This window comes from Pseudomonas sp. YA1 (assembly GCF_058680555.1).
In genome coordinates this window covers 54,337-142,632 of sequence record NZ_JBZWBG010000018.1, presented here as the reverse complement: position 1 = coordinate 142,632, position 88,296 = coordinate 54,337, and the positions used below count along the sequence as shown (strand labels likewise).

Annotated in this window: 71 protein-coding genes, 1 tRNA gene, 1 pseudogene and 1 riboswitch; of the genes and pseudogenes, 44 read left to right on the top strand and 29 right to left on the bottom strand. The window is 66.3% G+C overall.

Annotation, left to right across the window (positions count from 1 at the left end; genetic code table 11):
• Window positions 1-168: 168 nt before the first annotated feature.
• Complete coding sequence (gene mqo, locus AC4OR5_RS24110; RefSeq protein ID WP_003141615.1) at window positions 169-1,692, bottom strand: malate dehydrogenase (quinone); 1,524 nt, start codon at window positions 1,690-1,692, stop codon at window positions 169-171.
• 841 nt (window positions 1,693-2,533) lie between these two features.
• Between mqo and AC4OR5_RS24105 the strand changes: the two genes are divergently transcribed.
• A complete protein-coding gene (locus AC4OR5_RS24105) occupies window positions 2,534-3,121 on the top strand; it encodes a YajG family lipoprotein (RefSeq protein ID WP_058160987.1) in 588 nt (195 codons plus the stop codon).
• Between the two features lie 57 nt (window positions 3,122-3,178).
• Here the strand turns inward: AC4OR5_RS24105 and AC4OR5_RS24100 are convergent, their stop codons facing one another.
• Window positions 3,179-3,385: a hypothetical protein gene (locus AC4OR5_RS24100; RefSeq protein WP_003094951.1), complete on the bottom strand. Its 207-nt coding sequence runs from the start codon at window positions 3,383-3,385 to the stop codon at window positions 3,179-3,181.
• Between the two features lie 283 nt (window positions 3,386-3,668).
• Here AC4OR5_RS24100 and AC4OR5_RS24095 point away from each other — a divergent pair, with 283 nt between their 5' ends.
• On the top strand, window positions 3,669-3,947 hold the full coding sequence (locus AC4OR5_RS24095; RefSeq protein ID WP_003094948.1) for a hypothetical protein: 279 nt from the start codon (window positions 3,669-3,671) through the stop codon (window positions 3,945-3,947).
• Window positions 3,948-4,046: 99 nt separating this feature from the next.
• On the opposite strand, the gene AC4OR5_RS24090 is transcribed toward AC4OR5_RS24095, so the two are convergent.
• Complete coding sequence (locus AC4OR5_RS24090) at window positions 4,047-5,207, bottom strand: 1-acyl-sn-glycerol-3-phosphate acyltransferase (RefSeq protein ID WP_003099351.1); 1,161 nt, start codon at window positions 5,205-5,207, stop codon at window positions 4,047-4,049.
• Window positions 5,208-5,303: 96 nt separating this feature from the next.
• Here AC4OR5_RS24090 and AC4OR5_RS24085 point away from each other — a divergent pair, with 96 nt between their 5' ends.
• A complete protein-coding gene (locus tag AC4OR5_RS24085) occupies window positions 5,304-5,486 on the top strand; it encodes a CPXCG motif-containing cysteine-rich protein (protein WP_003094945.1) in 183 nt (60 codons plus the stop codon).
• A complete protein-coding gene (locus AC4OR5_RS24080) occupies window positions 5,486-5,749 on the top strand; it encodes a putative signal transducing protein (RefSeq protein WP_003094943.1) in 264 nt (87 codons plus the stop codon). The genes AC4OR5_RS24085 and AC4OR5_RS24080 overlap by 1 nt, the downstream gene beginning before the upstream one ends.
• A gap of 12 nt (window positions 5,750-5,761) precedes the next feature.
• Here the strand turns inward: AC4OR5_RS24080 and AC4OR5_RS24075 are convergent, their stop codons facing one another.
• Window positions 5,762-6,466 (bottom strand): MgtC/SapB family protein, encoded by a 705-nt coding sequence (locus AC4OR5_RS24075; protein ID WP_003094941.1) that lies wholly within the window; start codon window positions 6,464-6,466, stop codon window positions 5,762-5,764.
• 425 nt (window positions 6,467-6,891) lie between these two features.
• Between AC4OR5_RS24075 and AC4OR5_RS24070 the strand changes: the two genes are divergently transcribed.
• Window positions 6,892-7,506 carry an SOS response-associated peptidase gene (locus AC4OR5_RS24070; RefSeq protein ID WP_058160984.1) on the top strand — a complete coding sequence of 205 codons (615 nt, stop codon included), beginning with the start codon at window positions 6,892-6,894 and terminating at the stop codon, window positions 7,504-7,506.
• A 2-nt stretch (window positions 7,507-7,508) separates the two neighbouring features.
• Here AC4OR5_RS24070 and AC4OR5_RS24065 read toward each other — a convergent pair whose 3' ends face one another.
• Window positions 7,509-9,647 carry a methyl-accepting chemotaxis protein gene (locus AC4OR5_RS24065; RefSeq protein WP_003135079.1) on the bottom strand — a complete coding sequence of 713 codons (2,139 nt, stop codon included), beginning with the start codon at window positions 9,645-9,647 and terminating at the stop codon, window positions 7,509-7,511.
• Window positions 9,648-9,809: 162 nt separating this feature from the next.
• On the opposite strand from AC4OR5_RS24065, the gene AC4OR5_RS24060 reads away from it, so the two are divergent.
• Window positions 9,810-10,631 (top strand): M48 family metallopeptidase, encoded by an 822-nt coding sequence (locus tag AC4OR5_RS24060; protein ID WP_003094932.1) that lies wholly within the window; start codon window positions 9,810-9,812, stop codon window positions 10,629-10,631.
• Window positions 10,632-10,774: 143 nt separating this feature from the next.
• Entirely contained in the window at window positions 10,775-11,800 is a 1,026-nt protein-coding gene (locus AC4OR5_RS24055; RefSeq protein ID WP_003121034.1) for an NAD-dependent epimerase/dehydratase family protein, read from the top strand.
• A gap of 9 nt (window positions 11,801-11,809) precedes the next feature.
• Here the strand turns inward: AC4OR5_RS24055 and AC4OR5_RS24050 are convergent, their stop codons facing one another.
• The 5 genes from AC4OR5_RS24050 to AC4OR5_RS24030 all read right to left on the bottom strand — a co-directional run bounded on the left by AC4OR5_RS24050 (window position 11,810) and on the right by AC4OR5_RS24030 (window position 16,938).
• On the bottom strand, window positions 11,810-12,253 hold the full coding sequence (locus tag AC4OR5_RS24050) for a nuclear transport factor 2 family protein (RefSeq protein WP_003135075.1): 444 nt from the start codon (window positions 12,251-12,253) through the stop codon (window positions 11,810-11,812).
• Between the two features lie 116 nt (window positions 12,254-12,369).
• Entirely contained in the window at window positions 12,370-12,948 is a 579-nt protein-coding gene (locus AC4OR5_RS24045) for a TMEM165/GDT1 family protein (protein WP_003094926.1), read from the bottom strand.
• A gap of 89 nt (window positions 12,949-13,037) precedes the next feature.
• Window positions 13,038-13,162, bottom strand: a riboswitch (yybP-ykoY riboswitch).
• Window positions 13,163-13,300: 138 nt separating this feature from the next.
• Window positions 13,301-14,764, bottom strand: a complete 1,464-nt coding sequence (locus tag AC4OR5_RS24040; RefSeq protein ID WP_003094922.1) for an amino acid permease — start codon at window positions 14,762-14,764, stop codon at window positions 13,301-13,303.
• A gap of 94 nt (window positions 14,765-14,858) precedes the next feature.
• A complete protein-coding gene (locus AC4OR5_RS24035; protein WP_058160983.1) occupies window positions 14,859-15,857 on the bottom strand; it encodes a methyltransferase in 999 nt (332 codons plus the stop codon).
• A gap of 109 nt (window positions 15,858-15,966) precedes the next feature.
• Window positions 15,967-16,938: a 2-hydroxyacid dehydrogenase gene (locus AC4OR5_RS24030; RefSeq protein WP_033984869.1), complete on the bottom strand. Its 972-nt coding sequence runs from the start codon at window positions 16,936-16,938 to the stop codon at window positions 15,967-15,969.
• A 320-nt stretch (window positions 16,939-17,258) separates the two neighbouring features.
• On the opposite strand from AC4OR5_RS24030, the gene cdrA reads away from it, so the two are divergent.
• The 3 genes from cdrA (at window position 17,259) to AC4OR5_RS24015 (ending at window position 26,190) form a co-directional block, all read left to right on the top strand.
• Window positions 17,259-23,729: a two-partner secretion system adhesin CdrA gene (gene cdrA / locus AC4OR5_RS24025; protein ID WP_491952849.1), complete on the top strand. Its 6,471-nt coding sequence runs from the start codon at window positions 17,259-17,261 to the stop codon at window positions 23,727-23,729.
• 62 nt (window positions 23,730-23,791) lie between these two features.
• A complete protein-coding gene (gene cdrB / locus AC4OR5_RS24020; RefSeq protein WP_003141590.1) occupies window positions 23,792-25,498 on the top strand; it encodes a two-partner secretion system transporter CdrB in 1,707 nt (568 codons plus the stop codon).
• 302 nt (window positions 25,499-25,800) lie between these two features.
• Window positions 25,801-26,190, top strand: coding sequence for a hypothetical protein (locus tag AC4OR5_RS24015; RefSeq protein ID WP_003106768.1), 390 nt, complete (start codon window positions 25,801-25,803; stop codon window positions 26,188-26,190).
• A 159-nt stretch (window positions 26,191-26,349) separates the two neighbouring features.
• Here AC4OR5_RS24015 and AC4OR5_RS24010 read toward each other — a convergent pair whose 3' ends face one another.
• A complete protein-coding gene (locus AC4OR5_RS24010) occupies window positions 26,350-27,561 on the bottom strand; it encodes an MFS transporter (RefSeq protein ID WP_058161006.1) in 1,212 nt (403 codons plus the stop codon).
• Between the two features lie 310 nt (window positions 27,562-27,871).
• On the opposite strand from AC4OR5_RS24010, the gene AC4OR5_RS24005 reads away from it, so the two are divergent.
• Genes AC4OR5_RS24005 through AC4OR5_RS23985 form a run of 5 tightly spaced genes read left to right on the top strand, consistent with a single transcriptional unit; the run spans window position 27,872 to window position 34,035 of the window.
• Complete coding sequence (locus AC4OR5_RS24005) at window positions 27,872-30,703, top strand: xanthine dehydrogenase family protein molybdopterin-binding subunit (protein WP_058161007.1); 2,832 nt, start codon at window positions 27,872-27,874, stop codon at window positions 30,701-30,703.
• A complete protein-coding gene (locus AC4OR5_RS24000; RefSeq protein WP_003110882.1) occupies window positions 30,696-31,235 on the top strand; it encodes a (2Fe-2S)-binding protein in 540 nt (179 codons plus the stop codon). The genes AC4OR5_RS24005 and AC4OR5_RS24000 overlap by 8 nt, the downstream gene beginning before the upstream one ends.
• Window positions 31,236-31,237: 2 nt before the next feature.
• Window positions 31,238-32,485 (top strand): cytochrome c, encoded by a 1,248-nt coding sequence (locus tag AC4OR5_RS23995; protein WP_058134724.1) that lies wholly within the window; start codon window positions 31,238-31,240, stop codon window positions 32,483-32,485.
• Between the two features lie 3 nt (window positions 32,486-32,488).
• Window positions 32,489-33,460: an XdhC family protein gene (locus AC4OR5_RS23990; RefSeq protein WP_023126599.1), complete on the top strand. Its 972-nt coding sequence runs from the start codon at window positions 32,489-32,491 to the stop codon at window positions 33,458-33,460.
• On the top strand, window positions 33,460-34,035 hold the full coding sequence (locus tag AC4OR5_RS23985; protein WP_009316244.1) for a nucleotidyltransferase family protein: 576 nt from the start codon (window positions 33,460-33,462) through the stop codon (window positions 34,033-34,035). The genes AC4OR5_RS23990 and AC4OR5_RS23985 overlap by 1 nt, the downstream gene beginning before the upstream one ends.
• Here AC4OR5_RS23985 and AC4OR5_RS23980 read toward each other — a convergent pair whose 3' ends face one another.
• Window positions 34,036-35,160: a methyltransferase gene (locus AC4OR5_RS23980; RefSeq protein ID WP_003110879.1), complete on the bottom strand. Its 1,125-nt coding sequence runs from the start codon at window positions 35,158-35,160 to the stop codon at window positions 34,036-34,038. It abuts the gene before it with no gap.
• Window positions 35,161-35,487: 327 nt separating this feature from the next.
• Here AC4OR5_RS23980 and AC4OR5_RS23975 point away from each other — a divergent pair, with 327 nt between their 5' ends.
• Both AC4OR5_RS23975 and AC4OR5_RS23970 read left to right on the top strand, forming a co-directional pair.
• Window positions 35,488-36,486 carry a DctP family TRAP transporter solute-binding subunit gene (locus AC4OR5_RS23975; RefSeq protein ID WP_058161008.1) on the top strand — a complete coding sequence of 333 codons (999 nt, stop codon included), beginning with the start codon at window positions 35,488-35,490 and terminating at the stop codon, window positions 36,484-36,486.
• A gap of 106 nt (window positions 36,487-36,592) precedes the next feature.
• On the top strand, window positions 36,593-37,369 hold the full coding sequence (locus AC4OR5_RS23970) for a ferredoxin--NADP reductase (RefSeq protein WP_003110878.1): 777 nt from the start codon (window positions 36,593-36,595) through the stop codon (window positions 37,367-37,369).
• A 104-nt stretch (window positions 37,370-37,473) separates the two neighbouring features.
• On the opposite strand, the gene mscL is transcribed toward AC4OR5_RS23970, so the two are convergent.
• Window positions 37,474-37,887 carry a large-conductance mechanosensitive channel protein MscL gene (gene mscL / locus AC4OR5_RS23965; RefSeq protein ID WP_003094890.1) on the bottom strand — a complete coding sequence of 138 codons (414 nt, stop codon included), beginning with the start codon at window positions 37,885-37,887 and terminating at the stop codon, window positions 37,474-37,476.
• Between the two features lie 125 nt (window positions 37,888-38,012).
• On the opposite strand from mscL, the gene AC4OR5_RS23960 reads away from it, so the two are divergent.
• From AC4OR5_RS23960 to AC4OR5_RS23945, 4 genes are all read left to right on the top strand, one after another.
• Window positions 38,013-38,417 (top strand): hypothetical protein, encoded by a 405-nt coding sequence (locus tag AC4OR5_RS23960; protein ID WP_191634666.1) that lies wholly within the window; start codon window positions 38,013-38,015, stop codon window positions 38,415-38,417.
• The gene (katB, locus tag AC4OR5_RS23955) at window positions 38,414-39,955 is read left to right on the top strand and encodes a catalase KatB (protein WP_058161009.1); all 1,542 of its coding nucleotides are present in this window, start codon (window positions 38,414-38,416) and stop codon (window positions 39,953-39,955) included. The genes AC4OR5_RS23960 and katB overlap by 4 nt, the downstream gene beginning before the upstream one ends.
• 53 nt (window positions 39,956-40,008) lie before the next feature.
• Window positions 40,009-40,560 (top strand): ankyrin repeat domain-containing protein, encoded by a 552-nt coding sequence (locus AC4OR5_RS23950; RefSeq protein WP_079391386.1) that lies wholly within the window; start codon window positions 40,009-40,011, stop codon window positions 40,558-40,560.
• A 74-nt stretch (window positions 40,561-40,634) separates the two neighbouring features.
• On the top strand, window positions 40,635-40,889 hold the full coding sequence (locus AC4OR5_RS23945) for an HP1242/YdcH family protein (protein ID WP_003094873.1): 255 nt from the start codon (window positions 40,635-40,637) through the stop codon (window positions 40,887-40,889).
• A gap of 61 nt (window positions 40,890-40,950) precedes the next feature.
• On the opposite strand, the gene AC4OR5_RS23940 is transcribed toward AC4OR5_RS23945, so the two are convergent.
• Entirely contained in the window at window positions 40,951-41,385 is a 435-nt protein-coding gene (locus tag AC4OR5_RS23940; RefSeq protein ID WP_003110876.1) for a CopD family protein, read from the bottom strand.
• Between the two features lie 109 nt (window positions 41,386-41,494).
• On the opposite strand from AC4OR5_RS23940, the gene radA reads away from it, so the two are divergent.
• Window positions 41,495-42,856, top strand: a complete 1,362-nt coding sequence (gene radA / locus AC4OR5_RS23935) for a DNA repair protein RadA (RefSeq protein ID WP_003094867.1) — start codon at window positions 41,495-41,497, stop codon at window positions 42,854-42,856.
• Between the two features lie 6 nt (window positions 42,857-42,862).
• Here radA and mapZ read toward each other — a convergent pair whose 3' ends face one another.
• Window positions 42,863-43,240: a cyclic di-GMP-binding protein MapZ gene (gene mapZ / locus AC4OR5_RS23930; RefSeq protein ID WP_003094864.1), complete on the bottom strand. Its 378-nt coding sequence runs from the start codon at window positions 43,238-43,240 to the stop codon at window positions 42,863-42,865.
• Between the two features lie 202 nt (window positions 43,241-43,442).
• Here mapZ and AC4OR5_RS23925 point away from each other — a divergent pair, with 202 nt between their 5' ends.
• The 5 genes and pseudogenes from AC4OR5_RS23925 (at window position 43,443) to AC4OR5_RS23905 (ending at window position 47,967) form a co-directional block, all read left to right on the top strand.
• Complete coding sequence (locus tag AC4OR5_RS23925) at window positions 43,443-43,949, top strand: DUF3015 domain-containing protein (RefSeq protein WP_003094862.1); 507 nt, start codon at window positions 43,443-43,445, stop codon at window positions 43,947-43,949.
• Window positions 43,950-44,287: 338 nt separating this feature from the next.
• Window positions 44,288-46,360, top strand: a complete 2,073-nt coding sequence (locus AC4OR5_RS23920) for a carbon starvation CstA family protein (RefSeq protein ID WP_491952848.1) — start codon at window positions 44,288-44,290, stop codon at window positions 46,358-46,360.
• 48 nt (window positions 46,361-46,408) lie between these two features.
• Window positions 46,409-46,612, top strand: coding sequence for a YbdD/YjiX family protein (locus AC4OR5_RS23915; RefSeq protein WP_003094856.1), 204 nt, complete (start codon window positions 46,409-46,411; stop codon window positions 46,610-46,612).
• 59 nt (window positions 46,613-46,671) lie between these two features.
• Window positions 46,672-47,676, top strand: a complete 1,005-nt coding sequence (yjiA, locus tag AC4OR5_RS23910; protein ID WP_003094852.1) for a GTPase — start codon at window positions 46,672-46,674, stop codon at window positions 47,674-47,676.
• Window positions 47,677-47,698: 22 nt separating this feature from the next.
• A pseudogene (locus tag AC4OR5_RS23905) lies at window positions 47,699-47,967 on the top strand (hypothetical protein).
• Between the two features lie 78 nt (window positions 47,968-48,045).
• On the opposite strand, the gene glyA reads toward AC4OR5_RS23905, so the two are convergent.
• From glyA to nfxB, 3 genes are all read right to left on the bottom strand, one after another.
• Window positions 48,046-49,299 carry a serine hydroxymethyltransferase gene (glyA, locus tag AC4OR5_RS23900; protein ID WP_003094846.1) on the bottom strand — a complete coding sequence of 418 codons (1,254 nt, stop codon included), beginning with the start codon at window positions 49,297-49,299 and terminating at the stop codon, window positions 48,046-48,048.
• A 122-nt stretch (window positions 49,300-49,421) separates the two neighbouring features.
• On the bottom strand, window positions 49,422-53,669 hold the full coding sequence (gene morA / locus AC4OR5_RS23895; RefSeq protein WP_003134992.1) for a cyclic di-GMP receptor MorA: 4,248 nt from the start codon (window positions 53,667-53,669) through the stop codon (window positions 49,422-49,424).
• Window positions 53,670-53,912: 243 nt separating this feature from the next.
• On the bottom strand, window positions 53,913-54,476 hold the full coding sequence (gene nfxB, locus AC4OR5_RS23890; protein WP_003094842.1) for an efflux pump transcriptional repressor NfxB: 564 nt from the start codon (window positions 54,474-54,476) through the stop codon (window positions 53,913-53,915).
• Between the two features lie 160 nt (window positions 54,477-54,636).
• On the opposite strand from nfxB, the gene mexC reads away from it, so the two are divergent.
• From mexC to oprJ, 3 genes are read left to right on the top strand one after another with little or no spacing between them, the layout of a single operon-like run.
• A complete protein-coding gene (mexC, locus tag AC4OR5_RS23885; protein ID WP_031636803.1) occupies window positions 54,637-55,800 on the top strand; it encodes a multidrug efflux RND transporter periplasmic adaptor subunit MexC in 1,164 nt (387 codons plus the stop codon).
• A gap of 27 nt (window positions 55,801-55,827) precedes the next feature.
• Complete coding sequence (gene mexD / locus AC4OR5_RS23880; RefSeq protein WP_116271220.1) at window positions 55,828-58,959, top strand: multidrug efflux RND transporter permease subunit MexD; 3,132 nt, start codon at window positions 55,828-55,830, stop codon at window positions 58,957-58,959.
• 5 nt (window positions 58,960-58,964) lie between these two features.
• Window positions 58,965-60,404: a multidrug efflux transporter outer membrane subunit OprJ gene (gene oprJ, locus AC4OR5_RS23875; protein WP_034036032.1), complete on the top strand. Its 1,440-nt coding sequence runs from the start codon at window positions 58,965-58,967 to the stop codon at window positions 60,402-60,404.
• Window positions 60,405-60,454: 50 nt separating this feature from the next.
• On the opposite strand, the gene escR is transcribed toward oprJ, so the two are convergent.
• Window positions 60,455-60,973, bottom strand: coding sequence for a TetR/AcrR family transcriptional regulator EscR (gene escR / locus AC4OR5_RS23870; RefSeq protein WP_019484450.1), 519 nt, complete (start codon window positions 60,971-60,973; stop codon window positions 60,455-60,457).
• Between the two features lie 196 nt (window positions 60,974-61,169).
• Complete coding sequence (locus AC4OR5_RS23865) at window positions 61,170-61,355, bottom strand: hypothetical protein (RefSeq protein ID WP_023980537.1); 186 nt, start codon at window positions 61,353-61,355, stop codon at window positions 61,170-61,172.
• Between the two features lie 110 nt (window positions 61,356-61,465).
• On the opposite strand from AC4OR5_RS23865, the gene ettA reads away from it, so the two are divergent.
• From ettA to gdhA, 8 genes are all read left to right on the top strand, one after another.
• Window positions 61,466-63,130 (top strand): energy-dependent translational throttle protein EttA, encoded by a 1,665-nt coding sequence (ettA, locus tag AC4OR5_RS23860; protein WP_003110721.1) that lies wholly within the window; start codon window positions 61,466-61,468, stop codon window positions 63,128-63,130.
• A gap of 505 nt (window positions 63,131-63,635) precedes the next feature.
• Entirely contained in the window at window positions 63,636-64,322 is a 687-nt protein-coding gene (locus AC4OR5_RS23855) for an ABC transporter ATP-binding protein (RefSeq protein WP_003112804.1), read from the top strand.
• Window positions 64,319-65,512 carry an ABC transporter permease gene (locus AC4OR5_RS23850; protein WP_058160263.1) on the top strand — a complete coding sequence of 398 codons (1,194 nt, stop codon included), beginning with the start codon at window positions 64,319-64,321 and terminating at the stop codon, window positions 65,510-65,512. Before AC4OR5_RS23855 ends, AC4OR5_RS23850 begins: the two co-directional genes overlap by 4 nt.
• Entirely contained in the window at window positions 65,505-66,986 is a 1,482-nt protein-coding gene (locus AC4OR5_RS23845) for a TolC family protein (protein ID WP_016562356.1), read from the top strand. The genes AC4OR5_RS23850 and AC4OR5_RS23845 overlap by 8 nt, the downstream gene beginning before the upstream one ends.
• Window positions 66,976-68,253, top strand: a complete 1,278-nt coding sequence (locus AC4OR5_RS23840) for an efflux RND transporter periplasmic adaptor subunit (RefSeq protein WP_015503662.1) — start codon at window positions 66,976-66,978, stop codon at window positions 68,251-68,253. The genes AC4OR5_RS23845 and AC4OR5_RS23840 overlap by 11 nt, the downstream gene beginning before the upstream one ends.
• A gap of 597 nt (window positions 68,254-68,850) precedes the next feature.
• Window positions 68,851-69,339, top strand: coding sequence for an alkane oxidation protein activator PraA (praA, locus tag AC4OR5_RS23835; protein WP_003119407.1), 489 nt, complete (start codon window positions 68,851-68,853; stop codon window positions 69,337-69,339).
• Between the two features lie 259 nt (window positions 69,340-69,598).
• Window positions 69,599-70,990, top strand: coding sequence for an outer membrane protein transport protein (locus tag AC4OR5_RS23830; protein WP_003141567.1), 1,392 nt, complete (start codon window positions 69,599-69,601; stop codon window positions 70,988-70,990).
• A 295-nt stretch (window positions 70,991-71,285) separates the two neighbouring features.
• A complete protein-coding gene (gene gdhA / locus AC4OR5_RS23825; RefSeq protein ID WP_003094817.1) occupies window positions 71,286-72,623 on the top strand; it encodes an NADP-specific glutamate dehydrogenase in 1,338 nt (445 codons plus the stop codon).
• A 60-nt stretch (window positions 72,624-72,683) separates the two neighbouring features.
• Here gdhA and ccpA read toward each other — a convergent pair whose 3' ends face one another.
• The 7 genes from ccpA to AC4OR5_RS23790 form a co-directional block, all read right to left on the bottom strand.
• A complete protein-coding gene (ccpA, locus tag AC4OR5_RS23820) occupies window positions 72,684-73,724 on the bottom strand; it encodes a cytochrome-c peroxidase CcpA (RefSeq protein ID WP_031756977.1) in 1,041 nt (346 codons plus the stop codon).
• A gap of 123 nt (window positions 73,725-73,847) precedes the next feature.
• On the bottom strand, window positions 73,848-74,225 hold the full coding sequence (locus AC4OR5_RS23815) for a hypothetical protein (RefSeq protein ID WP_003094811.1): 378 nt from the start codon (window positions 74,223-74,225) through the stop codon (window positions 73,848-73,850).
• A gap of 100 nt (window positions 74,226-74,325) precedes the next feature.
• A complete protein-coding gene (rtcA, locus tag AC4OR5_RS23810) occupies window positions 74,326-75,351 on the bottom strand; it encodes an RNA 3'-terminal phosphate cyclase (protein ID WP_010793781.1) in 1,026 nt (341 codons plus the stop codon).
• Complete coding sequence (locus tag AC4OR5_RS23805; protein WP_010793782.1) at window positions 75,348-76,160, bottom strand: nucleotidyltransferase domain-containing protein; 813 nt, start codon at window positions 76,158-76,160, stop codon at window positions 75,348-75,350. The genes rtcA and AC4OR5_RS23805 overlap by 4 nt, the downstream gene beginning before the upstream one ends.
• Before the next feature lie 36 nt (window positions 76,161-76,196).
• Window positions 76,197-77,411 (bottom strand): RtcB family protein, encoded by a 1,215-nt coding sequence (locus AC4OR5_RS23800; RefSeq protein WP_003111139.1) that lies wholly within the window; start codon window positions 77,409-77,411, stop codon window positions 76,197-76,199.
• A 55-nt stretch (window positions 77,412-77,466) separates the two neighbouring features.
• A complete protein-coding gene (locus AC4OR5_RS23795) occupies window positions 77,467-78,612 on the bottom strand; it encodes a slipin family protein (RefSeq protein WP_003116273.1) in 1,146 nt (381 codons plus the stop codon).
• Window positions 78,613-78,883: 271 nt separating this feature from the next.
• Window positions 78,884-78,957 (bottom strand) — tRNA-Arg (locus AC4OR5_RS23790).
• A 314-nt stretch (window positions 78,958-79,271) separates the two neighbouring features.
• Between AC4OR5_RS23790 and rtcR the strand changes: the two genes are divergently transcribed.
• Window positions 79,272-80,867 carry an RNA repair transcriptional activator RtcR gene (gene rtcR, locus AC4OR5_RS23785; RefSeq protein WP_003456765.1) on the top strand — a complete coding sequence of 532 codons (1,596 nt, stop codon included), beginning with the start codon at window positions 79,272-79,274 and terminating at the stop codon, window positions 80,865-80,867.
• Window positions 80,868-80,922: 55 nt separating this feature from the next.
• Entirely contained in the window at window positions 80,923-81,477 is a 555-nt protein-coding gene (gene ybiA, locus AC4OR5_RS23780) for a riboflavin biosynthesis intermediates N-glycosidase (protein WP_058160262.1), read from the top strand.
• Here ybiA and AC4OR5_RS23775 read toward each other — a convergent pair.
• Both AC4OR5_RS23775 and AC4OR5_RS23770 read right to left on the bottom strand, forming a co-directional pair.
• Entirely contained in the window at window positions 81,471-83,327 is a 1,857-nt protein-coding gene (locus AC4OR5_RS23775; protein WP_058154734.1) for an Lnb N-terminal periplasmic domain-containing protein, read from the bottom strand. The genes ybiA and AC4OR5_RS23775 overlap by 7 nt on opposite strands.
• Before the next feature lie 58 nt (window positions 83,328-83,385).
• Window positions 83,386-83,874, bottom strand: a complete 489-nt coding sequence (locus AC4OR5_RS23770) for a DUF3015 domain-containing protein (protein ID WP_003094783.1) — start codon at window positions 83,872-83,874, stop codon at window positions 83,386-83,388.
• Window positions 83,875-84,108: 234 nt separating this feature from the next.
• Between AC4OR5_RS23770 and AC4OR5_RS23765 the strand changes: the two genes are divergently transcribed.
• The 4 genes from AC4OR5_RS23765 to AC4OR5_RS23750 all read left to right on the top strand — a co-directional run bounded on the left by AC4OR5_RS23765 (window position 84,109) and on the right by AC4OR5_RS23750 (window position 88,141).
• Window positions 84,109-84,435 carry a TraR/DksA family transcriptional regulator gene (locus tag AC4OR5_RS23765; RefSeq protein ID WP_003112819.1) on the top strand — a complete coding sequence of 109 codons (327 nt, stop codon included), beginning with the start codon at window positions 84,109-84,111 and terminating at the stop codon, window positions 84,433-84,435.
• Window positions 84,436-84,533: 98 nt separating this feature from the next.
• On the top strand, window positions 84,534-86,987 hold the full coding sequence (locus AC4OR5_RS23760; RefSeq protein WP_116271219.1) for a Lon protease family protein: 2,454 nt from the start codon (window positions 84,534-84,536) through the stop codon (window positions 86,985-86,987).
• A gap of 150 nt (window positions 86,988-87,137) precedes the next feature.
• Window positions 87,138-87,479 carry a PA4575 family protein gene (locus tag AC4OR5_RS23755; RefSeq protein WP_003094775.1) on the top strand — a complete coding sequence of 114 codons (342 nt, stop codon included), beginning with the start codon at window positions 87,138-87,140 and terminating at the stop codon, window positions 87,477-87,479.
• Between the two features lie 173 nt (window positions 87,480-87,652).
• A complete protein-coding gene (locus AC4OR5_RS23750) occupies window positions 87,653-88,141 on the top strand; it encodes a TIGR00645 family protein (RefSeq protein WP_003111135.1) in 489 nt (162 codons plus the stop codon).
• The last annotated feature ends 155 nt before the right edge of the window (window positions 88,142-88,296 follow it).

Sequence of the window (88,296 nt, the reverse complement as noted above, 5' to 3'; positions counted from 1 at the left end):
TCAACGACGGCCAATTTAAAAGACAGTGAGTAATCTCGCTGTGTGCGCTTTACACCTTGCTCCATCTAGCTCTCCGGAAAATCGGCATGGGAGGTGTAAACCTTATTCAGGACGGGACACCGCAAATGAAAAAGCCGCCCGAAGGCGGCTTGTTCCGTAGCGCGCGGCTCACTCGGCGTTGACCGGGGCCTGTACGTCGTTCTTCGCGGTCAGTTCCAGCACCTCGCTGCAACGGCTGCTGACGCTGCGGTACAGCTCGGCGTCGCTTTCCAGCTCTTTCTCGCGAGCCGGGAAGATTTCCTTCAGCTTGGCGCTCCACTCCGGCGAGCGGGCCTGCTCCGGGAAGCAGCGCTCGATCAGGCCGAGCATGATCGAGACGGTCACCGAGGCGCCCGGCGAGGCGCCCAGTAGGGCGGCGATGGAGCCGTCGTGGGCGGCCACCAGCTCGGTGCCGAACTGCAGGATGCCGCCTTTCTTCGGATCTTTCTTGATGATCTGCACGCGCTGGCCGGCGACTTCCAGGCGCCAGTCCTCGGCCCTGGCTTCGGGGTAGAACTTGCGCAGGGCTTCCAGGCGCTGTTCCGGCGACTGCATGACCTGGCCGATCAGGTAGCGGGTCAGGTCCATGTTGTCGCGGGCCACCGAGAGCATCGGCAGGATGTTGCCCGGGCGTACCGACAGCGGCAGGTCGAGGAACGAGCCATGGCGCAGGAACTTGGTGGAGAAACCGGCATAGGGGCCGAACAGCAGGGATTTCTTGCCGTCCACCACGCGGGTGTCCAGGTGCGGCACGGACATCGGCGGCGAGCCGACCTCGGCCTGGCTGTAGACCTTGGCCTGGTGCTGCTTGACGATTTCCGGGTTGTCGCAGCGCAGCCACTGGCCGCTCACCGGGAAACCACCGAAGCCCTTGCCTTCCGGGATGCCGGAAAGTTGCAGGAGCGGCAGGGCGCCGCCGCCGGCGCCGAGGAAGACGAAGCGTGCCTGGATCTCGCGGTCGCCGCCGTTGCGGGTGTCCTTGACGGTGACCCGCCAGCCGTTATCGGCGCGGCGCAGGTGGGTGACCTTCTGGTTGTAGCGGATCTGCGCGCCCGGCTGTTGCGCCAGGTGTTGCAGGAGCTGGTTGGTCAGGGCGCCGAAGTTGACGTCGGTACCGCCCTCGACGCGGGTCGCGGCGATCGCTTCGTCGGCCGGACGACCCGGCATCATCAGCGGCATCCACTCGGCGAGGGTGGCCTTGTCCTCGGAGTAGACCATGGTCTCGAAAGCGTGGTGCCTGGTCAGCGATTCGAAGCGCTTCTTCAGGTAGGCGATGCCTTCACTACCGCGCACGAAGCTCAGGTGCGGTACCGGGTTGATGAAGGTCTTCGGCGAGCCGAAGGTGCCCTTGGCGACCAGGTGCGACCAGAACTGCTTCGACACCTCGAACATGGTGTTGATGCCCACGGCTTTCTTGATGTCGATGCTGCCGTCGGCCGACTGCGGGGTGTAGTTCAGCTCGCACAGGCCGGCGTGGCCGGTGCCCGCGTTGTTCCACGGGTTGGAGCTTTCGATCGCGCCGGACTCCTGGAGTTCGACGACTTCCATCTTCAGGTTGGGGTCGAGTTCCTTGAGCAGGACCGCCAGGGTCGCGCTCATGATGCCGGCGCCTACCAGCAGCATGTCGACTGTTTCGTGATCGTTTTGCGCCATTAACGCTTCTCCAAAATCTTCAGCACCAAATTGACGACAGACGGGGCAGGGCCGAGGCCGGTACGGGCCGGCAGGCAGCGGCGGAGGGAGCCGTCATGTCCGATTCTTCGCAACAACGGCGGGACGCCGGGCGTCATCGCCTATGGATGCCGGGCGCGGGGCTGGCGATCTGGCAGCCTGGCTGGCCCATGCGGGCATCCGGTCGTGCAAGCACATTCGCGACGGAACGGGCCGTCAGGCTCTGGTCATGAGGTATCCGCTGCGGTCGCGTCTGCGGGGGGCTGTTTCAAGCGCTAATGGCGCACTTACCGACGCAAAACTCTTCATTGCTCGCCACACTCTCGTGAAGTAGTGAAATACCTTCGATCCACGCTCTTTTGGAGACATGGGCCGGAAGGGCTCGTCTGTCGCGGGCATGCCTTCGCAGAATCGTGCGGGGTCATGCGGCATTCCTTGCCGAAAAACTCGCTACAGGCGTTTCAGGGCGTCTGCCTCATGGGGCAGCGCTCTACTGGCGGCTCTCTGTGGGGGGATGGCGCGGGGGCCGGAACCCGATCAGGAGGCGTCCTTATAATCGGGGGGCGATTATAACGGTGAAAATCAAAAAATACCCCGCTCCTTAGACTTTTTTCCCATTCCCGGTCACGAAGTGCCCGCCGGCGAAAGCCCCCTGGGACAATCCGCCGCGCCGTATCTGCCAAACGCCGGGCATGCGTGCCCTGCGCCACCTGCCACAGGCGAGGAACCGCGCCCCGTGGCGAACGTCCAAGGCAATGCTGCGGTGCCTTCGCGGCGCCGTTATACTGCCGGCCATTCGTGCCCAACCCATGGAGAGATGAGCATGCTGCATCGCCTGTTGCTCAGCCTGATGACCGCAAGCGCCCTGGTTCTCGGCGGCTGCGCCCTGAGCCCGCAACAACTGGACCCGCAACCGGTCCTGAAAGGACCGTTGACCGCCGTCGGCCATGGCCAGCCGGTGGTGGTCAAGGTGGTCGATGGCCGTCCCGGCCCGTCCCTGGGCACCCGCGGCGGCCTCTACGCCGATACCAGCACCCTGACCGTCCGTAGCGAGGACGTGGTGCCCAAGCTCCAGGCCCAGGCCGAGACCGCCGTGCGCCTGCTCGGCTACACGCCTTCGGCCAACGCCTATAACGCGCCGCAACTGACCCTGACCCTGGCCGAGCTGAAGTACCAGTCGCCGAAGGACGGCGTCTACGTCACCCAGGCCGACATCACCGCGACCTTCCGCGCCGACGTGCAGAACAGCGGCCGGCGCTACACCGGTCGCTACGGCGCCTCGCTGAACCAGCGCTTCGGCATGGCGCCGAACCAGGCGACCAACAGCAAGCTGGTCAGCGAGGTGCTCAGCGACGCCCTGACCCGCGTGTTCAAGGACCCGACCATCGCTCAGACCCTCGGCCAGCAATGAGCCGGCGGTAACGAGAAAGCCCGGCGGATGCCGGGCTTTTTCATGCGCTCGGGAAACTCAGGCGGCCTGGTGGAACGGGTCCGGCTCGCCGATGCTGATGCGTTCGTCGGTCTCAGGCAGGTCGAGGTGTTCATGGCCGCAGGCGGTGCAGTACACCAGCCAGCGGTCGTCCTGGACATTGAAGGAAAGATCGACGATCACGGCCTCGATCTCGTCCAGGTGGTCGATCAGATAGTTATGTTCGTGGGGTGCGGTTTCCAGCATGACGACTCTCCTGTGTTGTCGTTTGCCTGGGTGGGGTTCTGTGACCGGCAAAGCACTTTCAGACTAGCCGGTCACGCTGGCGAGGCCGCGCCTTTTTTAGACGGATTGCTGCTAACCGCTGCGCTTCGTCGCGACAACCCGGTCGTCGCTGGCCGTCGCTCATGCATTCTGGATAGAATTCGACCAGTCCTTCCCCGCCGTCCCCGACGGTCCGTCCTGTCATCAGCTCACCCAAGGCGTTACTCGGTAGCCCCGGCGTGTTGTCCTGTTGCGGAGGTTATCGATGTCCTTGCAAGCCTTGTGGGCGCTGTTCCTCGCCCATCCCGCGCAGGCCGTGAACGGCCTTGCGCTGTTCTTCGGTGTCGCCGGCGCCTGGCTGCTGCTGGCCACCCGCGCACGCGAGCGTCGCGCCCTGGCGCGCTGGGCCGCGGAGGGCGAGGCGGGGGAGGAGGCATTGCCGATGGACGAGGCGACCCTGCGGATCAACCTGTTCTTCTACCGATTCGGCGCCGCCTGCCTGGGCCTGGCGCTGCTGGTCAGCTGGGCCAGCACGCGGTTCTGAGAGGGCCTGCCTCGGCGAGCCGAACCGCACGCGGATAACCGTCTGCGGGTTCGAAGCCGTTGCCCGATGGAGAAGCCCGGCGGCGCCGGGCTTTCGTCTTCAGGATTGCTGCTTGATCCGGTATTGGTTGAGTACCGGGTTGGCGTATTGCAGCACCAGCCAGGGGCGCTGCTCGGCCGGGCATTGCTCCAGGCGGCGGTTCCATTCCTTGCGCGCCTTCTCCAGTTCTTCGCTGCCGAACAGGCTCTCGGCCGTGGGGACAGCGAGGCCCGGGTCGCGGTTCTCGCTCATCTCGTAGGCCAGGTAGTGCACCGGGAACAGACGGTAGTTGCCGAGGATCTGCCGGTCCAGTTCGGCGGCCAACTGCTTGGCGTCGCTGAACTCGCCCTCCAGTTCGGCGCCGAAGTTGATGTGCACGCGGCCCTTGTAGCCGGTGATGCCCAGGGCGATGCTGGCATCGTCCTCGCCCGGCGCCTTGCGGTATTCGCCGGTGCTGGCGCGGGTGTGCAACTCGCGGGCCTTGGCCAGGTCGCAGGGGTCGTATTCGTAGCTGATCGACACCGGGATGAAATGCAGGGCGCGCACCATTTCGGCGAAGGGTTCGTCCTTGCGGCTCATGTGGAACATCTTGAGGATCGCCGAGTCGGTACGGTCGTCGCCGTCCTTGGCCCGCCCTTCGGCCTGGGCGATCCACACCGACTGGCGGTCCTCGCGGATCGAGTGGTTGATGTAGGCGGAGAGCGTCTGGTAGGCGGCGAGCTTCTCGCGCCGGCCGCTCAGCGAACGGTGCACGATGAAGCTCTTGTTCAGGCGCATCAGGTCGCTGACGAAGGATTTCTGCAGCAGGTTGTCGCCGATGGCGATGCGCGGGGTCGGCAGGCCGGCGTGGTACACGGCGTAGTTGACGAAGGCCGGGTCCATCACGATATCGCGGTGGTTGGCGATGAACAGGTAGGCGCAGCCTGGCTTGAGGCGATTGACCCCGGAGTAGGTGACGCCATCGGTGGCCTTCTCGATGGTGTGGTCGACGTAGGGCTCGAACTTGTCCTGCAGCGTGGCGACGCTGCGGATGCCGGTGACCTCGCGGGCCAGCCGATGGGCTATAAGAGGTTTGAGCAGCCAACCGAGGGGACCGGCCAGGCGCGGGAAGCGGTAGCGGACCAGGGCGCCGAGGAAGGCGTCGTCGCTCAGGAGGCGTTGCAATACCGCGGGGACTTCGGCGTCACTGTAGGGTCGGATGGCTTCGAACTCGCCCATCATGCTTTCTGGTTCCATATGGATGCTGCGAAGGCCGCCCAGGGGGTGGCCGAAAATTGAACCGCGCGATTATAAACGGAACTCATAGGGGGTGCAGCGATGCTCGAAAGCCAGGCCTATAGCTGCCCTTACTGCGGGGAACCGGCCGAGGCGCTGCTCGACCTGAGTGCCGGCGACCAGCAGTACTACGAGGACTGCCCGGTGTGCTGCCGGCCGATCCTGTTCGACCTGCGCACCGATGGGCAGGACTGGTCACTGAACGTCCGCCGGGAGGATGACTGATGCAGCGCGTATATGAGCCGGCCGACCTGCTGGAGGCCGAGATGCTGGTGGGAATGCTCGCCAGCGAAGGGATCGCCGCCCATGTCAGCGGCCGCCACCTGGTCGGCGCCATCGGCGAACTGCCGCCTGGCGGACTGCTGGCGTTGTTGGTGGCGGACGAGCAGACGGAGCGGGCGCGGGAACTGATCCTCGCCTACAACGCCGCCGCCCCGCTGGCCGAGGAGCCGCCGGAGCCCTGCGGCCCCGGCAGCCTGTTGTGTTGAGGCGGCCGCCGCTCAGTCGGCCGCCAGTTCGAAGACCTGCCAGCGCACCGAGCTGACGCCCTTCTCCAGGCTGACCCGGCTGACCAGGCGTTCCAGCTGCGCCGGAGCCTCGGGAGTGCCGAGCAGTTCGGCGCGGACTTCCAGCTTGGCCGGGTTGTCCAGATCCTCGCTGTGCAGCGATTGCAGGCGCAGGTCGCTGCTGCCGAGGCTGTGCAGCATCAGGCTGCGTACCTGGATCTCGTCCTCGGCGCGGCAGACGATCTGCACTTCGTAGCGTTGCTCGGCCTCGCTGGCCGGCAACACGTCCTGGCGGTTCAGGCGTTGGGCGATGTCGCGCAACAGGATGTTGGCGCAGAGCACCACCAGGCTGCCGAGCGTGGCCTCCAGCAGCAGGCCCATGCTGCACAGGACGCCGATGGCGGCGGTGCACCAGAGGGTGGCTGCGGTGTTCAGGCCGCGCACGTTGAGGCCGTCGCGCATGATCACGCCGCCGCCGAGGAAGCCGATCCCGGAGACCACGTAGGCGGCGATCCGCGAAGCGTCGCCGGCCAGGCCGGGCACGCCCTGGGTCATCAGCACGAACAGGCAGGCGCCAGTGCTGACCAGCGCATTGGTGCGCAGGCCGGTGAGGCGTTGGCGCAGCTGGCGTTCGGCGCCGATCAGGGCGCCCAGGACCAGCGCGACCGCGACGCGCAGGAGAAATACTTTCCAATCCATGTTTCACCTCGTTGCCGGCCGACGGCCGGAGCTGGCGCGGGCCGTCGGTCCGCGCGGATAAAGGACGATGGATTGCGCAGGACCGCGGCTTCCCGCTGCGCGGATGGCGCGAGGGAAGGGACACGAAGGGAAAATGGGGATGCGTCATCCCGGACGGGATGCGGATCGCCACTGTCCGCCATGTTCGGCGAGGCAGTGGCAGAGGGTTCTGCTGGACTAGCTCGCCGGATGGACCTGTCGCAATCGACTAGGGCTGTTGTCCAATGCAGGACTCCTGTGTGGGTTACAGAATGCGGGCGGCACCATAAGCCTGGAGGATAGGCGCGTCAAGTTAAGATTGGGTTTCATTCAGCTTGCGTTCGGCAAGGCCAGTGTGGCGCTTCGGGTTACACTGTGCGGCTTTCCCTCACCAGGCAGTGCCAAGCATGAGTGGTCGTTACGCCCTGTTCCGCTGGAATCCGTCGCTGGCGGCCCTGCCGGGCTTTCCGGCGGATTGGCGGGCGCACTGGAACATTTCTCCGGCGAACCAGGTGCTGATGGTTCGCGAGGACGCCGGTGTGCGCCGCGCCGACCTGGCGCGCTGGGGGCTGACCCCGGCCTGGCTCACCGACCTGTCGCGTACGCCCAGCCACGCGCGGGCGGAAACCCTCGCCGAGCAACCGATGTTCCGCGAGGCGTTCCAGCAGCGCCGCTGCCTGCTGCCGGCCAACGGCTTCTATGAATGGCGCGGGGTGCGCAAGCGTCCGTACTGGGTCTCCACCGGCGAGCGCCTGTTGTTCTTCGCCGGCATCTGGGAGGCCTATCCGGTGCAGGGACAGACCTGGCTCAGCGTGGCCCAGGTATCCCAGGCGGCCGCCGAGTTCCGCCGGCCACTGCTGCTCGACGAGGCCGAGCAGGATACCTGGCTGGCTCCGGACACGCCGCTGCCGGCGCTGATCAGCCTGCTCGCCAAGCCCCAGCCGAATCTGCGCAGCGTGGCCCTGGCCGGCTTCGTCAACAAGCCTGAAACCGACGGGCCGGAGTGCCTGACCCCGGCCTGACGCTAGACCCTGAACTGATTCACCAGGCGCCGCTGCTGCTCGGCCAGGCGGGTCAGCTCGGCGCTGGCCTGCGAGGCCTCGTCGGCGCCGCCGGCCACCTGGTTGGCGACCTGGCCGATGTTGGCGACGTTGCGGTTGATGTCCTCGGCCACCGCGCTCTGCTCCTCGGCGGCGCTGGCGATCTGGGTGTTCATGTCGTTGATCACCGATACCGCCTGGGTGATCGACTCCAGCGCTTCGGCCGCCTGGCGCGCATGGCGCACGCTGTCGTCGGTGCGGTCCTGGCTGTCCTGCATGACCTTCACCACGTCGCGGGTGCCCTGCTGCAACTGCTGGATCATGCTCTGGATTTCTTCGGTGGCCTGCTGGGTCTTCTGCGCCAGGTTGCGTACCTCGTCGGCCACCACCGCGAAACCGCGACCCTGCTCGCCGGCGCGGGCGGCCTCGATGGCGGCGTTGAGGGCGAGCAGGTTGGTCTGCTCGGCGATACCGCGGATCGCCACCAGGATCGCGTTGATGTTTTCGCTGTCCTTGGCCAGGTTCTGCACCACGCCGACCGCGCGGCCGATCTCGCTGGCCAGGGCCTGGATCGCCGCCGAGCTGCTTTCGACGATCTGCTTGCCCTGGTGCGCGGCCTGGTCCGCGTGGTTGGCTGCCTCGGCGGCGTGGGTGGCGTTGCGCGCCACGTCCTGGGCGGTGGCGGTCATCTCGTGGACCGCGGTGGCCACCAGTTCGATCTCCGCCAGTTGCTGCTGCACGCCCTGGTTGGTACGGATGGCGATGTCGGCGGTGTGCTCCGAGGAGTCGCTGACCTTCTGCACCGATTGCACCACCTGGCCGATCATGTTCTGCAGCTTGCCGAGGAAGGTGTTGAAGCCCTTGGCGATGGAGCCCAGCTCGTCGGCGCGCTCGCTGCTCAGGCGGCGGGTGAGGTCGCCTTCGCCCTGGGCGATGTCGTCGAGCATGCCGACCAGTTGGCGCAGCGGCCGGGCGATGCCGTAGCCGACCAGCCAGACCACCAGCAGGCCGAGGGCCGCTACCACCAGACCGGCCAGGCTCATGCCGAGGATATCCTGCTGGCGCTGGTCGCTCAGCTCGCCCTGGAGTTGCTGCAGTTCGCCGAATACCGCCGCCTGGGGAATCTGCAGCATGAGGGTCCAGCGCACGCCGCTGTCGGCGATGGTGAAAGGCAGGAACAGCTCGATGTGACCGTGCTCGGCGTCGATGTCGTAGAGCGGCTGGTCGATCGTGAGGTTCTTCAGGTTGTCCACTTCGTTGCCGTCGAGGACGCTGCCGGCGGGCTCGCCGAGCTTGCTGTCGTCGCGGGTGTAGGCCACCAGGCGGCCGTTGCTGGCGATCAGCGCCATTTCCCCGGCGCCATCGTAGAGCTGCTGGTCGGCGCGCTTGAGCAGGTCCTGGATGAAGGCCAGCGAGAGGTCGGCGCCGACTGCGCCGCGGAACTGGTCGCCGACCATGATCGGCACGTTGAAGGACGACATCATCACGGTCTTGCCGCCCATTTCGTAGGGGGCCGGGTCGATGATGCAGGGACGCTTGTTCTCTTTCGGACAGGCGTAGAATTCGTTCTCGCGCACCCCGGTGGGCAGCAGCTTTTCGCTATCGATACTGTCGGTCATGGCCTCGACGATCGGCTTGCCGTCGGCGCCGCGATACCACCAGGGCAGGTAGCGACCGTCCGGGCCGTAGCCCTTGCCGGGTTGCCCGGCGAAGGCGGCGTCGGTATCGAAGGCATTGGCTTCCCAGGCCATGAAGGTGTCGAGCAGCTTGGGGTTGTTCTGCACGGTGCTACGCAGCAGCGCGGAGATTTCGTCGCGGCTGGCGTTCAACTGCGGCATGCCGTCGGCGCCCGGCTCGCCGAGCAGGCGGGTGCTGTTGGCCAGGCCGTGGACCACCGTCAGCGGATACTCCAGCTCGCGCTGGATCTGGCTGACCTGGGCGCGGGCCAGGGCCACCAGGCGCTCGTTGATGACCTTCTCCAGCAGGCCCTGGGTGCGTTGCTGCACCAGTTCCTGGGTTCGCGCGCCGGCGAACAGGGCATACAGCACCAACACCACGACGACGCTTAGAACGCTGGCGCCGGCGAGGGCGGCGACAGAAAACTGGATCGACTTGAGCTTCATGATGGGACTTCCGACCCTTGTTGGAATTGTCTCTGGCGAGGTTATCGGCAAGAGGGCGGCAAATCCTTAATCGGCCGATGGAGATTTCCTCGCCAACGGCTGTTGCCGGCGCTCGAGGCGCGGCCTACCATGCGCTCGGCCTTCAGAGGAGAACAAAGGACCATGGCTCATCCCTTCCGATTCGCCACCCTCGCCGGCGCGCTGCTGCTCGCCGGTTGCCAGGCAGTGAACACCACCAGCGGCGGCGCCGTCGGCGTCGACCGCAAGCAATACATGTTCAGCATGTTGTCCAGCCAGGAAGTCGACCAGATGTACGCCCAGTCGTACCAGAAGACTCTCGGCGAGGCGAAAAGCGCCGGCGTGCTCGATACCAGCAGTGCCGACGCGCGACGAGTCAAGGCGATCGCCCAGCGGCTGATCCCGCAGACCGCCGCCTTCCGCCCGGACGCCACCAGCTGGAATTGGGAAGTCAACGTGGTGAAGAGCGACGAACTCAACGCCAACTGCGGTCCCGGCGGCAAGATCATTTTCTACACCGGGCTGATCGACAAGCTGAAGCTCACCGACGACGAGATCGCCGCGGTGATGGGCCATGAGATCGCTCACGCCCTGCGCGAGCATGGGCGCGAGGCCATGTCCAAGGCCTACGGCGTGCAGGTGGCCAGCCAGATCGGCGCCCTGGCCGGCCTCGGCCAGGAAAGCCTGCAACTGGCCAATACCGGCGTCGACTACCTGATGACCCTGCCCAACAGTCGTGCCAACGAGAACGAAGCCGACCTGATCGGTCTCGAGCTGGCCGCCCGCGCCGGCTACAACCCGGAAGCGGCGATCACCCTCTGGCAGAAGATGGGCAAGGCCAGCGGCGGTGCCAGCCAGCCCGAGTTCACCAGCACCCACCCCTCCGACAGTTCGCGGATGGCCAATCTCCAGGCCGCGATTCCCAAGGTGATGCCGCTGTACCAGCAGGCCAGGCGCGGCAAGTGAGGCCAGGGCGCGCGGTCGCGGGGGGCGGCCGGCGCGCCGACAGGCTTACCATCGGAAACGCCTGTTGTGTATTTCCGTAACCTGCTGTTTGGTATCTCGCCGGCGTTCGGCCTAGACTGCTGGCCGACCCGCTTGCGGGACCCGTGGACGAACAGCCACTCTCACGCCCTGGAGCTCATGTGAAATACGCCGTACTCGGAGCCACCGGCCTGCTGGGACATCACGCCGCGCGCGCCATCAGGGCCGCCGGTCACGATCTGGTGCTGATCCACCGTCCTTCTTCGCAGATCCAGCGTCTCGCCTATCTGGAGCCCGAGTGCCGGGTCGCCGAGATGCTCGACCACGCCGGCCTGGAACGCGCCCTGCGCGGCCTCGACGGGGTGATCTTCAGCGCCGGCTACTATCCTTCGCGGCCGCGCCGCTGGCAGGAGGAAGTGGCCAGCGCGCTGGGCCAGACCAACCCGTTCTATGCCGCCTGCCTGCAGGCCAGGGTGCCGCGCATCCTCTACGTCGGTTCGGCATATGCCATGCCCCGGCATCCCCAGGGACTACCGGGCCACGAGGGGTTGTTCTACGACAGCCTGCCGAGCGGCAAGAGTTCCTACGTGCTGTGCAAATGGGCGCTCGACGAGCAGGCCCGGGAGCAGGCGCGCAACGGCCTGCCGGTGGTGATCGGGATCCCCGGCATGGTACTCGGCGAACTGGACATCGGCCCGACCACCGGGCGCGTGATCACCGCCATCGGCAATGGCGAGATGACCCACTACGTCGCCGGCCAGCGTAACGTCATCGATGCCGCCGAAGCCGGGCGCGGCCTGCTGATGGCCCTTGAGCGCGGGCGTATCGGCGAGCGCTACCTGCTGACCGGGCACAACCTGGAAATGGCCGACCTGACCCGGCGTATCGCCGAGCTGCTCGGCCAGCCTGCGCCGCAGCCGATGTCGATGGCCATGGCTCGCGCGCTGGCCACCCTGGGCCGCCTGCGCTACCGGGTCAGCGGCCAGTTGCCGCTGCTCGACGAAACCGCCATCGAGGTGATGGCTGGCGGGCAGTTCCTCGATGGACGCAAGGCCCGCGAGGAACTCGGCTTCTTCTCCACCACCGCCCTCGACGACACCCTGCTGCGCGCCATCGACTGGTTCCGCGACAACGGCTATTTCAACGCCTAGGACGGTTGGCTAGGGCAGCGTTTTTTCCGCGAAGGGTCGGGTCTGCAGTCCCAGCTGAGCGCGAAAGCTCTCCATGTCGAACATGGTGCACAGCTCCTGCAACTGGCCCTGCGGGTTGAACACCCAGAAGCCCATCGCGGAAATGCTCAGCACCTTGTCGCTGGCCGGATAGCCCAGGGTCGGCCGGACGATGGTGCCGATCAGCGTGCTCCAGGTGAACACCTTGCGTTCCTCGCCGATGCAGTCTTCGACCACGACCTCCAGGTCCGGCATCGCCGTGCGGATGTCCTGCAGCAGGCGGATATAGCCGGCAGTATCCAGGGGATGGCCGATGAACGAGCTTTTGTAGAGGAAATCCTTGCTGTGCAACTGCTCCACCAACGCCATGCGGCCCTTGTTCCAGGACAGCTCGATATGATGGCGGGCGAGTCGTTTCAGGTCGTGTGAGGGCATCTCCGGCTCTCGTGGGCGAGTGGTGGGGCAGGCATCCGGTGCCTGCCTGAACTGTAGCCGTTCCCATGCATTTTGCATTGGCCGCCCAGCCATCCCGGGCCCGGCGGCGCAGTCCTTCAGAGCCAGCCGGTCAATTGCGCGGCGTGCCAGGCGGCGTACAGGCCAAGTGCGGCGAAGGCGGCCGCGGCCAGGCGGCGGATCAGGGTCAGCGGCAGCTTGTCGGCGGCCAGGTTGCCGATCAGTACCACCGGTACGTTGGCGATCAGCATGCCCAGGGTGGTGCCGATCACCACCAGCCAGAAATGCGGATACTGGGCGGCCAGCATGACCGTGGCGACCTGGGTCTTGTCGCCCATCTCGGCGAGGAAGAACGCGATCAGGGTGGTGAGGAAGGGGCCGTATTTCTTCAGTCCGGACTCTTCGTCGTCGAGCTTGTCCGGTACCAGCGTCCACAGGGCGACGGCGATGAAGGAGGCGGCGAGGATCCAGCTGAGGGTAGCTTCCGAGAAGAAGCTGGCGACCCAGGCGCCCACCGCGCCGGCAGCGAAATGGTTGGCCAGGGTGGCGGCGACGATGCCGGCGATGATCGGCCACGGCTTGCGGAAACGCGCCGCGAGCAGGAGCGCCAGCAACTGGGTCTTGTCGCCGATTTCCGCGAGGGCAACGATCAGGGTAGGGACGAACAGCGATTCCATCAGGCTTCCTAAGGGGCGGGTCGACCAATCACCATGACACGCGCCATCTGCCCGCCCCGGGTCAGATCGTGCGTGTCATAGGTCTTGTCAAACCCTTGGCCTGTCTGGGCAGGCTTGGGCCGCGCGCGCCATGGTCTGCGGACCAAGTGTGTTGACGCGTGCCGGGCGAGGCCGGTGCGGCGCTCGCGGGAGACTACTCCCCTAGGACGGGGCGCATTCTGCCCAAGCCGGGCGGCTTGGGCAAGCCCGGGACGGAAACTTTCGTCCGGGAGGGCGGCGAGGGAGCCTGATCGCAAGGAAACGTGCCGGCATCCGCAGCGATCCGCGAGGAATCGCTGGGCGGCAGGGTGAATCAGGTATTGGTCGGGCTGACGTCCATTTCGTGGTAGCGAACGAAGCGCGCGCGCTTCTTCCAGCGGTATCCCAGCCAGATCGCCAGGAACAGCGGCAGGCTGATGTAGGTGGCGAGGAGGCCGATCCAGTCGATGCGTTCGCCCACCAGCGCCTGGTAGTTCTGCCCGAGGGTGATGACCATGCACAGGGCGAAGGCGAACAGCGGGCCGAAGGGGAACAGCTTGGCCCGGTAGGGCAGGTCTTCCAGGCGGCCGCCCTGGGCCAGGTAGCCCTTGCGGAAGCGATAGTGGGAGATGGCGATGCCCAGCCAGGCGATGAAGCCGCACATGCCCGAGGTGTTCAGCAGCCATGTGTAGACGGTACTGTCGCCGAAGGCCGAAGTGAGGAAGCACAGGGCGCCGACCAGGGTAGTGGCGTACAGCGCATTGCGTGGCACGCCGCTGCGCGAGACACGGGAGAACAGGCGCGGTGCCTTGCCCTCGAGGGCGAGGTTGTAGAGCATCCGGGTCGAGGCGTACATGCCGGAGTTGCCGGCGGAGAGGATCGCCGAGAGGATCACCGCGTTCATCACCCCGGCCGCCGCGGCGAAGCCGGCGCGCTCGAAGAGCAGGGTGAAGGGCGACACGCTGATGTCGCTGGCATCGTTCTTCAGCAGGTTCGGGTCGGTGTAGGGAATCAGCATGCCGATCACGAAGATCGCCAGGATGTAGAACATCAGGATGCGCCAGAACACCTGGCGAATGGCGATCGGGATGTTCTTCCGCGGATTTTCCGATTCACCGGCGGCGATGCCGATCAGTTCGGTGCCCTGGAACGAGAAGCCGGCGATCATCGCCACCCCGACCATTGCCTGGAAGCCGCCGACGAAGGGCGCGTCGCCCATGGTGAAGTTGCTGAAGCCGGGCGACTCCACGCCATGCATGATGCCGAAGATGGTCGCCAGGCCGACGCCGATGAAGATCACCACCGTGACTACCTTGATCAGGGCGAACCAGAATTCGCTCTCGCCGAAGCCGCGCGCGGAAATCACGTTGAGGCCGAACATGATGCCCAGGAAGATCGCGCTCCAGTAGATGCCCGGCACCTCGGGGAACCAGAAACTCATCACCAGTTGCGCTGCCACCAGCTCCGCGGCGATGGTCACCGCCCAGTTGTACCAGTAGTTCCAGCCGAGGGCGAAACCGAAGCCATCTTCGACGAACCGGCTGCCATAGGTGCAGAACGAGCCGGAAACGGGCATGTAGGCGGCCATTTCGCCGAGACTGGTCATGAGGAAGTACACCATCAGCCCGATCAGGGCGTAGGAAAGCAGCGCACCGCCGGGCCCGGCGGTGGCCACGGTGGCCCCGGAGGCGACGAACAGCCCGGTGCCGATGGAGCCGCCGATGGCGATCATGTTCAGGTGGCGCGGCTTGAGCACCCGCCGCAATTGCTGGCCCTGGCTGGCGTTCAGGTCAGTCATCGGCGGCCTCCCGGCGGGTGGCCACGGAAGGGTCTGGCTGCGGGCGTGCGGGCAGGGAGAGGAAAAGCTTCATTCACAGGGTTCCAGGCAGAAATCAGGAGCGACGGGCGGAGTAGATGCGGAAACCGTCGCCTTCGGCGAGTGTCCGGCAGGGGCCGAGGTGGCGTTCGATCAACGGCGGGTACTTCAGGAAGCTGTTGGCGACCAGGCGCAGTTCGCCGCCCGGCGCCAGGTGCTCGGCGGCGCGTTGCAGCAGGCGCTCGGAGGCCTGGTAGTCGGTGTGCACGCCCTGGTGGAAGGGCGGGTTGCTGACGATCGCGGCGAGTTCGCGCGGCGCGCCGTCGATGCCGTCGGCGGCGATCACTTCGCCGTCCAGGCCGTTGGCGGCGAGGGTCAGTCGGCTGCTCTCGACAGCGAAGGCGTCGACATCGAGCAGGCTCAGGCGGCTGGCGGGGTAGCGACGCTTGAGAGCCGCCCCGAGTACCCCGGCACCGCAGCCGAAGTCCAGCAGATGGCCGCCGGGCAGGGCTTGCAGTTGCCCCAGCAGCAGAGCGCTGCCGCGATCCAGGCGGCCATGGCTGAACACCCCCGGCAGGCTCACCACCTGCAGCTCGCCATCGGCCAGCGGCAGGCTGTAGCGCTGGGCCAGGGTGTGCAGGTCGGGCTCGGCCGGCGCCTGTTCGATACGCACCTGCCAGAGCTGGCAATGCCGCGCGCTATCCAGTTTGCGGGGCTTGCCGTAGGCGGCCAACTGCTTGCTCGCGCGCTCGATCCCGCCGCGCTTTTCGCCGACCAGGAAGAGTTCGCCGCCGGGCAGGCGGGCGGCCAGGCTGGCCAGCAGGTAGTCGGTCAGTTCGCGGGACTTGGGCAGGAACAGAACGGCCGAAGTCCAGGCGCCGGTCGGCGCGCGCGTGTCGAAACGGCTACGGTCGGGGAAGCGGGCGTCCAGCTGCGCCTGCTCGCCGGCGTGCCAGCTCCAGCCCTGGGCCTGCGGTAGCTCGGCGAGCAGGTCGTCGGCGGGCAGGCCGGCCAGCAGCAGCGGGGTCGCGAAGAGGTGGCGCTGGCGCAGCAGCACTTCACTGCGAGGGTCCATGCGGGCTCCGGAAAAAATGGGAAATCTTAACAGGCTTGGGCCTGGCATACCCGCATGGATTGTCGGCGAGGATCGCCGTTCATCCGTGCGCGGTGCCCGCAGCGCCGTCTCAGCCGGCGTTGACTACCCGCAGGGCGCGCCCGGCCTTCCATGCCTCTGCGTTTTCCACCAGTTGGCCGACGATGCGCTGCCGCGCCTCGCGACTGCCCCAGGCGTTATGGGGGGTGACGATCAGGCGCGGGATGTCGGGGGCCAGCAGCGGATTGCCGTTTCTCGGCGGCTCGACGCTGAGCACGTCGGTAGCGGCACCGCCCAGGTGGCCGCCGCGCAGGGCGTCGGCCAGCGCCTGTTCGTCGACCAGGCCGCCACGGGCGGTATTGACCAGGAAGGCGCCAGGCTTCATCAGCGCCAGTTCGGCGGCGCCGAGCATCCCGCGGGTGTCCTCGGTCAGCGGGCAGTGCAGGGTCAGGGCGTCGACCCGTGGCAGGAGTTCGCCAAGCGGCAGGCGGTCCGCCCGGGCAGGCCGTCCTGGCAACTGACCGAGCAGCACGCGCATGCCGAACGCCTCCGCCAGCCGCGCCACCGCCCCGCCCAGTTCGCCATGGCCGAGCAGGCCGAGGGTCTTGCCTTCCAGTTCGACGATGGGGAAGTCCAGCAGGCAGAACTGGCTGGATTGCTGCCAGCGACCGCTGCGTACCGCCTGCTGGTAGTCCGGCAGGCGCGTAGCCAGGGCCAGCAGCAGCGCGAGGGTGTGCTGGGCTACCGAGGGCGTGCCGTAGCCATGGCAGTTGGCGACGACGATACCGCGCTCGCGAGCGGCAGCGAGATCGATGTTGTTGGTGCCGGTAGCGCTGACCAGGATCAGTTCCAGCTCTGGGCAGGCGGCGATGCATTGCGCGTCGATCGGCGCCTTGTTGCTGATCGCGACCCGCGCACCGTGCAGCCGCGCGGCGACTTCCTGCGGTTGGCTGGCGGCATGCAGCTGCAGCTCGTCGAAGGCGGCGCGCAGGGGGCGCATGTCCAGGTCGCCGAGGTCGAGGGAGGCATGGTCGAGGAAAACGGCGCGCAGGGCATGGCTCATGGAAGGTTCCTTGGCGGCAGCGGACGGGGGCTGCCTAGCCTAGCAAACCCGCGTGCCAGGGAGGTCTTCCGGTTTTCTTGACAGTGATTATCCCGAAAGTATTGTCGGTTTTTTGACGGTATTACATATTTAACCTCCGTAGTGTCATTTTTGAGTCACTCCGACGAACGGTCACCCTTTCAAGTGGACAATTTTTGATCTGAAAGGCATTTTTTTGGCACACAAGGCGCAATGTGAATTGCTTCTCAGATTTTCGCCATTTAACTGACGAAATGCAGTGCTGGAAAACTGACGTGCGCCACGCAGATAGGGAGTTTTTCATGGTCCGTCCGGATAGCCAGCGCGGCAAGCGCACCTCTTCGAAAGCCGGTAGGGAAGGGCGTTTCGTCCTTGCCGCCAGCAGCACCCTCATGTTCGCCATCGCCAGCATTAACGCGGCCATGGCGGCACCTACCGGTGCCCAGTTCAACCCCAACGAGATCAAGATCAGCCAGCAGGGCAAGACCACGCTGATCGACCAGAGCACCCAGCGCGCGATCATCAACTGGAAGGGCTTCGACGTCTCCGCCGACGAGGCGGTGCGCTTCAACCAGCCCGGCGTGACCTCGTCGACCCTGAACCGGGTCACCGCAGGCCAGGAAAGCGTGATCGCCGGGCGCATCTCCGCGCCCGGCCAGGTGATCATCTACAACTCCAACGGCGTGGTCTTCAGCGGCTCGGCCAAGGTCGACGTGGGCTCCCTGATCACCACCACGGCGAACATCAGCGACGAACACTTCCGCCAGGGCAAGCTGATCTTCGACCAGCCCGGAAACCCCGACGCGCGGATCGTCAACGACGGCAGTATCAGCGTCGCGGAGAAAGGCCTGGCGGCCTTCGTCGCGCCGTCCGTGGCCAACAACGGCGTGATCAACGCCCGCCTCGGCACCGTGGCGATGGCCGCCGGCAATGCCGCGACCATAGACCTCTACGGCGATGGCCTGGTGTCGATCGCCGTGACCGACCCGGTTACCCGCAAGCCGCAGGATGCCCAGGCGCTGGTCAGCAACGGCGGCGCGATCCAGGCCGACGGCGGTAGCGTGCTGATCACCGCCGAGCAGGCTTCCCGGGTGGTCGACAACGCGGTCAACCTGTCCGGCGTGATCCTTGCCCGCGGCACCGAGGTGCGCGAGGGCAGCGTGGCGCTGGTAAGCAAGTCCGGGGACATCCAGATCGCCGGCAAGATCGACGTCAGCGGTCCGAAGAACGGCGGCGACGTGCTGGTCAGCGGGCAGCAGGTGGCCCTGGCGAGCACCGCCAGCATCGACGCCCGCGGCGCCGCACAGGGCGGCAGCGTGCGCATCGGCGGCGACTTCCAGGGCCGCGGCGAGCTGCCACGGGCGAAGAACGCTACGCTGGCCAAGGGCGCCAGCATCGACGTCTCGGCTACCGGCAAGGGCAATGGCGGCCTGGCGGTGGTCTGGTCCGACGGCAATACCCGCATGGACGGGCGGATCCTCGCGCGCGGCGGCGCCCAGGGCGGCAACGGCGGCCTGGTGGAGACCTCCGGCAAGGTCAACCTGAGCATCGCCGACAGCGCCTACGTCAGCGTCGCCGCACCCTACGGCAACGGTGGCACCTGGCTGCTCGACCCGACCACCCTGCGCATCGTCGCCTCCGGCGGCACCTCCGGCTCGGTGGGGGGCGCCAACGGCGCCAGCGGCGACGCGACGGTGAATGCCTCGGTGGTTACCGGTGCGCTGGCAGGTGGCAAGGTGACCCTCAGCGCCAGCGACCGGCTGTCGGTGGAAGCGCCGCTGATCACCAGCAACCTGGGCGGCGCCAGTCGCGGCCTGGAGCTGATCGCCACCGGACCTGCCGGTGCGGTGGATATCTCTGCGCCGATCCTGTTCCGCAACGGCAGCCTGGCAATCCGCGCCGGCGGCAACATCAACTTCCTCAGCGGCGGCACGCCGCAGACCAGCGGCATCGTCGACCTGGGCAGCGGCACCCTGTGGATGCAGACCAGCACCGCCGGCAAGATCAGCCAGCAGGCCGGTACCGCGCTGATCGCCGCCAACCTCGCCGGCCGCGCCGGTAGCATCGACCTGGCTTCCTGGGACAACTACGCCGGCAACCTGGCGCTGCAGACCTTCAACGGTACGCTCAAGTACCGGCAGAGCAACGCCACCGGCGTGACCACGAGCGGCACGGTGTTCGATCCGTTCATCAACCAGAGCATGACCGGTACCGTGCAGAACATCGTCTCCAGCGTCGGCACGCGGATTCTCGAGGCCAACAGCGTCGGCACCACCGGCAACTACACGCTGACCGCCGACGGCAACAGCGAGTTCGACCGCCTGGTGTTCACCGCGCTGCCCTATCGGCGGGTCAGCGGTTCCGCCAGTTTCCCGACCAACGACTCGTCGGACTACCTGGTGACCAACCTGCGCTACCAGGTCAACGGCAGCAACGTCACGGCCACCCCGAACGGCGGTGCGCCCAGCGGGTTCACCGTCGCCGCCGGCAACGGCAGCGTCACCACCTGGACCGGAAACTGGGGCACCAGTTGGGGCGTCAAGGGCTTCGGCGGCGTGATCGGCGTGACCGACGAATTGCAGTACGACGTCGGCACCGGCCTGACCGAGGAACTGATCTTCGGCCTCGGCGGCAAGACCAGCCGCGTCGATACCCGCCTGGACCTGTTCATGCGCGAGGGAGCGTTCAACAGCTTCGCCGAGCGCGCCCAGGTGGAGATGTTCAAGACCACCACCACTGCCGGCGACATCCTTTCCCGCCAGCAGACCGCCACCCTGACCGCCAATGACGCTACCCGCGTCTACGGTGATGTGAATCCGACTCTGACGGCCACGATGTCCGGCATCAACGCCATCGACGCCTACGTCAACAGCCAGTTCAACGACCTCTACCAGGCGACCGCCAGCACCACGGCGACCCAGGCGTCGAACGTCGGGCAGTACGCGATCACCGGTAACGCCAATGGCAGCGAGTATTTCAGCCAGCGTTACCAACTGGTGCGCCAGGACGGCAAGCTGACCGTCACGCCGGCGCAATTGATCGTTAGCGCCGACGCCAAGACCAAGGTCTATGGCGACGCCGATCCGACCCTCACCTACCAGGTCAGTGGCCTGAAGAACAGCGATACCGCCGCCGGCGTGCTGAGCGGCAACCTCGGCCGGGTGGCCGGGGAGAACGTCGGCAACTACGGGATACTTCAGGGCGGGCTGGGCCTCAACACGGCCAATTACACCCTCAGCTACGTCGGCAACGACCTGCGCATCACTCCGGCGCAACTGAACGTGATCGCCGATGCCAAGACCAAGGTCTACGGCGACCTCGATCCGGCGCTGACCTATCAGGTCTCCGGTCTCAAGCGCGGCGATACCGCCGGTGCCGTCCTCAACGGCGGCAGCCTGAACCGCGTGGCTGGCGAGAACGTCGGCGTGTACGGCATCAACCAGGGTGGACTGGGCCTGGTCAGCAGCAATTACACCCTGAACTACCAGGGCAATAACCTGACCATCACCAAGGCACTGCTCAATGTGATCGCCGATGCCAAGACCAAGGTCTATGGCGATGCCGATCCGAGCCTGACCTACCAGGTCAGCGGCCTGAAGAACGGCGACAGCGCCGGTGCCGTGCTCAACGGCGGCAGCCTGAGCCGCGTGGCTGGCGAGAATGTCGGCGTGTACGGCATCAACCAGGGCGGCCTGGGCCTGGTCAGTGCGAACTACGACCTGAGCTACCAAGGCAACAACCTGACCATCACCAAGGCACTGCTGAATGTGATCGCCGATGCCAAGACTAAGGTCTATGGCGATGCCGATCCGGCACTGACCTACCAAGTCAGTGGCCTGAAGAACGGCGATACCGCTGGCGCGGTGCTTAACGGCGGCAGCCTGAGTCGCGTGGCTGGCGAGAACGTGGGTGTGTATGGCATCAACCAGGGCGGCCTGGGTCTGGTCAGCGCGAACTACGACCTGAGCTACCAAGGCAACAACCTGACCATCACCAAGGCACTGCTGAATGTGATCGCCGATGCCAAGACCAAGGTCTATGGCGATGCCGATCCGGCACTGACCTACCAGGTGTCCGGGCTGAAGAACGGCGATACCGCCGGTGCCGTCCTCAACGGCGGCAGCCTGAGCCGCGTGGCTGGCGAGAATGTCGGCGTGTACGGCATCAACCAGGGCGGCCTGGGCCTGGTCAGTGCGAACTACGACCTGAGCTACCAGGGCAATAACCTGACCATCACCAAGGCGCTGCTGAATGTGATCGCCGATGCCAAGACCAAGGTCTATGGCGATGCCGATCCGAGCCTGACCTTCCAGGTCAGTGGCCTGAAGAACGGCGACAGCGCCGGTGCCGTGCTCAACGGCGGCAGCCTGAGCCGCGTGGCTGGCGAGAATGTCGGCGTGTACGGCATCAACCAGGGCGACCTGGCATTGAACAGCGGTAACTACGACCTGAGCTACCAGGGCAATAACCTGACCATCACCAAGGCGCTGCTGAATGTGATCGCCGACGCCAAGACCAAGGTCTACGGCGATGCCGATCCGAGCCTGACCTACCAGGTCAGCGGCCTGAAGAACGGCGATACCGCTGGCGCGGTGCTCAACGGTGGCAGCCTGAGCCGTGTGGCTGGCGAGAATGTCGGCGTGTACGGCATCAACCAAGGTGGCCTGGGTCTGGTCAGCGCGAACTACGACCTGAGCTACCAGGGTAACAACCTGACCATCACCAAGGCACTGCTCAATGTGATCGCCGATGCCAAGACCAAGGTCTACGGCGATGCCGACCCGAGCCTGACCTACCAGGTCAGCGGCCTGAAGAACGGTGATACCGCCGGTTCGATCCTGACCGGTGGGTTGAACCGCGCCGCAGGCGAGAACGTGGGTGTGTATGGCATCAACCAGGGCGACCTGGCATTGAACAGCGGCAACTACGATCTGAGCTACCAGGGCAATAACCTGACCATCACCAAGGCGCTGCTCAATGTGATCGCCGACGCCAAGACCAAGGTCTACGGCGACGCCGACCCGAGCCTGACCTACCAGGTCAGCGGCCTGAAGAATGGCGATACCGCTGGCTCGGTGCTCAATGGCGGCGGCCTGGTTCGTGTCTCCGGCGAAAACGTAGGCAACTATGCGATTCAGCAGGGTGGCCTGGGTCTGGTCAGCGGTAACTATGACCTGGCTTACCAGGGCAACAACCTGACCATCACCAAGGCGCTGCTGAATGTGATCGCCGACGCCAAGACCAAGGTCTACGGCGATGCCGATCCGAGCCTGACCTACCAGGTCAGTGGCCTGAAGAACGGTGATACCGCTGGCGCGGTGCTCAACGGTGGCAGCCTGAGCCGCGTGGCTGGCGAGAATGTCGGCGTGTACGGCATCAACCAGGGCGACCTGGCATTGAACAGCGGTAACTACGACCTGAGCTACCAGGGCAATAACCTGACCATCACCAAGGCGCTGCTGAATGTGATCGCCGACGCCAAGACCAAGGTCTACGGCGATGCCGATCCGAGCCTGACCTACCAGGTCAGTGGCCTGAAGAACGGCGATACCGCTGGCGCGGTGCTCAATGGCGGCGGCCTGGTTCGTGTATCCGGCGAAAACGTAGGCAACTATGCGATTCAGCAGGGTGGCCTGGGTCTGGTCAGCGGTAACTATGACCTGGCTTACCAGGGCAACAACCTGACCATCACCAAGGCACTGCTGAATGTGATCGCCGACGGCAAGACCAAGGTCTACGGCGATGCCGATCCGAGCCTGACCTACCAGGTCAGTGGCCTGAAGAACGGCGATACCGCTGGCGCGGTGCTCAATGGCGGCGGCCTGGTTCGTGTATCCGGCGAAAACGTAGGCAACTATGCGATTCAGCAGGGTGGCCTGGGTCTGGTCAGCGGTAACTATGACCTGGCTTACCAGGGCAACAACCTGACCATCACCAAGGCACTGCTCAATGTGATCGCCGACGGCAAGACCAAGGTCTACGGCGACGCCGACCCGAGCCTGACCTACCAGGTCAGCGGCCTGAAGAACGGTGACAGCGCCGGTTCGATCCTGACCGGCGGGCTGAACCGCGACGCAGGCGAGAACGTGGGCGTTTACGGTATCAACCAGGGCGGCCTGGTGCTGACCAGCGGCAACTATGACCTGGCCTACCAGGGCAATGACCTGACCATCACCAAGGCGCTGCTCAACGTATTCGCCGATGCCAAGAGCAAGCAGGTCGGCACCGCCGACCCGGCGCTGACCTATCAGGTTTCCGGCCTGAAGAATGGCGATAGCGCCGCTCAGGTGCTCGCCGGCGGGCTCGGTCGGGTGGGCGGCGAAGCCGTCGGCCAGTACGACATCCTCCAGGGTGGGCTTGCCCTCACCAGCGGCAACTACCAGCTCAACTACCAGGGCAACCTGCTGAGCATCCTGCCGCTGCCGGTCACGCCGGGCGACCTGGGGCAACTGGCAGCGCTCTCCGACTTGCGCGAACTGCAGAAGGGGCGCGATCCGGATACCCCCGGGGATGCGGTCTACCGCACCACCACGCTGGAAAACCCGTTCCTCGAAAACCCGTTCCTGCGCGCCTACGCTCTGGGTATGGACGTCAGCGATCCTAACCTGCTGCCGGCTACCGCCGCGGGGCCGGCAGAGGACGCCAGCGCCAAGCGGGTGGGGCAGTTCACCGATCGTCCGCTCAGGGCAGAGGCCGAGAGTGGGGCGGGTTGCTCGAACCAGAGCTACCTGGCCGACTACTGGAGCTGCTTCAACAAGCCTCTGAATTTCTAACCCTTTTCGCAATGCGCACTATCGTCTCCGGGCGGTAGTGCGTCATCTGCCCGAGGTGAATGATGAAACCTTCGCAATGGACGCTTCGCTGGGTGACGCTCTGTGGCTGCGGGATGCTGGCAGCTTCCGCCGCCGCCGTGGAGTTGCCAGGGACTGTACAGCCATCCCAGCTCGATGAACGCTTCAAGCCCCGCAGCGAGCCGCAGGCCAAGCCCGAGGCGCCGCTGGTGGTGCCCAAGCAGGTCGCGCCGCAAGGCAGCGAACAGATCCGCTTCGAACTGCGCGAGATACGCATCGAAGGCAACACCCGCTATGATAAGGCGGTGCTCGAGTCCTATTACCAGCATATGCTCGGCAAGCAGGTGTCCCTGGCCGAACTGGTCGACCTGGCCAACCGCCTCACCGCCAAGTACCGCCAGGACGGCTACCTGTTGACCCAGGTAGTGGTGCCGGAGCAGAGCATCGAGGGCGGCAAGGTACGCCTGCAGGTGATCGAGGGTTACCTCGAACACGTGCAGATCAAGGGAACCGTCGATGGGCCGCGGGTGCGGGTGGAGGAACTGCTCGCGCCGCTGACCGAAAAACGTCCGCTGGATGCCGATACCCTGGAGCGCGGCCTGCTGCTGGTCGGCGACCTGCCGGGGGTCAACGTGCAGAGCGTGCTCAGCCCGGGGCAGGCGCTGGGCTCGTCGAACCTCGACGTGGCCTTGCAGCAGCAGCGATACGAAGGCTTCGTCAGCCTCGACAACCGCGGTTCGCACTACACCGACCCGACCACCCTGGCCTTCGGCGCCACCGAGTTCTCCCGCCTGGGATTCTACGAGCAGATCGACGTGCTCGGTGCGATCTCGCCGTTCAGCGATGCCACCCGCTACATCCAGTTGCGCGGCACGTTGCCGCTGGGCGGCATGTTCGCCGGCGATACCCTGCAGATCATGGGTTCCTATTCGAAGGTCAACCCGGACATCCCGGACTCGGTATTCCCCTTCGACAGCGTCAGCAAGAGCACCGAAGGCAGCATTTCCTACAACCATCCCTTCATCCGCTCGCGCTCGCAGAACCTGAGCGGCGGCCTGGCGTTGCAGTGGAAGGATACCGAGACCCGCCTGCGCGACTTCGCCAGCGACGCCTCGAACCCCGGTCGTGACCATGTGCGGGTGTTCCAGCAACGCCTGACCTATGACTGGGTCGATCGCTGGATGGGCATCAACCTGGCGGAGGTGCGCAACAACATCGGCCTGGACATGTGGGGCGCGACCAAGAAGGACGATGAACGTCGTTCCCGCGAAGTGGCCGACGGACGTTTCGTCTATCTCAACGGCAACGTCGGGCGCCTGCAAGGGCTCGGCGGACCCTGGTCGGTGTATGGCGAGTTGCAATGGCAGTACAGCTTCGACCCGCTGCTGCCGAGCGAGCGCTTCGGCGTCGGCGGCAGCGGGATCGGTCGCGGCTTCGCCCCGGGCAACATCACCGGTGACCGTGGCTTCGCCCTGAAGCTCGAACCGCGCTATGGCCAGGCGGTGGGCTATAGCTGGCTGCGCAGCTACCAGGCCTACGCTTTCTACGACTGGGGCAAGACCTACAACCTCGACGTGGACGATGACGAGCAGCAGAAGCTCGGCTCGATCGGTGCCGGGGTGCGCTTCAACCTCACCGACCAGTTGTCGTTCAACCCGGAGATTGCCCGCCAGGTCATCGGCGAGCCAGCCGACCAGCGCGATGGGAAGCGTGAGACGCGGGTCCTGTTCAACGTGGTGGCGCGCTTCTGAACCCTGCCGGCCTCCGTTCCGGAGGCTGCTGACGGAGCCCCTCTCCGGTTCTGCGGAGAGGGAGGTCCGTGCTCAATTCCGAGTGTTTTTCTCAAACTTTCGATTTCTTCGATTTTTCATATCGATGCCGTCAATCCGTGCCGAGGCCGGTCGGAGAGGCGTGTTCTTGCTGTAAATCCTGTGCTAGAGCGGTTCTTCGCACTATTTCAAACGTCGATGAATACTATTGGCGCGCTTCGTTTTCCAATCGAGTTTCCCGAACAGAGAATGGCCCCACGTAACGAATACCTGGAGCCACTGCCATGAAACGCCCGCTGATCCTCGCCATCGCCCTTGCTACCCTGACCGCCAATGCCGCCTTCGCCGCACCGCGGGTCGAATCCATCGCCCTGCGCGGTGCCCAACAACTGATCGCCTCCGACGGTTCCGACCGTACCCTCGAACGCCTGCGCAAGACCCAGGCGCCGCGCGTCCAGGAAGAACGCCGGGTCGCCGAAAGCGGCAGCGAGCAGACCATCGATCGCTTGCACCGCGACATGACCAGCCGCGAGGCGCGCCTGGCCGAGAACGGCAGCGAACAGACCGTCGACCGTCTGCACAAGGACATGGGGCGCGTCGATCTGCGCCTGGCCGACAACGGTAGCGAGCGCACCGTCGACCGCCTGCATCGGGAGATGCGGCGCCCCGCCTGACACCGCGGATCACGCCGCAAGGTGCGAGAAAAGCCCGGCTCGATGCCGGGCTTTCTTATTGCCGAGAAGGGGCGGTGTTCCATGGGGAGGGCGGATAACGCCCCAGGCGTTATCGCCGATACGCCGCTGTCGGGGCATCGACGCGCGACGGCATTGGCCTCAGTGCAGGCGGTCGCGTTGCGCGAGGGTAGGGAAAAGCTTCATCCATACTCCGGTGACCACCAGGGTGCCGATCCCGCCGAGGACCACAGCCGGTACCGTGCCGAACCAGTGTGCGGTGAGCCCGGATTCGAACTCGCCGAGCTGGTTCGAGGCGCCGATGAACAGGCCGTTCACCGCGCTGACCCGGCCGCGCATCTCGTCGGGGGTCTCGAGCTGCACGAAGGCGCCGCGGATGACCATGCTGACCATGTCCGCGGCGCCGAGTACCACCAGCACGCCGAGGGACAGCCAGAACGATTTCGACAGGCCGAAGGCGATGGTTGCCAGGCCGAAGATGCCCACGGAGAGGAACATGATCCGCCCGACGTTGCGTTCGATGCTGAAGTGCGCCAGCCAGAACGACATCGCCAGGGCGCCCACCGCTGGAGCCGAGCGCAGCAGGCCGAGGCCCCAGGGCCCGGTGAGCAGGATGTCCTTGGCGAACACCGGGAGCAGGGCGGTGGTGCCGCCGAGGAGCACGGCGAACAGGTCGAGGGAGATCGCCCCGAAGATGTCCGGTCGGCTGCGGATGAAACGGATGCCGGCGAGCAGCGAGTCGAGGGTGGCCTTGCCCTGGGTGAGCGGCTGGTTGCGTACCGGCAGGCTGAGCGTCAGGACGCAGGCGAGGACGTAGAGAGTCGCGGTCGGCACGTAGACCCAGGAGGCACCGAACGCATAGAGCAGGCCGCCGAGGGCTGGGGCGGCAATGGTCGCCGCCTGCATCGCCGAAGCCGAAGCGGCCACCGCGCGCGGGAACAGCCCGGCCGGTACCAGGTTCGGCAGCAGCGCCTGGGTGGTCGGCATTTCGAAGGCGCGGGCGGTACCGAGGGCGAAGGCGAGGACGAAGATCATGTTGCGGGTGATCTCTCCCGAAGCCGCGCCGAGCACCAGTGCCACCGCCACCAGGGCCTGGCCGGTCTGGCAGAGGGCGGCGATCCTGCGTCGGTCGTAGCGGTCGGCAACGTGCCCGGTGTGGAGCATGAACAGTACCCGCGGGAGGAATTCGACCAGGCCTACCAAGCCCAGGTCGAGGACATTGCCGGTCAGTTCGTAGATGTGCCAGCCGATGGCCACGGTGAGCATCTGGAAGCCGCTGGCGGTGCAGACGCGGGCCAGCCAGAAGGCGAGGAAGGGGCGATGGCGGAGCAGGGAACTGGGTTGGCTGGACATGCTGGGGTCGGGCGTTTCGAGAGGAGGGCGGAGGGTAACATGCGGTTACCTCTTGGCTGTTGCCATTGCCGAAATCGAAGATTCAGAGAAGCGCACGAAAAGGTTGGAGCCGGCCTGGCGGACGACCAAAGTCGAGTGTCCATGGGGCCTTCCAGCGGTAGACGGGACTTTTCCTCGGGTGCGACTTGTCGCTAAAATTAACTCCTGAGTCAGGTTTTTCCGCCTGCGTGCTCCACCTCGTCCGTCCGGGCGAGCTGTTCAAGCCTGAATAACGACATGGGTGGGAACCGTACCACCCAGAGGAACTTGCATGTCCAACCGTGATGTATCCCGGCGCGCCTTTCTCCAGGGCGGGTTGATCGCCGGCGTGGGTGTCACCCTGGCGCCGCTCGGCAGCCAGGCGTTCGCTGCCTTGTTCGAGAACCAGGTGACCGTTTCCGCCCAGCGCTGGATGGCGGGCAACGGCCAGGTCCGTTTCCGTAACGACGCCTTGTCCAAGGTCTGCGGCAACAAGGTGTTCGCCCGCGATATCCGCGCCAGGGACATGCCCGGCTGGCCGCAGCAGCAAGGCCACGCCATGTTGCTGAAGACCGTTCGCGCCGACCGCATCTACGAAGGCCACGACCTTTCCTGGCTGGGCGCCGAGTTGCAGCCGGACCGTATCGTCACCGCCGCCGACCTGGAGAAGGACGGCATCGTCTTCCCCGAGGCGCATTCGCCCGATCCGCTCCTGCCGCCGGGCAAGGTGCCGATGTTCATCGGCCATCCGGTGGCGATCCTGATCTGGAACGACTTCGAGCGCTTCCGCCGGGCCAAGCTCAAGCTCAAGTTCAACGACAAGGCGATCCGCTATGGCGCCCAGGCCCCGCTGTACCAGGGCGATCCCTACGGCAGCTATCGCTTCGTCCGGGTCGGCGGCAAGACGCCCTACGAGGACGACGAGTTCTCCAGCCTGAAGGACTCGATGCTGTTCCCCACCATCCTCAACCGCAAACCGGTATGGACCCGCGAGCCGAAGCTGCACGGCGACCTCACCGAGCAGGGGCTGTTCCATGCCAAGCGCATGGCCGAGCAACTGGAAAACCCGCCGCAGGACTGGCTGGTCTTCGACGAGCGCTACAAGACCCCATCGATCGAGCCGGCGGCATTGGAGCCGGACAACGGCAACGGCTGGTACGACGCGGCGAGCAAGACCTTGCACTTCGTGGTCGCCACCCAGTGCCCGTTCGAAGTCGCCTACGAAAGCGTGCACATGATCAAGCCGTCGCGCTTCGCCCTGGAGAAGCTCAACATCCATCCGGGCTATACCGTAGGCTACGGCTCCAAGGACAACAACATCTTCGTCTTCTATGCCGCGCTCGCCGCGCTGTATGGCGAGGGTGTGCCGGTGCGCCTGGCCAACGACCGCTACGAGCAGTTCCAGAGCGGCATCAAGCGCCACCCGTTCGACATCCGCTACCAACTGGCGGTAGACAGGAACGACCTCGGCTTCCGCATCTTCCGCGCCGACATGAGCGCCGACGGCGGCGGGCGCGCCAACTACAGCGCCTCGGTGGCGGCGGTAGGCGCCACCGCCGCGCAGTCGATCTACTACATGCCGCAGAACGACCTGGCGGTCACCGCCTATCATTCGCGCGGCGTGGAGGCCGGCTCGATGCGCGGCTACGGTACCCTGCAGACCATGGCCGCGACCGAGATGATGGTCGACGAGATCGCTGGCCGGCTGGGCGTCGACGCCATCGACCTGCGTCGTCGCAACGCCCTGCGCTCGGGCATGAAGAACACCCAGGGCGCGGTCCCGGCCGGTGCCCTGCGCCTGCACGAGATCCTCGACAAGGCCGCTGCCCACGAGGTCTGGAAGGACCGCGACGCACGCAAGAAGCGCTTCGACGCGGAGGACCCGGACAACTGGTATGGGGTCGGCTTCGCCATTTGCCAGAAGGACTTCGGCACCGGCGCCGAGGCGCCGATGGCGAGCATCGAGTTCAGCGCCGACGGGCGCATCAGCCTGCGCCACATCGGCACCGAGATCGGTACCGGGATGTCCACCTCGCAGGCCTTCGTGGTCGGCGACTTCCTCGGCCGTCCGGCGGACGAGGTGAAGACCGCCGAGACCGAATGGCCCGAGCTGCGGCTCACCACCAAGGGCAATCCCTACCTGATGAGCCAGGCCGAGCAGGACGCCGCGCTACGCGATCCGCGCTGGGTCGGCAAGCTGGCCTCGCCGTCGTCGGCGACCAACTCGGCGTTCTATTTCAGCCACGCCACCCGCGAAGCCGCGCGCGTGCTGTTCAACCACGGCCTGTGGCCGGCGGCCCTGGCGCTGTGGCGCAGCGGTCCGTTCGGCGGCCAGGCCAATCCCTATGTGGTGCGCCGCGAAAACGCCGTATGGGTCGACGGCCAGTTGACCGGCAACGGCCTGGCGCCGATTCCCTTCGCCGAGCTGGCGAAGAAGGCCCACGAGATGGGCCTGGTCACCGGCGTCAGCGTCCACGGCTTCAATCGCTGGAGTTGGGCCGAGGCGGACTTCGTCATCGATGGCGTGCGCGAACGCCTGCCGCTCGACGCCATGGCGGTGAAGTACGGCGACGGCGCGCCGGGAGTGAAGAAGGCGATGATGAACAGCGCCGGCTTCCACCTGCTCGACCGGCAGAATCCGGCTTATCCGGCGACCCAGCTGAACAACGCGATGGTCACCTACTACAGCCCGGTGGCGACCCTGGTCGAGCTGAAGGTGAACAAGGGCAGCGGCGAGGTGCAGGTGCTCGACCACCATTCCTGGATCGAGTGCGGCCGGGTGCTGGTGCCAGAGCTGGTCAAGGGCCAGCTGGAGGGCGGCATCGCCATGGGTATCGGCCATGCGCTGCTGGAGGAAATGCCGCTCTACGAGGGCGGCCCCGCGGAAGGGGACTGGAACTTCAACCGCTACCGGTTGCCGCGGGCGAAGGACGTGGCGGTGTGGAGCCAGACGGCGGAGATCCTCCCGCCGCTGTCGCCGACCGATCCGGCCAAGGGCATCGCCGAGGTGGTGATGATCCCGGTGGTCGGCGCCATCGCCAACGCCGTGGCGCACGCCACCGGCAAGCGCGTCCGCGACCTGCCCATCACTCCCGCCCGCATCAAGGAGGCCCTCCATGGCTAACCGCAAGCTCCAGATGACCCTCAACGGTCAAGCCGTCGGTCCGGTGGAGGTCGCCGAAGACCTGCCGATGATCGACTACCTGCACGAATACCAGAACCTCACCGGCTCGCGCCTGGGCTGTGGCCAGGGCATCTGCCATGCCTGCGTGGTGATCGTCGACAATCCGGACGGCACCAGCGAGGAAGTGCGCACCTGCATCACCGGCGCGCACTACTTCGACGGCAAGAAGGTTCGCACCATCGAGGGCCATGCCCAGCGCGACGAGAACGGCGACATCCGCGAGCTGAGCCCGATCCAGCAGAAGTTCGTCGACCAGTTCGCCTTCCAGTGCAGCTATTGCGCGCCAGGCTTCGTCAACGCCGCCACCGTGCTGGTGGAAAAAGCCCAGCGCCAGCCGATCAAGCGCAGCGAGCTGGAGCAGGCGATCGAGGACAGCCTCGGCCATCACATCTGCCGTTGCACCGGCTACGTGCGCTACTACAGCGCCACCCGCGACGTGCTCGACGAACTCGGCCTGGTCAAGGAGGCTTGAGGATGAAGCGCACCCTTTCCGGCCTCGCCCTGGCGCTGGCCGCGCTGTCGCCGTTCCTGGCCTCCGCCGCCGGCGCCGACGCGGCGCTGGTCAAGCGCGGCGAATACCTCGCCCGCGCCGCCGACTGCATGGCCTGCCATACCGCCGAGGGCGGCGCGCCGTTCGCCGGCGGACTGCCGATCCAGTCGCCGTTCGGCACCATCTACGGCACCAACATCACCCCGGACAAGGAACACGGCATCGGCGCCTACAGCGCCGACGAGTTCTTCGCCGCTCTCACCGAGGGCAAGCGCAAGGACGGCGCCTACCTCTATCCGGCGATGCCCTACACCTCCTATCACCTGATCGAGCGCGAGGATGCCGACGCCATCTACGCCTACCTGATGGCCCAGGAACCGATCGCCCGGCCGGCGCCGCAGACCAGCCTGAGCTTCCCGTTCAACGTGCGCATGGGCCTGGCCGGCTGGAACCTGCTCTACGGCAAGAGCGTGCGCTTGCAGCCGGAGGAAGGGCGCAGCGAGGCCTGGAAACGCGGGCAGTACATGGTCGAGGTGCTCGGCCACTGCGGCGAGTGCCATACCCCGCGCAACCTGGCCGGCGCCCTGGAGCAGGACAAGCGCCTGAGCGGCGGCCTGCTCAACGGCTACCTGGCGCCCAGCCTGCTGCCCGGCGACCTTGCCGCGCGCGGTTGGACCCAGCCGGACCTGGCGAGCTTCCTCAAGCACGGCATGAGCGCCCAGGGCAGCATGTTCAACGAGATGTTCCCGGTGGTGCACCACAGCACCCAGCACCTCGACGACGGCGACCTGGCGGCCATGGCCACCTACCTGCTCGGCGACCAGCCGCCGCCGGCCAAGGTGGTCCAGGCGCTACCCGAGGCGCAGCTGAACGACAGCGGCAAGCGCGGTCGCCAGCAGTACCTCAACGTCTGCGCCGGCTGCCACGGCGGCGAAGGCGAGGGCAAGCCGCATATCGCGGTGGCGATGAACGGCAACACTACCCTGCGCCTGCAAGACCCGCGTAATCTGTTGCGAGTGATCGAAGACGGCATCGTCGAACAGCAGTTCACCGGCTTCGAACGCATGCAACCGATGCCCGGTTTCGCCGGGAAACTCGACGACGAGCAACTCACGGACCTGCTCAACTACCTGCGCCAGACCTGGGGCGGATTGCCCGGTGACCTCGGTCCCCAACAGGTCGCGCAATTGAAGACGGAGAGCGCTTCGGCGCATACCGTCAAGGTGAAGTGAATCGTGCAACACCTCGATCTACAGGTGGTCCGCCAGGCGCTGAAGTGGTCCGTGGGCGGCGAACGGGTGTGGTTCTGTACCGTGCTCACGACCTACGGCTCGGCGCCCCGTGCGCCGGGATCGCTGCTGGCGGTGAACGCCAACGGCCACTGGATCGGCTCGCTGTCCGGCGGCTGCGTCGAGGATGATTTCCTCGAACGGGTCGCCGCCGGCGGTTTCCCCGAGCCCTCGGTGATCGTGCGCTACGGCGAGGGTGACGACCCGAACTCGAACGTCCGCCTGCCCTGCGGCGGCATCCTCGACGTACTGGTGGAAAACCTGGCGCCGGACTGCGACGTCCAGGCCCATCTGCGCGAGCTGGAGTCGGCGTTGCTTGGCCAGCGCCGCCTGCTCCGCGAGGTCGAACTGGGCAGCGGCGCGCGCAGCCTGCGCGACGATTCCAGCCACGGCCCACGGGCGGAACGCGACGGCGAGCGCGTGCGCCTGCGCGTCGGTGCCGCCCAGCGCCTGTTGCTGGCCGGCTATTCCAGCGTCGCCCATGCCTGCGCCGAGTTCGGCAAGGGCCTGGGCTTCGAGGTGATCCTCTGCGACCCGCGCGAAGAAGCCTTGCGCGGCGTGCTGCTGGAGGGCATCGAGATCCGTCGTGAGCTGCCCTCGCTGTTCATCGCCGACGGCGGTTGCCACGCCGATACGGCGGTGGTGGCGTTGACCCACGATCCGAAGATCGACGACCTGGCGATGCTCGAGGCGGTGCGTACCGAAGCCTTCTATATCGGCGTGATGGGGTCGCGGGCGACCTCGGAGAAACGCTTCGAGCGCCTGCGGCGCATCGGCGGCCTGGGCGACGCCGAACTGGCGCGGATCCACGCGCCGATCGGCCTCAACCTGGGGAGCAAGACGCCGGCGGAAATCGCCCTGGCGGTGCTGGCGGACATTCTTCGCATCCGCAACGGCATTCCCCGCGAGCGGCTCTGATGGTCGCCGCCGACGAGGTGCTGTGCCTGGTCCTGGCGGCCGGGCAGGGGCGCCGTTTCGGCAGCGACAAGCGCCTGGCGCGGCTGGCTGATGGCACGACCCTGCTGGCGGCCAGCGTGGCGCGGGCGCGCGAGGCGTTCGCCGAGGTGCGGGTGGTGGTGCGTGCTGGAGAGACCCCGGCGAGCCTGGGCCTGCCGGCGCAACAGCGGCTTGTCCACAGCCTCGACGCCTCGTCGGGCATGGGCCACAGCCTGGCCGCCGGCGTCGCGGCGGCGAGGAACAGCCCGGCCCGGGCCATCGCCGTCCTGCTCGGCGACATGCCCTGGATCGCCGCCGATACCCTCGAGCGTCTGGCCGCGATGGCCACTCCCGAAGCCATCGTGTTTCCCCTGTACGACGGCCAGCGCGGTCATCCGGTGCTGTTCGGCCGCGCTTTCTGGGACGCGCTTGCGCAACTGGACGGCGACCAGGGCGCGCGCCGCGTGCTGCTGGCCCATCGTCCGGCCTGGCGCGAGGTACCGTGCGACGATCCGGGCGTACTCCGCGACGTGGACACCCCGGCGGCGCTCGGCTGACTATTTTCCCGCTTTCAGGATCACGAACTTCGGATTCGCCGCGACCTGCTCGACCCCGCGGAACAGCCGCTTGAGCTTGGCGTGGTAGCCCAGGTGGCGGTTGCCGACGATCCACAGTTCGCCGCCCGCCGCCAGGGCATCGCGAGCCTGGAGAAACATGCGCCAGGCGAGGAAGTCGCCGACCACCTGCTGCTGGTGGAACGGCGGGTTGCACAGGACCAGGTCCAGCGAGCCCGCCGCCTGGCCGGCCAGGCCATCGTCGGCGCGGAACGTCGCCGGCCGCTCGCCCAGCGCTGCTTGCCAGTTTTCCCGTGCCGACTGCACGGCCATGTACGACTCATCCACCAGGGTCAGCTCGGCCTGCGGGTTGAGCAGCGCGTAGGCGATGCCGAGCACCCCGTTGCCGCAGCCCAGGTCGGCGGCGCGTAGCGCGCCGAGGCTGCGTGGCAGGTGCGGGAGGAAGGCGCGGGTGCCGATGTCGAGACCTTCTCGGCAGAATACGTTGGCGTGGTTGAGCAGCGTCAGCGGCGGCTGCTCCAGGCGATAGCGGGTCGGATAGGGCGAGCGCGGTTGCGGGCGCTCCGCTGCCTCGGCGATCAGCAGGCGGGCCTTCTTCACCGCCAGCGAAGCGTGCATCGGGCCGATGTAGCGTTCCAGCAGGTCGCCGGCGGCGCGTGGCAAGTGCTTGACCATCCCCGCGGCGACGACCTGCGCGCCCGGTGCCAGTTGGCCGTGCAGGCGGATCAGTTGCTCCTCCAGCAACGCGAGGGTCTTCGGCACCTTGACCAGCACGTGATCGAAAGGCCCCACGGCGGTTTCGCTGGCCGGGACGAAGCGCACCGAGCCCAGGTCGAGGCCGTTGCGCGCGAGGTTCTTGCGCAGGGCAAGGAAGCCCAGGTGCGAATCGCCGCTGCTGGTGACCTGGACGTGCGGCGCCAGGCTCGCGGCGAGGGCGCCGAAGGCGTCGTTGAGGACCAGCACCCGGCATTGCGCCGTCACGCCCCGTTCGTGCAACTGGTTGAGCAGGTATTCGTCGGCGGCGTCGAACGCCTGGAGGGGCTCGCCGTCCTGCTCGGGCTGGCGGACCAGATCGAGCTGGGCGAAGGGGGTGGCGAATAGAGGCATCGGGTTCCCGGCGGGGCGAATCCCGCTCGTCAATTAACAATCTGTCGAAACTGAGAGCTGGTTGGAGTTCTCCAGCTTGTGCGGCACACGGATATGCCGAAAAATTCTTTACCCGGCTCTGGTTAGTCGTTTCCTTACCGACGAGTCATCCAGCCGGGCACGCCAATAATAACCGGGCTAGGGCTTCGATAGCGCCTGTCATGACCCGGTAGCGCCTGGACGGGCGCCTTCGCCACTTCGAGCGGTGACCGTCACCCAACCCGTTTCCCGAACGAGACCCGTGCGAGCCGTCGCGGGGCTCGTCGTTGCCATCGCACAGGTACATCGATGTTCAAGCCGTTTGTCGGTGTGGCGCTCGCCGCACTGTTCGCCGTTTCCGCCGTCGCCCATGCCGAGGACGCCGGCCCGATCGTGATCAAGTTCTCCCATGTGGTCTCCGACGACACGCCCAAGGGCAAGGGGGCGCTGTTGTTCAAGAAGCTTGCCGAGGAGCGTCTGCCGGGCAAGGTCAAGGTCGAGGTCTACCCCAACTCGACGCTGTTCGGCGACGCCGACGAGATCGAGGCCCTGCGCGCCAACAAGGTGCAGATGCTGGCCACCTCACTGTCCAAGTTCGAGCCCTATACCAAGCAACTCCAGGTGTTCGACCTGCCGTTCCTGTTCGATGACCTGGAGGCCCTGAAGCGTTTCCAGAAGCGCGACAAGAGCCGCGAACTGCTGCGCTCCATGGCCAAGCACGGTATCTATGGCCTGGCCTACTGGAACAACGGCATGAAGCAGCTTTCCGCCACTCGCGAGCTGCACCGGCCGGACGATGCCAAGGGCCTGGTCTTCCGTATCCAGCCGTCGTCGGTGCTGGAAGCGCAGTTCGCCATGCTCGGCGCCACCGCCAAGCAGTTGTCCTACGCCGAGACCCTCAAGGCCATGCAGGCCGGCAGCGTGCAGGGCACCGAGAACACCTGGTCGAACCTCGCCGGACAGAAGATCGACAGCGTGCAGCCGTACATCACCGAGACCGATCACGGTGCGCTCAGCTACATGCTGATCACCAGCTCGGCATTCTGGACCAGCATCCCCTACCAGACCCGCACCGAACTGGAGAGCATCGTCGACGAGGTCACCCTGGTGGTGAACAAGGAAGCCGAAGCGCTCAACCAGAAGGAGCGCGAGCACCTGCTGGCCGCCGGCAAGAGCCGTCTGGTCAGCCTCAGCGCGGAAGAGCACGAGGCCTGGCGCAACGCCATGAAGCCGCTGTGGAAGAACTACGAGGCGCAGATCGGCAGCGACGTGCTGCGTGCGGCCCAGGTGGTCAACCGCAAGCGCTGATCGGCCGCTGGCTATTCCCGTCAGCGGGGATAGCCACAAGCCTTGCGGGTGTTTCTGCCGGGTGCTTTGCGGGACACTAGGGGAGTATCGGTATCCGGAGCGGACCATGACCGCCAGCGAAGAGAAATTCACCCGCCAGACGCTGCTCGACGTGCAGCCTCTGACTCCCAACCTGTTCACCCTGCGTACCAGCCGCGACGCGGGATTCCGGTTCCGCGCCGGGCAATTCGCCCGGCTCGGCGTGTACAAGCCCAGCGGCAGTATCGTCTGGCGCGCCTACTCGATGGTTTCGGCGCCTCATGACGAATTCCTCGACTTCTTTTCCATCGTCGTCCCGGACGGCGAGTTCACCAGCGAACTCAGCCGCCTGCGCGAGGGCGACCAGTTGCTGGTCGATCGCCAGGCCTTCGGCTTCCTCACCCTCGACCGCTTCGTGGATGGTCGTGACCTTTGGCTGCTGGCCACCGGTACCGGTGTGGCGCCGTTCGTCTCGATCCTGCAGGACTTCGAGGTCTGGGAGCGCTTCGAAAGCATCAAGCTGGTCTACAGCGTGCGTGAGAGCAAGGAGCTGGCCTACCGCGAGCTGATCGCCGGCCTCGCCGAGCGCGAATACCTGGCCGAGCATGCCCACAAGCTGCAGTTCATCCCGGTGGTGACCCGCGAGCAGGTACCCGGTTGCCTGAACGGACGTATCACCACGCTGATCGAGAACGGCGATCTGGAGCGTGCCGCCGACCTGGAACTGACCCCGGAGCATTCGCGGGTGATGCTCTGCGGCAACCCGCAGATGATCGAGGACACCCGCGCCGTGCTGAAGGCTCGCGGCATGAACCTCAGTCTGACCCGGCGCCCGGGGCAGGTGGCGGTGGAGAACTACTGGTAGGTGCGTGCCCGCGGAGTAGCGGCGGATAGCGCCGCCGCCCGGCCTGTTGTCCGGCAATGAAAAAGGGCCCGTTCGGGCCCTTTTTCATTGTTCCGCCGACGCGATCACGACTTGTTCTGCTGGGCTTTCAGCAGGTCGCGGATCTCGGTCAGCAGGGTTTCCTCGGCACTCGGCACTGGCGGTTCGGACGGCGCGACGGCTTCTTCGCGCTTGAGGCGGTTGATCGCCTTGACCCCCATGAAGATGGCGAAGGCCACGATGACGAAGTCGAGTATGGTCTGAATGAACTTGCCATAGGCCAGCACCACCGCCGGCACGTCGCCTTCGGCGGCCTTCAATGTTATCGCCAGGTCGGAGAAGTCGACTCCGCCGATCAGCAGTCCGATCGGCGGCATGATCACATCGCCCACGAAGGACGAGACGATCTTGCCGAAGGCCGCGCCGATGATGATACCGACAGCCATATCCACGACATTGCCCTTGACGGCAAAGGCTTTGAATTCACTCAGAAGACCCATGGGTTCACTCCCTGTATTTCGCTAATAGGTAAAGGCAGTCTAATGCAGCCTTCGGCAAGTTGCTCAGGCTGGAAGATTGGTGTGTTGGTTCCCCCCGGCAACGCGAAAATTCGCAAGGCATACGTTTGCGTCGGGTCTTGTGGGAGAATCGAAGTTTAGAGGAAAAACATTACACTCATGTCGATTTTCAGGAATTCGCCAAGAAAGAAGACAAAGCAACTTCGGCAACTTTGAACTGCGCCATGCAGATGCCGGAAGTTGAAGTTGGAGTGGCGAGGTTCTCCGACCTAACTTCGCAGGCAAATAACGAAGGTGAACTCGTTTACCGGCGAGCGGACTGGGAGTGCCTGGTGCATCAGCGCGGGCTTTCTTCGGCTGGCGGTCTTTTTTATTTCTTTTTGCGATTCATGGGCGCATTGATATTCCTAATCGGCGCGGTGAGGTTTTTCAATTTAGCGTCGCCGGCGGCGCTCCTTACCTTGGTCGGGCGCAACAAGACGCCTGACAAGCCATTAGGAGCTCTTCCATGAACCCTTCCCTGAACGCCTTCCGTCCCGGCCGCCTGCTGGTGGCGGCAAGCCTGACCGCCTGCCTCCTGTCGCTGTCCGTGCAGGCCGCGACCCTGACCCGTGACAACGGTGCGCCAGTGGGCGACAACCAGAACTCGCAGACCGCCGGGCCCAACGGTTCGGTGCTGCTGCAGGACGTGCAACTGCTGCAGAAGTTGCAACGTTTCGACCGCGAGCGCATTCCCGAACGCGTGGTGCATGCCCGCGGCACCGGCGCCCATGGCGAGTTCGTCGCCAGCGCCGATATCAGCGACCTGAGCATGGCCAAGGTCTTCCGCAAGGGCGAGAAGACCCCGGTATTCGTGCGCTTCTCCGCTGTGGTGCACGGCAACCACTCCCCGGAGACCCTGCGCGATCCGCGCGGTTTCGCCACCAAGTTCTATACCGCAGACGGCAATTGGGACCTGGTGGGCAACAACTTCCCGACCTTCTTCATCCGCGATGCGATCAAGTTCCCGGACATGGTCCATGCCTTCAAGCCGGACCCGCGCAGCAACCTCGACGACGACTCGCGACGCTTCGATTTCTTCTCCCACGTGCCGGAGGCGACCCGCACCCTGACCCTGCTGTATTCCAACGAGGGCACCCCGGCCAGCTACCGGGAAATGGACGGCAACAGCGTGCATGCCTACAAGCTGGTCAACGCCAGGGGCGAAGTGCACTACGTGAAGTTCCACTGGAAGAGCCTGCAGGGCCAGAAGAACCTCGATCCGAAACAGGTGGCGGAAGTCCAGGGTCGCGACTACAGCCACATGACCAATGACCTGGTGAGCGCGATCCGGAAGGGCGACTTCCCGAAATGGGACCTGTACATCCAGGTGCTCAAGCCCGAGGACCTGGCGAAATTCGACTTCGATCCGCTGGACGCGACCAAGATCTGGCCGGGCATTCCCGAGCGCAAGATCGGCCAGATGGTGCTGAACCGCAACGTCGACAACTTCTTCCAGGAAACCGAACAGGTCGCCATGGCACCGTCGAACCTGGTGCCGGGCATCGAGCCTTCCGAGGATCGCCTGCTCCAGGGACGGCTGTTCGCCTACGCCGACACCCAGATGTACCGGGTCGGCGCCAACGGCCTGGGCCTGCCGGTCAACCGCCCGCGCAGCGAGGTCAATACCGTCAACCAGGACGGCGCGCTGAACGCCGGACACAGTACCAGCGGGGTGAACTACCAGCCGAGCCGACTCGATCCGCGCGAGGAGCAGGCCAGCGCCCGCTACGTGCGGACCCCGCTGAGCGGCACCACCCAGCAGGCGAAGATCCAGCGCGAGCAGAACTTCAAGCAGACCGGCGAGCTGTTCCGCTCCTACGGCAAGAAGGACCAGGCCGACCTGATCGCCAGTCTCGGCGGGGCGTTGGCGATCACCGACGACGAGAGCAAGTACATCATGCTTTCCTACTTCTACAAGGCTGACAGCGACTACGGTACGGGCCTGGCCAAGGTGGCTGGAGCCGATCTGCAGCGCGTCCGGCAACTGGCGGCGAAGCTCCAGGATTGATCGCAACCGGGGCGGCCATCCAGGCCGCCCTTCCTCTATCGGTTTGGCGGGAGATGACGACGATGCGAGGTTGGATTCTGGCAGGCTTGCTGCTCGCGGCGCTGGCCGCGCAGGCTGGCGAGGTGCATGGGGTCGAGGTCGAAGCGCGATTGCGCGACTACTTCTTCGATGCCGCCCGACGCGGTGACCAGGCCATGCTGAAGGAATTCGTCGAGGCCGGCTTCGACCTCGATGTGCAGGATGCCAAGGGCTATACCGGGCTGATCCTGGCCGCCTACCACGGCCATGGCGGAGCGGTGGAACAATTGCTGGATGCCGGTGCCGACCCCTGCGTCCAGGATGCGCGCGGTAACACCGCCCTGATGGGCGCCATCTTCAAGGGCGAGGTCCGTATCGCCCGGCGCCTGATCGGCGCGCAATGCAGCCCCGACCAGCGCAACGGCGCAGGGCAGACCGCGGCCATGTACGCGGCGCTGTTCAAGCGCGAGGAGCTGCTCCAGGCGCTGTCGGCGCGCGGTGCCGACCTTGGCGCCCGCGATGCGCTGGGCAACAGCGTGGAAAGCCTGCGACGCGGCGAACTGAACGGCACTGCGGCGGCGAAGTGATCGGGGGCAATGTTCGGAGGAGGCCTGCTGGGCTAGTCTGGAGGTGTCGTATACAACGTCAGAGGAGGTCCGTCATGCCGCTCGAGCAACATCCGCTTTCCCGGGAGTTTCCGGATTTTCATGCCGAACTGAAGCAACTTCATGGCAACGACGCCCACTTCACTCGCCTGGCGACGGACTATGAGAGCCTCGACAAGCGCATCTACGAGGTCGAGGGCGGTCGCGAACCCCTCGACGACCTGGCGCTGCAGGGGTTGAAGCAGCAACGGGTGCAACTCAAGGACGAAATCGCCGAGAGGCTGAGGAAGGCCAACGGAAAAGGCCATTGATTCATTCACGACAACGGTATGAAAAAGGGCGCCTCCGGCGCCCTTTTTCATGTGGGCATGCTCAGAAGGCGCCGCCGAAACGGAAACTCTGTCCGACCGCGACGAAACACAGGCCCACCAGGGTGATCGCGGCGATGTGCCAGCCCAGCTTCGGCAGGCTCTCGGCGTCCAGGTTCGGGATCAGGCGCAGGCGCGCATGCACGCCCAGGGCGGCGGTCGCCGCCAGGAGCAGCAGCTTGAGCTGCAGGGCACGGGCCACCGGCGTGGCGCCGAACCAGTGGTCGAACGGCAGCCACAGGCTGGCCAGCCACAGGCCGCTGACCACCTGCAGCAGCAGGGCGGGGATGCCGATCCGCTCGTAGACCTGCTCGAAGGCGCGGATCGCCTGGGGATCGCGGCGGCGCAGGGCGCCGGGGAGGATGCCGAGGGCCAGGACCAGGTGGCCGCCGACCCAGATCGCGGCACCCAGCAGGTGCAGGAACAGCAGTGTGCGCATGGAAGTCTCCTTGTCCGGCCATCAGTGTCGCGCGAAGCGCGGTCGATCGAGGCTGATCGGAATCAAGCCAGCGGCTATCATCTGCGCTTTGCCCGCGAGAGGAGCTCCCATGGCCAAGGCCAAGCGCATGTACGGCTGCACCGAGTGTGGCGCGACCTTCCCGAAATGGGCCGGCCAGTGCGCGGACTGCGGGGCCTGGAACACCCTGGTGGAGACCGTCGTCGAGGCCGCGCCGAGCGGCTCCGGGCGCGGCGGCTGGGCCGGCCAGCAGGCCAACCTGAAGACCCTGGCGGAGGTCAGTGTCGAGGAAATGCCGCGCTTCACGACCGGTTCCACCGAACTGGACCGGGTTCTCGGCGGCGGCCTGGTGGACGGTTCGGTGGTGCTGATCGGCGGCGATCCCGGCATCGGCAAGTCGACCATTCTCCTGCAGACCCTTTGCAACTTGGCCAGCCGCGTCCCGGCGCTGTACGTCACCGGCGAGGAATCCCAGCAGCAGGTGGCGATGCGCGCGCGGCGCCTGTCGTTGCCGGAAGACAAGCTCAAGGTGATGACCGAGACCAGCATCGAGACCATCATCGCCACCGCGCGCCAGGAGCAGCCTCGGGTGATGGTGATCGACTCGATCCAGACCATCTTCACCGAGCAGTTGCAATCGGCGCCGGGCGGCGTCGCCCAGGTCCGCGAGAGCGCCGCGATGCTGGTGCGCTATGCCAAGCAGAGCGGTACGGCGATCTTCCTGGTCGGCCACGTGACCAAGGAAGGCGCCCTGGCCGGCCCGCGGGTGCTCGAACACATGGTCGACACCGTACTGTATTTCGAAGGCGAGTCAGACGGCCGCCTGCGCCTGCTGCGGGCAGTGAAGAACCGCTTCGGCGCGGTCAACGAGCTGGGAGTGTTCGGCATGACCGACAAAGGCCTGAAGGAAGTGAGCAACCCTTCGGCGATCTTCCTCACGCGGGCCCAGGAAGCGGTGCCCGGCAGCGTGGTGATGGCCACCTGGGAAGGCTCGCGGCCGATGCTGGTGGAGGTCCAGGCGCTGGTCGACACCAGTCACCTGGCGAATCCGCGGCGGGTGACCCTGGGCCTCGACCAGAACCGCCTGGCGATGCTGCTGGCGGTGCTGCACCGGCACGGCGGGATCCCGACCTACGACCAGGACGTGTTCCTCAACGTGGTGGGTGGGGTCAAGGTGCTGGAAACCGCCTCCGACCTGGCGTTGATGGCGGCGGTGATGTCCAGCCTGCGCAACCGCCCGCTGCCGCACGACCTGCTGGTGTTCGGCGAGGTCGGGCTGTCCGGCGAGGTGCGTCCGGTGCCGAGCGGCCAGGAGCGCCTGAAGGAAGCCGGCAAGCATGGTTTCAAGCGTGCCATCGTACCCCTCGGCAACGCGCCGAAGGAGGCGCCGGCGGGATTGCAGGTGATCGCCGTGACGCGCCTCGAGCAGGCCCTGGACGCCCTCTTCGAGTGATCCGCCTCAGTCGTCGTGGGCGCTGACCAGCAGGGCCAGCTCGCGCTCGAGGAGTTCCTCGTCGCCCAGGTTCAGTTCCACCAGGCGGCGCAGGTGGCTGATGGAGTCGAGGTCGATGTGCTGGCATTCGAAGCCGAGCAGGCCGTCGCGAGCCCAGGCCAGGCTGATCTCCATGCGGATCAGTACATCCAGGCCCAGGTACAGGCGGGCCTCGAAGGGCCGTTGCGGGTCGCCGTTCCAGTCCTGCGGCTGGCCGACCAGGATGCCGTGCAGGGAGACGTCGTGGAGCAAGACCTCCCAGCGCCGTTCGCCCTGGAGGATCTCGCTGTCGGCGTCGAAGGCGATCCGGTGGAAACGTCGACGTTCGTCGTGCTGGTCACTCATGTCGCGATCCCTCGGTGCGCGCTGCTGGATACCACTATAGCCAAGCCATGCCGGCGGGGAAGTGGCGGAATTCGATCGGCGGTGCCGTCCGTCCCCGCCTGTGCGGCTGGATCGGCGGCATGTGTCCGAGTTTGACAGTTCGTCAAGTCTCGCCAAAGCTGCTAAAGCGTTTTTCTCCAAAATACAACTGCGGAGCGCAGACATGGACAAGCGACTTTTGAGCAAGGGGTTGGTTCTGGGGCTGCTGAGCCTGGGCAGCATGACGGCACACGCCGACGCGGCAGGCGGTAATGGCTGTGGTTGGGGCAACATGGTGTTCGAGGGCCAGCGCGGCCTGTTCCCGCACCTGCTGGCCACCACCACCAACGGTACCTCGGGCAACGCCACCTTCGGCATGACCTCCGGGACCAACGGTTGCAACACCAATGCACGCCTGGGCTACGGCGGCCGCTCGATCTTCGCCATGAACGGGATGCTCGACAACATCGCCGAGGACATGGCCAAGGGCCAGGGCGAAGCGCTCGACGCCTATGCCGTGCTGCTCGGCGTGGAAGCCAAGGACCGGGCGCACTTCGCCCAGGTCACCCAGCAGCACTTCGGCGAGATCTTCGCGAGCAAGGATGCGACGGGCGAGCAGGTCCTGAGCAACACCCTGGCGGTGATGAGTCGCGACGGCACCCTGGCGCGCTACGCCAAGCAACCGGCCTGAGACCTCAGGCCCAGGAAAGAGCCCGCTACGGCGGGCTTTTTCGTGTGCGCGGCCTGCCCGCCGGAGGTTGCCGCCTTCGTTGCCACGGCAGACGAACGGCTTGGGCATACGGCGTTTTCCCAGGGCGGCTTCCTACGGAGAGGGCAAGGCCGCGCCGAAGTGTTTTCGCCTGGCCGGCCCTTGTCGGCCATGGACTTTTCCGGCGGATTCCTGCGACATTGCGCCTACCGCCATCGCGCGGTAACCGCTCTAGACTAAGGTCGTATGACCCCTGGTCGGTTCGCGGCTAGAATTTTCGCTGCAGAACTGCGCCCTCCATCTGTCGGAAGCCAAACACTATGAACAATAACAATAACAATAGCCTGCTACGTCACCTCGCCTGGCTGGTGGTGGCGATCGTGGGCGCCGCGGCCCTGGGCGTCGTCGCCCTGCGTCGTGGCGAAGCGATCAACGCCTTGTGGATCGTGGTGGCGGCGGTGGCCATCTACCTGGTCGCCTACCGTTACTACAGCCTGTTCATCGCCAGCAAGGTGATGCAACTGGACCCCAACCGCGCCACTCCCGCGGTACTCAACAACGATGGCCTGGACTACGTCCCGACCAACAAGCACATCCTCTTCGGCCACCACTTCGCCGCCATCGCCGGTGCCGGTCCGCTGGTCGGTCCGGTCCTTGCCGCGCAGATGGGCTACCTGCCCGGCACCCTCTGGCTGATCGCCGGCGTAGTCCTCGCCGGCGCGGTGCAGGACTTCATGGTCCTGTTCATCTCCAGCCGCCGCAACGGCCGCTCGCTGGGCGAGCTGGTGCGCGAGGAAATGGGCCAGGTGGCCGGGACCATCGCGCTGTTCGGCGCCTTCCTGATCATGATCATCATCCTCGCGGTGCTCGCGCTGATCGTGGTGAAGGCTCTGGCCGACAGCCCCTGGGGCATGTTCACCGTCCTCGCGACCATTCCCATCGCGCTGTTCATGGGCGTCTACATGCGCTTCATCCGCCCCGGCCGGATCGGCGAGATCTCGATCATCGGGGTGTTCCTCCTGCTCGGTTCGATCTGGCTCGGCGGGCAGGTCGCGGCCAGTCCGGAATGGGCGCCGCATTTCACCTTCAGTGGAATCCAGATCACCTGGATGCTGATCGGCTACGGCGCCGTCGCCTCGGTACTGCCGGTGTGGCTGCTGCTGGCGCCGCGCGACTACCTGTCGACCTTCCTCAAGATCGGCACCATCATCGGCCTGGCGATCGGCATCCTGATCGTCATGCCGGAACTGAAGATGCCGGCCCTGACCCAGTTCACCGACGGCACCGGCCCGGTCTGGAAAGGCAGCCTGTTCCCGTTCCTGTTCATCACCATCGCCTGCGGCGCGGTGTCCGGCTTCCACGCGCTGATCTCCTCGGGGACCACGCCGAAGCTGCTCAACCGCGAGCCCGACGCCCGCTACATCGGCTACGGCGGGATGCTGATGGAGTCCTTCGTGGCGATCATGGCGATGGTCGCCGCCTCGGTGATCGAGCCGGGCATCTACTTCGCCATGAACAGCCCGCCGGCGGTGGTCGGCGCCGACGTCAACGCGGTGGCCGCGACCGTCAGCAGCTGGGGCTTCGCTATCACGCCGGAGCAACTCACCCAGACCGCCCAGGACATCGGCGAGACCACCATCCTGGCCCGTGCCGGCGGCGCGCCGACCCTGGCGGTGGGGATCGCGCACATCCTCCACCAGGTGCTGCCGGGCGAGAACACCATGGCCTTCTGGTACCACTTCGCGATCCTCTTCGAGGCCTTGTTCATCCTCACCGCGGTGGACGCCGGCACCCGTGCCGGGCGCTTCATGCTGCAGGACCTGCTGGGCAACTTCGTGCCGGCGCTGAAGAAGACCGAGTCGTGGACCGCCAACATCATCGGCACCGGCGGCTGCGTGGCGCTGTGGGGCTGGCTGCTGTACCAGGGCGTGGTCGACCCGCTGGGCGGGATCAATACCCTGTGGCCGCTGTTCGGCATTTCCAACCAGATGCTCGCCGGCATCGCGCTGATGCTCGCCACCGTGGTCCTGATCAAGATGAAGCGCCAGCAGTATGTCTGGGTCACCATCCTGCCGGCGGCCTGGCTGCTGATCTGCACCACCACCGCGGGCCTGATCAAGATCTTCGACAGCAACCCGGCGGTCGGCTTCGTCGCCCTTGGCGAGAAGTACGCCACCGCGCTGGATGCTGGCCAGGTGCTGGCGCCGGCCAAGGATATCGGCCAGATGCAGCACGTGGTGCTGAACGCCTACATCAACGCCGGTCTGACCGTGCTGTTCCTGCTGGTGGTGTTCAGCGTACTGTTCTACGCCATCAAGGTCGGCATTGCGGCCTGGGGCAAGAGCGAGCGGACCGACAAGGAAACCCCGTTCGAGCCCATTCCCGACGCCTGACCGGCCGCGCTCCCCGGTTCGCCGGGGAGCCTTAACGAGGAACTCGCCATGTTCAACGACCTCAGCCGCATGGGCAAATACCTGGGCCAGGCCGCCCGGATGCTGGTCGGCATGCCCGACTACGACACTTACGTCGAGCACATGCGCAACAAGCACCCGGACAAGCCGGTGATGACCTACGAGGAGTTCTTCCGCGAGCGCCAGGAGGCGCGCTACGGTGGCGGCAAGGGTCGGCCGATCCGCTGCTGCTGAATCCCCATCCTTCCGCGGGCCACGTCTGACGTGGCCCGCGTCTTTTCTGGAAGTTGCGCATGTCCGAAGTAGCCAACGACAACCACGCCCCGATCCCCGTCACCGTGCTCACCGGCTTCCTCGGCGCCGGCAAGACCACCCTGCTCAAGTACCTGCTGCAGGCCGAGCACGGCATGAAGATCGCGGTGATCGAGAACGAGTACAGCGAGACGCCGATCGACGGCCAGTTGCTCGGCGTCGAGCCGGTACAGGTGATGACGCTGTCCAACGGCTGTGTCTGCTGCTCGATCAACACCGACCTGGAAAAGGCCCTGTTCCTCCTGCTGGAGCGCCGCGACAACGGCGAGATCGACTTCGACCGCCTGGTGATCGAGTGCACCGGCCTGGCCGATCCGGCGCCGGTGGCGCAGACCTTCTTCGCCGACGAGGAACTCTGCCAGCGCTACGTGCTGGACGGCATCATCACCCTGGTGGACGCCGCCAACGCCGAGCGTCACCTGCAGGAAACCATCGCCCAGGCCCAGGTCGGCTTCGCCGACCGCATCCTGGTGAGCAAGACCGACCTGGTCGACGCCGCCACCTTCGAGGCCCTGGGCCAGCGCCTGCAACGGATCAACCGGAGGGCGCTGGTGCATGTGGTCGAGCACGGTCGCATCGACCTGGCGCACCTGCTCGACGTACGTGGCTTCAACCTCAACGCCGACCTCGGTCCGGGCATCGGCCTGCGCCCGCTGCGAGCGGTGGCAGCCAAGGACAGCCGCGATCGCATCGGCACCCTGGTACTGCGCAGCGACACGCCGCTCGATCTCGAAAGACTGAGCGAGTTCATGGACGACCTGTTGCAGTGGCATGGCAATTCCCTGCTGCGCTACAAGGGCGTGCTGAACATCGCCGACGAGCCGCGTCGCCTGGTGTTCCAGGGCGTGCTGCGACTCTACGGCTTCGACTGGGATAGCGAGTGGCGGGACGACGAGGCGCGCGAGAGCGTGATCGTGTTCATCGGCGACAACCTGCCGGAGGACAGTATCCGCGAGGGCTTCGAACGCATCGTCGAAGGCCGCTGAGGCGCATCGACGCCAAAGGAGCGTGGAAATGGACAGGGACGCATTGATCGGCGCCTGGCGGGACTGCATCCGTGGCGCGGACAAATCCTGGGTGCTGTTCGCCCAGGGCACTTGCGTGATCCTCACGCAGCCGGAGCCGGACCTCGCGGCTCAGGCGCGGGCATTGCTGGCCGAGTGGGGAGCGGTACGGGGCGGCACGCCGGCGAACTGCTCGTCGGCATGCACGGACGCTCCCGGCGGGGCGAGGATGCCGAGGCCTTGGCGGTGATCCATGTCGAGGATCGGCGATAACGCTTCCCGGCGCCGTCCTCTCTCGGAGGAAATGAAAAAGCCCGGCATTTGCCGGGCTCTTTCGTCTTGCCTTGTCGCTTAGTTGCCGTAGACCGGGAACTTGGCGCAGATCGCCTTGACCTTCTCGCGTACGCCGTCGACCACGGACTCGTCGCCCATGTTCTCGAGGATGTCGCAGATCCAGCCGGCCAGCTCGCGGCACTCGGCTTCCTTGAAGCCGCGGGTGGTCACTGCCGGGGTACCGATGCGCAGGCCGGAGGTGACGAACGGCGAGCGCGGGTCGTTCGGGACCGAGTTCTTGTTCACGGTGATGAACGCACGGCCGAGGGCGGCGTCGGCGTCTTTGCCGGTGATGTCCTGCTTGATCAGGGAGAGCAGGAACAGGTGGTTCTGGGTGCCGCCGGAAACCACGTCGAAACCGCGGTCGAGGAAGACCTGGGCCATGCTCTGGGCGTTCTTCAGGACCTGCTGCTGGTAGGTCTTGAACTCCGGCTGCAGGGCTTCCTTGAAGCACACCGCCTTGGCCGCGATCACGTGCTCCAGCGGACCGCCCTGGGCCCCGGGGAATACCGCGGAGTTGAGCTTCTTCTCGATCTCCTCGTTGGCGCGCGCCAGGATCAGGCCACCGCGCGGACCGCGCAGGGTCTTGTGGGTGGTGGTGGTGACCACGTCGGCGAACGGCACCGGGTTCGGGTAGACGCCAGCGGCGACCAGGCCGGCGACGTGGGCCATGTCGACGAACAGGTAGGCGCCGACCTTGTCGGCGATGGCGCGGAAGCGGGCGAAATCGAGGACCTGGGAATAGGCGGAGAAGCCGGCGACGATCATCTTCGGCTTGTGCTCCACGGCCAGGCGCTCGACTTCGTCGTAGTCGATCAGGCCATTGGCGTCGATGCCGTACTGCACGGCGTTGTACAGCTTGCCGGAGGAGGAGACGCTGGCGCCGTGGGTCAGGTGGCCGCCATGGGCCAGGCTCATGCCGAGGATGGTGTCGCCGGCCGACAGCAGGGCCAGGTAGACCGCGGCGTTGGCCTGGGAGCCGGCGTGCGGCTGGACGTTGGCGTAATCGGCGCCGAACAGTTGCTTGGCGCGGTCGATGGCCAGTTGCTCGACGATATCGACGTACTCGCAGCCGCCGTAGTAGCGCTTGTGCGGATAACCTTCGGCGTACTTGTTGGTCAGCACCGAACCCTGGGCTTCCATCACCGCCGGGCTGGTGTAGTTCTCGGAGGCGATCAGCTCGATGTGCTCTTCCTGGCGCTGGGCTTCCTGCTCCATCGCGGCAAAGAGTTCGGCATCGTAGCGGGCGAGGGTCAAATCACGGCTGAACATGGCGGTCCTCATAAGGATCGGTGCTGGGAAAAGGCGCGCATTCTAACCCATGCGGCGGGTGCTGGCACATGAAAGGCCATCATGTCGCGGACAAGCGGCGCTCAAGCGCGCCGCACGGCGGCTCAGCCCTCGTTGAACATGAACAGCACGTCGCTGGCGTAGAGCATGCCGAACTGCTCGGCGGGCATCGGCCGGCCGAACAGGTAGCCTTGCACCTCGTCGCAGCCGTGCTCGCGAAGGAAGTCCAGCTGGGCCTGGCTCTCCACGCCCTCGGCGATCACCATCAGATTCAGGCTGTGGGCCATGGCAATGATCGCCCGGGCGATCTGCGCGTCCTGTTCGCCGTGGGGCAGGCCGTCGACGAAGCTGCGGTCGATCTTCAGCACGTCGATGGGGAACTGCTTGAGGTAGTTCAGCGAGGAGTAGCCGGTGCCGAAGTCGTCCACCGCGATGGCCAGGCCGAGGCGCTTGAGCCCGGAGAGGATCTGCATGGCCTCGGCGACGTCGCTCATCAGGATGCTTTCGGTCAGTTCCAGCTCCAGGCAGGCCGGCGGGATGCCTGTCTCGTAGAGGATCGCGGCGATCCGCTCGCCCAACTGGCCATCGGCGAATTGCCGCGCCGAGAGGTTCACCGAGACCTTCGGCACCCGCACCTTGGCCTTGTGCCAGCTGCGCAACTGCTTGCAGGCTTCCGCCAGCAGCCAGTCGCCGACCTGGGCCACCAGGCCGATCTCCTCCAGCACCGGAATGAACTCGCTCGGCGGAACCAGTCCGCGGCGCGGATGCTGCCAGCGCAGCAGGGCCTCGGCGCCGGTCAGGCGGCGGCCGTCGCCGGTGAACTGCGGCTGGTAGTGGAGGACGAACTCGCCCAGTTCCAGGGCGCGGCGCAGGTCGCTTTCCAGTTCCAGGCGCTCCAGGGCGCGGGCGTTCATCTCGGCCTGGTAGAACTGGAAGTTGTTCTTGCCCATCTCCTTGGCGTGGTACATCGCCGTGTCGGCGTTCTTCATCAGCAGGCTCAGTTCGGCGCCGTCCTGGGGCGACAAGGCCACGCCGATGCTGGCGGTGACGAAGAATTCACGGCCTTCCAGGGTGAACGGCCGGGCCAGACGGCCGAGGATCAGCTCGGCGACCTGGATCGCCCGCTTCAGGGCGATCTCGCGGTCGCCCTGGGAAGGCAGCAGCAGGGTGAATTCGTCGCCACCCATGCGCGCCACGGTATCGTCCTGGCTGACGCAGGCGCTCAGGCGGGTCGCCACTTCCTGCAGCATGCGGTCGCCGGCGGCGTGGCCGAGGGAGTCGTTGATCGGCTTGAAGCGGTCGAGGTCGAGGAACATCAGCACCACCCATTGGCCGTTGCGCTCGGCCTGTTGCAGGGCGGTATGCAGACGGTCCTGGAACAGCGTGCGGTTGGGCAGGTGGGTGAGGGCGTCGTAGTAGGCCAGGCGGTGGATGCGCCGCTCGCTGGCCTTGCGCTCGCTGATGTCGCTGAAGAAGCAGACGAAGCTGACCAGGTCGCCTTCCTCGTCGCGCACCGCGGTGATGCCGACCCAGGACGGATAGAGTTCGCCGGTCTTGCGCTTCTGCAGGATCTCGCCTTCCCAGCTGCCGCTGTGCTGCAGGCTGGCGAGCACGTGCTTGAGCTGGTTGGCTTCCTGGCGGTCGGCGGTGAGCAGGCGCGGCTGCTGGTCGAGCACGTCGGCCGGGCTGTAGCCGGTCAGGCGCGAGAAGGAATCGTTGACCTGGACGATGTAGCCGGCCGGGTCGGTGACCATGATCGCCGCCGTGGAGTGTTCGAATACCGTCGCCGCCATCCGCAGCTCGCGTTCGGCGCGGCGCTGCTGGCTGATGTCGCGGGCGATGCCGAGCAGGCCTTCGAAGCGGTCGTGCTCGTCCCACATCAGGACGATCCGCAGTTCGATGGGAATCTTGCGTCCGTCGGCGCGCAGGCAGTCGAGGGCGAACAGATGCTGGCCAGGGTTTTCCCGCAGCTCGGCGAGCTTCTGGCGGTCGCCGATGGCGTGCCGCACGCGGCGCAGCAGGCCGTTCAGGCGGCCGAGCTGGCGCGGGTTGGTGGCGGTCTGGTGGAGGCCGTTGAGCAGCGCCCATTCCGGGCTGTAGCCGAACACGTGCTGTACCGAGGGGCTGACGTAGCTGGCGTTGAGTTCGGCGTCGGTGGAGAAGATCACGTCGCTGATGTTTTCCGCCAGCATGCGGTAGCGTCGGCCGTTCTCGCGCAGCGCGTTGTTCGCCTCGACGGTGAAGGTGATGTCCTTGGCCACGCCGATCAGGCGCGCCACGCGACCGCTGCGGTCGCGGCTGAAGGCCTGCTCGCGGATGTCGAACCAGTGCCAGCGGCCGTCGCGGTGGCGCCAGCGCAGCTGGCTGTCGAGCAGCAGGCCGTCGCCGACCACGTGCTGCAGGTTGCGGATGCGCCAGTAGTATTCCTGGTCGTCGGGGTGCAGCAGGGTTTCCCAGAAGTTCTCGCCCATCCGCGCCAGTTCTTCCTGGTTGTAGCCCAGTTGCTGGCCCAGGTGATGGTTGCTGAAGATCACCCGGCGCGCGTGCAGGTCGTGGATGTAGAGGGTATCGGGCACCGCCTGGACCGCGTCCGACCAGAACTTCTCGCGCTCGATCAGCGACAGTTCGACTTCCTTGCGACTGGTGACGTCGGACAGGCTGAGGGTCACCGCATGCCATTCGCCGGGGTTTTCCGGCAGGCGCAGTTGCAACCACAGGTGCCGCGGCGTGCTCTTGCCGCAGCGCAGCGTGGCTTCCAGTTCGAGTACCGGCCGGCGTTCGATGAGCGCCTCGATCACCTGCAGGCGCAGGCTGTCCGGTTGTAGCGGGCCGTGGTCGAGCAAGCGCTGCCAGGCCTGTTCGGTGGACTCGATCTGCAGCAGGCGGCGACTGACATCGTTGATCTCGGTGATGCGGATCCGCTCCAGCAGCGCCTGCTGCCGCCCGGGTTCGCCGGCGAGCCAGGCGCGCAGTGCGGCGCAGCTGTCCAGGCCTTGTTCCACCAGAGCCTGGCGCAGGGCGGAGAGGTCGAGCACGCAGAGGGCCACGCCGACCCCTTCGAAGATGTCCTGGTAGCGCCGCCGGGTTTCCTCCAGGACGCCGAGGGCGTGCTGTTCCTCGGTGACGTCGCGCAACACCCAGACCTGCCCGCCCTGGAGGATCTGCTCGCGGAGGGTCCAGGCCTGGTCGGCGAGCGCCGGATAGCTGGCCAGCGGATGGCGGCTGAGGGTGAACGTCCGCGGCTCGCCGCGTACCCGCAGCGGCAGCAACTCGCTACGGGTCTCGCCGTCGCCACCGGCGTCCGTCAGCCAGCCTGGCTCGAGGTCCGGCAGCAGGCCCAGCAGGTGATGCTGGCGGGCCTGGGCCGAACTGATGCCGAAGAGGCGTTCGGCCTGGGGATTGAGGTAGCTGAGGCGGCCGTCGGCGCGGGTCACCAGCACCCGCTCGTCGATCGCCGCCAGTGCCGTGGCCGCCTGGCGCAGGCTGCGCTGCGAGGCCAGGGTCATGGCGCGCAGGCCTTGCTGCTCGCGGTGCAGGCGCAGCAGCATGTACACGGTGACGCCGACCAGCAGGAGGAAGATCGCCAGCTCGCCGCCGATTCCCGGCAGCAGGCCGAGCCGCACTCGCGTGCTGTCGTAGAGCCCGCGAAGCTGCCAGTCGCTGTTGCGCAGCGGTTCCACGCCGAGGGTCTGCATGTCGTCGAGCAGCGCCGTGCTCCCTGGGGTATGCCAGAGCACCCGCCCGGCGTATTGGTCTTCCAGGCGCCAGAGCAGGTTGCCGGTGGGGAGGTCGGGACTCCACTGGGCGAGGCTGTCGCTGGCCAGGTGCAACAGCCAGAAGCCACTGTCGCGGCGGCTGCCGGGTTCGCGCAGGGTCAGGTAGAGGGATTCGCCGTCGCGCGGGTCGAGGCAATAGTGGTAGAGGCCGGAGCCGGCGTGCTGGCGCAACTGCTCGGGCAGCGTCGTTTCCGGCGACGGGCTGCCCGTCTGCGGGGCGCTGTCCACCCATTGCAACTGGCGCACCTGCGGCAGCGCATCGCTGATGCGTGGCAACAGCCTGTTCTGGATCTCGCCACGCTCGCTGGGGGGCACGCCCGGGAGCAGGGCGAGGGCGGTGCGCGCCTTGAGTTCGAGGGTCAGGGACAGGCGGTCGTTGAGACGATCGAGCTGGGCCGCGGCTCGCTCGTGTTCGAAGCGTTCCTGCTGGCGCAGCTCCTGGCTCATCTGCCAGAGCAGCAGGCCGAGCATCAACAGGACCAGCAACAGCAGGCCAGCCTTGGCTGCCGGTCGGTCGGGTACGGTCAGTGGGTCGCCGGCGGGAGGCGGCGACGGGGTTAGCGAGGGGGTCGACACTGACCGGAATTCCTGGGGGAGGTGTGATTCGGTAGACAGTTAGGATGCCCGGAAGCAAGGCCAAGTGCCAGTATCGCCGACGAGCGTCACGGTCCTTTCCGGCTGTCGAGGCACTTTGTCGCAGGGCCGGTGACGACTGATCTTCCCGAGTGTCGAGCAGGCCTCCGGGCGGCCGAAGTCGGCGGCACGCGGATCGGTCCGTGCCATGCGGCGACGAGAGGGGCGCCGCCGCGGGCGCAAGGGTCAGGAGCGCGCCGGATTGGAGGCGCCATGGAGGAACATCTGCTCCAGGGTATGCGCGGAATTGGAGCTGGCCGCCCGTCCGCGACGTTCCGCATCGACCATGCCGTAGACCAGGGTGATGAACAGTTCGGTGAACACGGCCGCCGTGATGTCGATGCGAAACACGCCTTTCTGCTGTCCGCGCAGGAAGAAGGCGTCCAGCGCTTCCAGGTAGGACTGCCAGCGTGCGCCTTCGCCGTGCGGGTCGAGGAAGTCCGGGCGGTACTGGAATACCAGGAATACCAGCAGCTCGCGGTGGGTGAGGTGTTCCTTGATCAGGCGCTGCAACGCCTCCAGAGGCTCGGCATGCTCCAGGTCGCAGGCCTGGATGATCTGGTTCAGTACGGTCTCTCCGTGGTCCTCGAGCATCTGCACCAGGTTGTCCCGCGTGCCGCAGAAGCGGTGCAGGGTGGCCTTGCTTACGCCGGCCGCCTCGGCCAGTTCCTTCAGCGTCGCTCGCGGGCGGTCGACGATAGCGACTGCCAGCGCCTTGATGAGTCGCTCGTCATGGGAAATCAGGGTCATCGATGGGTCCCGGTTGTTTTTTCTGATTGTGCGCATTGTGCAGAAAACTGGCCTCGCGTCCAAAGGGATTAGCTGACAAAAGATCATTTGAGACAATATTGACTCAATTAGCTCGAAAAAGTACCATTCGATCCGTTTTCAATCAACGGTCGGGTGTGTCATGGCTGATTTGCGTGCAATAGGAAGGATCGGGGCGTTGGCTATGGCCATCGCGTTGGCGGGTTGTGGGCCGGCGGAAGAGCGACAGGAGGCCGCCGAAATGGTGTTGCCGGTGGAGGTCCTGACGGTGCAGGCCGAGCCGCTGGCGCTGAGTTCGGAACTGCCTGGGCGGATCGAACCGGTGCGTGTCGCCGAGGTGCGCGCGCGGGTGGCCGGCATCGTCGTGCAGAAGCGCTTCGAGGAGGGCGCCGACGTCAAGGCTGGCGACCTGCTGTTCCAGATCGATCCGGCACCGCTGAAGGCTGCGGTGTCGCGCGCCGAGGGTGAGCTGGCGCGGAACCGCGCGGTGCTGTTCGAGGCGCAGGCGCGGGTGCGTCGCTACGAGCCGCTGGTGAAGATCCAGGCGGTCAGCCAGCAGGACTTCGATACCGCCACCGCCGACCTGCGCAGCGCCGAGGCGGCGACCCGCTCGGCCCAGGCCGACCTGGAGACCGCGCGCCTGAACCTCGGCTACGCCTCGGTCACTGCGCCGATCTCCGGGCGCATCGGCCGCGCGCTGGTGACCGAGGGCGCGCTGGTCGGGCAGGGCGAGGCGACGCTGATGGCGCGCATCCAGCAGCTCGACCCTATCTATGCGGATTTCACCCAGACCGCGGCCGAGGCCCTGCGCCTGCGCGACGCCCTGAAGAAAGGCACCTTGGCCGCCGGCGACAGCCAGGCGCTGACCCTGCGCGTCGAAGGGACGCCCTACGAGCGCCAGGGCGCGTTGCAGTTCGCCGACGTGGCGGTGGATCGCGGCACCGGCCAGATCGCCCTGCGCGGCAAGTTCGCCAACCCCGACGGGGTCCTGCTGCCGGGCATGTACGTGCGCGTACGTACGCCCCAGGGCATCGACAACCAGGCGATCCTGGTGCCGCAACGGGCCGTGCGCCGCTCCGGCGACGGCAGCGCCCAGGTGATGGTGGTGGGCGCCGACGAGCGCGCCGAGGCGCGCAGCGTCGGTACCGGCGTCATGCAGGGTTCGCGCTGGCAGATCACCGAGGGCCTGGAGCCGGGTGACCGGGTCATAGTCGGCGGCCTGGCTGCGGTGCAGCCGGGGGTGAAGATCGTGCCGAAGCCGGATGGTGCCCAGGCGCAAGCCCAGTCATCTGCGCCGCAACAGTAAGGGCGGGTTCGCCCCGAGGATTTTCCGATGTCCGAATTCTTCATCAAGCGGCCGAACTTCGCCTGGGTGGTGGCCCTGTTCATCTCCCTGGCCGGCCTGCTGGTCATTTCCAAATTGCCGGTAGCGCAGTACCCCAATGTCGCGCCGCCACAGATCACCATCACCGCCACCTATCCCGGCGCCTCGGCGAAGGTGCTGGTGGACTCCGTCACCAGTGTGCTCGAGGAGTCGCTGAACGGCGCCAAGGGCCTGCTCTACTTCGAGTCGACCAACAACTCCAACGGCACCGCCGAGATCGTCGTCACCTTCGAGCCGGGCACCGATCCGGACCTGGCCCAGGTGGACGTGCAGAACCGCCTGAAGAAAGCCGAGGCGCGCATGCCGCAGGCGGTGCTGACCCAGGGCCTGCAGGTCGAGCAGACCAGCGCCGGTTTCCTGCTGATCTATGCGCTCAGCTACAAGGAAGGCGCTCAGCGCAGCGACACCACCGCCCTCGGCGACTACGCCGCGCGCAATATCAACAACGAGCTGCGGCGCCTGCCGGGCGTCGGCAAGCTGCAATTCTTCTCTTCCGAGGCGGCCATGCGGGTCTGGATCGATCCGCAGAAGCTGGTGGGCTTCGGCCTCTCCATCGACGACGTGAGCAATGCCATCCGCGGGCAGAACGTGCAGGTGCCGGCCGGCGCCTTCGGCAGCGCACCGGGCAGTTCCGCGCAGGAGCTGACGGCGACCCTGGCGGTGAAGGGCACCCTGGACGATCCGCAGGAGTTCGGCCAGGTGGTGCTGCGCGCCAACCAGGACGGCTCGCTGGTCCGGCTCGCCGATGTCGCGCGCCTGGAACTCGGCAAGGAGAGCTACAACATTTCCTCGCGACTGAACGGCACGCCCACCGTGGGCGGGGCTATCCAGCTGTCGCCCGGGGCCAACGCGATCCAGACCGCTACCCTGGTGAAACAGCGTCTCGCCGAACTGTCGGCGTTCTTCCCCGAGGACATGCAGTACAGCGTGCCCTACGACACCTCGCGCTTCGTCGACGTGGCCATCGAGAAGGTGATCCACACCCTGATCGAAGCGATGGTCCTGGTGTTCCTGGTGATGTTCCTGTTCCTGCAGAACGTCCGCTACACCCTGATCCCGTCCATCGTGGTGCCGGTGTGCCTGCTGGGTACACTGATGGTGATGTACCTGCTGGGGTTCTCGGTGAACATGATGACCATGTTCGGCATGGTCCTGGCGATCGGCATCCTGGTGGACGACGCCATCGTGGTGGTGGAGAACGTCGAGCGGATCATGGCGGAGGAGGGGATTTCCCCGGCCGAGGCCACGGCCAAGGCGATGAAGCAGGTATCCGGCGCCATCGTCGGCATCACCCTGGTGCTCTCGGCGGTGTTCCTGCCGCTGGCTTTCATGGCCGGTTCGGTGGGGGTGATCTACCAGCAGTTCTCGGTGTCGCTGGCGGTCTCGATCCTGTTCTCCGGCTTCCTCGCCCTGACCTTCACCCCGGCGCTGTGCGCCACGCTGCTCAAGCCCATTCCCGAAGGGCACCACGAGAAGCGCGGCTTCTTCGGCGCCTTCAACCGTGGCTTCGCCCGCGTCACCGAGCGCTATTCGCTGCTCAACTCGAAGCTGGTGGCGCGCGCCGGACGCTTCATGCTGGTGTACGCCGGCCTGGTGGCCATGCTCGGCTACTTCTACCTGCGCCTGCCGGAAGCCTTCGTGCCGGCGGAAGACCTCGGCTACATGGTGGTCGACGTGCAACTGCCGCCTGGCGCTTCGCGCGTGCGCACCGATGCCACCGGCGAGGAACTCGAGCGCTTCCTCAAGTCCCGCGAGGCGGTGGCTTCGGTGTTCCTGATCTCGGGCTTCAGCTTCTCCGGCCAGGGCGACAATGCCGCGCTGGCCTTCCCGACCTTCAAGGACTGGTCCGAGCGAGGCGCCGAGCAGTCGGCCGCCGCCGAGATCGCCGCGCTGAACGAGCATTTCGCGCTGCCCGACGATGGCACGGTCATGGCCGTGTCGCCGCCACCGATCAACGGTCTGGGTAACTCCGGCGGCTTCGCATTGCGCCTGATGGACCGTAGCGGGGTCGGCCGCGAAGCGCTGCTGCAGGCTCGCGATACTCTTCTTGGCGAGATCCAGACCAACCCGAAATTCCTTTACGCGATGATGGAAGGACTGGCCGAAGCGCCGCAACTGCGCCTGTTGATCGACCGGGAGAAGGCCCGCGCCCTGGGGGTGAGCTTCGAGACCATCAGCGGCACGCTGTCCGCCGCCTTCGGCTCGGAGGTGATCAACGACTTCACCAATGCGGGGCGCCAACAGCGGGTGGTGATCCAGGCCGAACAGGGCAACCGGATGACCCCGGAAAGCGTGCTCGAGCTATACGTGCCTAACGCTGCTGGCAACCTGGTACCGCTCAGCGCCTTCGTCAGCGTGAAATGGGAAGAGGGACCGGTGCAATTGGTGCGCTATAACGGCTACCCGTCGATCCGCATCGTCGGTGACGCCGCGCCCGGCTTCAGTACCGGCGAAGCCATGGCGGAAATGGAGCGCCTGGCCGCGCAGCTGCCGGCCGGCATCGGCTACGAGTGGACCGGCCTGTCCTATCAGGAGAAGGTCTCCGCCGGGCAGGCCACCAGCCTGTTCGCCCTCGCTATCCTGGTGGTGTTCCTGTTGCTGGTGGCGCTCTACGAGAGCTGGTCGATCCCGCTGTCGGTGATGCTGATCGTGCCGATCGGCGCCATCGGCGCGGTGCTCGCGGTGATGGTCAGCGGTATGTCCAACGACGTGTATTTCAAGGTCGGCCTGATCACCATCATCGGTCTTTCGGCGAAGAACGCGATTCTCATCGTCGAGTTCGCCAAGGAACTCTGGGAGCAGGGGCATAGCCTGCGCGACGCTGCCATCGAGGCCGCGCGCCTGCGCTTCCGGCCGATCATCATGACTTCCATGGCGTTCATCCTCGGCGTGATACCCCTGGCCCTGGCCAGCGGTGCCGGCGCGGCGAGCCAGCGCGCCATCGGCACCGGAGTGATCGGCGGGATGCTCAGCGCCACCTTCCTCGGCGTGCTGTTCGTACCCATCTGTTTCGTCTGGCTGCTGTCGCTGCTGCGCAGCAGGCCGGCGCCCATCGAACAGGCCGCTACGGCCGGGGAGTGAGCGAGATGCGCAAACCTGCATTCGGCGTATCGGCGTTGCTGATCGCCCTGACCCTCGGCGCCTGCTCCATGGCGCCGACCTACGAACGTCCCGCCGCGCCGGTGGCCGACAGCTGGAGCGGCGCCGCCGCCCAGCGCCAGGGCGCGGCGATCGACACGCTGGATTGGAAGAGTTTCATCGTCGATGCCGAACTACGCCGCCTGGTGGACATGGCCCTGGATAACAACCGCTCGCTGCGCCAGACCCTCCTGGATATCGAGGCGGCCCGCGCGCAGTACCGAATCCAGCGCGCCGACCGGGTTCCGGGCCTGAACGCCGCTGCCACCGGCAACCGCCAGCGGCAGCCGGCCGACCTGTCCGCCGGCAATCGCTCGGAAGTGGCCAGCAGCTACCAGGTCGGGCTGGCCCTGCCGGAGTACGAACTGGACCTCTTCGGTCGGGTCAAGAGCCTGACCGACGCAGCCCTGCAACAGTACCTGGCCAGCGAGGAGGCGGCGCGCGCGGCACGGATCGCCCTGGTCGCCGAGGTCAGCCAGGCCTACCTGAGCTACGACGGCGCCCTGCGGCGCCTGGCGCTGACCCGTCAGACCCTGGTCAGCCGCGAGTATTCCTTCGCCCTGATCGACCAGCGCCGCGCGGCCGGTGCCGCCACCGCGCTGGACTACCAGGAAGCCCTTGGCCTGGTGGAGCAGGCGCGCGCCGAGCAGGAGCGCAACCTGCGGCAGAAACAGCAGGCATTCAACGCGCTGGTGCTGCTGCTGGGTAGCGACGATGCCGCGCAGGCGATTCCGCGGAGTCCGGGGCAGCGTCCGAAGCTGCTGCAGGACATCGCTCCCGGCACGCCGTCCGAGCTGATCGAGCGACGCCCGGACATCCTTGCCGCCGAACATCGTTTGCGGGCGCGCAACGCGGATATCGGCGCGGCGCGCGCGGCGTTCTTCCCGCGCATCAGCCTGACCGGCAGCTTCGGCACCTCCAGCGCGGAAATGTCCGGCCTGTTCGATGGCGGCTCGCGCTCCTGGAGCTTCCTGCCGACGCTGACGCTGCCGATCTTCGATGGCGGGCGCAACCGTGCCAACCTGAGCCTGGCCGAGGCGCGCAAGGATTCGGCGGTGGCCGCCTACGAGGGGTCCATCCAGACCGCCTTCCGCGAGGTCGCCGACGCCCTGGCGGCCAGCGATACCCTGCGTCGCGAAGAGAAGGCCCTGCGCGCCCTGGCGAACAGCAGCAACGAAGCCCTGATGCTGGCCAAGGCACGCTACGAGAGTGGCGTCGACAACCACCTGCGCTACCTCGATGCGCAGCGCAGCAGCTTCCTCAACGAGATTGCCTTCATCGACGGCAGCACCCAGCGGCAGATCGCCCTGGTCGACCTGTTCCGCGCACTCGGCGGAGGCTGGGACGAGGGGCGGAGCCTGGTGGTACATCGAGGCGGCAGGAGTTGAGCGGGTAAACGTGTGGGAAACGGTGCTAGCGGGTGGCAACTGCCGCCCGCTCAAGGGCTGCCAGGTTGTGCGGGGTTCGACGCGCCACGCAGGAACAGTTCCTCCAGCGTGGCGGACAACCCGGCGCTGGCCGCGCGACCGCGGCGCTCGGCATCGACCATGCCGTAGATCAGGACGATGAAGAGTTCGCTGAAGGTCGCCGCGCTGATATCGATACGGAACACACGCTTCTGCTGGCCGCGCAGGAAGAAGGCGTCCAGGGCTTCGATATAGGACTGCCAACTGGTGTCCCCATGCCCGGCCTGGCGTCCCGGGTTCTGCTCGAACATCAGCAGTGCCAGCAGGTCGCGCTGGGCGAGGTGTTCCCGGATCAGCTCGCGTAGCGCTTCCCGCGGCTCCAGGCGCTGCAGGGCGGCGCTGTGGCTGAGGCGTTCGAGGGTACTCCTGGCATGGCTTTCCAGGCGCCGCTTGAGACCTTCGCGGGTACCGCAATGACGGTTCAGGGTTGCCCTGCTCACGCCTGCCAGTTCCGCCAGTTCTCCCATGGTGGCGCGCGGATGATTGGCCATCGCGGTGGCCAGGGCCTTGAGCAGGCGCTGGTCCTGAGACGACGGGGTTGGCGTTGGGTCGAGACTGTCCCTGTGCGGCGAGTCGGGTAGCTGGGCGGGTCTGGGAGCGAGTGTCATTTTTGAGGTTTTTTTTGTTCTTTTGAGACTGGTTTGGATCAATTGTAGCAGGATGGATCTACCCACGCCTTGCTTCGCGTCAGGTCTTGAGAGGCAGCACCATGGCCGCGAGCAATGCCAGGCCCACCCAGATCCCGCACGGGGCGATGGTCGCCGCCTCGCTCAGGCAGAACGCCTTCGACAGGACGAGGGTAGCGGAGACGGTAAGGGCGGCCAGTACGCTGCTCAGCGTCACCGTAGCGGCCTGGAATCGGACGGCGAACATTCGCCGGCAAAGCGCCTCGCCCCACGAAAACCGGGGTGGCTGGCCAGCTTTCTCTCGGTCTGTCATATACTTGGCCGAGTTTTTTTCCTTTTCTTCATGAGGTGCTCGTTTTGGCTCAGTACGTCTACACCATGCATCGGGTCGGCAAGATCGTTCCGCCCAAGCGTGAAATCCTCAAGGACATCTCCCTGTCGTTCTTCCCCGGCGCCAAGATCGGCGTGCTCGGCCTGAACGGCGCGGGCAAGTCCACCCTGCTGCGGATCATGGCCGGCGTCGACACCGAGATCGAAGGCGAGGCCCGGCCGATGCCGGGGATCAACGTCGGCTACCTGCCGCAGGAGCCCAAGCTGGACCCGCAGGCCACCGTGCGCGACATCGTCGAAGAGGCCGTCGGCCAGATCAAGCAGGCCCAGGCGCGGCTGGACGAGGTCTATGCCGCCTATGCCGAGCCGGATGCCGACTTCGACGCCCTGGCCGCCGAGCAGGCCAAGCTGGAGGCGATCCTCCAGGCATCCGACGGACACAACCTGGAACGCCAACTGGAAGTCGCCGCCGACGCCCTGCGCCTGCCGCCGTGGGATGCCAAGGTCGAGCACCTGTCCGGCGGCGAAAAGCGCCGCGTAGCGCTGTGCCGCCTGCTGCTGTCGGCTCCCGACATGCTGCTGCTGGACGAACCGACCAACCACCTGGACGCCGACTCGGTGGCCTGGCTGGAGCATTTCCTGCACGACTTCCCCGGCACCGTGGTGGCGATCACCCACGACCGCTACTTCCTCGACAACGTCGCCGGCTGGATCCTCGAACTCGACCGTGGCCATGGCATCCCGTTCGAAGGCAACTACTCCGGCTGGCTGGAATCCAAGGCCGCCCGCCTGGCCCAGGAAGCCAAGCAGGAAGCCTCCCACGCCAAGGCCATGAAGGCCGAGCTGGAGTGGGTACGCCAGGGCGCCAAGGGCCGCCAGGCCAAGTCCAAGGCGCGCCTGCAGCGCTTCGAGGAACTGCAGTCGCAGGAATTCCAGAAGCGCAGCGAGACCAACGAGATCTACATCCCGGCCGGTCCGCGCCTGGGCGACAAGGTCATCGAACTGCACAATGTGACCAAGGGCTACGGCGACCGCGTGCTGATCGACAACCTGTCCCTGAGCATTCCCAAGGGCGCCATCGTCGGTGTGATCGGCGGCAACGGCGCGGGCAAGTCGACCCTGTTCCGCATGCTCACCGGCAAGGAGCAGCCGGACTCCGGCACCATCGAGATCGGCGAGACCGTGCAGATCGCCAGCGTCGACCAGAGCCGTGACAGCCTGGAAGGCAACAAGACCGTGTGGGAGCAGGTTTCCGACGGTTTCGAGCAGATCAAGATCGGCAACTACGAAGTCCCCTCGCGCAGCTATGTCGGTCGCTTCAACTTCAAGGGCGCCGACCAGCAGAAGTTCGTCAAGGACCTCTCCGGCGGTGAGCGTGGCCGTCTGCACCTGGCCCTGACCCTGAAGCAGGGCGGCAACGTGCTGCTGCTCGACGAACCGTCCAACGACCTCGACGTGGAAACCCTGCGTGCGCTGGAAGAAGCGCTGCTGGACTTCCCCGGCGCTGCCATCGTGATCTCCCACGACCGCTGGTTCCTCGACCGGATCGCCACCCACATCCTCTCCTACGAGGACGATGGCAAGGTGACCTTCTTCGAAGGCAACTACACCGAGTTCGAGGCCGACCGCAAGAAGCGCCTGGGCGATGCTGCGTCCCAGCCGCACCGCGTGCGCTACAAGAAACTGGCGTAAGCGCGCCTTCGAGAAACCGCCCGCCGGCGTTGCCGGCCGGCGGTTTTTTCATGCCTGGAATTCAACGAGCCATGCGCAGGGGAACATGGGAACTGCGCAGGACACCTCCATTGGCGGTACCCGGGGGAGGCTCCCACGCAGCATGCCTGAGCCTTCACCTAACTAAAGATGGGGGTGCATCGACGGCCGCGATGGTGTCAGCTCTGCTAGTGGTCTGCGCAGCCGATCCGTGCGCTCAATACCGCCTGCCCGGAGAGGCCGCGCCATATGGCGAAGCCCGGCGGAATCGAGTACCGGCATTGGCCGGGCGGACCAGCCGCTACCTTCGCTCGGCGCTGGCGCCTCGGGGTAGCGTTGCCGGTGGTGGCGGCTTGTGCGCTGTCTCCATCATCAGCAGTATGGCCGTTCGGCCTGTATCGCCGGCCTTGCGGCGGTACGACCGGGCGGGCCTTGAAGGGATGCGAGCGGTCGGGTGCGAATGCCAACAACAAACAAGCACGAATCATTGATCTCCCTGCAGGGGATCGGCAAGGGCTACCTCCTGGGGGGGCAGCCGCTGCAGATACTGAAAGACGTCTGCCTGGACATCTTTCCCGGAGAAAGCTGCGCGATCGTCGGCGCGTCGGGCTCGGGCAAGAGCACCCTGCTGAATATCCTCGGCCTGCTCGACCGCCCGGACAGCGGCGCCTACCGTTTCGCCGAGCACGACATCTTCAGCGTTGACGGGGACCGACTGGCGGCGATCCGCAACCGCCTGATCGGCTTCGTCTTCCAGAGCTTCAACCTGTTGCCGCGGCTGAACGCGCTGGACAACGTCGCCCTGCCCCTGAGCTATCGAGGGATGCCGCGCCGCGAGGCACTGGAGCGGGCCGAGGCGATGCTCGCCCGGGTCGGCCTGGCCGAGCGCGCCGGCCATCGTCCGGCGGACCTCTCCGGCGGCCAGCGGCAGCGCGTCGCCATCGCTCGCGCGCTGGTCGGCGAGCCGGCGCTGATCCTCGCCGACGAACCAACCGGCAACCTCGACGCGAGCACCGCGAAAGAAGTGCTGGAGCTGCTCCTCACCCTCAACCGCGAGCGCCAGGTGACCCTGGTGGTGGTCACCCATGATCCCGGCCTGGCGGCCCGTCTCGGGCGCCAACTGACAGTACGGCATGGCGAGGTGCACGAGGACCTGGCGGAGGCCTGCCGGTGAGCGCCAGCCCGTCGCCCCGGCAGTTGCTCCACGAGGCCCTCGCCAGTCTTCGCGGGCTGGGGCGTCGCTCGCTGCTGGCGTTGCTGGGTATCGTCATGGGCTGTTCATCGGTGATCGCGATGCTGAACATCGGCAGCAACGCGACCGACGAAGCGATGAGCATCTTCAAGGACATGGGCACCGACACCCTGGTGGTGCAGTTCCCGTTCGCCCCGCAGGCGCCGATGCCGATGCCGGCGACGCTCGACACCGAACCGCTGCTCCGCGACGTGGCCGGCCTGGAGCACCTGGCGGCGCTGGGCCTGTACTCGGCCCCGGTGACCTTCCACGGACGCACCAGCAACGCCAGTATCGTCGGCGCCAGCGCCGGGCTCGCGGCCGCCGCCAGGTTGCGGCTGCGCGAAGGACGTTTCCTCTCGCGCTTCGACGATCACGACACCTACGTGGTGGTGGGCGCGACAATCGCCGAGGCCCTGGGGGCGCCCGGCGATCCGCTGCGCCTCGGCGAGCAACTGACGGTCAACGACTATCTGTTCCGCGTGATCGGCATTCTCCAGCCGCAGGCCAGCGCCGCTCTCTTGCCGTTCGCCGCCAACGACTCGCTGTTCGTGCCGGCGCCGGGCATGCCGCGCCTGCAGCCGGCCGCCGAGGTCAGCCATGTGGTGGCGCGGGTCTCGCCGGGAGCGGACGTCTATAGCGTCGGCGCGGCCCTGGGCGCGGCCCTGACGGCGCGGTTGCCCGGCCACGAGGCGCAGGTCCAGGTCTCGCAGCAGGTGCTCGATGGACTCAAGCGGCAGACCCGGACCTTCACCTACCTGCTGGCCGGACTGGGGATCATCTCCCTGCTCGGCGGCGGCGTCGGAGTGATGAACGTGATGCTGATGAGTGTCGCCGAACGCCGCCGGGAAATCGGCGTGCGCATGGCGCTGGGCGCGCGCCAGCGGGACATCCGCAACCTGTTCCTGATCGAGGCGGTGACCCTGACCGCCTCGGGCGCGCTGTCGGGCGCGGTGCTCGGCGTGGCGGCTGCGTATCTCTACGCCAGGTTCTCCGGCTGGACCTTCTCCCTGGCCTACGCGGCCCTGCCGCTGGGGATGGGCAGTACCCTGCTGGTGGGGCTGTTCTTCGGGCTCTATCCGGCGGTCTCGGCGGCTCGCCTGCAACCGGTCGAGGCGCTGCGCGATGAATAGGTGGGGCCTGGGCGTGCTGTGGCTGGTCGCCGCTCTTCCGGTGGCGGCCAGCGTCAACCCGGCGCTGAGTCCGGACGTACCGAGCATGGCCCGCGAGCAGGGCAGGTCGGTGCTGCTCAGCGAGCAGGTGATCGACCTCAGCCTGAGCGACGCGGTCTATCTTGGCCTGCGCAACAACCGTGGAATCCGTAGCGCCTACCTGCAACGGATCGCGCAGAAGTTCGACCTGCGGGTCGCCGCCGACGCCTTCAACCCGAAGCTGGTGGTGCGCGGCGACTATCGCGCCAACCGCGCCACCGAAGACCGCACGAGGACCAGCAATGTCTCGCCCACCGCGACCCTGCTTGGCGAATATGGCACTCGCTTCAGCCTGGCCTGGGTGAAGCAGTTCCGCACCGCCGACGAGGCCGGGCGCTACCGCAGCGATGGCCTCGACCTGACCGTCGTCCAGCCGTTGCTGCGCGATGCGGGCTGGGACGTCACCACCGCGCCGCTGCGCCTGGCACGTCTCTCCGAAGACGCCAATCGCCTGCAACTCAAGGCCAGCGTGTCGCAGACCATCAGCCAGGTCATCGGTGCCTACCGGGAGCTGCTGCGCGCCCAGGAGCAGGCGCGCATCTCTCGCGAAGCCCTGGCGCGGACCCAGGAGCTGCTCGAGGTCAACCGGGCGATGATCCGCGCCGGGCGAATGGCCGAATTCGAGATCGTGCAGACCGAGGCCGACGTCGCCAGCCAGGAGCTCAACGTCGAGGAGTCCGCCAACCAGGTCGACAGCGCACGCCTGGCCCTGCTGCAACTGCTGGCGCTGGACCTGTCGACGCAGATCCGCGCCAGCGATGCGCTGGCCGCCACGCCGATCGAGGTCGACCGCCAGCAGGCGATCAGGACCGCCCTGCAGCAGCAACCGGAATACCTGCAACGCCTGATCGGCAGTCGCCAGGCCGACCTCAACCTGGTGCTGGCGAAGAACCAGCGCCTGTGGGATGTCTCGCTGGTGGGCGGCGCCAGCCAGATCCGCGACCGCTACAGCGAGGGCGGTGGCGACAATTCACGCAGCTGGGACAGCTACGCCGGGGTACAGGTGGAAATTCCCATCGGCGACCTCAGCCGCCGGCAGGCCGAGGTGCGCGCCCAGGTCGACGTGGAGAACCAGAAGATCCTGATCGAGGATGCCCGGCAGACCCTGGAGCAGAACGTCATCGATGCGGTGCGCGACCTCGGCACGCGCTGGCGCCAGTACCAGATCGCCCAGCGCGCCACCGCCTTGTCGCGGCGCAAGCTGGAGATCGAGCGGGAAAAGCTGCGCGTCGGGCGTTCGAGCAACTTCCAGGTGCTGAGCTTCGAGACCGACCTGCGCAACGTCGAGAACACCCAATTGAATGCCCTGATCTCGTTTCTCAATGCGCAGACGCAGCTCGACCTGATCGTCGGCATGACCCTGGATAGCTGGGAGATTTCGCTCAATGACCACTGACCGGTTTTCCTTCCTGCGCCGGCCCGCATTGCCGCTCGCCGCCGGCCTGGCGGTTGTCGCGGCGCTGGCCTGGTTGGTCCTCGCCGGCGGCACCGCGAAACGCACGGAAGGGGAGCGCTGGGTCGCCGTACGGGCGGCCCCGCTGGTGCATCAGATCGGCCTGGTCGGACGCCTGGAACCGGGGCGCGTGGTGACTCTGGCGGCGCCCTTCGCCGGCAATGTCGAGGCGCTGCTGGTGGAGCCGGGACAGCGGGTCGCGGAAGGACAGGAGCTGCTGCGCATGGACACCCGCGAGATCGCCGTGCAGGTGCGCGAGGCACAGTCGGCGTTGCTCAAGGCCCGTCGCACCCTGCAGGACCTGCGCGACTGGGAGCGTGGCGAGGACATGGCGCGGGTCCGTCGTGCCCTGCGCAGCGCGCAGCTGGCGCAGAGCAGCACCGAGCGCAAGTTGCGCGAGACCCGCGAGCTGTTCCAGCGCGGGATCGTCCCGCGCAACGAACTCGACGATCTCGAACAACAGGCCAGCCAGCAGCGCATGGACCTGGAGGCGGCCCGGCGGGAAGTGGAGTCGACCCGCGCCAAGGGGCAGGGCGAGAATCGCCAGATCGCCGAAATGGACCTGGCCAACGCCAGCGTGAAATACGAGACGCTGCAGGCCCAGCTGGATGGCCGTACGGTGCGCGCGCCCTTTGCCGGTATCGTCGTCGCGGCGCCCGGCCTGGCTGGCGAGCAGGGCAGCCGCGAACCGGTGCAGGCCGGTAGCAAGCTGGGGCAGGGCCAGGCGTTGTTCGGCCTGGCCAGCGTCGAGCGGCTGAAGGTATCTGCGAAGGTTTCCGAACTGGATATCAACCAGTTGCGCGAAGGGCAGGCGGTGGAAATCAGTGGCGACGGCTTCGAGGGCACCACGCTGGCGGGCGTCATCGCCGCCCTCGGTGGTCAGGCTCTGCCCGGCATGGCCCAGGGAGGCAGCCCGCAGTTCGAGGTGACGGTATCGGTAGCGCCGCTCGATCCCCGCCAGTTGCAGAAGATTCGTCTGGGAATGAGCGCCAAGCTGACGGTCACCACCTATCGCAACGAACAGGCCATCGTCGTGCCGCCGGAGGCGATACGCCACGAGGGTGACCGGCTGTTCGTGGACTTTCGCCAGGCTCCCGACGCCAGCGTGATGGCGCAACAGGTCAAGATCGGACGCTCCACGCCGGAGGGCGTGGAGGTGTTCGAGTTGCAGCCGGGTCTCGTTCGCGTGCCGTCCTCGTCCGACCGATAGTTGGCAACCTAACTTTGGGTTGGCTGGGTCGCTTCGCGAGCTGCCAATTCTGGTAGGTACGCCCCGTCATGGTGCGTTTCTTCCCGACGCGGATGTTGACAGAGGTATCAGGATTCCTTCGCGACAACGCTCCGTCCGCCCTCCACGGCATTCACCGACCTTCCTTCGGAGGGTCAACCCCCTTCTTTCGCTAGGCTTTTCCAGAGCCGCGCTGACCGTACTCTGGCCCCCGTCGTTGACTGGTCCACTGCCCCTTCGTGGTGATTGCCAGCCCTGTCAGGCCTGCGTTCGCGGAGGTCGGCCAGGTGGGCATCTCGAGGCGCGGCGGGTTGGCAAACCCTATCGGATCTTTCCGATATCCGGTCTGTCCCGGCTCGTCGTGGGGACCGTCAGCGTCGGCACCGGATAGGACTCATGAGGTAAAGCCTCTCCCGAATCCCGGTACGCACGGCCAAGGCGGGTGGTGTGGTTCGCCTGGCAGGTGGATCGGACGGGAAGGCACAAGGTGGTCGTGGGGGCGGGTCGGCGACGATCCTGCCGCATGATCAAGGCTCGGCAACCGCGAGCGTTGCCAACTCACTGGAAGGATACAAAACAATGAAATCCATCAAGTCCCTGCCGTCCTTTGCTGCTCTTGCTCTCTGCCTGAGCGTTTCGTCCATGGCCAGCGCGGCCACCATCACCCCGGTCAACTCGGCCTTCACCGCACCTGGCACCATCAGCGTGAGCTCGCCGGCGTCGCTCAATCTGCCAGTGACCTGCAACATCACCTTCAAGGGCAAGACCGCCGCCGATGGCTCCTATGCCTCGATCGACAGCGTCACCGTCAGCGGCAGCAACACTCTGTGCAGCGTGCCGCAGATGACCGGCCTGCCGTGGAAGCTGACCGTTTCCAGCACCACCGCCGGCAAGGTCGATGGCGTCGGCTTCAAGATTCTCTCCTCTACCTGTGGCCCGAGCACCGTCAACGGTTCCTGGAGCAACGCCACCAACACCCTCAGCGCCAGCAATCAGTCGCTGGCAGGCAACTGCAAGATCAACAGCCTGAGCGTGAAGCCGACCCCGGCCTTCGTAGTCAACCCGTAATCCGGGCTGCCGCTGGCGCCCTCGGCGCCAGCGGTTTCGCGCTCCCGCTGCCAGGCGTCCTTCGCGGGCCGGCAGGTCCGAGGGAGTTTCCGCCGGAGGCGGCGCAGAATCTCGTTCGCACATGGAAAACGGTCTGGGGGAGGGTGTCCGCCAGGACGCTCAAGCAGGCCGACCATCGTGCCCCGTGCACTAGCAGTCCACCAGGGGTGAAACCTTGAACAACAAAAACGATATTTCCTGCCTGTTTGCCAGAAAACCATTGCCATTGCTCTGCGCCCTGATCGTCGGCGGACTGTTCGGCACGTCCCAGGCGCAAGCCGGCGGCTTCATGGTGCCGACCACCAACACGGCGGGCTGGGGCCGTGCGATGGCAGGCGGCTCGCTGTTTCCCAACGATCCGAGCGCCGCGTTCAACAACCCGGCGGCCATGGCGTTCATCGACAAGCGGATCGCCCAGTTGACGGTCAACTACGCCGATATCGACATCAAGTACAACGGCGATGCCTACGACTACCAGGGTAATCCCATGACCGGCGGCTACCAGGACGGGCCGGGCACCCCCGAGCTGGGTACCAACGATGGCGGCCAGGCCGGATTCGGCGCGTGGCTGCCGACCGGCTTCCTGGTCGTACCGATCAACGACCGCTTCGCCTTCGGTCTGAGCCAGGTCGTTCCGATGGGAATGCGCAGCACCTGGGACCCGAACTGGAAAGGCCGCGATTTCGCGGTGGACACCAAGATCGAGACGATCGGCCTGACCGGCTCCCTGTCGTTCAAGGTCAACGACAACTTCTCCCTGGGCGCCGGGGTGATCATCCAGCGCACCTCCGGCTTCGTCAGCCAGAACCTCGATCTCTATGCCTCGGCCGCCAACTCCCCGGGCATGGGCGGGATTCCGTTCCCGGCCTCGAACTCGTCCGCGCTGATGCGGGTCAAGGTGGACAACACCTCGCCCGGCTTCTTCGCCGGCGCGGTGTGGAAGCCGACCGACCGCGACACCCTGGGCTTCGCCTACCACGCGAAGATCCGCAACAAGCTGAAGGGTCACTACAACCTCTACGACCACGACGGTGGGCTGACCGAGGGCGCCATCGAGGGAGGCACTCCGGGCCTGGCCTATCCCGGCCTGGACCTGCGCATGGGCGCTTCCGCCTCGGCGCGCCTGGATATCCCCGCCTACGCCTCGCTGGACTGGGTACACCAGTTCAACGACCGTCTGAGCCTGGGCGCCAGCGCCACCTGGACCGAGTGGTCGTCATTCCAGGACCTGACCCTCAAGTCCCACGGCAACACGATCGTCTCCATCCCCTACACCTACCGGAACACCTGGACCCTGGCGGTGGGCGGCGACTACAAGGTGACCGAACAGTGGACCATGCGCGCCGGGGTCGCCTACGACCAGACGCCGACCCACAATGCCACCCGCGACCCGCGGATTCCCGACGGCGATCGCTACTTCGCCTCCCTGGGCGCCGGCTATCGCTTCCAGTCGATGCCGGAGTTGTCGATCGACGCGGCCTACTCGCGGCAGTTCGTCAAGGAGGTGCCGTTGAAGACGGTCAACCAGGATCGCCTGGGCGGCGGACGCCTGGATGGCAGGGCAACCAGCAAGGGACAGGTGTTCAGCCTGTCCGCGACCTACGACTTCTAGACCCGGCCGTAGGCAGAGAAAGGGCCTCCCCCGTCAGGGGGAGGCCCTTTCACATCTGGCGCCGGGATGCACGCGAACGGTGCTTTCGTCGCCCTTCAACAGTGCGTGGCCTGCCCGGAAGCCAGCCTGGTTCCAGGCGCGCGCTCTGGCCCTAGCCGTTCTGGCGGACCCGGAAAGTTTCAGTTTTGCACCATAAAGATTCATCAATGCGTCATTTCGCACTTTCTAGGTGCCGCCTGGCTTGTTAGAGTCACGCGCAAAAAATTGTTCACAAAACTAGAAACCGGTGAGAAAAATGACGCAATCCGTCGACGCTTTCCTCGAGCGCCTGAAGCGGCGCGATCCCGATCAGCCCGAATTCCACCAGGCGGTGGAAGAGGTGCTGCGTTCCCTCTGGCCGTTCCTCGAGGCCAACCCGCACTACCTGGAAGCCGGCATCATCGAACGCATCGTCGAACCCGAGCGGGCGATCCTGTTCCGCGTGCCCTGGGTCGACGATCAGGGCCGGGTACGGGTCAACCGTGGCTACCGGGTGCAGATGAGCAGCGCCATCGGCCCGTACAAGGGCGGCCTGCGCTTCCACCCCTCGGTCAACCTCGGGGTGCTGAAGTTCCTCGCCTTCGAGCAGGTCTTCAAGAACTCCCTGACCACTCTGCCCATGGGCGGCGGCAAGGGCGGCTCCGACTTCGATCCGAAGGGCAAGAGCGACGCCGAGGTGATGCGTTTCTGCCAGTCGTTCATGAGCGAGCTGTACCGTCACGTCGGCGCCGACCTGGACGTGCCGGCCGGCGACATCGGCGTCGGCGCGCGTGAGATCGGCTACCTGTTCGGCCAGTACAAGCGCCTGTCCAACCAGTTCACCTCGGTGCTGACCGGCAAGGGCCTGAGCTACGGCGGCAGCCTGATCCGCCCGGAGGCGACCGGCTTCGGCTGCGTCTACTTCGCCCAGGAAATGCTCAAGGACCGTGGCCGCGGCTTCGACGGCCAGCGGGTGGCGATCTCCGGCTCGGGCAACGTCGCCCAGTACGCGGCGCGCAAGGTCATGGAAATGGGCGGCAAGGTGATCTCGCTGTCCGATTCCGAAGGCACCCTGTATGCCGAGGCGGGGCTCTCCGACGAGCAGTGGGAATACCTGATGGAGCTGAAGAACGTGCGCCGCGGGCGCATCCGCGAGATGGCGGAGCAGTTTTCCCTGCAGTTCCTCGAAGGGCGCCGGCCCTGGGGCCTGGCCTGCGATATCGCGCTGCCCTGCGCGACCCAGAACGAACTGGATGCCGAGGATGCGCGGCGCCTGCTGGCCAACGGCTGCGTCTGTGTCGCCGAAGGCGCCAACATGCCCTCGACCCTGGAAGCCGTCGACCTGTTCCTCGAGGCCGGCATCCTCTACGCGCCGGGCAAGGCGTCGAACGCCGGCGGGGTGGCGGTGAGCGGCCTGGAAATGTCGCAGAACGCCATGCGCCTGCGCTGGAGCGAGGGCGAGGTGGATACCAAGCTGCACGGCATCATGCAGTCGATCCACCATGCCTGCCTGCTGTACGGCGAGGAACAGGGGCGGGTCAACTACGTGAAGGGGGCGAACATCGCCGGCTTCGTCAAGGTCGCCGATGCGATGCTGGCGCAGGGCGTGGTCTGAGGTCGTCCCATCGAGGAAAAAAACGGGGCTCCAGGGGAGCCCCGTTTTTCCTTGTGGCGGTTATTCCGCGGGACGCGGCGTGGTCTCCGTGCTGGCCGGCAGCAGCGGATATTCGACGCGCGGCTGCTTGCCGCTCAGGCTGTGCAGGAAGGCGACGATGTTCTCCACGTCGTCCGGCGCCAACTGCTTGCCGAGCTGGGCGTTGCCCATGATCGCCACCGCGTCCTTGAGTTCCCAGACCTGGCCGCTGTGGAAGTACGGCGCGGTGAGGGCGACGTTGCGCAGGGGCGCGGCGCGGAATACGTACTCGTCGCTCTGGGTCTTGGTCACGGCGAAGCGGCCCTTGTCGCCGCTGGGCAGCACGCTGGCGTCGGGCTTCTTCACCAGGCCGAACGGGAAGTAGGCCTGGCCGCCCAGGTTGATGCCGTTGTGGCAGGCGCTGCAGCCACTGTCCATGAATGCCTTGAGGCCTTTCTTCTGCTGTGCGTCGAGGGCCTTGTCGTCGCCCTTGAGATACAGGTCGAAGGGCGAGTCCGGAGTTACCAGGGTCGCCTCGTAGGCCTCGATGGCCAGCGCCATGTTGTCGAAGCTGACCGGCTTGCCGGCCTTGGGGAAGGCCTTGCGGAAGGTGTCCACGTATTCCGGGATGCTGCCCAGGGTCTGTTCGACCAACTGCGGGGTACTGTGCATCTCGACGCTGTTCTGGATCGGACCCTTGGCCTGCTCCCCCAGGTCCTTGGCGCGGCCATCCCAGAACTGCGCGGCATTGAATACCGCGTTGAAGACCGTCGGCGAATTGCGTGGCCCCTTCTGCCAGCCGTGACCGACCGACGTCGGTACGTTGTCGGCGCCGCCGGTGCCGACGTTGTGGCAGGTGTTGCAGCTGAGCACATGGCTGCGCGACAGGCGCGGGTCGAAGAACAGTTTCTTGCCGAGTTCGCGCTGTTGCTCGCTGATGGGCTGGCCGCGCAGCTCGGTGACCTGCTCGGGGATGGGTTTGAACAGCGCGCTGGCCTGGTCGTGCAGGGCATCGGCCTGGGCGAGGGGCGTGGCGAACGACAGCAACAGGCTGCCAAGCGGGAGCAGTTGCGAGGACTGCATCTTTTTTTCTCCTTATCAGGCGTTACAACCGGTCCTGTGAGGAGAGGCCAGCGGCGCGCTGCCCGGCTTGACGTGGATCAAGCGCACCGGGATCGGTGCTGCGGATGGTTGTCGCAGCGTGCTTCAGCGCTCGCGCAAGGCCCGGGCCAGCGCGCGGTCGCGGTCGCGCTGCCAATCGTCGTCGCGGTCGTCCCACTGGCGTTCCTCGAAACGCCGCCGCTCCTCGCTCCGCGCCATCGACCGGCATTGCTCGAAGCCGTCGCCCCAGCCGCTGGCGTAGATCGCCTCGCGCAGGTAGCGGGGGACGTCCTTGCGGAATTCGCCGCTGATCGAGCCGGCCGCCTGGCGGCCGCTGCCGCAGCCGTCGTCGAAACCGTCGGCATAGGCGGGTGGGTAGCCCTGGGCGAGCAGGTGCTGGTGGGTGTTTTCGCAGCCGCCGAGCAGGGTGGCGGTGAGCAGGAGCAGGGCGAGGACAAGCACGCCGAGACGCGAAGAAGACATGGCTGGGACTCCTCGACCGCCGGGACGGGCTCCCGGAGGTTCGCGCCGGGCCCGCTGGCAGGTCCGGCGCGAGTCTAGGTCGGCATTGGTGAGGAATTCGTCAAGCCGATGTGATGACGATGCGATGACCGCCGCCGTCCAGCGCCTGGTCGCCGATCCTCACCGGCAGGAAGCGTTCGATAACCCGGCGGTTGCTTTGCAGATGGGCGCTCAGCCGCGGCGTGGTGAAGCTGCCGGCGCCGGCCAGGGCCATGGGCAGCAGCAATTGGTCGGCGAGGTACTCGTCCGCCGCGCAACCGCTTTCCATCCAGCCGATGGCTTGCGTCGCGACCTGTTCCGCCACCCGTTCGGCGCTGACGCCGGCCTGGCCGAAGGCGCAGAAGGTCGCGCAGATGTGCTCGCAGTCGATCCGCAGCAGCAGGGCGTTGCCCGGCCCCTGGTCCTCCGCGAGGAACTCCAGCTGGCGTTCTTCGTCGCTCCAACCGAGGCGCTGGCGGACCCTCTCCAGCTCGCGCTCGCCGACGTGCCCGGGAATCCCTGCGAGCAGCGCCCGCGCCTGGCGCCGCAGCGCCGCGCCGGGATGCTCCAGTTGCAGCGGCCGCCAGCGCGCCGGGCGTACCCGCGCCAGCAGCTCGCCACCGCCGGCGGGTACGAAGCCGTGGCGCAGCAGTTCCAGGTCGACTTCCGCGCCCATCCGCTGCAACAGCGGCAGCCAGCTGTCGCGGAGAAAGTCCGCCGGCGGCGCCAGTGGATTGTGGGTGCCGCCGCTGATCCTCACCCGGCTTTCGCCGTTGGCCGCGAGCAGCGCCGGCAGCAAGGTTTGCAGTACCAGCGAGCAACTGCCGGCGGAGCCGATGGCGAAGGCGTAGTCGCCGGCGCGGATCGCACCGGGCCGGAACGCCAGCTCGCGTGAGCCGAGCTCGGCACCCTCGACCTCGGCCGCGCAGATTTCCGCCGCCGCGCGCACCGCGGTGAGGTGCTGCCGCAGTAGCCCCGGACGGCTGCGCCGGCCACGGATGTTGCGGATGCGCAGCGGCTGGCCGCTGGTCATCGACAGGCTCAGGGCGCTACGCAGGATCTGCCCGCCACCTTCGCTGCCGTCGAGTTCGATGAGGTCCTTTCTCATGAGGTTTCCCTTGTGTATTGCCATATCTTGTCGTGGAGGTAGCGATCCAGCAGTCGGCTGTCCTGGCGCGCGCCGGTTGGTTGGGCGGCCCCTCGTTCGGCCTGGAGCAACTCCGCTTCGATGAAGCGTTGCAGCGCCAGGCGCGGAGGGCCGTAGGCCGATTCGTCGCGCTGACGCTTGAGGCTCAGCAGGGCATCCAGTTCTTCGCGCAGCGACGGATCGTCCAGCGTGGCTTCCATTAGCCTCTCGAACGCCACCGGCGGCAAGCCCAGGCCTGCATCCAGCCAACGCACCGCGAACAACGGGCGCAGGACGTAGAGGTATTTCTTCAGCCGGACGCTGTCGCCCTTCAGGTAGCCGCGGTAGTTCTTGCGTGCCATCGACAGGTAGTGATGGCGACTGCCTGGTACGGAGTGAAAGGCGCTGCCCAGCCAAAGCAGTTCCTCGCGCACGCCAGGCTCTTCCCGATACACCAGCGGCGAGCCGAGCCACTCCAGCAGGGCCGGGTTGGATTTGCGCATCAGGCGCAACGCCTTGCGCAGTTCCCAGCCGCTGATGTCCAGCTCGTCGCTCAGCGGGCGTTCTATCACGTCGCGAGGTTCCTCGACGCGCTGATACCACTCGGGCTGATGCACATAGACGAAGCGTACGTCGTAGTCGCTGTCCGGCGAAGCGAAGCCCCAGGCCCGGCTACCCGACTCGCAGGCGTAGAGCACGACTACGTCGTGCTCGCGTTCGATCCGTTCCAGCTCATCCAGTACCCGCTCGCGCATGGCGGCGGGGAGCGGATGGCGTTCTTCCCTGTTCATTTCGATTCTTCCCCAGCGGGCGCCACAGGGCGCCCGTCATCCTTTCACGCACACCACCTGACGCAGGGTGTGCAGCACTTCCACCAGCTCGCGCTGGGCTTCCATGACCCGGTCGATGTCCTTGTAGGCCATCGGGATCTCGTCGATCACGTCGGCGTCCTTGCGGCATTCGACGTGGGCGGTGGCGCGGGCCTGGTCGGCGACGCTGAAGACCTTCTTCGCCTTGGTCCGGCTCATGGTCCGCCCGGCGCCGTGGCTGCACGAGCAGAACGCTTCCTGGTTGCCGAGGCCGCGGACAATGAAGCTCTTCGCCCCCATCGAGCCGGGAATGATGCCGAGCTGGCCCTTCTGCGCGGACACCGCGCCTTTGCGGGTGACCAGTACCTCCTGGCCGAAGTGGCGCTCCTTCTGCACGTAGTTATGGTGGCAATCGACCGCCTCCAGGTTGGCTTCGAACGGCTTGCGGATCACCTGGCGCGCCGCCTCGATCACCGCGTGCATCATCAGCGCGCGGTTCTGCCGGGCGAAATCCTGGGCCCAGCCGACCGCTTCCACGTAGTCGTCGAAGTGCCGGCTGCCTTCCTCGAAGTAGGCCAGGTCCTTGTCCGGCAGGTTGGCGATGTGCTGGCGCATGTCCGCCTTGGCCAGTTCGATGAACAGGTTGCCGATGGCGTTGCCGACCCCGCGCGAACCGCTGTGCAGCATGAACCAGACGCGGTCGGCCTCGTCCAGGCAGACCTCGATGAAGTGGTTGCCGGTGCCGAGGGTTCCCAGGTGCTGGCGGTTGTTGGTCTTCTCCAGCCTCGGGTGCTTGTCGGTGATCGCCTTGAAGCGACCGGCGAGCGCCTTCCAGGCCTGGTCGGCGGCCTCCGGTACCTCGTGCCAGGCGCCGCGGTCGCGGCGGCCGAAGGTCTTGCCGTGGGGTACCGCCTGCTCGATGGCGCTGCGCAGGGCGTGCAGGTTGTCCGGCAGGTCGGCGGCGACCAGCGAGGTGCGCGCGGCGATCATTCCGCAGCCGATATCCACGCCCACCGCGGCCGGGATGATCGCGCCGAGGGTAGGGATCACGCTACCGATGGTCGAGCCCTTGCCCAGGTGCACGTCAGGCATCACCGCCAGGTGCTTGAAGATGAAGGGCATCTTCGCCGTGTTCAGCAACTGCTGGCGCGCTTCCTCCTCCACCGGTACGCCCTGGGTCCAGAGCTTGATCGGCTTGCCGCCGGCCACTTCGAGGATATTCATGTCTTTCATCGTGCTTTCCTTGTGCTCCGCGTCGTCCCGTCGACGGCGCGGCTATCGTTCGTGATCAGGCCTGCTTCAGCGTGACCAGTCCGTTCAATACCTGGTCCAGGCCACCGAATACCGAAATCCGGTCGATGCGCTCGGCCACCCGCTCCAGGGTTTCCAGTTCTTTCAGACGCAGCGCGGTCGGGTTTTCCTCCATGACCTTCGCGGTATTCAGCAGCGAGCGGGTCGCCGAGGTTTCCTCGCGGCGGCGGATCACATTGGCCTGGGCCGCCTTCTCCGCCTCCACCACCTGCGCCAGCAGGGTCTTCATTTCGCCCGGGAGGATGATGTCGCGCACGCCCAGGCCGCTCACTTCCAGGCCGCTGTCTTCCAGCTTGGCGGCCAGGTGGGCGCTGACCGCTTCGTCGATCGACTGCTTGTTCTCCAGCAGTTCGTCGAGGGTACGGGTGCCCACTGCCGCCCGCAGGCCGAACTGCAGCTCGCGGTACAGGTACTCCAGCGGCTTGCTCAGCCGCGAGAAGGCGGTGAGTACGTCGTTGTAGCGCCAGTTGGCGGCGAGGTTCAGGCGCAGGCTGACCTTGTCGCGGGTAAGGATCTCCTGGCCGCTGACCTCCAGCGCCTGGATACGGGTGTCGACCAGTTCCACGCTGACTTGCCGGTTGTAGCGCCAGAAACCGTATTGTCCGGCTTGCAGCAGGCCGGCAAGGGCGCCGTCGACCTTGAGCACGCCGACCTGGAACGCCGGCACCTGGACCAGCAACACTGCGTCCAGGCCCGCCAGGGCCCGGCCGCGCAGGTTCGGCTGGTGCAACTGGGCGACCAGCGCGGCAGACAATCGATAGTCCTGGGTCAGGTCGATGCGCTCCAGGCGCTGCTCGGTCTGGCCTTTCCAGTACAGTCGGCGGCTGCCCGGTGCGAGCAGCTCCACCAGCACGCCGTCCTCGTAGCGCAGGCCGGCCTCGTTGTCGCCCAGGTCCATCCGGGTGAAATAGCGCTCCACCAGTTGCGGTTCGCTCTGCCGCAGGTAGCCGGCCAGGCGGTGTTCGAACTGCGGGGTGTTCAGGCTGAAGCTTTCCAGGCTCAGGCGGTCGTACGGATCGAAGCGGCGGTAGGTGCCCGGTTCGAGCACGGCGAGGAAGTCGCCTTCGGAGTACAGCAGGCCGCGTTCGTTCTTCTTCACGATAAAGCGCTTCAGCATTTTCATCTCTTCATTCCTTTCATTCTTCCGTGGTGCCGGTGTTGCCGGCCCGTCGAGCGTCGCGGGTGGAGCGCGGAGGAGGTTGGCCTGGCGGACGTCCTGTCCATGCGATCGATTCCCTCGATCCCCGGCCTGCCTTGCCCCGTGCCCGAACCGCGGGCCGGACGGGCCGGCGGCGGCTTCGGCTCCCTTGCGTTGTCCGGCCTTCCTGGCCGCTTGCGCAGTTCGCCTCGGCCACACCGGCGGGTGTTGCCATTGAGTGATTGCCGTTAAGGCAACGTTCGAGCGGGAGTCGAACCCGCGACAGACCATTTCGTGGATGGTTGCTCTACCAGGCTGAGCTATCGAACCGCGAAGCGGCATTGCCGTCATTCGCGAATGACCGTCGTTGTTGCGGGCGGCATGCACGACGCCGACACCAGGGGTGGGCTCGGGCACCGGCGGGACTGGAGTCCCGACCCGTCGGCCTGCATGGGCGATGCGGTCGAAATGGATATAGCGAGCGGCGTGCCAGGTTTTTATAGATGAGTCTGTTTCTTGATTAACTATTTGATTTTAAAGGTGAATAAATTTTTTATTGCGCTTCGTCGGCGAATTCGATGGAGAGATGCCTGGTTATTTCTATATATTTTCATATCGATCTTTATCTTGAAGGATAAGCAGTGATGAAACGCACGGTCGCCATCGGCTTCATCGGCGCCACCCTCGACCGTCTCGGCAAGGGCGCGGCGCGCTGGCAAAAGTGGCGGCCGAGCATCGGCCTGTGCCAGCAGCCGGACCTGCTGATCGACCGCCTCGAACTGATCCACGGCAACGACGCCCGCGACCTCGGCCTGGCCGAGCGGATTCGCGCCGACATCGCCGCGGTGTCGCCGCATACCGAGGTCCGCCTGCAGCAGATGGAACTGCGCAACCCCTGGGACTTCGAGGAGGTCTATGGCGCCCTGCACGATTTCGTCAGCGCCTACCCCTTCGACACCGAGCGCGAGGACTACCTGGTGCATATCACCACCGGGACCCATGTCGCGCAGATCTGCTGGTTCCTCCTTACCGAGGCGCGCTACCTGCCGGCCCGGCTGGTGCAGACCTCGCCGTCGCGGCGCAAGGACGAGGCGCGCCATCCCGAGGGCTCGGCGACGCTGATCGACCTCGACCTGTCCCGCTACGACCGCATCGCCTCGCGGTTCCGCCGCGAACAGGAGGAAAGCCTGGCTTTTCTCAAGTCGGGAATCGCCACGCGCAATGCCGCTTTCAACCGCTCCATCGAGCAGATCGAGCGGGTCGCCGTGCGTTCGCGGGCACCCATGCTGCTGGTGGGGCCGACCGGTGCCGGCAAATCGTTCCTCGCCCGGCGCATCTATGAACTCAAGCGCAGCCGGCACCAGCTCGACGGGCGTTTCGTCGAGGTCAACTGCGCCACCTTGCGCGGCGACGGCGCGATGTCGGCCCTGTTCGGCCACGTCAAGGGCGCCTTCACCGGCGCGCAGAATGCGCGCGAAGGCCTGCTGCGCGCAGCCGACGGTGGCATGCTGTTCCTCGACGAGATCGGCGAGCTGGGCGCCGACGAACAGGCGATGCTGCTCAAGGCGATCGAAGAGAAGCGCTTCTTCCCGCTGGGTTCGGACCGTGAGGTGGAGAGCGACTTCCAGCTTATCGCCGGGACCCACCGCGACTTGCGCGGACGAGTGGCCGAAGGCCTGTTCCGCGAGGACCTGTTCGCCCGCATCAACCTGTGGACCTTCGAGCTGCCGGGCCTGGCTGGACGCCGCGAGGACATCGAGCCGAACATCGACTTCGAACTGGAGCGGCACGCCCGCGAGCAAGGGCGGCAGGTGCGTTTCAACCTGGAGGCCAAGCGTCGCTACCTGGCCTTCGCCGGTTCCAGCGAAGCGCGCTGGGCCGGCAACTTCCGCGAGCTGTCGGCTTCCATCACACGGATGGCGACCTTGGCCGACAGCGGGCGGATCGACGAGGCGCTGGTCGAGGAGGAGTTCCTCCGCCTGCGCCAGGCCTGGGGGCTCGATGCGGGCCGGGAGCCACTGGCTGATCTGCTGGGGCAGCGGGTGGAGGCCCTGGATCTGTTCGACCGCCTGCAACTGCAGGCGGTGCTGGAGGTGTGCCGCGGGGCTAAGACCCTTTCCGAGGCGGGACGCCGGCTGTTCGCCGTTTCGCGCCAGGACAAGCGCAACCCCAACGACGCCGACCGGCTGCGCAAGTACCTGGCGCGTTTCGGCCTGGACTGGGCGCAGATACGCGCCTGAACACCACTTCGGGATATCCTTGGCGTCTTTTCACGGGCTCCAGGGACGAATGCCGATGAGCGAGATAATGGACGTCGAGCGGCTGCGCCAGCGCTGCGCGGCCGGCGAAAGCTTCAAGTACCTGTATTTCTGGGGACATCGTCCGGCGACGGATGACAAGGTCGGCAAGAGCTGTTTCAGCCAGTGGTACGAGGCTTCGTTCAAGCTCGACGGGGTGCGCTACGCCAGCGCCGAGCATTACATGATGGCGGCCAAGGCACGCTTGTTCGACGACTCCAGGCTGCTCGAGCGCATCCTGGCGGCGCGCAGCCCAGGCGAGGCGAAGGCCCTCGGCCGCGAAGTCGCCGGCTTCGACGAGGCACGCTGGAACGCCGAGCGGGTGGGAATCGTGATCGAAGGCAACCTCGGCAAGTTCGGCCAGAACGCTTCGCTGAAGAAATACCTTCTGGGCACCGCCGACCGGGTGCTGGTCGAGGCCAGCCCGGTGGACGCGATCTGGGGCATCGGCCTGGCCGCGAGCGATCCCCTGGCGGCGGAGCCGGCGACCTGGCAAGGCCTCAACCTGCTCGGCTTCGCTCTGATGGAGGTGCGCCAGAGGCTGGCTCAGTAGTAGTACCAGCGCAGCTCCAGCTTGACCTCGTTGATCGGCTTGCCGACATGGCTGAACTCGCGTTCGGCGCTCAGGCGCAGGCCGAGGTCGCGGCCCAGCTCCACCTGCTGGACGAAGCCCAGGCTGCGGCGCACTTCACCGTTGTGGAAGTAGTCGCCCTTGGCCTCCAGGGTCAGGTTGCCCAGCGGGTTGCGCCACAGCAAGCCGCTGTCGAAGCCCACCGCCGGGGTGATGGCGGCGGCGAAGTCCCTGTTGTTCTCGATCCGCGCGGTGCCCATGGCGTAGAGCAGCAGGTCGTCGCCGAACATCCAGCTGCCGCCGGCGCCGCCGTTGAGGTGGCTGACCAGGTTTTCGTCGCCGTCCTCGCCCGGCACCCGCTCCAGGCCGCCGGCGACCTGCCAGGACAGCGGTTTGAGCAACTGGTTGCGCGGGGTCAGCGAGCGGATGGTGACCAGGTCGAGATTCTGCAACTGCCAGCGGTTGCCTTCGTACTGGCGCAGCTTGAGCTGGCCGATCTCGATCTGCGCACCGAGGGGAAAGCCATAGGCGTTATCGGCGAGGTCATGGTAGGCCATGCGCAGGCCGTATTCGGCGAAGGCGCGGTCATCGCGGCTGCCGACGCCGAACTGCCAGGTCCGTGACTCGTGGCCGTCTTCCGGCTGGCCGGGGCGCTCGACCTGGAGGTCCGGCGGTGGGTTGCGGTTGATCGCACGCAACAGGTTGTAGCTGCGCGAGGCGATGCCGCTGTCACGCGCCTGACCGGTGGCGCGGTAGCGCACCAGACGGAAGGCGGCGTCCTGGATCAGCGCCTGGCGCGGCATCGGCAGGGCCTGGAAGTCGGGAGCGTCGAGCAGGCTGTCGTCGTCCGCCAGGCGCTTGGCCCAGTCGCGCTCGGCATGGTCGAGCGGTTCGGCGCGGGCGAGCAGTTCCTTCTCGCGCGACGGCCGGTAGTCGATGCGCTCGATCAGCCCGGCGTTCTTCACCGCGCGCACGGTGTCGGTGGGGATCGCGGTAAGCGGGAACTGCTCAGTCAGCTCGATGCCCGGGCGGGCGATCTCCATCAGTTCGAGCAGGCGGAACGAACAGTTCTCGTCGAAGAAGTAGTAGTCGAAGCGGACCTGCTTGAGTTCCCAGACGTGTTCGACCATGCGCCCGGTCTCCTCGGGCGTGAGGTTCAGCTTGTATTCCCAGAGATCGCGGTTCTCCAGGCGACTGTATTCGGCCAGCTTCTCCCGGTACGGGACCAGCGCGAACAGGCCGGGATAGCCGCCCATCAGGCCTTTCCAGGCATAGAGGATGCTGTTGTCCATGCCTTCGATGTAGGCGCCGAAGTTCAGCGCGTAGCTGAGCAGGGCAGTGTTGTTGCTGGTGACGTCGGCCTGGTCGATGCGCAGCAGGGTGTGGCCGAACATCGACGACGGGCTGTTCAGGTAGGCCGCGGGGAACACCAGCACCGCGCTGTGCGGGTTGATGTCGCGGTACCAGTTGTCGTATTCGCCGCACTGCGGCTGCGGCAGGTCGTCGAGTTGCAGTTGCTGGCGCAGCCAGCGGGTGCGCGCCGGGTAGACGCACTGGGCATGCTTGTCGCCAAGGCTGGGCGAGGCATAGAGCGCCTTTAGCGTGGCCGCCAGTTCGGCGTCCGGGTGGCTCTCGCCGTTGTCGGCGAGGAAGAACCGCTCGTCGTCGACGTAGCTGCGCCAACCGCCGAGCTTGCCGCGTTCGTAGTGGCCGAGGGCGATCCAGTAGGGATCGGCGGCCAGTTGCTGGAGGCGGGCCTCGGGAACCGTGGGCGCAGCCAGAAGGGGGGAGCAGGCGCACAGCGCCATCCAGGGCAACAGGCGTTTCGGCATCGGCAAGGCTTAATGCTTGGGGAAAGGGGCCTGCCCGCGAACGGGCAGGCGGCGAGGCTCAGGCCTGCTCGGCGTACTTGGCCAGGCGGGCGTCCTGTTTCAGGATCGCCTGGGTGTTGGCATAGACGTCGGCGGCGGTGGCGTCGGACTTGTTGAAGATCTCGGAGAAATGCTCGTGGGTGACGGCGGCGAAGTGCTCGCGGTCCTGCGGTTGCACGCCCAGCACCACGGCATAGGTGGTCAGCGCTTCGCCATTGCCCTTGGCCATGTCTTCGGACAGCTCGTCCATCATGCTGCCGAGCACCAGCAGGGGCTTGCCGCCATAGGACAGCGCGCCGTTGGTATGGCAGCCGTTGGTGCCGGTGGTCATGCCGAAGGTGTTGTTGCCGGAAGTGCCGTTGGTGGTCGCCGCGACCACGTGGGTGGCCACGCCGCGCTGGCCTTTGAAGAGCATGTTGCCCCAGCCGCAGCCGGCGCCGCCGGGAGCGTCGGCGAAAGCGTTGAAGGAGGCGGCGGCGAACAGGGTACCGAGCAGAATCCGTTTCATCGTTTGTTCTCTCTTGAGGTGGATCGGAGCCATCTGGAGCGGGCCAGCGACGCCGTGAGCTTTTCGGAATGCCACCGGGGTGTCAAGGCACCGAATGGGTGGCAGCGCGCAATGCCGGGCGAAAATTGACCGGCGTCAGCGGCAATCCGCTTGGAACCGTCCAGACTTGGGAAAGTTCTGGTCGGTCTGAGCGAAACCGGCCTTGGTCAGCCGTTCCTCATGCAGGAGGTGGATATGAGCGCTTTCGACCCCGCTACCGCCCTGGAAACCCTGGCGACCGAGTACGCGGCACGCGCCGCGGCGATCCGCCGGGACCTGGCGCGCAGCCATTCGCCGGACTTTGCCGAGCAGGCGGTGCAGCGCCAGAACGACGAAGTGCTCGAAGGCCTGCTCGCCGAGGCGGAGGCGGGGATGCGCCAGGTCGGCCTGGCCCGCCTGCGCCTGGCGGAAGGTCGCTACGGCCAGTGCGAGCGCTGTGGCGAGGCCATCGAACCGGCGCGCCTGGCCGCCCTGCCTGCGGCGGAATACTGCCTGCGCTGCGCCGACCTGGTACATCGGTGAGATAGCGCCATCCGCGCCTTGTCAGTGGCGCGAGGCTGGGGGGAGAATGCGGGCGACGACACCCCGCGGCGATCTGCCGCCCGATGCAAGGATTCCCGATGCCCGATTCCGTCGCTGCCGGCCTGCGCCTGGCGCCAGAAGAACTGACCCGCCCGTTCGCTCCCGAGCAATTCGCCTTCGACACCACCGATGACCTGGAGCCCTTCCGCGGCGTGCTGGGCCAGGAGCGTGCGGTCGAGGCGCTGCAGTTCGGTGTGGCGATGCCGCGTCCGGGTTACAACGTATTCGTCATGGGCGAGCCGGGGACCGGACGCTTCTCCTTCGTCAAACGCTACCTGCAAGCCGAGGGCAAGCGCGTCGCCACGCCCTCCGACTGGGTCTACCTGAACAATTTCGACGAACCGCGCGAACCTCGGGTGATCGAGCTGCCGCCGGGCAGCGCGACCGAATTCAGCGCCGACATCGACCGCCTGATCGACAACCTGATGTCGACCTTCCCGGCGGTCTTCGAACATCCGGCCTACCAGCAGAAGAAGAACGCCGTCGACCGCGCCTTCAACCAGCGCTACGACCGCGCCCTGGACTCGGTGGAACGGCGCGCCCTGGAGAAGGACGTGGCGCTGTACCGCGACAGCGCCAACGTCGCCTTCACCCCGATGAAGGACGGCAAGGCCCTCGACGAGGCCGAATTCGCCCAGTTGCCCGAAGCCGAGCGCGAGCGTTTCCACAAGGATATCGCCGCCCTCGAGGAGTACCTCAACGAGGAACTGGCGAGCCTGCCGCAGTGGAAGCGCGAGTCGAGCAACCAGTTGCGCGAGCTCAACGAGGAAACCATCACCCTGGCCCTGCAGCCCCTGCTGGCGCCTCTGGTGGAGAAGTACAACAACAACCCGGGCGTCTGCGCCTACTTGCAGGCGATGCAACTGAACCTGCTGAAGACCGTGGTCGACCAACTGGTCGACGACAGCCGCACCGACGCCCAGCGCAAGCAAGGGCTGATCGAGCAGTACGCGCCGAACCAGGCCATCGTCCACCACGCGACCAGCGGCGCGCCGGTGGTGTTCGAGTCGCACCCGACCTACGACAACCTGTTCGGCCGCATCGAGTACAGCTCGGACCAGGGGACGCTCTACACCAGCTACCGGCAGTTGCGTCCGGGGGCGCTGCACCGGGCCAACGGCGGCTTCCTGATCCTGGAGGCGGAAAAGATGCTGGGCGAGCCGTTCGTCTGGGACGCGCTGAAGCGTGCCCTGCAGTCGCGCCAGTTGAAGATGGAGTCGCCGCTGGCCGAACTCGGCCGCCTGGCTGCGGTTTCCCTGACCCCCCAGGTGATCCCGCTGCAACTGAAGGTGATCATCATCGGCTCGCGGCAGATCTACTACACCCTGCAGGACCTCGACCCGGACTTCCAGGAGATGTTCCGGGTGCTGGTGGACTTCGACGAGGACATCCCGCTGGGCGAGGACAGCCTCGAACAGTTCGCCCAGTTGCTCAAGACGCGCACCTCGGAAGAGGGCATGGCGCCCCTCAGCGGCGCGGCGGTGGCGCGACTGGCGACCTACAGCGCGCGCCTGGCCGAGCACCAGGGGCGGCTTTCGGCACGGATCGGCGACCTGTTCCAGTTGGTCAGCGAAGCCGATTTCATCCGTCAGCTGGCGAACGAGGAGGTGATCCAGCTCGGCCACATCGAGCGTGCCCTCAAGGCCAAGCAGACCCGCACCGGACGAGTGTCGGCGCGGATCCTCGACGACATGCTGGCGGGGATCATCCTGATCGACACCGCTGGCGCCGCGGTCGGCAAGTGCAACGGACTGACCGTGCTGGAGGTGGGCGACTCGGTGTTCGGCGTGCCGGCGCGGATTTCCGCGACCGTCTATCCGGGCAGCAGCGGCATCGTCGACATCGAGCGCGAGGTCAACCTCGGCCAGCCGATCCACTCCAAGGGCGTGATGATCCTCACCGGCTACCTGGGTAGCCGCTACGCCCAGGAGTTCCCCCTGGAAATCTCCGCCAGCATCGCCCTGGAACAATCCTACGGCTACGTGGACGGCGACAGCGCCTCGCTCGGCGAGGTCTGCACGCTGATCTCAGCACTGTCGCGGACGCCGTTGAAGCAGTGCTTCGCCATTACCGGCTCGATCAACCAGTTCGGCGAGGTGCAGGCGGTCGGCGGCGTCAACGAGAAGATCGAGGGCTTCTTCCGCCTCTGCGAAGCGCGCGGCCTGACCGGCGAGCAGGGCGTGATTATCCCGCGCGCCAACGTCACCACCCTGATGCTCGACGAGCGCGTATTGCAGGCGGTGCGCGCCGGGCAGTTCCACGTCTACGCGGTGCGCGAGGTGGACGAGGCGCTGGCGCTGCTGGTGGGCAAGCCGGTCGGTGCCCAGGACGAGAAGGGACGCTTCCCGAAAGGCAGCGTGAACGATCTGGTCGTGGCGCGCTTGCAGGAGATATCCGAACTCGGCATGGAAGAGGACGACAAGGAAAAGGACAAGCCGGCGGAGAAAGAGACCGTCGCGGCGAAGGACAAGGCCGCGGCGAAGAAGGACTGAGTCCGGCGCGTTGCCGGAACCTGCCGAGGGCGGGGCTGGAAAGCCCCGCCCTCGTGCGTTTCAGCCCTGTGGACAAGTTCCCGCCGGCGCTATGCGGAACCTGGCGGCAGGTGTAGGCTCAAAACTGGGAACCCCCGTGAGGATGCCGCCATGCCGCGTAACCTCTGCCTCATCCGCCCTTGTCTGGGGCTGACCACGCGAATCGAATGCGTGGTCAGGCCGCTGGCCGGAGAGAACGGACTCTGGACCCTGCTTTGCGCCGCCGGTATGTCCGGCTCCCAGCCTTCGGCGATCAAGGCCCAGGGCCCCTTCCACGGACCGCTGGTGGCCGAAGGGGTGTTGCAGGCGATTGCCGACTGCCTGGCCCAGCAAGGCTATATCGAAGCCGTCGACCCGCCGATCTGGCGCCTGCACCTGCAGGGCGAACTGCGCCGACTCAATGGCGAACGACGGCCGCATGTCGGCGACTACCTGTTTCGCCCGGAATCCTGAACGGCGCCTGGGCAAAGCCTGAGCAATCCGGCCAAGGCCCCGTGCCATCATCGCTGGCAGGATCCATCCCGGCTCGGTGCACATATTTATCCACAGATTTTCTGGATAAAAACCGCCGGCCGCTGCGTTATACTCGCCGCCCCATTTCCCCCTGCACATACACACAAGAGACCATGGAACGCTTTTTCGAAAACGCCATGTACGCCTCGCGCTGGCTGCTGGCTCCCATCTACATGGGCCTGTCGCTGGCGTTGCTGGCGTTGACCATCAAGTTCTTCCAGGAAATATTCCACGTCATCCCGAACATCTTCGCGATGGCCGAGGCCGACCTGATCCTGGTCCTGCTCTCGCTGATCGACATGGCTCTGGTCGGCGGCCTGCTGGTCATGGTGATGATCTCCGGCTACGAGAACTTCGTTTCGCAACTGGACATCGACGAAGGCAAGGAAAAGCTCAACTGGCTGGGCAAGATGGATTCCGGCTCGCTGAAGAACAAGGTGGCCGCCTCCATCGTGGCGATCTCTTCGATCCACCTGTTGCGCATCTTCATGGACGCGAAGAATGTGCCGGACAACAAGCTGATGTGGTACGTGATCATCCACATGACCTTCGTGCTCTCGGCGTTCGCCATGGGCTACCTGGATAAGCAGACCCGTCACTGACGACCCCCTCCAGTGTTTCGCTCGCGCCGCCCGGCCGTTGTAAAACGGACGGGCGGCGGCGTTTCCGGCTTGCGTTGCCTGTCGCCTGGGCAAGACTTTCCTGTGATATCGGGCGGACGCCGGGAGCGGGCGTCCTTCGCATCGTCGGGGCCTGG

What these genes read in the sequence shown, in the direction of transcription:
- mqo (WP_003141615.1), bottom strand. Translation starts at nt 1,692, where the DNA reads ATGGCGCAAAACGATCACGAAACAGTCGACATGCTGCTGGTAGGCGCC.
- AC4OR5_RS24105 (WP_058160987.1), top strand. Translation starts at nt 2,534, where the DNA reads ATGCTGCATCGCCTGTTGCTCAGCCTGATGACCGCAAGCGCCCTGGTT.
- AC4OR5_RS24100 (WP_003094951.1), bottom strand. Translation starts at nt 3,385, where the DNA reads ATGCTGGAAACCGCACCCCACGAACATAACTATCTGATCGACCACCTG.
- AC4OR5_RS24095 (WP_003094948.1), top strand. Translation starts at nt 3,669, where the DNA reads ATGTCCTTGCAAGCCTTGTGGGCGCTGTTCCTCGCCCATCCCGCGCAG.
- AC4OR5_RS24090 (WP_003099351.1), bottom strand. Translation starts at nt 5,207, where the DNA reads ATGATGGGCGAGTTCGAAGCCATCCGACCCTACAGTGACGCCGAAGTC.
- AC4OR5_RS24085 (WP_003094945.1), top strand. Translation starts at nt 5,304, where the DNA reads ATGCTCGAAAGCCAGGCCTATAGCTGCCCTTACTGCGGGGAACCGGCC.
- AC4OR5_RS24080 (WP_003094943.1), top strand. Translation starts at nt 5,486, where the DNA reads ATGCAGCGCGTATATGAGCCGGCCGACCTGCTGGAGGCCGAGATGCTG.
- AC4OR5_RS24075 (WP_003094941.1), bottom strand. Translation starts at nt 6,466, where the DNA reads ATGGATTGGAAAGTATTTCTCCTGCGCGTCGCGGTCGCGCTGGTCCTG.
- AC4OR5_RS24070 (WP_058160984.1), top strand. Translation starts at nt 6,892, where the DNA reads ATGAGTGGTCGTTACGCCCTGTTCCGCTGGAATCCGTCGCTGGCGGCC.
- AC4OR5_RS24065 (WP_003135079.1), bottom strand. Translation starts at nt 9,647, where the DNA reads ATGAAGCTCAAGTCGATCCAGTTTTCTGTCGCCGCCCTCGCCGGCGCC.
- AC4OR5_RS24060 (WP_003094932.1), top strand. Translation starts at nt 9,810, where the DNA reads ATGGCTCATCCCTTCCGATTCGCCACCCTCGCCGGCGCGCTGCTGCTC.
- AC4OR5_RS24050 (WP_003135075.1), bottom strand. Translation starts at nt 12,253, where the DNA reads ATGCCCTCACACGACCTGAAACGACTCGCCCGCCATCATATCGAGCTG.
- AC4OR5_RS24045 (WP_003094926.1), bottom strand. Translation starts at nt 12,948, where the DNA reads ATGGAATCGCTGTTCGTCCCTACCCTGATCGTTGCCCTCGCGGAAATC.
- AC4OR5_RS24040 (WP_003094922.1), bottom strand. Translation starts at nt 14,764, where the DNA reads ATGACTGACCTGAACGCCAGCCAGGGCCAGCAATTGCGGCGGGTGCTC.
- AC4OR5_RS24035 (WP_058160983.1), bottom strand. Translation starts at nt 15,857, where the DNA reads ATGGACCCTCGCAGTGAAGTGCTGCTGCGCCAGCGCCACCTCTTCGCG.
- AC4OR5_RS24030 (WP_033984869.1), bottom strand. Translation starts at nt 16,938, where the DNA reads ATGAGCCATGCCCTGCGCGCCGTTTTCCTCGACCATGCCTCCCTCGAC.
- cdrA (WP_491952849.1), top strand. Translation starts at nt 17,259, where the DNA reads ATGGTCCGTCCGGATAGCCAGCGCGGCAAGCGCACCTCTTCGAAAGCC.
- cdrB (WP_003141590.1), top strand. Translation starts at nt 23,792, where the DNA reads ATGAAACCTTCGCAATGGACGCTTCGCTGGGTGACGCTCTGTGGCTGC.
- AC4OR5_RS24015 (WP_003106768.1), top strand. Translation starts at nt 25,801, where the DNA reads ATGAAACGCCCGCTGATCCTCGCCATCGCCCTTGCTACCCTGACCGCC.
- AC4OR5_RS24010 (WP_058161006.1), bottom strand. Translation starts at nt 27,561, where the DNA reads ATGTCCAGCCAACCCAGTTCCCTGCTCCGCCATCGCCCCTTCCTCGCC.
- AC4OR5_RS24005 (WP_058161007.1), top strand. Translation starts at nt 27,872, where the DNA reads ATGTCCAACCGTGATGTATCCCGGCGCGCCTTTCTCCAGGGCGGGTTG.
- AC4OR5_RS24000 (WP_003110882.1), top strand. Translation starts at nt 30,696, where the DNA reads ATGGCTAACCGCAAGCTCCAGATGACCCTCAACGGTCAAGCCGTCGGT.
- AC4OR5_RS23995 (WP_058134724.1), top strand. Translation starts at nt 31,238, where the DNA reads ATGAAGCGCACCCTTTCCGGCCTCGCCCTGGCGCTGGCCGCGCTGTCG.
- AC4OR5_RS23985 (WP_009316244.1), top strand. Translation starts at nt 33,460, where the DNA reads ATGGTCGCCGCCGACGAGGTGCTGTGCCTGGTCCTGGCGGCCGGGCAG.
- AC4OR5_RS23980 (WP_003110879.1), bottom strand. Translation starts at nt 35,160, where the DNA reads ATGCCTCTATTCGCCACCCCCTTCGCCCAGCTCGATCTGGTCCGCCAG.
- AC4OR5_RS23975 (WP_058161008.1), top strand. Translation starts at nt 35,488, where the DNA reads ATGTTCAAGCCGTTTGTCGGTGTGGCGCTCGCCGCACTGTTCGCCGTT.
- AC4OR5_RS23970 (WP_003110878.1), top strand. Translation starts at nt 36,593, where the DNA reads ATGACCGCCAGCGAAGAGAAATTCACCCGCCAGACGCTGCTCGACGTG.
- mscL (WP_003094890.1), bottom strand. Translation starts at nt 37,887, where the DNA reads ATGGGTCTTCTGAGTGAATTCAAAGCCTTTGCCGTCAAGGGCAATGTC.
- katB (WP_058161009.1), top strand. Translation starts at nt 38,414, where the DNA reads ATGAACCCTTCCCTGAACGCCTTCCGTCCCGGCCGCCTGCTGGTGGCG.
- AC4OR5_RS23950 (WP_079391386.1), top strand. Translation starts at nt 40,009, where the DNA reads ATGACGACGATGCGAGGTTGGATTCTGGCAGGCTTGCTGCTCGCGGCG.
- AC4OR5_RS23945 (WP_003094873.1), top strand. Translation starts at nt 40,635, where the DNA reads ATGCCGCTCGAGCAACATCCGCTTTCCCGGGAGTTTCCGGATTTTCAT.
- AC4OR5_RS23940 (WP_003110876.1), bottom strand. Translation starts at nt 41,385, where the DNA reads ATGCGCACACTGCTGTTCCTGCACCTGCTGGGTGCCGCGATCTGGGTC.
- radA (WP_003094867.1), top strand. Translation starts at nt 41,495, where the DNA reads ATGGCCAAGGCCAAGCGCATGTACGGCTGCACCGAGTGTGGCGCGACC.
- mapZ (WP_003094864.1), bottom strand. Translation starts at nt 43,240, where the DNA reads ATGAGTGACCAGCACGACGAACGTCGACGTTTCCACCGGATCGCCTTC.
- AC4OR5_RS23925 (WP_003094862.1), top strand. Translation starts at nt 43,443, where the DNA reads ATGGACAAGCGACTTTTGAGCAAGGGGTTGGTTCTGGGGCTGCTGAGC.
- AC4OR5_RS23920 (WP_491952848.1), top strand. Translation starts at nt 44,288, where the DNA reads ATGAACAATAACAATAACAATAGCCTGCTACGTCACCTCGCCTGGCTG.
- AC4OR5_RS23915 (WP_003094856.1), top strand. Translation starts at nt 46,409, where the DNA reads ATGTTCAACGACCTCAGCCGCATGGGCAAATACCTGGGCCAGGCCGCC.
- yjiA (WP_003094852.1), top strand. Translation starts at nt 46,672, where the DNA reads ATGTCCGAAGTAGCCAACGACAACCACGCCCCGATCCCCGTCACCGTG.
- glyA (WP_003094846.1), bottom strand. Translation starts at nt 49,299, where the DNA reads ATGTTCAGCCGTGATTTGACCCTCGCCCGCTACGATGCCGAACTCTTT.
- nfxB (WP_003094842.1), bottom strand. Translation starts at nt 54,476, where the DNA reads ATGACCCTGATTTCCCATGACGAGCGACTCATCAAGGCGCTGGCAGTC.
- mexC (WP_031636803.1), top strand. Translation starts at nt 54,637, where the DNA reads ATGGCTGATTTGCGTGCAATAGGAAGGATCGGGGCGTTGGCTATGGCC.
- mexD (WP_116271220.1), top strand. Translation starts at nt 55,828, where the DNA reads ATGTCCGAATTCTTCATCAAGCGGCCGAACTTCGCCTGGGTGGTGGCC.
- oprJ (WP_034036032.1), top strand. Translation starts at nt 58,965, where the DNA reads ATGCGCAAACCTGCATTCGGCGTATCGGCGTTGCTGATCGCCCTGACC.
- escR (WP_019484450.1), bottom strand. Translation starts at nt 60,973, where the DNA reads ATGGCCAATCATCCGCGCGCCACCATGGGAGAACTGGCGGAACTGGCA.
- AC4OR5_RS23865 (WP_023980537.1), bottom strand. Translation starts at nt 61,355, where the DNA reads ATGTTCGCCGTCCGATTCCAGGCCGCTACGGTGACGCTGAGCAGCGTA.
- AC4OR5_RS23845 (WP_016562356.1), top strand. Translation starts at nt 65,505, where the DNA reads ATGAATAGGTGGGGCCTGGGCGTGCTGTGGCTGGTCGCCGCTCTTCCG.
- AC4OR5_RS23840 (WP_015503662.1), top strand. Translation starts at nt 66,976, where the DNA reads ATGACCACTGACCGGTTTTCCTTCCTGCGCCGGCCCGCATTGCCGCTC.
- praA (WP_003119407.1), top strand. Translation starts at nt 68,851, where the DNA reads ATGAAATCCATCAAGTCCCTGCCGTCCTTTGCTGCTCTTGCTCTCTGC.
- gdhA (WP_003094817.1), top strand. Translation starts at nt 71,286, where the DNA reads ATGACGCAATCCGTCGACGCTTTCCTCGAGCGCCTGAAGCGGCGCGAT.
- ccpA (WP_031756977.1), bottom strand. Translation starts at nt 73,724, where the DNA reads ATGCAGTCCTCGCAACTGCTCCCGCTTGGCAGCCTGTTGCTGTCGTTC.
- AC4OR5_RS23815 (WP_003094811.1), bottom strand. Translation starts at nt 74,225, where the DNA reads ATGTCTTCTTCGCGTCTCGGCGTGCTTGTCCTCGCCCTGCTCCTGCTC.
- rtcA (WP_010793781.1), bottom strand. Translation starts at nt 75,351, where the DNA reads ATGAGAAAGGACCTCATCGAACTCGACGGCAGCGAAGGTGGCGGGCAG.
- AC4OR5_RS23805 (WP_010793782.1), bottom strand. Translation starts at nt 76,160, where the DNA reads ATGAACAGGGAAGAACGCCATCCGCTCCCCGCCGCCATGCGCGAGCGG.
- AC4OR5_RS23800 (WP_003111139.1), bottom strand. Translation starts at nt 77,411, where the DNA reads ATGAAAGACATGAATATCCTCGAAGTGGCCGGCGGCAAGCCGATCAAG.
- AC4OR5_RS23795 (WP_003116273.1), bottom strand. Translation starts at nt 78,612, where the DNA reads ATGAAAATGCTGAAGCGCTTTATCGTGAAGAAGAACGAACGCGGCCTG.
- rtcR (WP_003456765.1), top strand. Translation starts at nt 79,272, where the DNA reads ATGAAACGCACGGTCGCCATCGGCTTCATCGGCGCCACCCTCGACCGT.
- ybiA (WP_058160262.1), top strand. Translation starts at nt 80,923, where the DNA reads ATGAGCGAGATAATGGACGTCGAGCGGCTGCGCCAGCGCTGCGCGGCC.
- AC4OR5_RS23775 (WP_058154734.1), bottom strand. Translation starts at nt 83,327, where the DNA reads ATGCCGAAACGCCTGTTGCCCTGGATGGCGCTGTGCGCCTGCTCCCCC.
- AC4OR5_RS23770 (WP_003094783.1), bottom strand. Translation starts at nt 83,874, where the DNA reads ATGAAACGGATTCTGCTCGGTACCCTGTTCGCCGCCGCCTCCTTCAAC.
- AC4OR5_RS23765 (WP_003112819.1), top strand. Translation starts at nt 84,109, where the DNA reads ATGAGCGCTTTCGACCCCGCTACCGCCCTGGAAACCCTGGCGACCGAG.
- AC4OR5_RS23760 (WP_116271219.1), top strand. Translation starts at nt 84,534, where the DNA reads ATGCCCGATTCCGTCGCTGCCGGCCTGCGCCTGGCGCCAGAAGAACTG.
- AC4OR5_RS23755 (WP_003094775.1), top strand. Translation starts at nt 87,138, where the DNA reads ATGCCGCGTAACCTCTGCCTCATCCGCCCTTGTCTGGGGCTGACCACG.
- AC4OR5_RS23750 (WP_003111135.1), top strand. Translation starts at nt 87,653, where the DNA reads ATGGAACGCTTTTTCGAAAACGCCATGTACGCCTCGCGCTGGCTGCTG.